This window comes from Humitalea sp. 24SJ18S-53 (genome assembly GCF_050632385.1).
Taxonomy (GTDB): Bacteria; Pseudomonadota; Alphaproteobacteria; order Acetobacterales; family Acetobacteraceae; genus Humitalea.
Genome location: NZ_CP192599.1, coordinates 4,695,242 through 4,805,128, shown reverse-complemented (window position 1 = coordinate 4,805,128; position 109,887 = coordinate 4,695,242). Strand labels below are relative to the sequence as shown.

At 69.2% G+C, this 109,887-nt stretch carries 112 protein-coding genes and 1 riboswitch (2 of these 113 only partly in view); of the genes, 66 read left to right on the top strand and 46 right to left on the bottom strand.

Going from position 1 to position 109,887, the window contains the following annotated elements; all coding sequences use genetic code 11:
- The 8 genes from ACQW02_RS23125 to ACQW02_RS23090 form a co-directional block, all read left to right on the top strand.
- Window positions 1-316, top strand: partial view of a Bug family tripartite tricarboxylate transporter substrate binding protein gene (locus ACQW02_RS23125; protein ID WP_431282266.1) — the final stretch only. 671 nt of this gene lie to the left of the window's left edge; only the last 316 of its 987 coding nucleotides appear in the window; its start codon lies beyond the left edge, outside the window; it ends in the stop codon at window positions 314-316.
- Window positions 317-321: 5 nt separating this feature from the next.
- Window positions 322-1,203 (top strand): VOC family protein, encoded by an 882-nt coding sequence (locus ACQW02_RS23120; RefSeq protein WP_431282265.1) that lies wholly within the window; start codon window positions 322-324, stop codon window positions 1,201-1,203.
- A complete protein-coding gene (locus ACQW02_RS23115; RefSeq protein ID WP_431282264.1) occupies window positions 1,196-2,701 on the top strand; it encodes a bifunctional 3-(3-hydroxy-phenyl)propionate/3-hydroxycinnamic acid hydroxylase in 1,506 nt (501 codons plus the stop codon). Before ACQW02_RS23120 ends, ACQW02_RS23115 begins: the two co-directional genes overlap by 8 nt.
- Entirely contained in the window at window positions 2,698-3,681 is a 984-nt protein-coding gene (locus tag ACQW02_RS23110) for a Bug family tripartite tricarboxylate transporter substrate binding protein (protein WP_431282263.1), read from the top strand. The genes ACQW02_RS23115 and ACQW02_RS23110 overlap by 4 nt, the downstream gene beginning before the upstream one ends.
- A 140-nt stretch (window positions 3,682-3,821) precedes the next feature.
- A complete protein-coding gene (locus ACQW02_RS23105) occupies window positions 3,822-4,331 on the top strand; it encodes a hypothetical protein (RefSeq protein ID WP_431282262.1) in 510 nt (169 codons plus the stop codon).
- Between the two features lie 60 nt (window positions 4,332-4,391).
- Complete coding sequence (locus ACQW02_RS23100) at window positions 4,392-6,008, top strand: ABC transporter ATP-binding protein (RefSeq protein WP_431282261.1); 1,617 nt, start codon at window positions 4,392-4,394, stop codon at window positions 6,006-6,008.
- Between the two features lie 14 nt (window positions 6,009-6,022).
- Window positions 6,023-6,451 (top strand): hypothetical protein, encoded by a 429-nt coding sequence (locus ACQW02_RS23095; RefSeq protein WP_431282260.1) that lies wholly within the window; start codon window positions 6,023-6,025, stop codon window positions 6,449-6,451.
- Window positions 6,451-7,383 carry a 2-hydroxyacid dehydrogenase gene (locus ACQW02_RS23090; RefSeq protein ID WP_431282259.1) on the top strand — a complete coding sequence of 311 codons (933 nt, stop codon included), beginning with the start codon at window positions 6,451-6,453 and terminating at the stop codon, window positions 7,381-7,383. The genes ACQW02_RS23095 and ACQW02_RS23090 overlap by 1 nt, the downstream gene beginning before the upstream one ends.
- Here ACQW02_RS23090 and ACQW02_RS23085 read toward each other — a convergent pair whose 3' ends face one another.
- On the bottom strand, window positions 7,384-7,860 hold the full coding sequence (locus ACQW02_RS23085; RefSeq protein ID WP_431282258.1) for an Lrp/AsnC family transcriptional regulator: 477 nt from the start codon (window positions 7,858-7,860) through the stop codon (window positions 7,384-7,386).
- Window positions 7,861-7,976: 116 nt separating this feature from the next.
- Here ACQW02_RS23085 and hppD point away from each other — a divergent pair, with 116 nt between their 5' ends.
- Entirely contained in the window at window positions 7,977-9,062 is a 1,086-nt protein-coding gene (gene hppD, locus ACQW02_RS23080; RefSeq protein WP_431282257.1) for a 4-hydroxyphenylpyruvate dioxygenase, read from the top strand.
- Here hppD and ACQW02_RS23075 read toward each other — a convergent pair.
- Together ACQW02_RS23075 and ACQW02_RS23070 are read right to left on the bottom strand one after the other, a co-directional pair.
- Entirely contained in the window at window positions 9,032-9,436 is a 405-nt protein-coding gene (locus tag ACQW02_RS23075; RefSeq protein ID WP_431282256.1) for a hypothetical protein, read from the bottom strand. The genes hppD and ACQW02_RS23075 overlap by 31 nt on opposite strands.
- Entirely contained in the window at window positions 9,426-10,688 is a 1,263-nt protein-coding gene (locus ACQW02_RS23070) for a FliI/YscN family ATPase (protein WP_431282255.1), read from the bottom strand. Before ACQW02_RS23070 ends, ACQW02_RS23075 begins: the two co-directional genes overlap by 11 nt.
- Before the next feature lie 189 nt (window positions 10,689-10,877).
- Here ACQW02_RS23070 and ctrA point away from each other — a divergent pair, with 189 nt between their 5' ends.
- Complete coding sequence (gene ctrA / locus ACQW02_RS23065) at window positions 10,878-11,612, top strand: response regulator transcription factor CtrA (RefSeq protein ID WP_431282254.1); 735 nt, start codon at window positions 10,878-10,880, stop codon at window positions 11,610-11,612.
- Between the two features lie 51 nt (window positions 11,613-11,663).
- Here ctrA and ACQW02_RS23060 read toward each other — a convergent pair whose 3' ends face one another.
- From ACQW02_RS23060 to ACQW02_RS23035, 6 genes are all read right to left on the bottom strand, one after another.
- A complete protein-coding gene (locus ACQW02_RS23060; protein ID WP_431282253.1) occupies window positions 11,664-12,527 on the bottom strand; it encodes a CheR family methyltransferase in 864 nt (287 codons plus the stop codon).
- Window positions 12,524-13,612 carry a chemotaxis-specific protein-glutamate methyltransferase CheB gene (cheB, locus tag ACQW02_RS23055; protein ID WP_431282252.1) on the bottom strand — a complete coding sequence of 363 codons (1,089 nt, stop codon included), beginning with the start codon at window positions 13,610-13,612 and terminating at the stop codon, window positions 12,524-12,526. The genes ACQW02_RS23060 and cheB overlap by 4 nt, the downstream gene beginning before the upstream one ends.
- Window positions 13,609-14,001, bottom strand: coding sequence for a response regulator (locus tag ACQW02_RS23050; RefSeq protein WP_431282251.1), 393 nt, complete (start codon window positions 13,999-14,001; stop codon window positions 13,609-13,611). Before ACQW02_RS23050 ends, cheB begins: the two co-directional genes overlap by 4 nt.
- Before the next feature lie 15 nt (window positions 14,002-14,016).
- The gene (locus ACQW02_RS23045; protein WP_431282250.1) at window positions 14,017-14,496 is read right to left on the bottom strand and encodes a chemotaxis protein CheW; all 480 of its coding nucleotides are present in this window, start codon (window positions 14,494-14,496) and stop codon (window positions 14,017-14,019) included.
- 13 nt (window positions 14,497-14,509) lie between these two features.
- Window positions 14,510-17,143 carry a hybrid sensor histidine kinase/response regulator gene (locus ACQW02_RS23040; protein WP_431282249.1) on the bottom strand — a complete coding sequence of 878 codons (2,634 nt, stop codon included), beginning with the start codon at window positions 17,141-17,143 and terminating at the stop codon, window positions 14,510-14,512.
- 88 nt (window positions 17,144-17,231) lie between these two features.
- On the bottom strand, window positions 17,232-17,900 hold the full coding sequence (locus ACQW02_RS23035) for a histidine phosphotransferase family protein (RefSeq protein ID WP_431282248.1): 669 nt from the start codon (window positions 17,898-17,900) through the stop codon (window positions 17,232-17,234).
- 87 nt (window positions 17,901-17,987) lie between these two features.
- Here ACQW02_RS23035 and ACQW02_RS23030 point away from each other — a divergent pair, with 87 nt between their 5' ends.
- The 8 genes from ACQW02_RS23030 (at window position 17,988) to ACQW02_RS22995 (ending at window position 24,571) form a co-directional block, all read left to right on the top strand.
- Entirely contained in the window at window positions 17,988-18,161 is a 174-nt protein-coding gene (locus ACQW02_RS23030) for a DUF3553 domain-containing protein (protein WP_431282247.1), read from the top strand.
- A complete protein-coding gene (locus tag ACQW02_RS23025) occupies window positions 18,158-18,913 on the top strand; it encodes a sulfite exporter TauE/SafE family protein (RefSeq protein ID WP_431282246.1) in 756 nt (251 codons plus the stop codon). Before ACQW02_RS23030 ends, ACQW02_RS23025 begins: the two co-directional genes overlap by 4 nt.
- Before the next feature lie 303 nt (window positions 18,914-19,216).
- Window positions 19,217-19,387, top strand: a complete 171-nt coding sequence (locus ACQW02_RS23020) for a hypothetical protein (RefSeq protein WP_431282245.1) — start codon at window positions 19,217-19,219, stop codon at window positions 19,385-19,387.
- 89 nt (window positions 19,388-19,476) lie between these two features.
- Complete coding sequence (locus ACQW02_RS23015) at window positions 19,477-21,441, top strand: methyl-accepting chemotaxis protein (protein WP_431282244.1); 1,965 nt, start codon at window positions 19,477-19,479, stop codon at window positions 21,439-21,441.
- 83 nt (window positions 21,442-21,524) lie between these two features.
- Window positions 21,525-22,514, top strand: a complete 990-nt coding sequence (moaA, locus tag ACQW02_RS23010; protein ID WP_431282243.1) for a GTP 3',8-cyclase MoaA — start codon at window positions 21,525-21,527, stop codon at window positions 22,512-22,514.
- 2 nt (window positions 22,515-22,516) lie between these two features.
- On the top strand, window positions 22,517-22,927 hold the full coding sequence (locus tag ACQW02_RS23005) for a hypothetical protein (protein WP_431282242.1): 411 nt from the start codon (window positions 22,517-22,519) through the stop codon (window positions 22,925-22,927).
- Between the two features lie 22 nt (window positions 22,928-22,949).
- Window positions 22,950-23,804, top strand: a complete 855-nt coding sequence (locus ACQW02_RS23000; RefSeq protein WP_431282241.1) for a carbon-nitrogen hydrolase family protein — start codon at window positions 22,950-22,952, stop codon at window positions 23,802-23,804.
- A gap of 2 nt (window positions 23,805-23,806) precedes the next feature.
- On the top strand, window positions 23,807-24,571 hold the full coding sequence (locus ACQW02_RS22995) for an NAD kinase (RefSeq protein WP_431285962.1): 765 nt from the start codon (window positions 23,807-23,809) through the stop codon (window positions 24,569-24,571).
- Between the two features lie 235 nt (window positions 24,572-24,806).
- Here ACQW02_RS22995 and ACQW02_RS22990 read toward each other — a convergent pair whose 3' ends face one another.
- Complete coding sequence (locus ACQW02_RS22990) at window positions 24,807-25,967, bottom strand: M24 family metallopeptidase (RefSeq protein WP_431282240.1); 1,161 nt, start codon at window positions 25,965-25,967, stop codon at window positions 24,807-24,809.
- A gap of 60 nt (window positions 25,968-26,027) precedes the next feature.
- Complete coding sequence (locus ACQW02_RS22985) at window positions 26,028-27,011, bottom strand: Bug family tripartite tricarboxylate transporter substrate binding protein (RefSeq protein WP_431282239.1); 984 nt, start codon at window positions 27,009-27,011, stop codon at window positions 26,028-26,030.
- 110 nt (window positions 27,012-27,121) lie between these two features.
- On the opposite strand from ACQW02_RS22985, the gene ACQW02_RS22980 reads away from it, so the two are divergent.
- On the top strand, window positions 27,122-28,033 hold the full coding sequence (locus ACQW02_RS22980) for a LysR family transcriptional regulator (protein ID WP_431282238.1): 912 nt from the start codon (window positions 27,122-27,124) through the stop codon (window positions 28,031-28,033).
- Here ACQW02_RS22980 and ACQW02_RS22975 read toward each other — a convergent pair.
- Entirely contained in the window at window positions 28,030-29,274 is a 1,245-nt protein-coding gene (locus tag ACQW02_RS22975) for a polyhydroxyalkanoate depolymerase (RefSeq protein ID WP_431282237.1), read from the bottom strand. The genes ACQW02_RS22980 and ACQW02_RS22975 overlap by 4 nt on opposite strands.
- 113 nt (window positions 29,275-29,387) lie before the next feature.
- On the opposite strand from ACQW02_RS22975, the gene ACQW02_RS22970 reads away from it, so the two are divergent.
- Entirely contained in the window at window positions 29,388-30,038 is a 651-nt protein-coding gene (locus ACQW02_RS22970) for a glutathione S-transferase (RefSeq protein WP_431282236.1), read from the top strand.
- Between the two features lie 260 nt (window positions 30,039-30,298).
- On the opposite strand, the gene ACQW02_RS22965 is transcribed toward ACQW02_RS22970, so the two are convergent.
- Both ACQW02_RS22965 and argE read right to left on the bottom strand, forming a co-directional pair.
- The gene (locus tag ACQW02_RS22965) at window positions 30,299-31,240 is read right to left on the bottom strand and encodes a peptidase M14 (RefSeq protein WP_431282235.1); all 942 of its coding nucleotides are present in this window, start codon (window positions 31,238-31,240) and stop codon (window positions 30,299-30,301) included.
- A complete protein-coding gene (gene argE, locus ACQW02_RS22960; protein WP_431282234.1) occupies window positions 31,237-32,397 on the bottom strand; it encodes an acetylornithine deacetylase in 1,161 nt (386 codons plus the stop codon). The genes ACQW02_RS22965 and argE overlap by 4 nt, the downstream gene beginning before the upstream one ends.
- Before the next feature lie 146 nt (window positions 32,398-32,543).
- Here argE and ACQW02_RS22955 point away from each other — a divergent pair, with 146 nt between their 5' ends.
- The 11 genes from ACQW02_RS22955 to ACQW02_RS22905 all read left to right on the top strand — a co-directional run bounded on the left by ACQW02_RS22955 (window position 32,544) and on the right by ACQW02_RS22905 (window position 45,736).
- Window positions 32,544-33,515, top strand: coding sequence for a hydroxymethylglutaryl-CoA lyase (locus ACQW02_RS22955; RefSeq protein WP_431282233.1), 972 nt, complete (start codon window positions 32,544-32,546; stop codon window positions 33,513-33,515).
- Window positions 33,512-34,471 carry a Bug family tripartite tricarboxylate transporter substrate binding protein gene (locus tag ACQW02_RS22950; RefSeq protein ID WP_431282232.1) on the top strand — a complete coding sequence of 320 codons (960 nt, stop codon included), beginning with the start codon at window positions 33,512-33,514 and terminating at the stop codon, window positions 34,469-34,471. The genes ACQW02_RS22955 and ACQW02_RS22950 overlap by 4 nt, the downstream gene beginning before the upstream one ends.
- Complete coding sequence (locus ACQW02_RS22945; RefSeq protein WP_431282231.1) at window positions 34,468-35,595, top strand: CaiB/BaiF CoA transferase family protein; 1,128 nt, start codon at window positions 34,468-34,470, stop codon at window positions 35,593-35,595. The genes ACQW02_RS22950 and ACQW02_RS22945 overlap by 4 nt, the downstream gene beginning before the upstream one ends.
- Window positions 35,592-36,836, top strand: coding sequence for a M20/M25/M40 family metallo-hydrolase (locus ACQW02_RS22940; RefSeq protein WP_431282230.1), 1,245 nt, complete (start codon window positions 35,592-35,594; stop codon window positions 36,834-36,836). Before ACQW02_RS22945 ends, ACQW02_RS22940 begins: the two co-directional genes overlap by 4 nt.
- Window positions 36,833-37,921 (top strand): tRNA lysidine(34) synthetase TilS, encoded by a 1,089-nt coding sequence (tilS, locus tag ACQW02_RS22935; RefSeq protein ID WP_431282229.1) that lies wholly within the window; start codon window positions 36,833-36,835, stop codon window positions 37,919-37,921. The genes ACQW02_RS22940 and tilS overlap by 4 nt, the downstream gene beginning before the upstream one ends.
- Window positions 37,922-38,030: 109 nt before the next feature.
- Window positions 38,031-39,965, top strand: coding sequence for an ATP-dependent zinc metalloprotease FtsH (gene ftsH, locus ACQW02_RS22930; RefSeq protein ID WP_431282228.1), 1,935 nt, complete (start codon window positions 38,031-38,033; stop codon window positions 39,963-39,965).
- Window positions 39,966-40,265: 300 nt separating this feature from the next.
- The gene (folP, locus tag ACQW02_RS22925) at window positions 40,266-41,357 is read left to right on the top strand and encodes a dihydropteroate synthase (RefSeq protein WP_431282227.1); all 1,092 of its coding nucleotides are present in this window, start codon (window positions 40,266-40,268) and stop codon (window positions 41,355-41,357) included.
- Window positions 41,358-41,661: 304 nt separating this feature from the next.
- A complete protein-coding gene (glmM, locus tag ACQW02_RS22920; protein ID WP_431282226.1) occupies window positions 41,662-43,041 on the top strand; it encodes a phosphoglucosamine mutase in 1,380 nt (459 codons plus the stop codon).
- Complete coding sequence (thiD, locus tag ACQW02_RS22915; protein ID WP_431285961.1) at window positions 43,041-43,850, top strand: bifunctional hydroxymethylpyrimidine kinase/phosphomethylpyrimidine kinase; 810 nt, start codon at window positions 43,041-43,043, stop codon at window positions 43,848-43,850. The genes glmM and thiD overlap by 1 nt, the downstream gene beginning before the upstream one ends.
- A gap of 288 nt (window positions 43,851-44,138) precedes the next feature.
- Entirely contained in the window at window positions 44,139-45,299 is a 1,161-nt protein-coding gene (locus ACQW02_RS22910; RefSeq protein WP_431282225.1) for a phosphoserine transaminase, read from the top strand.
- A 32-nt stretch (window positions 45,300-45,331) separates the two neighbouring features.
- Window positions 45,332-45,736, top strand: a complete 405-nt coding sequence (locus ACQW02_RS22905) for a VOC family protein (protein ID WP_431282224.1) — start codon at window positions 45,332-45,334, stop codon at window positions 45,734-45,736.
- A 22-nt stretch (window positions 45,737-45,758) separates the two neighbouring features.
- Here ACQW02_RS22905 and ACQW02_RS22900 read toward each other — a convergent pair whose 3' ends face one another.
- On the bottom strand, window positions 45,759-46,286 hold the full coding sequence (locus tag ACQW02_RS22900) for a hypothetical protein (protein ID WP_431282223.1): 528 nt from the start codon (window positions 46,284-46,286) through the stop codon (window positions 45,759-45,761).
- Window positions 46,283-46,867 carry a hypothetical protein gene (locus ACQW02_RS22895; protein ID WP_431282222.1) on the bottom strand — a complete coding sequence of 195 codons (585 nt, stop codon included), beginning with the start codon at window positions 46,865-46,867 and terminating at the stop codon, window positions 46,283-46,285. The genes ACQW02_RS22900 and ACQW02_RS22895 overlap by 4 nt, the downstream gene beginning before the upstream one ends.
- A gap of 108 nt (window positions 46,868-46,975) precedes the next feature.
- Between ACQW02_RS22895 and ACQW02_RS22890 the strand changes: the two genes are divergently transcribed.
- The 6 genes from ACQW02_RS22890 to ACQW02_RS22865 all read left to right on the top strand — a co-directional run bounded on the left by ACQW02_RS22890 (window position 46,976) and on the right by ACQW02_RS22865 (window position 51,596).
- A complete protein-coding gene (locus tag ACQW02_RS22890; RefSeq protein WP_431282221.1) occupies window positions 46,976-48,109 on the top strand; it encodes an ATP phosphoribosyltransferase regulatory subunit in 1,134 nt (377 codons plus the stop codon).
- A gap of 3 nt (window positions 48,110-48,112) precedes the next feature.
- Window positions 48,113-49,402: an adenylosuccinate synthase gene (locus ACQW02_RS22885; RefSeq protein WP_431282220.1), complete on the top strand. Its 1,290-nt coding sequence runs from the start codon at window positions 48,113-48,115 to the stop codon at window positions 49,400-49,402.
- 50 nt (window positions 49,403-49,452) lie between these two features.
- Entirely contained in the window at window positions 49,453-49,695 is a 243-nt protein-coding gene (locus tag ACQW02_RS22880; protein ID WP_431282219.1) for an AbrB/MazE/SpoVT family DNA-binding domain-containing protein, read from the top strand.
- A complete protein-coding gene (gene mazF / locus ACQW02_RS22875; protein WP_431282218.1) occupies window positions 49,692-50,027 on the top strand; it encodes an endoribonuclease MazF in 336 nt (111 codons plus the stop codon). The genes ACQW02_RS22880 and mazF overlap by 4 nt, the downstream gene beginning before the upstream one ends.
- Window positions 50,028-50,155: 128 nt before the next feature.
- Window positions 50,156-50,842 (top strand): hypothetical protein, encoded by a 687-nt coding sequence (locus ACQW02_RS22870; RefSeq protein ID WP_431282217.1) that lies wholly within the window; start codon window positions 50,156-50,158, stop codon window positions 50,840-50,842.
- A 175-nt stretch (window positions 50,843-51,017) separates the two neighbouring features.
- Complete coding sequence (locus tag ACQW02_RS22865) at window positions 51,018-51,596, top strand: transposase (protein ID WP_431282216.1); 579 nt, start codon at window positions 51,018-51,020, stop codon at window positions 51,594-51,596.
- Between the two features lie 2 nt (window positions 51,597-51,598).
- Here the strand turns inward: ACQW02_RS22865 and ACQW02_RS22860 are convergent, their stop codons facing one another.
- The 4 genes from ACQW02_RS22860 to sdhC all read right to left on the bottom strand — a co-directional run bounded on the left by ACQW02_RS22860 (window position 51,599) and on the right by sdhC (window position 55,119).
- Complete coding sequence (locus ACQW02_RS22860; RefSeq protein ID WP_431282215.1) at window positions 51,599-52,381, bottom strand: succinate dehydrogenase iron-sulfur subunit; 783 nt, start codon at window positions 52,379-52,381, stop codon at window positions 51,599-51,601.
- A 3-nt stretch (window positions 52,382-52,384) separates the two neighbouring features.
- The gene (gene sdhA / locus ACQW02_RS22855) at window positions 52,385-54,196 is read right to left on the bottom strand and encodes a succinate dehydrogenase flavoprotein subunit (protein ID WP_431282214.1); all 1,812 of its coding nucleotides are present in this window, start codon (window positions 54,194-54,196) and stop codon (window positions 52,385-52,387) included.
- A 76-nt stretch (window positions 54,197-54,272) separates the two neighbouring features.
- Window positions 54,273-54,671: a succinate dehydrogenase, hydrophobic membrane anchor protein gene (gene sdhD, locus ACQW02_RS22850; RefSeq protein WP_431282213.1), complete on the bottom strand. Its 399-nt coding sequence runs from the start codon at window positions 54,669-54,671 to the stop codon at window positions 54,273-54,275.
- Between the two features lie 7 nt (window positions 54,672-54,678).
- Window positions 54,679-55,119, bottom strand: a complete 441-nt coding sequence (gene sdhC / locus ACQW02_RS22845) for a succinate dehydrogenase, cytochrome b556 subunit (RefSeq protein ID WP_431282212.1) — start codon at window positions 55,117-55,119, stop codon at window positions 54,679-54,681.
- 212 nt (window positions 55,120-55,331) lie between these two features.
- Between sdhC and ACQW02_RS22840 the strand changes: the two genes are divergently transcribed.
- A complete protein-coding gene (locus tag ACQW02_RS22840; RefSeq protein ID WP_431282211.1) occupies window positions 55,332-57,485 on the top strand; it encodes a YjbH domain-containing protein in 2,154 nt (717 codons plus the stop codon).
- A 9-nt stretch (window positions 57,486-57,494) separates the two neighbouring features.
- On the opposite strand, the gene ACQW02_RS22835 is transcribed toward ACQW02_RS22840, so the two are convergent.
- The 4 genes from ACQW02_RS22835 to argJ form a co-directional block, all read right to left on the bottom strand.
- Window positions 57,495-58,094, bottom strand: a complete 600-nt coding sequence (locus ACQW02_RS22835) for a PRC-barrel domain-containing protein (RefSeq protein WP_431282210.1) — start codon at window positions 58,092-58,094, stop codon at window positions 57,495-57,497.
- A gap of 75 nt (window positions 58,095-58,169) precedes the next feature.
- Complete coding sequence (locus ACQW02_RS22830; RefSeq protein WP_431282209.1) at window positions 58,170-58,946, bottom strand: competence/damage-inducible protein A; 777 nt, start codon at window positions 58,944-58,946, stop codon at window positions 58,170-58,172.
- Between the two features lie 12 nt (window positions 58,947-58,958).
- A complete protein-coding gene (gene mutT, locus ACQW02_RS22825; RefSeq protein ID WP_431285960.1) occupies window positions 58,959-59,927 on the bottom strand; it encodes an 8-oxo-dGTP diphosphatase MutT in 969 nt (322 codons plus the stop codon).
- Window positions 59,924-61,165, bottom strand: coding sequence for a bifunctional glutamate N-acetyltransferase/amino-acid acetyltransferase ArgJ (gene argJ, locus ACQW02_RS22820; protein ID WP_431282208.1), 1,242 nt, complete (start codon window positions 61,163-61,165; stop codon window positions 59,924-59,926). Before argJ ends, mutT begins: the two co-directional genes overlap by 4 nt.
- Before the next feature lie 169 nt (window positions 61,166-61,334).
- Between argJ and ACQW02_RS22815 the strand changes: the two genes are divergently transcribed.
- The gene (locus ACQW02_RS22815; RefSeq protein ID WP_431282207.1) at window positions 61,335-61,631 is read left to right on the top strand and encodes a hypothetical protein; all 297 of its coding nucleotides are present in this window, start codon (window positions 61,335-61,337) and stop codon (window positions 61,629-61,631) included.
- An 80-nt stretch (window positions 61,632-61,711) separates the two neighbouring features.
- Window positions 61,712-61,993 carry a hypothetical protein gene (locus ACQW02_RS22810; protein WP_431282206.1) on the top strand — a complete coding sequence of 94 codons (282 nt, stop codon included), beginning with the start codon at window positions 61,712-61,714 and terminating at the stop codon, window positions 61,991-61,993.
- A 52-nt stretch (window positions 61,994-62,045) separates the two neighbouring features.
- Here the strand turns inward: ACQW02_RS22810 and ACQW02_RS22805 are convergent, their stop codons facing one another.
- From ACQW02_RS22805 to tcuA, 3 genes are all read right to left on the bottom strand, one after another.
- Complete coding sequence (locus ACQW02_RS22805) at window positions 62,046-63,227, bottom strand: IS481 family transposase (RefSeq protein WP_431282205.1); 1,182 nt, start codon at window positions 63,225-63,227, stop codon at window positions 62,046-62,048.
- Between the two features lie 318 nt (window positions 63,228-63,545).
- On the bottom strand, window positions 63,546-64,655 hold the full coding sequence (gene tcuB / locus ACQW02_RS22800; RefSeq protein ID WP_431282204.1) for a tricarballylate utilization 4Fe-4S protein TcuB: 1,110 nt from the start codon (window positions 64,653-64,655) through the stop codon (window positions 63,546-63,548).
- On the bottom strand, window positions 64,642-66,039 hold the full coding sequence (gene tcuA, locus ACQW02_RS22795) for an FAD-dependent tricarballylate dehydrogenase TcuA (protein WP_431282203.1): 1,398 nt from the start codon (window positions 66,037-66,039) through the stop codon (window positions 64,642-64,644). The genes tcuB and tcuA overlap by 14 nt, the downstream gene beginning before the upstream one ends.
- Window positions 66,040-66,115: 76 nt before the next feature.
- On the opposite strand from tcuA, the gene ACQW02_RS22790 reads away from it, so the two are divergent.
- Window positions 66,116-66,817 carry a GntR family transcriptional regulator gene (locus ACQW02_RS22790; RefSeq protein WP_431282202.1) on the top strand — a complete coding sequence of 234 codons (702 nt, stop codon included), beginning with the start codon at window positions 66,116-66,118 and terminating at the stop codon, window positions 66,815-66,817.
- A gap of 47 nt (window positions 66,818-66,864) precedes the next feature.
- Here the strand turns inward: ACQW02_RS22790 and ACQW02_RS22785 are convergent, their stop codons facing one another.
- Window positions 66,865-67,791, bottom strand: a complete 927-nt coding sequence (locus tag ACQW02_RS22785; protein WP_431282201.1) for a peptidylprolyl isomerase — start codon at window positions 67,789-67,791, stop codon at window positions 66,865-66,867.
- 226 nt (window positions 67,792-68,017) lie between these two features.
- On the opposite strand from ACQW02_RS22785, the gene secA reads away from it, so the two are divergent.
- The 3 genes from secA (at window position 68,018) to ACQW02_RS22770 (ending at window position 72,333) form a co-directional block, all read left to right on the top strand.
- Window positions 68,018-70,747 carry a preprotein translocase subunit SecA gene (gene secA, locus ACQW02_RS22780; protein WP_431282200.1) on the top strand — a complete coding sequence of 910 codons (2,730 nt, stop codon included), beginning with the start codon at window positions 68,018-68,020 and terminating at the stop codon, window positions 70,745-70,747.
- A gap of 984 nt (window positions 70,748-71,731) precedes the next feature.
- A complete protein-coding gene (locus tag ACQW02_RS22775; protein WP_431282199.1) occupies window positions 71,732-71,956 on the top strand; it encodes an AbrB/MazE/SpoVT family DNA-binding domain-containing protein in 225 nt (74 codons plus the stop codon).
- The gene (locus ACQW02_RS22770) at window positions 71,953-72,333 is read left to right on the top strand and encodes a type II toxin-antitoxin system death-on-curing family toxin (RefSeq protein WP_431282198.1); all 381 of its coding nucleotides are present in this window, start codon (window positions 71,953-71,955) and stop codon (window positions 72,331-72,333) included. The genes ACQW02_RS22775 and ACQW02_RS22770 overlap by 4 nt, the downstream gene beginning before the upstream one ends.
- Before the next feature lie 8 nt (window positions 72,334-72,341).
- Here the strand turns inward: ACQW02_RS22770 and ACQW02_RS22765 are convergent, their stop codons facing one another.
- Window positions 72,342-74,537: a primosomal protein N' gene (locus ACQW02_RS22765; RefSeq protein WP_431282197.1), complete on the bottom strand. Its 2,196-nt coding sequence runs from the start codon at window positions 74,535-74,537 to the stop codon at window positions 72,342-72,344.
- Window positions 74,538-74,606: 69 nt separating this feature from the next.
- Here ACQW02_RS22765 and fsa point away from each other — a divergent pair, with 69 nt between their 5' ends.
- Both fsa and ACQW02_RS22755 read left to right on the top strand, forming a co-directional pair.
- Window positions 74,607-75,263, top strand: a complete 657-nt coding sequence (fsa, locus tag ACQW02_RS22760; RefSeq protein ID WP_431282196.1) for a fructose-6-phosphate aldolase — start codon at window positions 74,607-74,609, stop codon at window positions 75,261-75,263.
- Window positions 75,260-76,429 (top strand): multidrug effflux MFS transporter, encoded by a 1,170-nt coding sequence (locus tag ACQW02_RS22755; protein WP_431282195.1) that lies wholly within the window; start codon window positions 75,260-75,262, stop codon window positions 76,427-76,429. The genes fsa and ACQW02_RS22755 overlap by 4 nt, the downstream gene beginning before the upstream one ends.
- A 4-nt stretch (window positions 76,430-76,433) precedes the next feature.
- Here the strand turns inward: ACQW02_RS22755 and ACQW02_RS22750 are convergent, their stop codons facing one another.
- Window positions 76,434-77,402, bottom strand: a complete 969-nt coding sequence (locus ACQW02_RS22750; protein ID WP_431282194.1) for a Bug family tripartite tricarboxylate transporter substrate binding protein — start codon at window positions 77,400-77,402, stop codon at window positions 76,434-76,436.
- A gap of 81 nt (window positions 77,403-77,483) precedes the next feature.
- On the opposite strand from ACQW02_RS22750, the gene ACQW02_RS22745 reads away from it, so the two are divergent.
- From ACQW02_RS22745 to ACQW02_RS22710, 8 genes are all read left to right on the top strand, one after another.
- Window positions 77,484-78,494 (top strand): zinc-binding alcohol dehydrogenase family protein, encoded by a 1,011-nt coding sequence (locus tag ACQW02_RS22745; protein WP_431282193.1) that lies wholly within the window; start codon window positions 77,484-77,486, stop codon window positions 78,492-78,494.
- Between the two features lie 2 nt (window positions 78,495-78,496).
- Window positions 78,497-79,249, top strand: coding sequence for an SDR family NAD(P)-dependent oxidoreductase (locus ACQW02_RS22740; protein WP_431282192.1), 753 nt, complete (start codon window positions 78,497-78,499; stop codon window positions 79,247-79,249).
- A 211-nt stretch (window positions 79,250-79,460) separates the two neighbouring features.
- Complete coding sequence (locus ACQW02_RS22735; RefSeq protein WP_431282191.1) at window positions 79,461-79,796, top strand: NIPSNAP family protein; 336 nt, start codon at window positions 79,461-79,463, stop codon at window positions 79,794-79,796.
- A 4-nt stretch (window positions 79,797-79,800) separates the two neighbouring features.
- A complete protein-coding gene (locus tag ACQW02_RS22730) occupies window positions 79,801-80,145 on the top strand; it encodes a CidA/LrgA family protein (protein WP_431282190.1) in 345 nt (114 codons plus the stop codon).
- The gene (locus tag ACQW02_RS22725; protein WP_431282189.1) at window positions 80,145-80,864 is read left to right on the top strand and encodes an LrgB family protein; all 720 of its coding nucleotides are present in this window, start codon (window positions 80,145-80,147) and stop codon (window positions 80,862-80,864) included. Before ACQW02_RS22730 ends, ACQW02_RS22725 begins: the two co-directional genes overlap by 1 nt.
- Window positions 80,864-81,433: a hypothetical protein gene (locus ACQW02_RS22720; protein ID WP_431282188.1), complete on the top strand. Its 570-nt coding sequence runs from the start codon at window positions 80,864-80,866 to the stop codon at window positions 81,431-81,433. The genes ACQW02_RS22725 and ACQW02_RS22720 overlap by 1 nt, the downstream gene beginning before the upstream one ends.
- Complete coding sequence (locus ACQW02_RS22715; protein WP_431282187.1) at window positions 81,430-82,620, top strand: FAD-dependent oxidoreductase; 1,191 nt, start codon at window positions 81,430-81,432, stop codon at window positions 82,618-82,620. Before ACQW02_RS22720 ends, ACQW02_RS22715 begins: the two co-directional genes overlap by 4 nt.
- Before the next feature lie 32 nt (window positions 82,621-82,652).
- Window positions 82,653-83,609, top strand: a complete 957-nt coding sequence (locus ACQW02_RS22710) for a Bug family tripartite tricarboxylate transporter substrate binding protein (RefSeq protein ID WP_431282186.1) — start codon at window positions 82,653-82,655, stop codon at window positions 83,607-83,609.
- Window positions 83,610-83,613: 4 nt separating this feature from the next.
- Here ACQW02_RS22710 and ACQW02_RS22705 read toward each other — a convergent pair whose 3' ends face one another.
- Complete coding sequence (locus tag ACQW02_RS22705) at window positions 83,614-84,012, bottom strand: winged helix-turn-helix transcriptional regulator (protein ID WP_431282185.1); 399 nt, start codon at window positions 84,010-84,012, stop codon at window positions 83,614-83,616.
- Between the two features lie 104 nt (window positions 84,013-84,116).
- Between ACQW02_RS22705 and ACQW02_RS22700 the strand changes: the two genes are divergently transcribed.
- Window positions 84,117-85,001: an SDR family oxidoreductase gene (locus ACQW02_RS22700; RefSeq protein WP_431282184.1), complete on the top strand. Its 885-nt coding sequence runs from the start codon at window positions 84,117-84,119 to the stop codon at window positions 84,999-85,001.
- Here ACQW02_RS22700 and ACQW02_RS22695 read toward each other — a convergent pair.
- Both ACQW02_RS22695 and ACQW02_RS22690 read right to left on the bottom strand, forming a co-directional pair.
- Window positions 84,991-85,494, bottom strand: a complete 504-nt coding sequence (locus tag ACQW02_RS22695) for a L,D-transpeptidase family protein (protein WP_431282183.1) — start codon at window positions 85,492-85,494, stop codon at window positions 84,991-84,993. The two genes, ACQW02_RS22700 and ACQW02_RS22695, sit on opposite strands and share 11 nt — an antisense overlap.
- Window positions 85,487-85,867, bottom strand: a complete 381-nt coding sequence (locus ACQW02_RS22690) for a hypothetical protein (protein ID WP_431282182.1) — start codon at window positions 85,865-85,867, stop codon at window positions 85,487-85,489. Before ACQW02_RS22690 ends, ACQW02_RS22695 begins: the two co-directional genes overlap by 8 nt.
- A gap of 82 nt (window positions 85,868-85,949) precedes the next feature.
- Between ACQW02_RS22690 and ACQW02_RS22685 the strand changes: the two genes are divergently transcribed.
- A complete protein-coding gene (locus ACQW02_RS22685; RefSeq protein ID WP_431282181.1) occupies window positions 85,950-86,525 on the top strand; it encodes a hypothetical protein in 576 nt (191 codons plus the stop codon).
- 3 nt (window positions 86,526-86,528) lie between these two features.
- Here the strand turns inward: ACQW02_RS22685 and ribA are convergent, their stop codons facing one another.
- Window positions 86,529-87,710, bottom strand: coding sequence for a GTP cyclohydrolase II RibA (gene ribA, locus ACQW02_RS22680; protein ID WP_431282180.1), 1,182 nt, complete (start codon window positions 87,708-87,710; stop codon window positions 86,529-86,531).
- A 299-nt stretch (window positions 87,711-88,009) separates the two neighbouring features.
- Here ribA and ACQW02_RS22675 point away from each other — a divergent pair, with 299 nt between their 5' ends.
- A complete protein-coding gene (locus ACQW02_RS22675) occupies window positions 88,010-88,723 on the top strand; it encodes a response regulator transcription factor (protein ID WP_431282179.1) in 714 nt (237 codons plus the stop codon).
- A 273-nt stretch (window positions 88,724-88,996) separates the two neighbouring features.
- On the opposite strand, the gene ACQW02_RS22670 is transcribed toward ACQW02_RS22675, so the two are convergent.
- From ACQW02_RS22670 to ACQW02_RS22650, 5 genes are all read right to left on the bottom strand, one after another.
- Window positions 88,997-89,587 carry a malonic semialdehyde reductase gene (locus ACQW02_RS22670; RefSeq protein WP_431282178.1) on the bottom strand — a complete coding sequence of 197 codons (591 nt, stop codon included), beginning with the start codon at window positions 89,585-89,587 and terminating at the stop codon, window positions 88,997-88,999.
- Between the two features lie 133 nt (window positions 89,588-89,720).
- Window positions 89,721-90,284: a NifU family protein gene (locus ACQW02_RS22665; protein WP_431282177.1), complete on the bottom strand. Its 564-nt coding sequence runs from the start codon at window positions 90,282-90,284 to the stop codon at window positions 89,721-89,723.
- 75 nt (window positions 90,285-90,359) lie between these two features.
- On the bottom strand, window positions 90,360-90,839 hold the full coding sequence (locus ACQW02_RS22660; RefSeq protein ID WP_431282176.1) for a universal stress protein: 480 nt from the start codon (window positions 90,837-90,839) through the stop codon (window positions 90,360-90,362).
- 27 nt (window positions 90,840-90,866) lie between these two features.
- Window positions 90,867-91,607, bottom strand: a complete 741-nt coding sequence (locus tag ACQW02_RS22655; RefSeq protein WP_431282175.1) for a TIGR02186 family protein — start codon at window positions 91,605-91,607, stop codon at window positions 90,867-90,869.
- Entirely contained in the window at window positions 91,604-92,512 is a 909-nt protein-coding gene (locus ACQW02_RS22650; protein ID WP_431282174.1) for a sulfite exporter TauE/SafE family protein, read from the bottom strand. The genes ACQW02_RS22655 and ACQW02_RS22650 overlap by 4 nt, the downstream gene beginning before the upstream one ends.
- 154 nt (window positions 92,513-92,666) lie before the next feature.
- Here ACQW02_RS22650 and ACQW02_RS22645 point away from each other — a divergent pair, with 154 nt between their 5' ends.
- Together ACQW02_RS22645 and ACQW02_RS22640 are read left to right on the top strand one after the other, a co-directional pair.
- Window positions 92,667-93,419, top strand: coding sequence for an AzlC family ABC transporter permease (locus ACQW02_RS22645; protein WP_431282173.1), 753 nt, complete (start codon window positions 92,667-92,669; stop codon window positions 93,417-93,419).
- A 13-nt stretch (window positions 93,420-93,432) separates the two neighbouring features.
- Complete coding sequence (locus ACQW02_RS22640) at window positions 93,433-93,735, top strand: AzlD family protein (protein ID WP_431282172.1); 303 nt, start codon at window positions 93,433-93,435, stop codon at window positions 93,733-93,735.
- A 52-nt stretch (window positions 93,736-93,787) separates the two neighbouring features.
- Here ACQW02_RS22640 and ACQW02_RS22635 read toward each other — a convergent pair whose 3' ends face one another.
- The 3 genes from ACQW02_RS22635 to ACQW02_RS22625 form a co-directional block, all read right to left on the bottom strand.
- Window positions 93,788-94,774: a Bug family tripartite tricarboxylate transporter substrate binding protein gene (locus ACQW02_RS22635; protein ID WP_431282171.1), complete on the bottom strand. Its 987-nt coding sequence runs from the start codon at window positions 94,772-94,774 to the stop codon at window positions 93,788-93,790.
- Window positions 94,775-94,854: 80 nt separating this feature from the next.
- Window positions 94,855-97,995 carry an efflux RND transporter permease subunit gene (locus ACQW02_RS22630; RefSeq protein WP_431282170.1) on the bottom strand — a complete coding sequence of 1,047 codons (3,141 nt, stop codon included), beginning with the start codon at window positions 97,993-97,995 and terminating at the stop codon, window positions 94,855-94,857.
- On the bottom strand, window positions 97,992-99,143 hold the full coding sequence (locus tag ACQW02_RS22625) for an efflux RND transporter periplasmic adaptor subunit (protein WP_431282169.1): 1,152 nt from the start codon (window positions 99,141-99,143) through the stop codon (window positions 97,992-97,994). The genes ACQW02_RS22630 and ACQW02_RS22625 overlap by 4 nt, the downstream gene beginning before the upstream one ends.
- A gap of 254 nt (window positions 99,144-99,397) precedes the next feature.
- Between ACQW02_RS22625 and ACQW02_RS22620 the strand changes: the two genes are divergently transcribed.
- The 6 genes from ACQW02_RS22620 (at window position 99,398) to ACQW02_RS22595 (ending at window position 104,958) form a co-directional block, all read left to right on the top strand.
- On the top strand, window positions 99,398-101,188 hold the full coding sequence (locus ACQW02_RS22620) for an IlvD/Edd family dehydratase (protein ID WP_431282168.1): 1,791 nt from the start codon (window positions 99,398-99,400) through the stop codon (window positions 101,186-101,188).
- A gap of 1 nt (window position 101,189) precedes the next feature.
- Complete coding sequence (locus ACQW02_RS22615) at window positions 101,190-101,924, top strand: SDR family oxidoreductase (protein WP_431282167.1); 735 nt, start codon at window positions 101,190-101,192, stop codon at window positions 101,922-101,924.
- A gap of 30 nt (window positions 101,925-101,954) precedes the next feature.
- Window positions 101,955-102,803 (top strand): fumarylacetoacetate hydrolase family protein, encoded by an 849-nt coding sequence (locus tag ACQW02_RS22610; RefSeq protein WP_431282166.1) that lies wholly within the window; start codon window positions 101,955-101,957, stop codon window positions 102,801-102,803.
- Window positions 102,766-103,119: a YdhR family protein gene (locus ACQW02_RS22605; RefSeq protein WP_431282165.1), complete on the top strand. Its 354-nt coding sequence runs from the start codon at window positions 102,766-102,768 to the stop codon at window positions 103,117-103,119. The genes ACQW02_RS22610 and ACQW02_RS22605 overlap by 38 nt, the downstream gene beginning before the upstream one ends.
- Before the next feature lie 11 nt (window positions 103,120-103,130).
- Complete coding sequence (locus ACQW02_RS22600; RefSeq protein WP_431282164.1) at window positions 103,131-104,306, top strand: serine hydrolase domain-containing protein; 1,176 nt, start codon at window positions 103,131-103,133, stop codon at window positions 104,304-104,306.
- Window positions 104,307-104,382: 76 nt separating this feature from the next.
- Window positions 104,383-104,958, top strand: a complete 576-nt coding sequence (locus tag ACQW02_RS22595) for a peptidoglycan-binding domain-containing protein (RefSeq protein WP_431282163.1) — start codon at window positions 104,383-104,385, stop codon at window positions 104,956-104,958.
- A gap of 2 nt (window positions 104,959-104,960) precedes the next feature.
- Here ACQW02_RS22595 and ACQW02_RS22590 read toward each other — a convergent pair whose 3' ends face one another.
- From ACQW02_RS22590 to ACQW02_RS22580, 3 genes are all read right to left on the bottom strand, one after another.
- Window positions 104,961-105,689, bottom strand: coding sequence for a transporter substrate-binding domain-containing protein (locus ACQW02_RS22590; protein WP_431282162.1), 729 nt, complete (start codon window positions 105,687-105,689; stop codon window positions 104,961-104,963).
- A 57-nt stretch (window positions 105,690-105,746) separates the two neighbouring features.
- Window positions 105,747-106,286, bottom strand: coding sequence for an OmpA/MotB family protein (locus ACQW02_RS22585; RefSeq protein ID WP_431282161.1), 540 nt, complete (start codon window positions 106,284-106,286; stop codon window positions 105,747-105,749).
- Window positions 106,287-106,384: 98 nt separating this feature from the next.
- Window positions 106,385-107,917, bottom strand: a complete 1,533-nt coding sequence (locus tag ACQW02_RS22580) for a UxaA family hydrolase (protein WP_431282160.1) — start codon at window positions 107,915-107,917, stop codon at window positions 106,385-106,387.
- An 81-nt stretch (window positions 107,918-107,998) separates the two neighbouring features.
- Window positions 107,999-108,102, top strand: a riboswitch (TPP riboswitch).
- A 77-nt stretch (window positions 108,103-108,179) separates the two neighbouring features.
- Between ACQW02_RS22580 and ACQW02_RS22575 the strand changes: the two genes are divergently transcribed.
- Window positions 108,180-109,739, top strand: a complete 1,560-nt coding sequence (locus tag ACQW02_RS22575; RefSeq protein WP_431282159.1) for an ABC transporter substrate-binding protein — start codon at window positions 108,180-108,182, stop codon at window positions 109,737-109,739.
- 11 nt (window positions 109,740-109,750) lie between these two features.
- On the opposite strand, the gene ACQW02_RS22570 is transcribed toward ACQW02_RS22575, so the two are convergent.
- Window positions 109,751-109,887, bottom strand: partial view of a serine hydrolase domain-containing protein gene (locus ACQW02_RS22570; RefSeq protein WP_431282158.1) — the 3' end only. The gene runs 1,126 nt beyond the window's last position; the window shows 137 of its 1,263 coding nt (coding positions 1,127-1,263); its start codon lies beyond the right edge, outside the window — the gene reads right to left on this strand; the stop codon is at window positions 109,751-109,753.

The following is a 109,887-nucleotide window of genomic DNA, read 5'->3' as shown; positions in this document are numbered from 1 at the left end:
GGCGATCACCTCCAGCACCCGTTCGGCGCTGCTGCCGGATGTGCCGACCGTGGCCGAAGCCCTGGGCCGGCCCGATTTCGACATCCAGACCTGGTATGCCATCGGCGCCCCCGCCCGCATGCCGCCGGGCGCCGTCGCGCGCATCACCGACATGGCCCGCGCCTTGTTCGACAACACCGACCTGCGCAGCCGGCTCGGCGAATTGGGCCTGGTGCCGCGCCCACCTGGCACGCCCGCCGAAACCCGCGCCATCGTGCAGGCCGAAATCACCCGCTGGGCGGAGGTGATCGCCCGCACCGGCATGGAACGGCAGTAGCCGCCATGCCCGGCTTCCCCGTCACCGCCCTGCGCAGCGTCGATTTGTGCGTCCCGGACCTGGCCGCCGCCGAAGCCTTCTACGCCACGGTCTGGGGGCTGGTGCCGGTGGTGCGCGATGGCGGCTCCGTCTGGCTGCGCGCGACCGGCGCCGATCACCATGTGCTGGCCCTGCATGCCGCGGCCGCACCCGCCATCCGCAGCGTGACCTTTGCCGCGCCGGACGTGCGGGCCGTCCTGGCATCGGCGGTGGCGGCGGGGGCCGTGGTGCTGACGCCGCCCGCCAGGATCGACGAACCCGGCGGCGGCTTCGGCGCCACCCTGCGTGACCCCTGGGGATCCGTCCTGCGCTTCGTGACCGGCGATGAACGCCGCACCCCCGATGCCCCCGCGCCCGACCGGCCGGAGCGCCTGGCGCATGTGAACCTGAACTGCACCGATGTCGATGCCACCGCACGTTTCTTCGAATCCGGCCTCGGCTTCGCGTTGTCGGACCGGTCCAAACTGATGGCCTTCGAACGCTGCAACAGCGACCACCACGCCGTGGTCCTGGCCGAGGCACCCGTCAACGGCCTCAACCACGTCGCCTTCCAGATGCCGGGTTGGGAAGCGGTGATGCGCGGCAGCGGCCGGCTGATCGATGCCGGCCATCCGCTCGCCTGGGGCGTCGGCCGGCACGGGCCGGGCGACAATGTCTTCGCCTATTTCATCGACCCTTTTGGCATCGTCGTCGAATACACCGCCGAAGTCGAACAGGTGGATGACAGCCACATCGTGCGCGGCCCCGACCACTGGGTCTGGCCGCAGGGCCGCACCGACCAATGGGGCATCGCGCCACCAAAACCCGCGGCCACCAAGGCGGCGCAACTGGCGATCCGCTTTGCCTGAGCATTACGACGCCGTCGTCGTCGGTTTTGGGCCTTGCGGCGCGGTCGCCACGGGGCTTTTGGGCCAGGCCGGCTTTTCGACCCTGGCGATCGATCGGTCGGAAAATATCTACGACAAGCCGCGCGCCATCGCGATCGACCACGAGATCATGCGGCTGTTCGACAACATGGGGGTGGCCGACGCCATCCTGCCGCATACCGCACCCTTCCCGGCCTCCGACCATTTTGGCGTCGATGGCCAGTTGATCCGCCGCATCGACATGGTGCCGCCACCCTGGCCCATGGGCTTTTGGCCCACCATGGTTTTTAGCCAACCGCCGGTCGAGGCCGAATTGCGCGCGCATGCGATGGCGATGCCGGAGGTGACGGTGGAACTCGGCACCGAAGCGGTGGGCGTGACCGCCGACGCCATCCTGCATCTGCGCGACGCCACGGGGCGCGAACGCGTGGTGACCGCCGACCACGTCATCGCCTGCGACGGCGCCACGAGTTTCATCCGCCAGGCGCTCGGCATCGCGCTGGACGACCTGGTTTTTGATGAACCCTGGCTGGTGGTGGATTTGCTGGTCCATGACCACGCCCTGGCCAGGATGCCCCTCCATGCCGCGCAGCATTGCGACCCGGCGCGGCCCATCAGTTATATCATCGGCCCCGGCCAACACCGCCGCTTCGAGATCATGCTTTTGGCCGGCGAAGATCCCGCCGCGATGCAGGCGGAACCCGAGGTCTGGCGCCTGCTGTCACGCTGGCTCGGCCCTGGCGACGCGCGGTTGTGGCGCGCCGCGGCCTATCGCTTCCATGCGCTGGTCGCGCGGGATTGGCGGCGGGGTCGGGTGTACCTTGCCGGCGACGCGGCGCACCAGCAACCGCCCTTCATCGGCCAGGGGATGTGCCAGGGGCTGCGGGATGTGGCGAACCTGCTGTGGAAACTCGCCGCCTGCCGCGACGGCGCCGATCCCGCGCTGCTCGACACCTACGGCCAGGAACGCGGCCAGCACGTTCGCACCCTGACCGCGCGCATAAAAACCATCGGCCGGCAGATCTGCGAACGCGATCCCGGCGCCGCCCGGGCGCGCGATGCGGCGCTGCTGGCCCAGGGCGGCGGCCAGCCCCCGGTGGTGACGCGACAGGACATCGTGCCGCCGCTGGAAACCGGGTTTTTCGCCTCCCCGCCGCACCCCGCCCAGGGCACGCTGTTCCCGCAACCGATGGTGCGCGTCGGTGACGACTGGCGCCTGCTGGACCGCGTGGCGGGGCACGGCTGGCGCGTCTTCGTCGATGGCGGTTTGCCGGCCCCGCCAGGCGCCTGGCGCATCGGCGCTGCCGGGTTGCAGGAACGCGATGGCCTCCTCGCCACCTGGTTCCAGCGCCACGGCGTGCGGGCAGCGGTCGTGCGGCCCGATCATTACGTGCATGCTGTCGCGCAAGATGCGGCGGGGTTGGACCGAGTACTGTCCGACCTCGCGGCCAAGAACATAACCGGGAGGATTCCAGCATGACGCAGATCACGCGCCGGACGGCCTTGGCCGCATTCGGCACGGCCGTCGCCACCACCGCCCAGGCCCAGCCCGCCCCCGACTGGCCGCGCCGCCAGATCCGCGTGATCGTCCCGCAACCCCCCGGCGGCAACCTCGACATCCTGGTCCGCGCCGTCGCCGAGGGGCTGCGCCAGGACCTCGGCCAGGCCGTGGTCGTGGAAAACCGCCCCGGCGGCAACAGCGTCATCGGCCTGGAAGCCTGCGCCATGGCGCCGCCCGACGGCACCACCTTCTGCGCGGTGAATATCGAGGTGATGTCCACCCTGCCGCATGTCGAACCGGCCCTGTTCCAGCGCTTCGCCTCGCTGGTGCCGGTGACGCAGATGGCCACCAGCCCCTCCGTCCTGGTCGCCAGCCTGGATGCGCCGGAGGGCTCGCTGGTCGATTTCGTCGCCTGGGCGCGCGGCCGACCTGGGTTGAACTACGGGTCGTCCGGCGTCGGCTCGGCGCAGCAATTGCTGTGGGAATGGATCAAGGCGCGCGACGGCTTCGCCATGGAACATGTGCCCTTCCGCGGCATCGGCGACGCCTTCCGCGAATTGGTCGCGGGACGGGTCCAGGCCTCCTACGGCGCGCTGGCGCTGTCGATGCCGCTGATCCGCGATGGGCGCATCCGCCCGCTGGCCGTGCTGGGGGCGCAGCGCCTGCCGGACCTGCCCGGCGTCCCGTCGATGGTCGAACTCGGTTACAATTTTCCCTATACCGGCGCCTGGTGGGGCCTGGCCGCCCCGGCCGGGACGCCCCTTGCGATCCAGGAACGCATGGCGCTGGCCGTGCGCGGCGTCGTCCGGGCCGAGGAATTCCGCGCCCGCGTCCTCGCCCCGCAATTCTTCAACGGCATCGGCAGCACGCCGCAGGAATTCGCCGCCCTGATCGAACGCGAAAGGGCCAATGGCGCCGAGGTCGTGCGCCTGTCGGGCATCGCCGGCGCCCCCCGCTGACAGGTAAACCGCCCGTCACGCGTATTTCATCCGCCGAATGCGTCGTGCAGGCTATCCGCCGCGCCGCGTTCTGGCGCAACCTGGGACGACCGGCAGCGCAACAAAGCACCCCACCAACGCGGCCGAACGGACATGATCGCATGCTGAAAACCGTCGCTGTCGCGGGCCTTTCCCTGTTCTTCCTGACCGCGCCCGTCCTGGCCCAGCCCAAGGGCGGCCAGCAGGCCCCCCAGGCCACGCCGGACTGGCGCGCCCAGCCGCGCTACGCGACGGTGGACCTGCGCGCCGGCTTCGAGCCCGACCCGCGCGAGATCCAGGTCGAAGCCGGTGGCGACCGTGAGGTCCAGGGCCTCGGTCCCGATTGCGGCGGCTGGATCGATTTTTCCAAGCCCGACGTGGATTTGAACTACACGGCCGGCAGCTACCCGCTGTTCATCTCGGTGGTCGCCCAGACCGACACGACCCTGGTGATGAACGACGCCGCCGGCAACTGGATCTGCAACGATGACCTGGACGGGCTGAACCCCGGCATCCTCATCCAGAACCCGCGCAGCGGGAACTACAACATCTGGATCGGCACCTTCGAACGCGGCGCCCCGCAGCGCGCGACCCTGCGCATCTCGGAAATCCCGCCGACTACCCGCCGCTGATGGGCAAAGCTTGCGGAACCCTGAACTTGCCTATCTCTGGCCGGCAGGGCAGATCGGGGTATGGGTTCCGCAACACCGCTGCTGACCGTCGATAACCTCTCCGTCGCCTTTCGCGGCAAGGTGGTGGTGCAGGGCGTCTCCTTCACCATGCACGCCGGCCAGACCCTGGCCCTGGTCGGCGAAAGCGGCAGCGGCAAGTCCGTCACCGCCCTGTCCTGCCTGCGGCTGCTCGGCCCAGGCGGCACCAACCCCGCCGGGCGCATCCTTCTGGACGGGACCGAGGTGCTGACCGCACCGGAAGACGACCTGCGCCGCCTGCGCGGCGGCGTCGCCGGCATGGTGTTCCAGGAACCCATGACCAGCCTGAACCCGCTGCACAGCGTCGGCCGCCAGGTCGAGGAAGCCATCACCCTGCACCGCCCCCTGCGCGGCGAGGCTTTGCGCGCCCGGGTCATCGAACTGCTGGAACGCGCCGGCCTGCCCGATCCGGGCGCCCGCCTCGGCGCCTATCCGCACCAGATGTCGGGCGGCCAGCGCCAGCGGGTGATGATCGCCGCCGCCCTGGCCAATGACCCGCAACTGCTGATCGCCGACGAACCGACCACGGCGCTGGATGTCACGATCCAGGCGCAGATCCTGGACCTGCTGGCCGACCTGAAGCACCGCCTGGGCATGGGGCTGCTGCTGATCACCCATGACCTGGCCATCGTGCGCAAGCACGCCGACCATGTCGTGGTCATGCGCCACGGCACCGTGGTCGAGCAGGGCCCGGTGGCCGAGGTCTTCGGCAACCCCGCCCATGACTACACCCGCATGCTGCTGGCGACCGAACCCCGCGGCCGCCCCGTGCCCGTCGCCGACAACGCCCCCGTGGTGGCCGAGGTCGAGGACCTGCGCGTCCACTTCCCCATCCGCCGCGGCCTGATGCGCCGCGTCACCGGCCACATCAAGGCGGTGGACGGCATCAGCCTGTCGGTGCGGGAGGGCGAGACCCTGGGCCTGGTCGGCGAAAGCGGCAGCGGCAAGACCACCCTCGGCCTCGCCATGCTGGCCCTGGAACCCGCCACCGGGCTGATCCGCTTCGAGGGCGAGCCCATCGGCGGCCTCTCCCGCGCCGAACTGCGCCCGCTGCGGCGGAAAATGCAGATCGTCTTCCAGGACCCCTACGGCAGCCTGTCCCCGCGCATGAGCATCGCCGACATCGTCGGCGAGGGCCTGGCCGTCCACGAACCCGGCCTGACCGCCGCCGCCCGCGCCAAATCCGTGGCGACGGCGCTGGAGGAGGTCGGGCTGGAACCCGCCATGGCCGAACGCTACCCGCATGAATTCAGCGGCGGCCAGCGCCAGCGCGTCGCCATCGCCCGCGCCCTGGTGCTGAAACCCCGGCTTGTGGTGCTGGATGAGCCGACCAGCGCCCTGGATGTCTCGGTCCAGGCCCAGGTGGTCGAATTGCTGCGCGACCTGCAGGCGCGCTATCGCCTGGCCTATCTGTTCATCAGCCACGACCTGCGCGTGGTCCGTGCGATGGCGCATCGGATCGCCGTGATGAAGGACGGCAAGCTGGTCGAGGAAGGTGAGGCCGAGTCCGTGGTCGCGGCGCCCCGACAGCCCTATACGCGTGCGCTGATGGCCGCCGCCTTCGACCTTGCGGTGGCCGCGCGGGAGCCTGTGCCGTGAGAGAGTTGGAACGCATGAAGACCCTGCTCGATTCCGAGCGGCTGAAACTCGGCGTGCATATCCGCAAGATGAACAGCCCCGGCAGCCCGGTCTATCGCTATGGCGAGAACGTCTGGCCCGCCGCCGCCATCCTGGCCGCCTCCTTCGCCGCCACCACGCTGGTGCATTTCTACGTCGGCGGCCTGGTCCTGGCGGCCGGCTGCTGGTGGTGGATCGCCAAGGTGCAGCCGAAGATCAAGGACGGCGTCTTCGAACGCGCCAGCGGTTGGGTCCTGCAATCGGAGTCGCATTTCGACATGATGTGGTCGAAGGGGGTCTTGAGCCTCTATGCCGAACTGCCCGACGGCACCAAGCGGGCGGCGACGCGCAAGGACGACTGGCGCGCCTTCATCCGCACCATGCCGTTGGCCGAGGGCGAACCCTCCTGGGAGGAAGCCGCCTGATGGCCGTTCTGCTGGCGACCAAGGGCCATGCGCAGGCCGCCTGGCGCGACGCGCTGCTGGCCTGCGACCCGGGCCTCGACATCCGCCTCTGGCCCGATGCCGGCGATCCGGCGGCGATCGAGGCCGTGGTCATGTGGGGCACCCATGACCTGGCCGACCTGGCCCGCTACCCGGCCCTGCGGCTGGTGGTATCGATGGGCGCGGGGGTCGACCACCTGCTGCGGCCCCCGGGCACGCCCAAGGGCGTGCCCGTGGCGCGGCTCAAGGACGTGCTGCTGACCTCCGCGATGAGCGAATGGGTGCTGCTGAACGTCCTGCGCTTCCACCGCCAGGACCCGGCCTATCGCGCGCAGCAGGCGGCCGCGATCTGGCACGAACTGCCCGCCCCGGCCACCGCCGCCCGCCGTATCGGCGTGCTGGGCCTGGGCGAATTGGGCCAGGATGCCGCCGGGAAACTGGCCGCCCTGGGTTTTCCCGTCGCCGGCTGGTCGCGCCTGCCCAAAACCATCCCCGGCATCGCCTGCCACCATGGCGCCGAGGGCTTCGACGCCATCCTGCGCCAATCCGACATGCTGGTCTGCCTGCTGCCGCTGACGCCGGAAACCCGGGGCATCCTGGATGCGGGCGCCTTTGCCCGGATGCCGCGCGGCGCCTTCCTGCTGAATGCCGCGCGCGGCGGGCATGTGGTGCAGCCCGACCTTTTGGCGGCACTGGACAGCGGTCATCTGGCCGGCGCCGCGCTGGATGTGACCGACCCCGAACCGCTCCCGCCCGACCACCCCCTCTGGCGCCATCCCGGCATCGTGCTGACCCCGCATGCCGCCAGCATCACCATCCCCGCCAGCGTCGCCCCCCAGGTCGTCGACAACCTGCGCCGGGCACGGGAAGGCCAGCCCTTGCTGAACCTCGTGGATTTCTCGCGCGGCTATTGATCAGACCGGCACGCCGGCCGAGGGCTTGATCTCGGTCAGCACGAAGGAGGATCGGGTCTCCTTCACCCCCGGCATCCGCAACAAGGCCTTCAGCGCGAAATCGGCATAGGCGTCGAAATCCGCGGCGACGACGTGCAGCATGTAGTCCATGTCGCCCGACATGGCGTAGGCGGCGATCACCTCCGGGCGCTCGGCGATGGCCTTGTGGAAACTCGCCGCCGCTTCCTCCGTATGGCTCGCCAGGGCCACCTGCACGAAGGCATGCAGCGGCAATCCCACCCGGCGCGGGTCCAGCACGGCGGCGTAGCGGGCGATGACGCCCTCCTCCTCCAGCCGTTTCACCCGGCGCTGGCAGGGGGTGGGCGACAGGCCGATCTTTTCCGCAAGCGCCACGATGGACAGCCGGCCGTCCTGTTGCAGCGCCCGCAGGATACGGCGATCGGCGGCATCGAGCGTGACAGGGGCGGATTTCGCCATGGGTTGCGGCCTTTCGGGTGACAACCACCACAGATACCCCAGGTATGGGGGCGAATAGCCGAAAATCCCTCCGACCTTGGCGATAATCTTTCCCCGGAAACGACCCGGAGGCCGCCATGGACATCCCCCCCGACCGCACCGCCATCGCCGGCGTCATCAGCGACGCCAACCCGATGGGCACGGATGGCTTTGAATTCGTCGAATTCACCAGCCCCGACATGGCCGCGCTGGAAGCGACCTTTGCCCGCATGGGCTTCGCCCCGGTGGCGCGGCATCGCAGCAAGGCGGTCACCCTGTGGCGCCAGGGCGATGTGAACTTCGTGCTGAACGCCGAACCGGATTCCTTTGCCCAGTCCTTTGCCCGCGTGCACGGCCCCTGTGCCTGCGCCATGGCCTTCCGTGTCGCCGATGCGGCGCAGGCCTTCGAACGCGCGGTGCGCCTCGGCGCACGCCCCTTCCACGGCCGCGTCGGGCCGATGGAATTGAACATCCCCGCCATCGAGGGCATCGGCGGCTCGCTGATCTATTTCGTCGATCGCTACGGCGAGGCCGGCAGCATCTGGGACGTCGATTTCCGCGCCCTGCCGGTCGAGGCCCCACGCGGCACCGGCCTGACGGTGATCGACCACCTGACCCATAATGTGCATCGCGGCCGCATGGACGCCTGGTCCAGCTTCTACGAAAAACTCTTCAACTTCCGCGAGATCCGCTACTTCGACATCGAGGGCAAGCTGACCGGCCTGAAGTCCAAGGCGCTGACCAGCCCTTGTGGCCAGATCCGCATCCCGATCAACGAAAGCAGCGACGACAAGTCGCAGATCGAGGAGTTCCTGCGCGTCTACAAGGGCGAAGGCATCCAGCACATCGCCATGGGCACCAGCGACATCTACACGAGCGTCGAGACGATGCGGGACCGCGGCGTCAATTTCCTGAAAACCCCCGCGACCTACTACGAACTCCTGCCCCAGCGCCTGCCGGATACGGGCGAGGATATCGCGCGCCTCCAGGCCAACAGCATCCTGATGGACGGTTCCCCTTCCGGCGGCCGCCTGCTGCAAATCTTCACGGATACGGTGATCGGCCCGATCTTCTTCGAACTGATCCAGCGCAAGGGCGACGAAGGCTTTGGCGAGGGCAATTTCCGCGCCCTGTTCGAATCCATCGAACTCGATCAGGTGCGGCGCGGGGTGCTGGCCGGGTAGGCGGCTTCCTCCAGCCGGATCGTGTCGCGGCGCAGCGCGTCGCGATGCGCCGTCTTGGCGCGTTCCTCGGCCAGGCGTTCGACGCTGCGTTCGGCGGTGCGGGCGGCGACCAGCACGCCGAGGGCGGCGGCGCGACGGGTTTCGGCCTGCGCGGCGTCGCGCCCGGCCGCATCGCGCGCGGCCACGCCGCGCGGGTGCCAGGCGGCGTAGTCGGCGCCGCCGCTGTTGCGTTCGGCCAGCAGCAGGGCGGCAGCCGCGGCCTGGCGTAATTCGGCATCGCGGGCGCGCAATTGTGCGTCGGCCAGGACGCCCTGGGCGGCGGCGACGCTGAGCCGGCGCAGGCGGGCGAGCAGGGCCAGGGTGTCACGCGCCATGCAGGGCATCGGCCAATGCGGCGAAGGCTTCGGCCGAGGTGGCGCGTTCGCCCTTGGGCTGGGTCAGCACCGCCTCGATCCTGGGGGCGAGGGCCAGGGCGCGATCGGCGGCGGGATCGGCACCGGGGCGGAAGGCGCCGAGGCGCACGAGGTCGGTCAGTTCATTCGCCAGCGCCAGCACGGCCCGCGCCTCCCGCACCAGGGGCCGGTCCTCCGGTGCCAGGCATCCTGGTGCTGTGCGCGACAGGCTGCGCAGGACATCGACGGCCGGGTAGCGCCCGGCCTCGCCAATCCGCCGGTCCAGCACGACATGCCCATCCAGGATGCCGCGCACGGCATCGGCGATGGGTTCGTCATGATCGTCACCCTCGACCAGCACGGTGAACAGGCCGGTGATGGAGCCGGCGCAGCCTTCCGGCCCCGGCCCCGCGCGTTCCAGCAACCGGGGCAGTTCGGCGAAGACCGATGGCGGGTGGCCGCGCGTCGCCGGCGGTTCGCCGGCGGCCAGGCCGATTTCGCGCTGCGCCATGGCGAAGCGTGTAACGCTGTCGATCAGCAGCAGCACGCGCCGCCCCTGGTCCCGAAAATGTTCCGCCACGGTCATCGCGGCATGCGCCGCTTCCCGCCGCATCGCCGGGGCGGTGTCCGATGTCGCGCAGATGATGCAGGCGCGGGCCATGGCATCGGGGCCGAGGTCATCCTCGATGAATTCGCGCAATTCGCGGCCGCGTTCGCCGACCAGGCCAAAGACCACGACATCGGCCGCCGCAGAGGCCAGCATGGACAACAGGCTGGACTTGCCGACGCCGGAGGCCGCGAAGAGGCCCAGGCGCTGACCCTCCCGGCAGGGGGCGAAAAGGTCCATCGCCCGCACGCCCAAATCCAGTTTCGGCCCCAGCCTGGCGCGGGTGCCGGCCGCGGGCGGGGCCGCGCGGGTCGAGCGGATGCGGGCGCCGGGGGGCGGGGCGGGGCCGCCATCCAGCGGCTGCCCCAGCGGATCCAGCACCCGGCCGAGCCAGCCATCGGACACCGCCAGCCCCGACGACGGCAGCAACCTGGCCACCGCCCCCGGCGCCAGCCCCTCCAGCGGGCCAAAGGCCACCGCCTGCGCCCTGCCATCCGCGAAGCCGATGATTTCGGCCACCGGAGCAATGCCAAAAACAAGACGATCCCCAACAGATGGTGGTGGATCGAATTCGGCGACATCGAGCGCCATTCCGGTCATCCGCGCCAATTTCCCGACACGTCCCATAGGTTGTATCCGATTGAGGGATGAACCTGCCGCATCGGCCTTTTCCGTCAGAAACATGAGCCATTCCTTGGCGTTAGTATCTTGTTAGGAGATTATCCAACTCTTGATACGAATAAAGCGTGAAAAAGCGATGGACGACACACGCAAAAGTGGTAGGTCTTACTCGCATACCGTGTGGAGGCCAAAAAAATGCGCGTCCTATTTTGTGAAGACGATCTCACTACCCTGCGTGGCGTCACAATGATGCTCAAGCAGGCGTCCATGATGGTGGACACCGCCGATACGGGTGAAGAAGCCCTCGAACTCGCTAAACTGTACGATTACGATATTATCGTCCTCGACCTCGGCCTGCCGGATATGGAGGGCTATGAGGTGGTCCGCCGACTCCGCGCCGCCCGGATCGAAACCCCGGTCCTGATCCTCTCGGGCCAGGGCAAGCCGGGCGCGAAGGTGAAGGGTCTCGGCCTCGGCGCCGATGATTTCATCGTCAAGCCCTTCGACCCGCAGGAACTGGTCGCCCGCATCCAGGCCATCGTCCGCCGCGCCAAGGGTTTCAGCCGCCCGACGCTCACGGTCGGGAAATTGAACCTGGATCTGTCGGCCCATGATGTGACGGTCGATGGCCGGCCGGTGCACCTGACCGGCAAGGAATACGCGATCCTGGAACTGCTTACCCTGCGGCGCGGCATCGTGCTGACCAAGGAAGCCTTCCTGAACCACCTCTATGGCGGGATGGACGAGCCTGAGGTGAAGATCATCGACGTGTTCATCTGCAAGCTGCGCAAGAAGCTGGCCCAGGCGGGTGCGTCCGACCTGATCGGCACGGTCTGGGGTCGCGGCTATGTGCTGCGCGATCCGTCTGCCTCCGGCACCCGGTCCGGCGCGGGCGCCGTTGCCCGGGCCGAAGCAAGGGTGGCGGCCTGAGGCCGTGACCCGCTAGCCCGTGTCCGCTGCAGCGGACACGGTCCTGGCCAATCACCCAGCCTTTCCGACAGGGCCATAGACGCCCCTTTCGCCCGGCAACGGCACCAGGCGGTCCGTCAGCCCCATCACCGTCTCCGCCCCGCCCAGATACAGCGCGCCATCGGGCGCCAACTGCGCCGCCAATGCGCCCAGCACCTTGGCCTTGGTCGGCATGTCGAAATAGATCAGCACGTTGCGGCAGAAGATCAGGTCGAATTGCCCCAGCGCGCGATGTTCGCCCAACAGGTTCCGCTCCTCGAACCGGCAGGCCGCGCGCAACACCGGCTTGATGCGGAAGGCAGCACCCTCCTGCGCGAAATGCTTGACCAGGCGCTGCACGGCCAGGCCGCGCTGCACCTCGAACCGGGTGAAGAGGCCTTCGCGCGCACGCTCCACCACCTCCCGCGACAGGTCGGTGCCGAAGATCTCGAAGGGTCGGTTCGCCAGCCCCAGTTCGGACAGCAGGATCGCCAGCGAATAGGCTTCCTGCCCCGTGCTGCAGGCGGCCGACCAGATGCGGATCTTCTGGCCCGGCGGGCGCTTGGCGTGCAGCGCCGGGACGATGCGCGCGACATGTTCGAACGGCTTGCCGTCGCGGAAGAAGCTGCTTTCGTTGGTGGTCAGCGCCTCCACCACATCCTTCATCAGCGGCTCGGCCCCCGGCCCGCGCAGCTTTTGCGCCAGCGCGTTCAGGTTCGGCAGATTGTCGCGCCGCAGGATGGTCGCGAGCCTGGTGTCGAGCATGTAGCCCTTGTCCGGCGTCAGCACGATTCCCGCGCGGGTCTTTGCCAGCCCCGCGATGGTGTTGAAGGTGTCGGGCGAAATCGGCGGGCCGGCCGGGGCGCTGCCGAAGGGGACGGCGATCGACGCACTCATGCCCGCAACGCCGCGCGCACGCCCGGCGCCGCTTCCCCGGCGCAGAGCGCCATCATCCGGTCCGCCAGCGCCTCCGGCGGCGCCAGAAGCGCCGGCAACCCCGCGCGCGCGACGGCGCCGGGCATGCCCCAGACGACCGACGACGCCTCATCCTGCGCGATCACCGTGCCACCGGCCGCGGCGACCGCGCGGCAGCCGACCAACCCATCCTGGCCCATCCCGGTCAGGATCACGGCCAGCAGCCGGCCGTCGCAGGCCTTCAGCAGGCTTTTCAGCATCGGATCGACGGCGGGGCGGCAAAAATTCTCGGGCGGGCCTTGGGTGATACGGGCCACAAGCCCACCCGCATGGTCACGCTCGGCCAGCAGATGATGGTCGCCGGGGGCGACGTACAAGCGGCCGGGCAACAGCGGTTCGCCATCGCGGGCTTCGGCCGTCGGTGGGCCGCCCAGGCGGTTCAGGTGATCGGCCAGCATGGTGGTGAAGCCTTCCGGCATGTGTTGCACAAGCAGCATGGGAACACGGGGCGGTGGGGACAGTCGGCGAACCAGCGCGGCCAGGGCCTGCGGCCCGCCGGTGCTGCTGCCGATGCCGATCGCGCGCGGGCGGGGACCGACCGGTTGCGCCACGGCGGGGCGCGCCAACGGCACCGGGGCGGCGCGCTTGGCACGCATCCGGGCCCAGCCCTTCACCTTGGCCAGAAGTTCCTCGCGAAAGGCCGGGTCGTGCATCCCGCCCTGCGCCGCCGAGGGCTTGGGCACATAATCCGCCGCCCCCGCGCGCAAGGCCGCCATGGCCGCCGCGGCCCCGCGCTGGGTCAGTGCGCTGGCCACGATCACCGCGGTGCGGGGTGCGGCGCGCAGCAGCAGCGGCAGTGCCGTCATGCCATCCATCACCGGCATTTCCAGGTCGAGCAGCACGACATCGGGGGCGAGCGTGGTCACAGCCTCGATGGCGGCGCGGCCATCGGCGACGCGGCCGACGACCAGGATCGCGGGATCGGTCGCCAGCACGCGGGCCATCGCGCCGCGTGCCGTCGCGCTGTCGTCGCACAACAGCACCCGCACGCTGCCGGGCGCGGTCACGCTGGCACCTCCGCCTCGTCCAGCAAGCCGATCTGCGCCAGCTTGCCGCCCAGGATCGTCGCGTCGAAGGGCTTCATGATGTATTCCTGCGCGCCCGCTTCCAGCGCCATCAGGATGCGTTCCATCTCCGCCTCGGTCGTGCACAGCACCACCTGCGGATGGTCCGGGCCGAAATCCGCGCGCACGCGGCGCAGGAAGGTGATGCCGTCCATCACCGGCATGTTCCAGTCCAGCAGCACGAGTTCCGGCAGCGGCGCCGCATGGCACGCGTTCAACGCCACCTGGCCGTCCTCGGCCTCGGCGACGGTGTAGCCAAAGCCTTCCAGCATCCGCCGCGCCGCCTTGCGGACCACGCGGCTGTCATCGACCACAAGCGCTGTGCGGGCCATCGCCTCGTCTCCCTCTCAGGCCTGGCCGAAGTCGAGCACGCGCTCGACATCCAGCACGATCAGCAGCCGTCCATCCTGGCGATGCACGCCCTTGCTGACGGCGGCCCAGAGCGGGTCCAGCGTCGGCGGATTGGGGGCGGCATCCTTGGCCGCCAGCGGCACGACATCGCCGACCGCATCGGACAACAGGCTGTAGAGTTCGCCGTTCTGCTCGACGACGATGCTCATCGGCCGCGGTGCCCCGGCCTCACGCGGCGGCAGGCTCAACCGGCGGCGCAGGTCGATCGCGGTGACGATCCGCCCGCGCAGGTTCAGGCTGCCCGCGACCTCGGGCGGGGCCAGCGGGATGCGGGTGATGGTCTGCGGCCCCAGCACGTCCCGCACCGACAGGGCGGGCACGGCGCAGGGCTTGCCGCCGACCGTCAGGGTCAGGAAGACCTGCGTCGCGTCATCGGCAGGTCGGGCGGGGCTGGGTTGGGTCTGGACGCTTTGCATCGTTCTCGTCTCCTCAGGCGCCGACATGGGCGAGGCAATCGGCCAGGCTGCGCAGCAGTGCCTCGCGATCGAACTTGCCGACGTAATCGGTGAAGCCGGCGTCCCGCCCGCGGGCGACATCCGCCGGCGCCGCGCGACCCGACAGCGCGATCATCGGCAGGTCGCGCCACGGCCCGGCCTCCCGCACGGCGGCCGCAAAATGCAAGCCGTCCATGCCGGGCATTTCGATATCCGACACGATGGCGTCGAAGGACTGGCCCGCGTCGCGCAACCGCAGGGCCGCCGCCGCGTCATCCACCGCCGTCACGTCATACCCCGCGACCGACAGCGCCGGGACCAGCAGGTGGCGGAAGAAGGCGTTGTCGTCGATGACCAGCAACCGCGCGCCGGTCTTGCTTTGCTGGTCGGGGGCGAACCAGTCCTCGCCCGCCTGGCGCAGCCAATAGCCGCAGTCCAGCACCTCCGTCACCTTGCCCGAGATCACCGCACTGCCCAGGAAGCCCGGCTGGTCCTGCCGCGCCTCGATCTTCAGCGCGTCGTCCACGACATCCAGGATCTCGTCCACCATCAGCCCGAGCGCATTGCCGCGATCGGTGAAGACCAGCACCGCCTGGCGCGCGCCTTCCTCGCCCATCGGCGGCGACCAATGCCCCGACAGCGGGATCAGCGGCATCAACTGCCCGCGGTATTGCACCACCGGCCGGCCACCGGCCATTTCGATCTGGCTGGCGGGAATATCCTCCAACCGCGCGATCAGGCCGAGCGGCACCGCCTTGGGTGTCGCATCGCCGGCGCGGAACAGCAGCATCGCCGTGCGGGTCGATGTCTGCAGCCCGGTCGCGGCATTGGCCATCTGCGTCGCGTCCTCCGCCCCATCGGCGCCGACGCCGGTCGCACGGGCGATGCCGTTCGGGTCCAGGATCATGATGACCGAGCCATCGCCCAGGATGGTATTGCCGCTGAACATGGTGACGTGGCGCAGGATCGGCGCCACCGGCTTGACCACGATCTCCTCGGTATCGAAGACGCGGTCCACGATGATGCCGAAGACATGCGGTCCAACCTGCGTGACCACGACGAAGCCCGCATCGCGGTCGGCCGGCCCGGCCGGTTCGCTTGGCACCGGCACATCCAGGCACAGCAATTCCGACAGCCGCACCAGCGGCAGCAGCCGGTCGCGCAGCCGCAGCACCGGCGTGTCGTTCAGCCGTTCCACCCGCGCGCCGTCGCTGGCGCCATCGGCCGTCGCATCGCCGCCGACCCGCACCAGCTCCAGCACGCCGATCTGCGGGATGGCAAAGCGTTCGCCACCGGCCTCGACCACCAGCGCCGACACGATGGCCAAGGTCAGCGGAATTTTTATGATGAAGGTCGTGCCGCGCCCTTCGCGCGACCGCAGTTCGATGGTGCCGCCGATCTTCTCGATGTTGGTCTTCACCACATCCATCCCGACGCCGCGACCCGACACCGAGGTCACCGCCGCCGCCGTCGAAAAACCGGCGCGGAAGATGAAGCGCTGGATGTCGCGCTCGTTCATCACCGCAAGCTCGGCCTCGGTCGCCAGCCCATTGGCGATCGCCTTGCGGCGGATGCGCTCCACCGGCAACCCGCGCCCATCGTCTCCGACCTCGATGATGATGTGCCCGCCCTGGTGATAGGCGTTGAGGATGATGCGCCCGGTTTCCGGCTTGCCGGCGGCGCGGCGTTCGGCCGGGCCTTCCAGCCCATGGTCGCCGCTGTTGCGGACCATGTGGGTCAGCGGGTCCTTGATCAGTTCCAGCACCTGGCGGTCGAGTTCCGTCTCGGCGCCCTTCATGTCCAGGTCGATCTTCTTGCCCAGTTCATGCGTCAGGTCGCGCACCAGCCGTGGCAGCTTCGCCCAGGCATGGCCGATCGGCTGCATGCGCGTCTTCATCACGCCTTCCTGCAAATCCGTCGTGATATGCGACAGCCGCTGCAAGGGGACGGCAAAGGCGTTGTCGCCCGACGCACGCGCCAATTGCATCAACTGGTTGCGGGTCAGCACGAGTTCGCTGACCAGGGTCATCAGGTCCTCCAGCACCTCGACCGCGACGCGGATGGTCTGCGGCCCGGCGGTGGGGGTGCCGGCGGTGTCGGCCAGGGGATCGATGGCGGCCGGCGCCGGGGCGACAGGGGCCGGCGCGGCCACGGGTTCAACGACCATCGGGGCAACCGCCACGGCTTCAACGACGGGGGCCGCAACAACCGGGGCCTCAACGACCGGGGGCGCTGCCACCACGGCCTTCGCCTCACCACTCGCCGCCGCATCCAGGGCGCCGATCAGCGCGCTGTCATCGCCCGTCGGCTCGCTGCCGGTCGCGCCGATGCCGGTCACGATCTCCTTGATGCGGTCCAGCGACGACAGCACCAGCGTGATCCCGGGTGGCGTCACCTTCAGCGTGCCGTCGCGATAGCGGCCGAGCACATTCTCGGCGGCATGCGCCACCTTTTCCAACCGGCCGAGGCCAAGGAAGCCGCAGGTGCCCTTGATCGTGTGCACCAGGCGGAAAATCTCCGACAAGGTCGGCAAATCATCCGGCGTGCGTTCAAGCCGCACCAGCGCCGCATCCAGCGCCTCCAGACCCTCATGCGTTTCGGTCAGGAAGTCGGCGAGCAGGTCATCCATGGCGCATCCCCGGGTGGATAGGAGATCGCCATATGCGGGCCGGTGCGCGAAGGAAGGGTAAAGGGCGAGCGGGAATCCGACGCCGGGATCAGTCCGGCCAGGTGATCATCAGCGGCCCCGGCATCGTCGATGGCCCCAGGCCGATACCCAGCCGCCAGCCCTCGGCCGCGGCCAGCGCCGCCAGGAAGGCCGGCAGCACCCGGCGCGGTTCCAACTCCACCGCCATCCCCGCCACCGCGGCCGAAAGCCCGGCCGGCCAGCGCGCCCCGACCCCCTGCGGCAACACCAGGATTTCGTCCGGGCCGCCCGCCAGATGCACGATGCCGCCGCGCGGCAGCGCCTCGACCCCCAGCATCGTCGCGACCAGCGCCAGTTGCACCGCCGCCGGCGGCAGGATGGTATCGGGCGGCATGGCGCAATCGAAGGTCACGCGCGTATCCACCAGCATCGCCGTCACCAGCGCAGCCAGCGCCGCCGCGTCCAGCGGCCCGGTGTCGCCGCCACAGGCCGCGCGCCAGACGCGCAACCGCGCCCGCACCGCGACAGCGCCATCCCGCGCGATGGCCAGGGCCTCGTCCAGCACCGGCCCATCCGGCCGGCCCTGCCCGCCGCCCGCCGGCACCAGCTCGGCGGCCGCCGTCTCCAGCATCGATGCCGCCATGCCGGCCGGGCCGCCCAGGTCATGGCACAGCCGTGCGCAAAGTGTCTGCGCCAAGGCAAGGGCCGCGTCGTCCGTATGGTCTTTGTCAACCGTCATGGGAGCCATCCTGCCCTGATTTGCGCACAACGCGTTAGGCCCCGCCCCCTTGCGGTGCGGTAAACTCGCCTTGATGTTGCGGCCATCATGTCGATCCCTCTCGAACCCGGCATGCGAGTCCGGCATCCGCACCGCCCTGACTGGGGTATCGGCCAGGTGCAATCGGTGATCGGGGACCGCGTGACCGTGAATTTCGAGGAAGTGGGCAAAGTGCTGATCAACGCCGCGGTCGTATCGCTGGACATCGTGGACGAGGCATGACCGCCTTCCTCGATGCGGTCGTCTCCCTGCCGGGCACCTGGCAGTTCTGGCCCGCCGTCGTCGCGACCGCCGTCGCCGGGCTGATGCGCGGCTATGCCGGCTTCGGCACCGCCATCCTGCTGTCGCCGGTCTTCTCCACCCTATGGGGGCCGCTGGCCGCCGTGCCGGTGATGCTGCTGATGGAATTGCTGGTCTCGGTGCAACTGCTGCCCAAGGCGATGGGCCATGCCGACCGCCGCACCATCCTGCCGCTCGGCCTGGCCGCCGTGATCGCGACCCCCTTCGGCGCCTGGGTGCTGCTGAGCGCGGATGGCGAAGTGCTGCGCCGCTCCATCGGCTTCCTGGTGCTGGTCTTCGGCTTCCTGCTGATGTCCGGCTGGCGCTACCACGGCACCCGCCCGACCGGGCTGAACGTCGCGGTCGGCGCCACCGCCGGCCTGATGAAGGGCGCCACGGGCATGAGCGGCCCGCCCGTGATCCTCTACCTCCTCGCGGGCGCCGAGGAAGCCCGCCAGCACCGCGCCAGCCTGATCCTGTTCTTTGCCATGATCTCGGTCGTGTCGGTCGTCATCCCGATCTGGGCGGGGCTGGTCGGGGCACTGGTCCTGGCCAAGCTGCTGCTGCTGCTGCCCATCATGCTGATCTGCGTGCCGATCGGCGCGCGTCTGTTCCACGTCGTCCCGGTGGTCTGGTACCGGCGCTTCGCCCTGGTCTTCCTGACAGTCGCCGGCAGCTTCGCGCTGTTTTTCTGATCGGGTGTTGAAGAATGGGGGGGGGTGCGCATTGAAAGGGGCTTTGCCCCTCTCAAGCTCTCCCCACCAAGGGGCCGTGGCCCCTTGGAACCCACGCTATTTGGTAAAATAAAGAGAGGGGCATAGCGCGACCTCGATCAGTCGAACACCTGTGATGCCCCTCTCTTTATTTTACCAATACTCCGCCGGTCCAGGGGCGGCGGTCCCTTCGATCCGAACCAGGGCGGACCCTATCGGGACAATGCCGCGGTCCGCGCCGCCGCCGCCGGCATCGACGCGGAGGCGATCGAGATCACCGCGCTGATGGCAGACTATGTCTTCGCCACCTTCGGCCGTTTCCCGGCGACGGTGCCGGCGGTGTTCCTGAAAACTTATTTGCAGGCGCACCGGCTCGATACCGAGTTCTACGACCGGCATTTTGTGCCCGGGGCCTATCTGCGGACCCATGCCGATCACGACCGCAACTGGGGTTGAGATCGAAACCGCACCCGTCGCGACCGGATTAGCGAAGCCTTCAGCCTGTCACTGGCAAGTTGAAGGTCCGCCTTTCCGGATGCCGCCCAATGTCCCGCTTCAAGACGATCCAGTCCCGCCTCGTCATCGCCTTCATGCTCATGGGGGCCGCGATGGCCCTGGGGCTGCTCTCCGTCGCCTGGGTGCAGGCCGAGGCACGGCACGAAGCCGCGACCGACGCGTCGGCCAACCGCATCTCGCGCACCTTGCAGACCATTTTCAGCCTGGAATTGTCGCGGCTGGAAAGCATCGCCCGCACCCTGGCGGCGATGCCGGGGGTGGTGGACGCCACGCGCCGCGTCGATCGCAACGCGATGCCGCCGTTGATCGACCCGGTGCAGGCCTCGCTGGCGCCGGAGCGGCTGATCGGGATGATGGGCATCATGACGCCGCCGGCGATGCTGCAATACCGCTCCACCGCCAACCTGGACCGCGTCGATGACGTGGCGCAGCGCCGCCGCGACGTGGTGCGGACCAGCAGCGGCGGCGGCGTCTCCCTGGGCCTGGCCTATGGCCGCGACGGGTTGCTGGCCGCGGCGGTCGCCCCGGTGATGTTCGAAGGGCGCACGGTCGGCGTCACCATGGCCCAATCCATCGTCGGGCCCGAACTGCTGTCCCGCATCCAGGAGGCTGTGCGCGCCGACGTCCTGATCCACGCCCGCCAGGACGGCCGCATGGTCAAGGTCAGCGGCACCCGTCCCGAAGGGCTGCTGGACGCCGCCGAGCTGGACGCGTCGCTGGGCGGCACCCAGGCACGCCGCCTGATCGAACGCGGCGGCCAGACCTTCCTCGCCATCACCGTCACCCTGCCCGACTACGCCGGCCAGCCGGCGGCCGTCGCCGAGATCCTGCTGGACCAGACCCGGGCCGCGGCCGGGCTGGCGCGCGACCAGGGCATCCTGCTCGGCAGCGCCGGGCTGGCGCTGTTGATCGCGCTGGGCTGCAGCCTGGTGCTGGCGCGCGGCATCGCCAAGCCGATCCGCGCCCTGATCGGCCGGACCGAGGCCCTGGCCGCCGGCGATGCGGCCCAGCCCATCCCCGGCGCCGGCCGCAGCGACGAAATCGGCGCCATGGCGGGCGCGCTGGAAGTGCTGCGCGCCAATACCCTGCGCATGCGAGAGATGGAGGCCGCCCAGGAACGCGCCACCCAGACCGCCGCCATCGAAAAGCAGGCGCTGCTGGAAAGCCTGGGCGCCGGGCTGGAAACCACGGTCGGCGGCATCGCCAACAACCTGGCCCAGGCCGCCACCGGCATGACCAGTGCCGCCGACAGCATGGCCCAGGCCATCGGCGACACCCGCACCCAAAGCGGCACGGCCCGCGAAGCCGGTGACATGGCGGCGACCAACGTCCAGGGCGCGGCCGCCGCGGCCGAGCAACTGGCCGCCTCGATCGCCGAAATCTCCCGCCGGATGGCCGAATCCACCGCCATCAGCACCCGCGCCCGGTCCGAAGCCGCCTCCACCACCCGCCAGGTGGAGGAACTGACCGCCGCCGCCGCCCGCATCGGCGACGTGGTCCGCCTGATCAGCGACATCGCCGGCCAGACCAACCTGCTGGCCCTGAATGCGACGATCGAGGCCGCCCGCGCCGGCGAGGCCGGCAAGGGCTTCGCCGTCGTCGCCAGCGAGGTGAAGGCCCTGGCCGCCCAGACCGCCACCGCCACCCAGGAGATCGGCGGCAAGATCGAGGAAATCCGCCTGGCCGCCGAAGGCAATGCCACCGCCGTCGCCCGCATCGGCCAGACCATCGGCGAATTGGACCACATCGCCTCCTCCATCGCCGCCGCGGTCGAGGAACAGGGTGCGGCCACGGCCGAAATCGCCCGCGGCGTGGCCGAGGCCGCCCGTGGCTCCGAAGCCGCCTCCCAGGCCATGACCACGGTGGAAGCCCGGGTGGATGAGGCCGGCGGCACGGCCGCCAAGGTCCGCACCGCCTCGGCCGAGGTCGCCGCCCAGTCGGGTACCCTGCGCCAGGAAATGACCGCCTTCCTGGCCCGGCTGCGGGCCGCCTGATGGGGATTCTATAGGCTGGCCCTTGCGGGGGGAGGGGGTTCCGGACCAAATCGTGCCTTATTGGCGCCAAAGGGACTCCCACCATGCTCGACCCCTTCGGTCGGCGGATCTCCTACCTCCGCGTTTCGGTGACCGACCGCTGCGACCTCCGCTGTGTGTATTGCATGGCGGAGGACATGACCTTCCTTCCCAAGAAGGAAGTCCTGTCGCTGGAGGAACTCGACCGCTTGTGCGGCACCTTCATCGGGCTGGGCGTGGAACGCATCCGCCTGACCGGTGGCGAACCGCTGGTCCGCAAGAACGTCATCTCCCTGTTCCGCAACCTGGGCGCCCGGATCGGCGCCGGGGGGCTGAAGGAACTGACAGTCACCACCAACGGGTCCCAACTGACCAAGATGGCGGATGACCTGTATTCCGCCGGCGTCCGCCGCATCAACGTCAGCCTGGACACGCTGGACCCCCAGAAATTCGCCGCCATCACCCGCTGGGGCAAGCTGGAACCGACCCTGGACGGCATTTTCGCCGCCAAGGCCGCCGGGCTGAAGGTCAAGATCAACGCGGTCGCGCTGAAGGGCGTGAACGAGGAGGAATACGACCGCATGCTCGCCTGGTGCGGCGAGCACGGCTTCGACCTGACCCTGATCGAGACGATGCCGATGGGCGATATCTCGGGCGACCGCACCGACCAGTATCTGCCGCTGTCTTTGGTGCGCGAACGCCTGGCGAAAACCTGGACCCTGACGGACAGCGGCCACACCACCGGCGGGCCGGCGCGGTATTACGATGTGGCGCAGACCGGCGGCAGGCTCGGCCTGATCACCCCGATGACCCACAACTTCTGCGAATCCTGCAACCGGGTGCGGCTGACCTGCACCGGCACGCTCTACATGTGCCTGGGCCAGGATGACGCGGCCGACCTGCGCGCGCCCTTGCGCGACCCGGACCTGGACGACGACGGGCTGCGCGAAAAAATCCTGGCGGCGATCGCCCGCAAGCCAAAGGGCCACGACTTCATCATCGGCCGCGCCCGCGCGCCGGCCGTCGCGCGCCACATGAGCGTCACGGGGGGCTGAACATGGCCGAACTTGTCACGCGCCTCGCGGTGCCGGGCCTGCCGGACTGGACCGGGCTTCTGGTGCTGCTGCTGCTGGTGCTCTGCGTCCTCGCTTTTGCCTTGATGCCCTTCTCGGTCTTTGGGCTGAAGGGCCGGATGGAGGGGCTGGAGGCACAGCTCGACGAAATCCAGGCCGAACTCCGCACCCTGGCCATGCGCCTGCCGGAATCCGCCCCGCGCCGCCGCATCGCGCCGGACGACGGCTGGGCCGAACCGCCGCCGACCATCCGCCCGATGCGCGAGGAGAGCGAGGGGCCGCGCGCCTCCCCCCCCATCCCGCCCCCGGCCGCCTATCCGGGCGCCACGCGCGGCGGCGGACGGCCGGAGTCACGCGCCGAACCGCGCATGGACTGGCCGCGCGGCGGTCGCTGACCCCATTCTTGGAGTGCCCGCCATGCGCGTGACCGCCATCCAGATGAACCCTGGGCACGACAAAGCCACCAACCTCCTGGCCGCCGAACGGCTGATCGAATCCGCCGTCGCCGCCGACCGCCCCGACATGGTGGTGCTGCCCGAAATCTGGACCTGCCTGGGCGGCGACCGCGCCACCCGCTTCGCCGCCGCCGAGGTCTTGGGCGCCGATCCGAACGGCGCCTATGCGCTGATTCAAACCCTCGCCCGCAAGCACGGCATCTTCATCCACGGCGGCAGCATCGGCGAAGACGGCGGCGAAAAACTGTTCAACACCACCGTCGCCTTCGGCCGCGACGGCCGCGAATTGGCGCGGTATCGCAAGATCCACATGTTCGACATCACCCGCCCCGACGGCACCGGGCATCGCGAAAGCAACACCTATCGCGCGGGGTCGGAGGTCGTGACCTACCAGGCCGAGGACCTGACCATCGGCTGCGCCATCTGCTACGACGTGCGCTTCCCGGAACTCTTCCTGGACCTGCGGCGGCGCGGCGCCGACGTGATCATGCTGCCCGCCGCCTTCACCTTGGCCACCGGCAAGGACCACTGGGACACCCTGTTGCGCGCACGCGCCATCGAAACCCAATCCTGGCTCGTCGCCCCGGCAACCTGGGGCCGCCACGCGGAACCCAAGGGGCCGCGCGAAACCTATGGCCACAGCCTGATCTGCGACCCCTGGGGCCATGTCGTCGCCCGCGCGTCGGATGGCGTCGGCTTCGTCACCGCGCCCATCGACAACCGCCTGACCGCCCGCATCCGGCGCGACATGCCGGTGCTGGAACACCGCCGCCTGGTGCCGGGCGAACCGGCCGCCAGCGCGAGGACAGCCGCCTGACCATCCCTCCACGCGCGGCCTTCCTCGCCTCCGCCTCTCCGCCCGCGGAAACCGCGCGCGCGCGGCTGGTGGCGCTTTACGGCGACACCCCGCCGGAAGAGGCCGATGTCATCGTCGCCCTGGGCGGCGACGGCTTCATGCTGGAAACGCTGCATCGCTTCATGGGCCATGCCAAACCCGTCTATGGCATCAACCGCGGCAGCGTCGGCTTCCTGATGAACGCCTATCACGAGGCCGATCTGCCGCAGCGCCTGGCCGATGCCCAGGCCGCGACCCTGCACCCGCTGCGCATGGTCGCACTGGACGTGAACGGCACGACCCACGAAGCCCTGGCCATCAACGAAGTCAGCCTGCTGCGCGAAACCCGCCAGGCGGCGAAAATCCGCATCCTGGTCGACGGGCGCGAACGGCTGGCGGAACTGTCCTGCGACGGCGTGCTGGTGTCGACGCCCGCCGGCAGCACCGCCTACAACCTGTCGGCGCATGGCCCGATCGTGCCGCTCTCCGCGAACCTGCTGCCCCTGACACCGATCAGCGCCTTCCGCCCCCGCCGCTGGCGCGGCGCATTGCTGCCCGCCGAAGCCCGCGTGGTCTTCGAAGTGCTGGAAGCCGACAAACGCCCCGTCGCCGCCGTGGCGGACTTCACCGAAGTGCGCGAAGTCGTCCGCGTGGAAGTGCGCGAAGACCGCGAGGTGACACTGACCCTGCTCTTCGACCCGGACCACGGGCTGTCGGAACGCGTGATCGCGGAGCAGTTCACGGTTTAGGGGGGCGGCGCCTTGAGAGGGGCTTTGCCCCTCTCAAACTCACCCCACCAGGGGCCGCCGCCCCTGGACCGGCGGAATTGGTAAAAGGAAGAGAGGGGCGTCAAGGGAGCCCCTTTGATCCAGGGCACTGCATGCCCCTCTCTTCCTTTTACCAAACATCGTGGGTTCCAAGGGGCCACGGCCCCTTGGTGGGGGAGGCGTGGAGGGGGCGAAGCCCTCTCCACAGCGCAACCTGTCAAACCGCCACGATCAACTCCGTCGGGCAGCCTGCCGTCCAATGGTCGACGCCGTCGTCTTTGATCAGGAATGTCTCTTCCGTGTGGTGCCGCACGCCGTCGTGGTAGTAGCTGAATTCGACGCAGAGCACGGAGTTCGGTTCCACCACCGTGCGGTTCACCGCGTTCATGCGCGGCTGTTCATGGCTACCCAGGCCGATGCCATGGCCGAAGAATTCACGCGGGAACTTGTTGAGATAGCGGCTGATCTGGGCGTAGCCGCGGTCGAAGATTTCGCCGCCGGTGACGCCGGGCTTGATCCACAGGCCGAGTTCCAACTGCACCTCGTTCAACCGCTTCCAGATCTCCTGCTGGCGTTCGGAGGCTTCGCCGATGAAGTAGGAGCGCACGAAGTCGGCCGAGTAGCCCATGACCTGGGCGCCCATGTCCACCTTCACGAAGTCGCCGTACTGCAACACGTAGCCGCGCGGAAACGGGTCATGCGCGGCGAAGGCATTGGCCGGGCCGGCGCCGGTGTTGATGAAGTTCACCGCCGTGGCGCCCTCGTTCAGCATGCGCAAGCAGGCGGCCTTGTGCAGGTCGAGGTCGCTCACGCCTGGCTTGATCGCGTCGCGGAAACTCGCATGCGCCTTGACGGTGATCTCGGTCGCGAGCTTCAGGCGGCGGATTTCCTCCGGCGTCTTCACCATGCGGACGATTTCCATCTCGAAGGAAATATCCTCGATCGTGTTGCCTTCGAGCAACCCGTCCAGGACCGTGCGGAAGCCGGAGGTGAGGTTGTCGCCCTCGGTGCCGACCTTCATGCCGGACACGCCGCGCTCGGCCAGGATCGCCTTCGCGGCGCTGGCGAAGTCCACGTAGAAATGCGTGTCGATATCGGTGAAGAATTCCGCCATGGCATAGGCGCGCACGTCTTCGATCCAGGTCAGCGTCATCGCCAGGTGCAGGTCGACGGCGGGCACCACGAAGGCCGGCTTCTTCGCCGGATCGCGGAAGTAGAAGACGCAGAAGGGGCGGTAGCCGAGGTTGCCGCCATTGTGCAGGAACTCGCTGACATAACGCGAATTCTCGACGCCACGCAGGATGACGAGGTCAAGCCCGCGCCGATCCATCATCGCGCGCATGCGGGACTCGTTGAACAACACCGGTTCTCTGGACATGTGTTTCCCTTCCTGGCCCGCACGGCGCGAGCCTTACAAAAAACTGCGGCCTGGAGGCTGTCAGTCGAGGCGGACGTTGGCGGCCTGCACGACGCGCCGCCATTTCGGAATTTCGGCACGCATCAGCGCGCCGAGGTCCTCGGGCGAACCGGGCGCCGGTTCAAAGGCCTGCTGCTTGAGGAAGGCATCGACCTCCGGCAGCCGGATCACCGTGGTGATTTCATTGTGCAGGCGCTGCGACACCTCCGGCGGCACGCCGCTCGGCAAGAACAGCGCCTGCCAGGAATCGACGACGACATCGGGCACGACCTCCGACATCGTCGGCAGGTCGGGCGCGAAGGGGGAGCGGCGCGACGAGGTGATCGCCAGCGCCCGCATCTGCCCATCGCGCACGAAACCAAGCGCGGCGGGGAGCGTGAAGATGCCCGCCTGGATATTGCCCGCGACGACATCCTGCGCCGCCGGCCCGGCGCCACGATAGGGCACGTGGGTCAGCGGCACGCCGGCATGGCCCAGTTGCGCGATGGTCAGGTGCCCCGGCGAGGCGGTGCCGGATGTGCCGATGTTGATCTGCATGCTGCCGGATTTCGCCAGCGCCACGAAGGCGGGGAAATCGGCCGCCGGCAGGCTGGGATGCACCACCAGCACCTGCGACAGCGTGGCGATCATGGTCAGCGGTTGCAGGTCGCGCAGCGGGTCGAAGGGCATGTCGCGGAACAGGCTGGGATTCACCGTCAGCGGATCGCTGCCGATCAGGATCGTGTAGCCATCGGGGCGGCTTTTCGCGACGGCGTCGAAGCCGATGTTGCCGCCGCCACCGCTGCGGTTTTCCACCGGCACCGACCAGCCGAGCCGATCGCCGAGGTGGCGGGAAATCAGCCGCGCCAGGATATCCAGGCTGCCACCCGGCGCCGAGGGCACGATGATCCGCACGGGGCGCGAGGGGAACGCCCCCTGCGCCGCGGCGGGCGCGATGAAGGGGGCGGCGAGCCCCATGGCCAGGATCGCGCGGCGGCTCGGGGTCGGCTGGTCGACGATGCGCATCGCGAGACTCCTCTTGTGCGGTGCAATGCAGACCGTTGACGGTGATCGAACAAGCGCCAAATATCGCGCAGCATGATGCTTGAATGGCATCGCCTCTTCAGGAAATGCCCATGATTCCAGCAGGCCTGCGTTGTTTCCTGGCGGTCGCCCAGGCGGGGTCGATGCGGGAGGCATCGGCCGTGCTGCACCTGGCCCAATCGGCGATCAGCCGCCGCATCCAGCAGTTGGAGGAGGACCTTGGCGCCCAGTTGCTGGAACGCGGCGCGCGCGGCGTCGCGCTGACCCCGGCCGGCGAGATCCTGCTGCACCACGGGCGCGAGGCGACCAACCTGACCGAACGGCTGCGCGCCGACCTGGATGCGCTGCGCGGCGTGCGGCGCGGGCATGTGGTGCTGCGGGTGGTGGAAAGCTTCGCCTCATCCGGCCTGCCGGCGGCGCTGGCGGGGTTTGCGGCCGCCTATCCGGCGGTGACGCTGGATATCTCGGTGACCGGGTCGGATGCGACCTTGGCGGCGCTGCGGGAACGGGACTGCCACCTGGGCGTCGCCTTCAACCCGACGCCCGATCCGGATATCGAGGTCCTGGCCTCCGCCCCCGAACCTTTTGCCGTGATGCTGGCGCCGCAGCACCCGCTGGCCGGCGCACCGCGCCTGACGCTCGCGGCACTGGCCGGGTTTCCGCTGGTCGCGCCATCGCACCTCGGGGCATCGCGGCAGTTGTTCGACCTGGCCTGCCGGGCGGCACGGGTCATGATCCGCCCGATGCTGGAGACGAATTCGCCGCATGTCGCCGCGGCCTTCCTGGCCGATGGGCGTGGCGTCGCGGTGATGGCGCCGCAGTTGCTGGCACTGCATGTGGCGCTGGGCCGGGTGAAGGCGGTGCCGCTGGCGGACCGGCTGCTGGCGGACCGGCTGCTGGCGGGCGGGCGGATCGCGCTGTTGTCACGGCGCGGGCGGCGATTGCCACCGGCCGCGGAGGCGATGGCGGCAAGTGTGGCGCGGGTCCTGGCAGGCGTGGACTAGACCCCGCGCGCCCCGTTCACCGCCCCGATGAAATCCCGCACCTGCGGGTAGATCTCCTGGTTCCACCGCCGGCCGCTGAACACGCCATAGTGGCCGACACCCGTCTGCAGATGATGCTTCTTGTAGGCCGGCCGCAGATTGGTGCAGAGGTCCAGCGCCGCCATCGTCTGGCCAATCGCGCAGATGTCGTCGCGCTCGCCCTCGACCGTCATCACCGCTGTGCGGCGGATGGCGCCGGGGTTCACGAGGCGCCCACGCCACATCATCCGCCCCAGCGGCATGTCGTGGTCCTGGAACACGCGCTGCACGGTTTCGATGAAGAACTCGGCCGGCAAATCCATGACCGCCAGGTACTCGTCGTAGAATTTGCGATGCGCCGCGGCGCCATCGGCATTGCCATCCACCAGGTGGCGGAACTGGTCGCGATAGGCATTCGTATGCCGGTCCAGGTTCATCGACAGGAAGGCGGTCAATTGCGTCGTGCCCGGATAGACCCGCCGCCCACCACCCGGCAGGCGCCAGGGCACCGTGCCGATCAGGTTGCGTTCGAACCATTCGATCGGCTTGGACTGCGCCAGCACATTCACCTGGGTCGGGCTGATGCGCGTGTCGATCGGCCCGGCCATCAAGGTGGCGCTGCGCGGCGTCGCGGGATTGGAATCCTCGTTCATCAGGGCACAGGCGGCCAGGACCGCGACGGCGGGCTGGCAGACCGCCAGCACATGCGATCCCGGCCCCATCTCCTCGATGAAACGCATGATATGGGCGGTGTATTCGTCGAAGCCGAAGCGCCCGGCCGATGGCGGCACGTCGCGCGCATTGTGCCAATCGGTGATGTAGACGTCGTGGTCGGCCAGCATGGTCGCCACCGTCGCGCGCAGCAGCGTCGCGAAATGCCCCGACATGGGGGCCGCGATCAGCACCTTGGGCTGCGGCGGGGCGTCATCCTTGGCGAAATGCAGCAAGGTGCCGAAGGGGGTGGCGTAGGTCGCCTCCTCCCGCACAGCGAGCGTGGCATTGCCCGACTTCACCTCGGTGATGGCGAAATCCGGCCGTTTGTGCGTGGGCGCCGCCGTGCCGAAAATCTCCAGCGCCGCGGCGGTGCGTCGCAGCGACCAGGCGGGCAGGGGCCAGGGCGAGGCCTTCCCGTGGTCCAAGCTCTGCAAAATATCGGCGGCGCCGCGTGCGGCGACGCGAAATGGGTCAAGCAGGTCAGCCTGCGCCTGGTAAATTGCATACATCGTATGCAATCACGCATTGGATCATCGGTTTCGTCAAGCGCAACGCGATCCCGTGCTTGCCATCAGGGCAACGACATGGCGGAATCGCCCATGCATTGAACCGGCGGGACAGTATGGCACGTCTTTTGATCAGCAGCCGAAACTACTCGTCCTGGTCGCTGCGCGGCTTTCTGCTCGTGCGACTCTCGGGCTTGGCCTGCACCATCGAAGCCCTGGGTTCGGATGATCCGGATGCGCGGCGTGAATTGTTGCTGCGCGCCTCCTCGATTCGCATTCCCAGGCTGGAACACGACGGGCTGAAGGTCTGGGACACGCTGGCCATTGCCGAATACCTGAACGAAACCTTTCCCGACGCCGCCATGCTGCCATCCGACCGCGCCGCCCGCGCCCATTGCCGATCGCTCTGCGGCGAAATGCACGCGGGCTTCACCGCCCTGCGCGGATCGCTGCCGATGAACCTCAAGGCGCATCGCCCGGGCTTCCCGGTCTGGTCCGGCGCGCAATCGGACATCGACCGCATCACCGAGATGTGGCGCGACTGCCTGGCGACCCACGGCGGCCCATGGCTCTTCGGCACGCGGCGAACCACAGCCGACGCGATGTTCGCCCCGGTCGCCACCCGTATCCTGACCTATGACGTGAAACTTGACCCGATCTGCACCGCCTATTGCCGCCAGATCATGACCTGGCCCGACATGGCTGAATGGGTGGCCGAGGCCCTGGTCGAACCGGAAGAGATCGAGGAACTGGAAGTCGAGTTCTGACGCGCTGATTGCTCAAGTCGCGCCTTGAAAGGGGCTTCGCCCCTCTCAAACTCTCCCCACCAAGGGGCCGTGGCCCCTTGGAACCCACGCGATTTGGCAGAATAAAGAGAGGGGCGTCACGCGCCTTCCATTGGCCAATGGCGCGCCATGCCCCTCTCTTTATTCTGCCAATACATCCCGCCGGTCCAGGGGCGGCGGCCCCTGGTGGGGGTGGTCTGGAGGGGGCGAAGCCCCTTCCACGGCGCAACCTCCCAATATTGCTACACCTCCAGCCGCGCCAACCTGACCGCCGTCTGCCCCGCCCGCGCGCGCGGTGACGGCATCACCAGCAGGCAGTGGTCGTAGGGGGTGCGGATTTCCTCATCCCCATCCAGTGCCAGCAGCGTGTTCCGCCGCGGCACCACATCGCCCCCCCGCACCGGTTGCAGGAAGGCGAAGTCATCCGTCCGCGCCGTCACCGTCATGGTCACCCGCGCCTGGCGCACAGCGGGCGCCGGGGCGGGCGGCGCCCGGTCCAGCACGCCCGACAATCCCAGGAACCGGTCGGCTGTCGTCGCCAGGCTCTCCACTGTCGACGCCTGCCAATGCGCGCCGCCTTCCACCAGCAGCGCCGTCGCATCGCCCGTGGCCGCGCCGAAGCGGCCGTAATCCATCAACCGCCGCCCGGCCGCATGGCCCTGGTCCGCCACCACCAGCGGCGGGGCGGCGATCGCCAGCGCCAGCCGCAGCGCCCGGTCGGTCTGGCCGCACAGCAGCAAAGGATCCGATGGCCACAGCATCGAATGCAGGTCCAGCAAGGTATCCACGGTGTCGAAGAAGGGCCGCAATTCCCGCGCCCGGCGCAATTCGGCGCTGCGGCGGGGGCCTTCCAGCGCCTCGATGGCCCAGACCCGGTTCAAATCCTCCTCGACGAAGCGGCTGGCGGTCGGGTCCGTCGGGTCGAAGCGCGACGCCGCCAGCAGATTGGCGAAGACAAAGGACAGCCGCCCCCGCACCGGGCGCAATTGCTGCCGCAGCAGGCCGTCCAGCACGATGGCGCCGGCGATCTCATTGCCATGCATCAGCGCGACCAGCGCGACATGCGGCCCCGGCGCGCTGGCCGTGAAACTCATCACGCCGGGCAGGTTCGTGCCGCCCAGCCAGGACCGCAGGTCCGGCATGGCGATCCGCACGGTCAGGTCGGGCAGGGACGTGGCCTTCACGCGGCCAGGTGCCCCGCGACACGGCGCATCAGCCCCATGCAATCCGCGACCTGGGATTCGGCGATCCATTCCTCCGGCAGATGCGCCTGGGCGATGCTGCCGGGGCCGCAGACGATGGCCGGGATGCCGGCCCGCTGGAAGGTTCCGGCCTCCGTGCCGTAACTCGCCCGCGCGGCCGCGGCCTGGCCGGTCAGCCCCTCCAGCAAGCCCGTCAGCGGATGCCCGTCCGGCAGGTCCAGCGGATGGCAGACGCAGCGTTCGGCGAAGGTGAATTCGATCGCGGGATCCACCGCCCGCAGTCCGGGCAGGACCTCGGCCTCCAGGAAGGCCTGCAGCCGCGCCAGCATCGGCCCAGGCGCATCGCCCGGCAGGGTGCGGAACTCGAACGCGAACCCCGCGCGGTCGGGCACGATGTTCATGATCGTGCCGGCGGCGAAGGTGCCGCAATGCGCGGTGCTATAGGGCGGGGTGTAGCGCGCGTCGCGCGCGCCCTCGGCCACCAGGCGACGTTGTTCGCGCGCCAGCCAGGCCACCGCCTCCGCCGCCGCATGCAGCGCATTGGCGGTGGTGTCGGTGCGCGACGAATGGCCGGTGACGCCGGTGACCGAGGCGTTCCACGACGCCATCCCCTTATGCCCCGGCATCGGCGCCAGCATCGTCGGCTCGCCCACGATCACCGCCCCCGGCGGCGGCGAATCCTGCCCCAGACTCGGCGCCAGCAGCTTCACCCCGGCCAGCGTGGTTTCCTCATCGAAGGTCAGCAGGATATGCACCGGCCGTCGCAACCCCGCTGCCAGGAACATCGGCACCGAGGCCAGCACGCAGGCGCAAAACCCCTTCATATCCACAGCACCCCGACCGATCAGCCGGCCGTTCTCCCGGCGCAGCACGAAGGGATCGGCCAGCCAGGCCTGGCCATCCACCGGCACGCAATCGACATGCCCCGACAGCGCGATGCCATCCGCCACGCGCGGTCCGATGATCGCGTGCAGATTGACCTTGCCCGTCGCGGCATCGACCTGTTCGCGCACCGCGACACCCTGCGCGCGCAACCCCTCCGCCACGAACCCCATCAGGGCGGCGTTGCTGTTACGGCTGGTGGTATCGAAGGCGACCAGCCGCGCCAGAAGCGCGGCGGCCGCCGTGGTATCGTCCATGCTTGTGCCCTCGGCACATCATGTTGCCGGTGCGGCGCGGGCGCGTCCATCCACGCATCTGGCCACGCATCTGGCCACGCATCCGGCCGCGAATGGTTGACATCCACAACCGCTGCTCCGACCCTGATCGCAAGGAGAGGGAAGCCATGTCCGACAGGCCGAAGAAAATCGACATCCGTGAGGAAGGCCCCCGCGAAGGCTTCCAGATCGAACCGCAGATCTTCCCGCTGGAAGACCGCGTGCGCCTGGTCGAGGCCCTGGCCGAAACCGGGTTGAAGCACATCCAGGTCGCCAGTTTCGTCAGCCCCAAGCGCGTCCCGCAAATGGCCGACAGCGAGCAATTCTTCGCTGCCCTGCGCAAGAAACCCGGCGTGCACTACACCGGGCTCTGGCTGAACGAGGCCGGGTTCTTCCGCGCCCAGGCCTGCCCCAATGTCGACCTGACCGGCCGCATCAGCCTCTATGCATCGGATGCTTTCGCCCGCCAGAACAATGGCTGCGGCGCGGAGGAGATGCTGGACAAGCAAGCCGCCTGGATGGATTTGTACGACAAGGCCGGCATCGCCGTCGAAGCGGCGATGGTCATGGCCGCCTTCGGTTGCAACAAGGAAGGCCCCATCGCCCCCCAGAAGGTCGTGCGCATGGCGCGCGCCGCCGTGGAGCTCTGCACCTCCCGCGGAAAAATCCTGCCGAAACTCTACCTCGCCGACACCATGGGCTGGGCCAATCCCGACCAGATCCGCCGCCTGGTCGGTCTGGTGCGCGCCGAATTGCCGGCGGAGACCGCGCTCGGCCTGCATCTGCACGACACGCGCGGCTTGGGCCTCGCCAATGTCGCGGCGGCGCTGGACATGGGCGTGGCGCTCTTCGACAGCTCGGTCGCCGGCCTCGGCGGCTGCCCCTTCGCGGGCCACGGCGATTCCCGTGCCGCGGGCAATGTCTGCACCGAGGACCTGGTGTTCCTGTGCGAGGAATTGGGCATCGAGACCGGCGTCGATCTCGATGCGCTGATCGGCTGCGCGCGCCTGGCCGAACGCATCATCGGGCGGCCCTTGAACGGACGGCTGATGAAGGCCGGATCGCTGAACGCCTATCGCCGCGCCGAGGCCGCGGAATGATCCCCCGCCGCGCCGCCCTCGCGCTGCCCTTCCTCGCACTCCCGGCCAGCGCGCAGGAGGTCTGGCCCGCCCGCCCGATCCGCTTCATCGTGCCCTTCGCTGCCGGCAGCGCCACCGACCTGCGTGCGCGGCTTTTCGCCGAACCGCTCTCGCGCCGCCTGGGCCAACCCGTCGTCGTGGAGAACCGTGGCGGCGCCAATGGGTTCCTGGCGTCGGAGGCCGTCGCGCGGGCGCGGCCAGATGGCTATACCTTCCTCTTCACCGCCAATACGACGCATGCCAGCAATCCGGCGCTGTTCCGCCGCCTGCCTTACGATCCGATCAACGACTTCATGCCGGTCGCGCTGCTCGGCACCGGGGTGCTCTTCGTCGTGGTGAACAACGACCTGCCGATCCGCAGCATGCGCGACCTGGCCGGTGCCGCCGCCGCCAAGCCCGGCGGGCTGGATGTGGCATGGGGCAGCGCTTCCTCCCGCGTCGCTGCCGAGATGTTCCGCCACATGGCGGGCGTGCCCTTCAACATGGTCGCCTATCGCGCCAATCCGCAGGGCATCACCGATGTCATCGCCGGCAATGTGCAGGCGATGTTCCTGGACACCACGACCGCCATGCCGCAGGTGCGCGAAGGCCGCGTGCGCGCGTTGGCCGTCACCTCGCGCGAACGTCTCGCCATGGCGCCGGATGTGCCGACCGTGGCGGAATCGGCGGGATTGCCCGATTATGAAATCCTGACCTGGAACGGCGTCTTTGCCCCCGCCAACACGCCCACCGAGATCGTCAACCGCCTCGCCGCCCAATTGCTGGAGATCATGGTCGAACCCGCCACCACCGCGCGCTACCTGGCCGACGGCAATACGCAGCGCGCCCTCGGCACCGCCGACTTCGGCCGCTTCGTCGCCGAGGATATCGAACGCTGGAAATCCGTCGTCGCCGCCGCCGGCATTCCCGTGGAATGAGCAACACACCGCTGGCCGGGCTGCGCGTGGTCGAAATCGGCCAGGTCCTCTCCGGCCCTTTTGCTGCCGCGATTTTCGCCGACCTCGGCGCCGATGTGATCAAGGTGGAAAAACCCGATGGCGGCGATGACGCGCGCCGCATGGGCCCCGCCTTCCGCAACGGCGACGCCCTGAACTTTTGGGAATTCAACCGCGGCAAGCGCAGCGTCGTGCTGGACCTGAAGACACCGGAGGGCGTCGCCGCCCTGCACGGCATTTTGGCCAGCACCGATATCCTGCTGCACAACATGCGCCCGGGTGCCGCCGAAACCCTCGGCATCGGCGGCGCCGCCGTGACCGCGCTGCATCCGCGCCTGATCTATTGTGAGATGGGCGCCTTCGGCCACACCGGGCCGATGGCCGGGCGGCCGGGCTACGAACCCCTGCTGCAAGCCTATTGTGGCCTCTCCGCCATCACCGGCGCGCCCGATGGCCCGCCCGTGCGCATGGGCGCCAGCGTGGTGGACCAGGGCACCGGCATGTGGACGGTGATCGGCGCCCTCTCGGCCCTGACCGAGCGCGCAAAAACCGGGCGCGGCTGCATCGTGAACACCAGCCTGTATGAAACCGCGACCCTTTGGGCGGGCCAGAAACTCTCGGCCTGGGTCAACCAGCAGAAGCCGCCGGAGCGCCACGCCAGCGGGCATCCGAACTTCGTGCCCTACGAAGCCTTCGACGCGTCCGATGCGCCCTTCCTGATCTGCTGCGGCAACGACCGGCTGTTCCAGAAATTCTGCGCCGTGGTCGGCCGCCCCGAATGGCCCGCCGACGACCGCTTCGCCACCAATCGCGCACGTTTGCTGCACAAGGACGATCTGCTGCCCGCCATCCGCACCCTGCTCGCCGCCCGCGACCGCAAGACCTGGCTGGAAGCGTTCGAATCCGCCGGCGTGCCCTGCGCCCCCATCAACACCATCCAGGAACTGGCGGCCGATCCGCAGACCGCCGCCCTCGGCATGCTCGCGCGAACCAGCGACGGTGCCGCGACCCTGGTCGCCATGCCCGTCTCCTTCGACGGACAGCGCCCGCCCATGGGCCATGGCGCCCCCACCCTTGGCCAACACAGCTTGGACATCCTGGGATGACCGCGCGCCAAAACTTCATCGCCGCCGCGCTGTCCCGCACCGACCAAGTGGTCGCCGTCGCCCAGAAACTCATCGCCGTCGCCTCGCCCAACCCCCCCGGCGATGTGCGCGCGGCGGCCGAGGCAGCGGCCTCCATCGTCTCCGAACTGATCCCTTCCGCGACGCTGACCCTGCATCCGACCGGCCCCGACGTGACCAACCTGGTCGCCATCGTGCACGGCGCCCGCCCCGGCAAGCGCGTCGTCTTCAACGGCCACCTCGACACCTATCCGGTCAACGAGGCGCTGCCCTGGACCGTCCCGCCCCTCGGCGGCCTTTTGCGCGGCGGGAAACTCTACGGCCGCGGCGCCGCCGATATGAAGGGCGGCATCGCCGCCTCCATCGTCGCCCTCGCCCTGCTTGCCGAACACCGCGCCGACTGGGCCGGGCAGGCGGTGCTGACCCTGGCCGGCGACGAGGAAAGCATGGGTCCCCTCGGCACCGCCTGGCTGCTCAAAAACATCCCCGAGGCCCGGGGCGACGCCACCATCATCGGCGACGCCGGCAGCCCCCGCGTCCTGCGTTTTGGTGAAAAGGGCTTTTGGTGGCTGGAGGTCGAAGCCACCGGCCGCGCCGCCCACGGCGCCCATGTGCATCTCGGCGACAATGCCATCGACCGCCTGTCCGTGGCGCTCGACGTCCTGCGCAGCCTACGCGCCCTGCCTGTCTCTGCTCCCCCGGGCGTCACCGCCGCCATCGCCGCATCCCGCCCCATCAGCGAGCCGCTGTCGGGGGAGGGGGAATCCCAGGTCCTGGGCAGCGTCACCGTCAACATCGGCCAGGTGTCGGGCGGCACCGCCCCCAACCTGGTCCCCGCCAGCGCCCGCGCCACCGCCGATATCCGCCTGCCGGTCGGCGTGTCGGGCGCGACCCTGGGCGCCGCCCTGCATGCCGCGCTGGACCCGCTGCCCGGCATCACCTGGCGCGCCCTGCGCCAGTTCGAACCCAACCACACCGACCCCGCGAACCCGGTCGTCCAAACCCTCCACCGCGTGGCCGAGGAAATCCTGTCGGCCACCGTCGCCGTCAACATGCGCGTCGGCGGCAGCGACGCCCGCTGGTTCCGCATGGAGGACCTGCCGACCGTGGTCTACGGCCCCACCCCCTTCAACATGGGCGGCGCCGATGAATACGTGCTGGTCGATGAACTCGCCGCCGTGATGCGCGTCCACGCCCTGGCGGCTTTCGACATCCTGCAATGAATTTTGCCGCCCTGATGGCGCCGCTCGGGCCATTCGGGGCGGCGCCGCACCTGGCCGTCGGCGTCTCCGGCGGCCCGCATAGCCTGGCCCTCGCCCTGCTCACCCGCGACTGGGTCTTGGCCCGGGGCGGGCGGCTTCTGGCCCTGGTCGTGGACCACGGCCTCCGCCCCGGCAGCGATGCCGAGGCCGCCAGCGTCGCCGCCCTCCTGCGCGGCCAAAACATCCCGGCCAAGATCCTGCCCCTCGGCCTACCCCCCGGCCCCCGCCTGCATGAACGCGCCCGCGCCGCGCGCCTCTCGGCCCTGCTGGCCGCCTGCGACGCGGCCGGCGCCCCCTGGCTGCTCCTCGGCCACCATCGCGGCGACCAGGCCGAGACCGTCGCCTTCCGCGCCCTGCGCGGCAGCGGCCCGGACGGGCTGGCCGGCATGGCCCCGGTCCGCGCGACGCCCGAGGCCCTGATCCTCCGCCCCCTGCTGTCCATCGCCCCGGCGCGGCTGGAGGCTGTCTGTGCCGCCGCAGGCCTGGCCCCCATCCGCGATGCCTCCAACACCGACCCCCGCTTCGCCCGCGCCCGGCTGCGCCAGGCGATGGACCCGGACGGGCCGATGGCGGCAGCCCTGTCCTTCATCGCCGCGGGCTACGCCCATCGCCGCGCCGCCACCGCCGCCGCCGTCGCCACCCGCCTCGCCCAGTCGGTCGCCTTCCGCCCCGAAGGCTGGGCGCGGCTGGACCGGGCGGCCCTCGGCCAGGACGCGACCGCCCGCGCGGCGCTCTCGGCCGCGCTGCGCACCATCGCCGGCGCCATCCACCCACCCCCGGCGATGGGCGTCGCCGGCCTGCTGGCCCGCGGCCACGGCACCCTGGCCGGCGCCGTGCTCACCCCATCCGGTATCTTGGCCCGCGAACCGGCCGCCGTGGTCCCGGAATGGCGCGGCACCACCTGGGACGGCCGCTGGCAGTGTTCCGGCCATGCGCCAGGGGGGGGCGGCTGGCCGCCCGACCTGCCCGCGATCGTCCGTGCCGGTCTGCCGGGGCTGTCCCCCGCGCCCCTTTTGTTCCGCCCCGCCGGCGGTCCGGCGCAATAAGTGCCGCCTGTAACCCGCTGTTGCACGATGAAAGGGTTCATGCAGGGGGCAAGACACCCTATGTTGCACCCGTCGGCTCTCCCGCCGGCCGGATCACGGGAAACGCGCGGTGAACAATTTCGGCCGAAACCTTGCATTGTGGGTCATCGTGGCCCTGTTGCTGGTGGCACTGTTCAACCTCTTCCAGCCTTCGACCACGGCCACCCGCGCTGGCCAGCAGGTCGCCTACAGCGATTTCCTGAATGAGGTGAACGCCGGCCACGTCCGCGACGTGACCATCCAGGGCAATACCCTGACCGGCCAGCTGAACGACGGCCGCACCTTCAGCACCTATACCCCTGAAGACCCCAGCCTCGTCTCCCGCCTGACCGAGAAGAACATCCGCGTCGTCGCCCGCCCGGCCGATGCCGATGGCAACCCGCTGATCCACTACCTGCTGTCCTGGTTCCCGATGCTGCTGCTGATCGGCGTCTGGATCTTCTTCATGCGCCAGATGCAGGGCGGCGGCGGCCGCGCCATGGGCTTTGGCAAGTCCAAGGCCAAGCTGCTGACGCAGAAGGAAGGCCGCATCACCTTCGAAGACGTGGCCGGCATCGACGAAGCCAAGTCCGAACTCGAAGAAATCGTCGAATTCCTCAAGGACCCCCAGAAGTTCCAGCGCCTTGGCGGCAAGATCCCCAAGGGCGTGCTGCTCGTCGGCCCCCCCGGCACCGGCAAGACCCTGCTGGCCCGCGCCATCGCGGGTGAAGCCAACGTCCCCTTCTTCACCATCTCCGGTTCCGACTTTGTCGAGATGTTCGTCGGCGTCGGCGCCAGCCGCGTCCGCGACATGTTCGAACAGGGCAAGAAGAACGCGCCCTGTATCATCTTCATCGACGAAATCGACGCGGTCGGCCGTCATCGCGGCGCCGGCCTCGGCGGCGGCAACGACGAACGCGAACAGACCCTCAACCAGATGCTGGTCGAGATGGACGGCTTCGAATCCAACGAAGGCGTCATCCTGATCGCCGCGACCAACCGCCCGGACGTGCTGGACCCCGCCCTGCTGCGCCCCGGCCGCTTCGACCGCCAGGTCGTCGTCCCCAACCCCGACGTGAACGGCCGCGAGAAGATCCTGCGCGTCCACATGCGCAAGGTGCCCCTGGCGTCGGACGTCGATCCCAAGACCATCGCGCGCGGCACCCCCGGCTTCTCGGGCGCCGACCTCGCCAACCTGGTGAACGAGGCCGCGTTGCTCGCCGCCCGCAGCGGCCGCCGCACCGTCGGCATGGCCGAATTCGAATACGCCAAGGACAAGGTGATGATGGGGACCGAGCGCCGCTCGCTCGTCATGTCCGAAGCCGAAAAGACCATGACCGCCTATCACGAGGCCGGCCACGCCCTGATGGCGATGAAGGAGCCGGAATGCGATCCGGTCCACAAGGCGACCATCATCCCGCGCGGCCGCGCCCTGGGCCTCGTGATGTCGCTGCCGGAAGGTGACCGCTACTCCAAGCACAAGTCCAAGCTGCTGGCCGAACTGGCCATGGCGATGGGCGGCCGTGCCGCGGAAGAAATCATCTTCGGCTCCGACAAGGTCAGCAACGGCGCCTCCGGCGACATCAAGATGGCCACCAACCAGGCCCGCATGATGGTCGCCGAATGGGGCATGTCCGACGCGCTCGGCATGATCGCCTATGGCGCCGATAGCCAGGAAGTCTTCCTCGGCCACTCCGTCACCCAGTCGAAGAACCTGTCGGAAGCGACCGCCCAGGCGATCGACAAGGAAATCCGCCGAATCATCGACCACGCCTACGCCCATGCGAAAGCAACCCTGGAAGCCAACGTCGATGAGCTTCACGCCATCGCAAAAGGCCTGCTGGAGCACGAAACCCTGTCGGGCGACGAAATCCGCACCGTCATGCGCGGCGAACCCGTGATCCGCGTCCGCCCCGACGAACCTATCAACCAAGGCCGCGGCAGCGTCCCCTCCAGCGGCCGCGCCAACCCCCGCCCCAACACCGGCGGCCCCGGCCTGAACCCGGCGCCTCAGCCGGGGGTGTGACGCCCTGATGGGGCGCTGAAGAATGGGGGGGCGCCTTGAGAGGGGCTTTTCGCCCCCCTCAAACTCCCCCCACCAAGGGGCCGTGGCCCCTTGGAACCCACGATGTTTGGTAAAATGAAGAGAGGGGCGTGAAGTGCCCTGCACCAGAGGGGCGCCCTTGACGCCCCTCTCTTCATTTTACCAATTCCGCCGGTCCAGGGGCGGCCGCCCCTGGTGGGGGTGGTCTGGAGGGGGCGAAGCCCCTTCCAGTGCGCGCCCTCCCAATCCCTCATCACCCCCTCAAGGCGTTACCCCCCGGCCATGATTGACGGCTCCCGCTGGATTGAGCCGCTGGGCTTGCTCGACGGCCCGGCGGCCTTCGCCGCTGTCGGGGCCGGTCGGGCCTTGCCGCTGGCGGGCGGGCCGATGGCCTTCTGCCTCGCCCGCCTGATCCAACTCGGCGTCACCCGCGCCATCGTCCCGGCGGTCGATGTCCCGGACGACTGGTCCGCCCTGCTCGACACCCTGACCGAGGCCCCACCCCCTTTCGCCGGCCTAGCCGTGCAGCCGGGGCGCCCGCTGGTCATGGGCATCGTCAACGTCACCCCCGACAGTTTCTCCGACGGCGGCCGCCACGCCAGCCACGATGCCGCCATCGCCGCGGGCCATGCCATGCTCGCCGCCGGTGCCGACATCCTGGACATCGGCGGCGAAAGCACCCGCCCCGGCGCCGCCCCGGTCACCCCGGCCGAGGAATGCGCCCGGGTCCTGCCCGTCATCCGCGCCCTGGCGACGGCGGCCCCCCTCAGCATCGACACCCGCAACGCCAGCACCATGGCCCTGGCCCTGGAAGCGGGGGCGGAGATCGTCAACGACGTCACCGGCCTGCGCCACGACCCGCTGGCCACCCGCACGGTGTCCGAAGCCCGCGCCCCCGTCGTGCTGATGCATTCCTCCACCGCCGACCCGCGCACCATGCAGGCCCAGGCGCGCTACGATGATCCGGCGCTGGAGGTCGCGGGTTTCCTCGCCGCCCGCATCGCCGCCGCCGGCGCCGCCGGCATCCCCCGCGCCCGCATCTGCGTCGATCCCGGCATCGGCTTCGGCAAGACCGCCGCCCATAACCTGGCCATCCTCGACCGGCTGCCGCTGTTCCTGGGCCTCGGCTGCGCCATCCTGGTCGGCGCCAGCCGCAAGCGCTTCATCGGCACCCTCTCCGGCCAGGACGACGCCGCCCGCCGCGGCCCCGGCAGCATCGGCGCCGCCCTGGCCGCCGCCGCCCGGGGCGCCGCCATCATCCGCGTGCACGACGTCGCCGAAACGATCCAGGCCCTGGCCGTCTGGCGCGCGATCCAGGCGGGCGACATGCCGGCATTGGACGACCCACGCCGCCCGGATGTATCACCGCGCTGACAGGTTGCGGATGAACGGGAAGGTTGCGCCGTGGAGAGGGCTTCGCCCCCTCCACACCTCCCCCACCAGGGGCTGCCGCCCCTGGACCGGCGGTGTATTGGCGCAAGGGAGAGAGGGGCATGTCGCACCCCTGATCAAGGGCGCGCCCATGACGCCCCTCTCTCCCTTGCGCCAAATTCCGTGGGTTCCAAGGGGCCACGGCCCCTTGGTGGGGAGAGTTTGAGAGGGGCGAAGCCCCTTTCAAAGCGCAACCTCCCCCGTCCATCCCCAACCCGCCAATGCCTGTCGCAGGAGTGCGCCGTCCATGCCCCAGACCACTCGCCGCCTGTTCGGCACCGACGGCATTCGCGGCGTCGCCAATCGCCCGCCGATGGATGCGGTCACGGCCTTGATGCTGGGCCAGGCCGCCGGCCAGTATTTCAATCGCGGCACGCATCGCCATCGCGTGGTGATCGGCAAGGACACCCGCCTGTCCGGCTATATGCTGGAACCGGCGCTGACCGCGGGCTTCATCGGCGCGGGCATGGATGTGGTCCTGGTCGGCCCGCTGCCGACGCCGGCCATTGCGCTGCTGACGCGGTCCTTGCGGGCGGACCTCGGCGTGATGATCTCGGCCAGCCACAATTCCTTCGAAGACAATGGCATCAAGCTGTTCGGCCCGGATGGCTTCAAGCTGACCGACGACCAGGAATTGGCGATCGAGGCCTTGATGCGCGGCGACCTGTCGGGCGCCATGGTCGGGCCGCAGAAACTCGGCCGCGCCAGCCGCATGGATGACGCGACCGGCCGCTATATCGAGGCCGCGAAGGCCAGCTTCCCAAAAGGCCGCAGCCTGGAGAAGCTGCGCATCGTCGTCGATTGCGCCCATGGCGCCGCCTATCGTGTCGCCCCCACCGTGCTGTGGGAATTGGGCGCGGATGTGGTGGCGGTCGGCACCTCCCCGGATGGCTTCAACATCAACAAGGACTGCGGCAGCACCGCCCCCAGGCGCCTGGCCGAGATGGTGCGCGAACGCCGCGCCGACCTGGGCATCGCGCTGGATGGCGATGCCGACCGGCTCGTCCTGGCCGATGAACAGGGCCAGATCGTCGATGGCGACCAGATCCTGGCGCTCGTCGGGCAATCCTGGGCCAAGGCGGGGCGGCTGACGGGCGGGGCCGTGGTCGCCACGGTCATGTCCAACCTCGGGTTGGAACGCTACCTGACGGGCGCCGGCCTGGGGCTGAAGCGCAGCAAGGTCGGCGACCGCTATGTCAGCGAGATGATGCGTGAAGCCGGCTGCAATGTCGGCGGCGAACAATCCGGCCACATGATCCTCTCCGACCTCGGCACCACCGGCGACGGGCTGGTCGCGGCCCTGCAGGTGCTGGCCGCCCTGGTCGAGGAAGGCCGCCCCGCCAGCGAGGTCTGCCGCCTGTTCGAACCCCTGCCGCAGCGCCTGGTGAACGTGCGGCATTCCGGCCGCTCGCCGCTGAACGACGCCCCCGTGAAGGCCGCCATCGCCGCCGCCGAGGCCCGACTGGGCGCGCGCGGCCGCGTGCTGATCCGCACCAGCGGCACCGAACCCCTGATCCGCGTCATGGCCGAAGCCGAGGATGAGGCGATGGTGGAAACCATCACCGACGAATTGGCCGACACCATCCGCGCCGCCGCCGCCCGCGCGCCCAAGGACGCCGCCGAATGATTGTCGGCCGCGTCCTGATCTGCGCCGGCTCCGACAGCGGCGGAGGGGCCGGCATCCAGGCCGATATCAAGACCTGCACGGCGCTCGGCGCCTATGCCGCCACCGCCATCACCGCGCTGACGGCGCAGGATACGCACGGTGTGCAGGCGGTCATCGGCGTGGACCCGGATTTCATCCGCCTGCAGATGCGCATGGTCCTGCGCGACATCGGCGCCGATGCGATCAAGACCGGCATGCTGGCCGATAGCGCGACCATCGACGCGGTCTGCGACGCATTGGATTCTGACGCGCGGAACACCCCGCTGGTTGTGGACCCGGTGATGGTCGCCAAGGGCGGCCACCCGCTGCTGGCGACGGAGGCGGTCGCGACCCTCAAGCGCCGCCTGCTCCCCCTGGCTACCATCATCACCCCGAACATCCCCGAAGCCGAGGCCTTGGCCGGCATGGCGATCCCCGACCTTTCGGCGATGCATGCGGCGGCGCGGGCCTTGCTGGCGCTCGGCGTGCCCGCCGTGCTGCTCAAGGGCGGCCACATGGAAGGCGACACCTTGGTCGACCTGCTGGCGACCGGGGCTGGTGTCGAGGCCTTCTCCTCCCCCCGCATCGCCACCACCAGCACCCATGGCACCGGCTGCACCCTGGCCAGCGCCGTCGCGGCGGGGCTGGCGCAGGGGATGACACTGCGCGATGCGGTCCTGCGCGCCCGCGCCTACGTCGCGGCAGCCATCGCCGCCGCGCCGGGGTTTGGCGGCGGTCATGGGCCGCTGGACCATACGGTGACGGTGGACCGGGGGCGCTTCGCGGGGTGAGGGCGGTGCCGTGAGAGGGACTTCGTCCCCCTCACACTCCCCCGACCAAGGGCCGGCGGGCCCTTGGAACCCGCGGAATTTGGCCAAGGCGCGGGAGGGGCATGTCGCACCAGCGGTGCTGGACCGCCTCTGACGCCCCTCCCGTGCCTTGGCCAAAACCCCTCGTCGGTCCAGGGGCGGCGGCCCCTGGTTGGGGGAGGCGTGGAGGGGGCGAATAGCCCCTTCCACTGCGCCGCCCCCACCAAGCCGGGACTTGCCCCCCGCCCGCCCTCGTCATACCGACGCCTAATGACCAAGCCCAACCTGCGCCCCCAGAATCCGCATTTCTCCTCCGGCCCTTGCGCCAAGCGTCCGGGCTGGTCGCTGTCGGCGCTGGAGGGCGCCATGCTGGCCCGCAGCCACCGCGCCGCCGAACCAAAGGCCCGGCTGACCGAGGTGATCGACCTCTCCCGCGCCGTCCTGCGCATGCCGGCGGATTGGCGTCTCGGCATCGTCCCCGCCTCCGACACCGGCGCGGTCGAGATGGCCTTGTGGGGCATGCTCGGCCCCCGCCCCGTCGACGTCATCGCCTTCGAATCCTTTGGCGAGGCCTGGGCACAGGACATCGTGAAGCAGTTGAAGGTCGATGCGCGGACCTTCTCCGCCCCCTATGGCGGCCTGCCGGACCTCGCGGCCGTGGACTGGTCCCGCGACGTCGTCTTCCCCTGGAACGGCACCACCAGCGGCGTGCGCATGCCCGATGGCGATTGGATCGCCCCGGACCGCCAAGGCCTGGCCATCTGCGACGCGACCTCCGCCGCCTTCGCCATGGACCTGCCCTGGGACCGGCTGGATGTCGTCACCTGGTCCTGGCAAAAAGTCCTGGGCGGTGAGGCGGCGCACGGCATGCTCGCCCTGTCGCCCCGCGCCGTGGAGCGCCTGACCAGCTACACCCCGCCCTGGCCGCTGCCGAAAATCTTCCGCCTGACCAGCGGCGGCAAGCTGATCGAGGGCCTCTTCCGCGGCGACACCATCAACACCCCCTCGATGCTCTGCGTCGAGGATGCGCTGGACGGGCTGCGCTGGGCCGCGACCGTCGGCGGCCTGCCCGGCCTGGTCGCGCGGTCGGAGGCGAACCTGGCCACCATCGCCGCCTGGATCGCCCGCGACGGCCGCTGGCGCTTCCTGGCGCGCACGGATGCCGCATCGATCTCCAGCACCTCCATCTGCATCGAACCCGCGGTCGCCTGGTTCCAGGCCCTGCCCGAAGCCGGCCGCGCCACGGCGATCAAGCGCATCGCGACGCTGCTGGAGGCCGAGGGCGTGGCCCTGGACATCGCCGGCTACCGCGACGCCCCGCCATCCCTGCGGATCTGGGGCGGTGCGACGGTGGAGCGCGCGGATATCGCCGCCCTGCTGCCCTGGCTGGATTGGGCGCTGGACGCGGTGTTTGACGGGGCGGCGGCGTAACGCGCCGGCCCGGCCGCTGAAGGATCGCCGCCATGCTGGATCACGTCTTCCTCTCCGTCGCCGACCTGCCGCGCGCCATCGCCTTCTATGAAAAGGCCCTGCTGCCCCTCGGGATCCGCCATGTCCTCGACTACGACGGCGCCAATGGCCCGGCCGGGCATCCTGACCTGAAGGGATTCGGCCGCGACGGGCGGGTGTTCTTCTGGCTGCGCCCGGGCAGGGCGGATGGGACCGCGGCCCATATCGGCTTCGTCGCGCACAGTATCGAGGAGGTGGACGCCTTCTACGCCGCAGCCATCGCCGCCGGCGCGACCGACAATGGCGCACCGGGGGCGCGGCTCCACTACGATCCCCGCTACTATGCAGCCGGCGTCTTCGATCCCGACGGCTATAGCCTGGAGGCGGTGTTCAAAAGCTGGCAGCACCCGCAGGCGTAGCGTGGTCCTGGCGGCAAATGGCCTAGTTCCGCCGCCCGCCGCGACTCCCATCCATCCCCGCCTGCGATACCGATTGCGCCGCGGCCGAGACCACGCGGCTATTGTCCATGTCGCCCAGGCGCCGCAGCGTCTCCGCCCCGCCAGCGGTAAAAACCGGCGGCGACAGGATGCGCCGCGCCCCGGCGAGGTCGTTGGCGTCCAGCAGGCTGGCGGCGGTGCGCAGCGCCTCGATCACGGTCGCGCTCGGCACCCCGGGCGCGATGCCCAGGGTCTGGCGCACATGCGCCTGCGCCTGGCGCAACTGCACCGACAGCACGGGATTGGCCTGCGGCGCCCAGATCGGATTGTTCTGGAAGGTATCCGTCAGGAACTCCAGGTTCGCGACACCCCGCGCGGCCGAGGCCGGGTCGTCCCTGAACCGCGACAAATTCCCGAAACTGGCCGGCGCGTTCAGGGCCGCGACGGTCACCGGGTCGCCGAACCGCCCCTCCACCCGTTCCTCGGCGCAGGCGGCCAAGGGAAGCAGGACCAACAACCGGCGCGGGATCATCGGCGGCGCATGCCGCCGCCAAAGGGCCGGTTGCCCATCCCCTGGTTGGGCATCATCGCCGCCTGGTTCACCGCCGCCGCCGCGACCGAGGTCAGCGTCGTGCTCTGCATATTGCCCAGGCGCCGCAGCGTCTCCGCCCCGCCCAGCGTGAACCCCGGCGCCGACAGCGCCAATTGCGCGCCCTGGATATTGCCCGCCGAGATCTGCTGCGCCGCCGCGTTCAGCGCATCGACCACGTTCTGCGCCGGCGCCGCCTGGGCGATGCCCAAGGTCTGCCGCATCTCGGCCTGCGCCTGCTGCAATTGCTCGACCATGATCGGGTTCGCCTGCGGCGCCCAGATCGGATCGGTCTGGTAGGCGTTGGTCAGGAATTCCAACTGCACGATCGCCCGCGCCGCCCCGGCCGGATTGCCCTGGTACTGGCCCATGTTGCCAAAGGTGCTGGGCGCCGATGTCGCCGCCGCGATCAACGGATCGCCGATGCCGCCACCACCCCCCATGTCCACGCCCCCCATGTCGACACCGGGAGTGGCCGTACAGCCGGCCAGGAGGAGCAGGGGAATCAGGGCGCGTCGAAGCATGGCCGGATCATTCCCCGACCCCCGCATCTTTTGCAAGGCCGCCACACCTTGCTCCTTGCGCGCCCCCCTGCCACACAACGCCGCCCCCATGACGAGCCCCGACACCCCATGACCGGCGACGACACCCCCAGCCGCGCCCTTCTGCCGGCCGGGCTCGGCGACATGCTGCCCCCCGACGCGGCGCGTGAGGCCGCGCTGGTCGAAGCCATGCTCGATGTCTTCACCGCGCATGGCTACGAAAGGGTCAAACCCCCCCTGCTGGAATTCGAGGACAGTCTCCTCGCCGGCAGCGGTGCCGCCGTGGCCGAACAGACCTTTCGCCTGATGGACCCGGTCAGCCAGCGCATGATGGGCCTGCGCGCCGACACCACGCCCCAGGTCGCCCGCATCGCCGCCACTCGCCTGGCCCGCGTCGCCCGGCCGCTACGCCTGTCCTACGCCGGCCAGGTGCTGCGCGTGCGCGGCACGGCGCTGGTGCCCGAACGCCAATTGCCCCAGGCCGGTATCGAGATCATCGGCGCCAGCAGCGCCGCCGCGGATGCGGAAGTCGCCTTGCTCGGCGTCGCCGCCCTGGCCGCCGTCGGCGTCACCGATGTCGCCCTCGACGTGCTGATGCCGACCATGACCCCGACCCTGCTGGCCGAGGCCGGGGTGCCCGAGCCCCTCCGCGGCCGCCTGGCCCGCGCCCTGGACCGCAAGGACGCCGCCGCCGTCACCGCCCTGTCGGCCGAAGCCGGCCCGCCCGCCGATGGCCTGCCTGCGCTTCTGGCCGCCGCCGGCCCCGCCGATGGCGCCCTGGCGGCCCTGGCCGCCGCCGCCCTGCCACCCGCCGCCCGCGCCATCGCCGACAATGCCGCCGAGGTCATCGCCGCCATCCGCGCCCGCGCGCCGAACCTGCGCATCACCTTGGACCCGGTCGAATTCCGCGGCTTCACCTACCACACCGGCGTCGCCTTCACCCTCTACGGCCCCGGCCGCACGGGTGAGATGGCGCGCGGCGGGCGCTACCTGTCCGGCGACGAACCCGCCACGGGCCTGACGCTCTATCCCGACGCCGTGCTCAGCGCCGCCCCGGTGCCGGACGAAGCGCCGCGCCTCTTCCTCGCCCTCGGCCAGGACGGCACCCCATTCCGCGCACAGGGTTTTGTGACCGTCGCGGCCCTGTCCACCACCGATGACCCGCGGCGCCTGCGCTGCACCCACATCCTGCGGGCCCAAAAACCCGTGCCGATCGAGGATTGAGCCATGTCGAACGTCGCCATCATCGGCGCCCAATGGGGCGACGAGGGCAAGGGCAAGGTCGTGGACTGGCTTGCCAGCCGCGCCGATATCGTCGTGCGCTTCCAGGGCGGCCACAACGCCGGGCACACGCTGGTCGTCGGTGACCAGACCTACAAGCTCTCGCTGCTGCCGTCGGGCGTCGTGCGCGGCAAACTCGGCATCATCGGCAATGGCGTGGTGCTGGACCCGGACGCGCTGCTGTCGGAAATCGCCAAGGTGACCGCGCAGGGGCTGCATGTCGGCCCCGACAACCTGCGCATCGCGGAAAACGTGCCGCTGATCCTGCCGCTGCACCCCGCGCTGGACCGCGCCCGCGAAGCCGCGCGCGGCGAGGACAAGATCGGCACCACCGGCCGCGGCATCGGCCCGGCCTACGAGGACAAGATCGGCCGCCGCGCCATCCGCCTCTGCGACCTGGCCGAACCGGCGACCCTGTCGGCGAAACTCGACGAACTGCTGCTGCACCACAATTCGCTGCTGAAGGGCCTGGGCGCCGAGCCTTTTGCCAAGCAACCCCTGCTGGATGCGCTTTCGGCGCTGGCACCAAAACTGCTGCCCTTCTCCGAAGCGATCTGGGAGCGGCTGGACCAAGCCCGCCTGGACGGCAAGCGCGTGTTGTTCGAGGGCGCCCAGGCCGTGATGCTGGACGTGGACCACGGCACCTATCCCTACGTCACCAGTAGCAACACCGTGGCCGGCAATGCCGCCGCCGGTGCCGGCGTGGGGGCGCACATGATCGGCCGCGTGCTGGGCATCGCCAAGGCCTATACGACCCGCGTCGGCAGCGGCCCTTTCCCCACGGAATTGCACGATGAGATCGGCAAGCGCCTGGGCGAACGCGGCCATGAATTCGGCACCGTCACCGGCCGCCCCCGCCGCTGCGGCTGGTTCGATGCCTGCATGGTGCGTCAGGCGGTCAAGGTCGGCGGCGTGCAGGGCCTGGCACTGACCAAGCTGGACGTGCTGGACGGTCTTTCCGAGTTGAAGATCTGCACCGGCTATGAGATCGACGGCGTGCTGACCAAGCGCCTGCCGGCCGCCATGGGCGCGCAGGCGGCGGCGCGGCCCATCTACGAAACCCTGCCGGGCTGGTCGGGCAGCACGCGCGGCGCACGTAGCTGGGTGGAACTGCCGGCCGAGGCGATCAAATACGTCAAGCGCATCGAGGAACTGGTGGAGGCGCCGGTGGCGCTGCTGAGCACCAGCCCGGAGCGGGATGATACGATTTTGGTGCAGGATCCGTTTGCGGGGTGAGTGTATCAACATTGTTGACACACTCGGCACGCCCCGCCTAAAACGGCACCATGAAGGTCATGGTCAAGAAGTGGGGCAACAGCGCCTCCGTCCGCATCCCCGCATCTGTGATGGCAGCGGCACGGGTTTCGATCGACCAGGCCGTGGACGTGCGTGAGGAAGGCGGGCTGATCATCATCGAGCCCGCCCGGGAGCCATCCTTCGACCTGACCGAATTGTTGGACGGGATCACGGCCGAGAATCGGCATGACCCGGTCGATTACGGTGCGCCGGTCGGTAAGGAAACGTGGTGAAGCCTCCGGCCACTGTGCCGGATGCTGGCGATGTGGTCTGGCTGCAATTCGACCCCCAGGCTGGCCATGAACAGGCGGGGCATCGCCCCGCCGTCGTGTTGAGCCCGGCTGCCTATAACGACAAGGTCGGGCTGATGCTGTGCTGCCCGCTGACGACGAAGATCAAGGGCTATCCGTTTGAGGTGGCGATTGCCGGTGAGCCGCCGAGTGTGGCGCTGGCGGATCAGGTGAAGAGCCTGGATTGGCGGGCGCGTCGGGCGGTGCGCAAGGCGCGGGTGACGGCGGCGGAGCTTGGGCAGATCAGGGCAAAACTGCGGGCGCTGATTGGTTAGCGGCGCGGCCGGGTGATGCTGACGCTGTTAGGTGAATGGACGGGGCCTGCGTCAATGCGACCAGCCTACTGGGCCGAGACAGTCGAAGACCGAATGCGGCCGGGGCGGCCTCACGGGATGGAGAATCTATGAAGCGGCAACGTTCCGAGAAGTTCAGAGGAATCCCCACGGAGGCCGGCGTGCGGCTGAGGCCCAAGGCATGGATTGCGTTCAACACGGCCCATCCCCCACTCCGAGATCCTCGTCAGATCGCTTTGCAGATGCGGGCCATTCGAGGCCAAATTCTTGGAGCGAGCTTTGCCGTCGAACACGCCCTCATCGTACTTGAGATGGCGGAGATCTATCGCGACAAGGTCGATCAAGGCGCCACCCTGGAAGGCTATTCCGACCTCGATCAGCAGAGACGTTGCGAAAACAGCCTTGAACGAAAGATCGACCGGGCGAAGGTCATTATCCGAAAGCACCTGCCAATAGATAGAGCCGATCCGATGGTCCAACGGATGGCTGGGTTTCGGGAAGTCAGAAACCTGATGGCTCACTACGCTTCGTGGCTAGAGCCTATCAACGACGAGGTTCGCGGATTGACTACGGACTTCGTTCTTTACATTGGCGACCAATCCCACGTCTGGACGATAGATGACGAGCAGATACGTCAATGGATCGTCAGCTTCGTCGAGCTGATGCGGGATCTCACAAAGCTCACTTTCCAGCTGAAGGGCGCAGCCGAACCGACATTCGCTGAAGGCGATTATTCTGTCATAACTGCGGAAGCGATTGAGTCTGAATTCAGCACTGCCAATGCGCCGTCGTTGTAGCCGGCGCTTGGTGCCGGCCGGGTAATAGACCAGCTAGGCGCGTGCTCACGCTGGCGCGCGACAACAACGCCGATAACCTCTGCGCTAGACGCGCCGAACACGCTTCTCAATTAGGCTGTCGGGGCATAATAGGTTTTTTTACCTTTTTTAGCCTCCCCCATGCTACACCCCAAAAATGCCCCTCCGCCCCCACACCCCACCCCGTCCCTGGTGCCCCCTCTCCGACGCCGAATGGCTCGCCCTCTACCCCCACCTCATCCACCGCTCCCCCGCCGGCCGCCAGGTCGGCGACCTCCGCGCCCGTATGGACGCGATCTTCCACATCGCCTGCACGGCGTCCCCCTGGCGCGACACTCCGGAAAAATTCGGCAAGCCCGACACCATCGCCCGCTACTTCCGGCGCCTGACGCACGGCGGGCTATGGCAATCCCTGCTGGAAACCCTCGTCGCCCTCGACGACGACGACCACCCGCTCAGAAGGATTGAATCCTTCATCACCCGCGCCTGCCGCCGCGCGCATCGCATCCTGGGGCTGGGATTTCTGGTGCTGATCAGGCGCCTGAGCATCCGGTCAGCCCTCAACGGGCCGCCCTGGCTGCTACCCGACCCGGATTTGTCCGAAAGGCTGATGCGCTACTTCTGGCCTGCGATTGAGCGCCGCGACATGCCTGCCATCCGGCTGCTCAAGCGCCTTCTACGCACCACCGCGGGGAAGAAATCCATCCCCCGCAGCGTGCGCCTTGCCTGGCCGTGAAATCAGCCCTGCCGTTCCACCATCAACTGCTTGATCTTGCCGATCGCCTGCGCCGGGTTCAGCCCCTTGGGGCAGGTGTTGGTGCAGTTCATGATCGTGTGGCAGCGATACAGGCGGAACGGATCTTCCAGATCGTCCAGCCGGTCCCCGGTCCGCTCATCGCGGCTATCGGCGATCCAGCGATACGCCGCCAGCAGCACGGCCGGCCCCAAATACCGGTCACCGTTCCACCAATAGGACGGGCAGGATGTGGAGCAGCAGAAGCACAGGATGCATTCCCACATCCCGTCCAGCTTGGCCCGCTCCTCCTTCGACTGCCGGCGTTCCTCATCCGGCGGCGGCGGGGTGTCGGACTTCAGCCAGGGCTCGACGCTGCGATACTGCGCGTAGAGTTGGCTCAGGTCGGGCACCAGATCCTTCACCACCGGCAGATGCGGCAGCGGGTTGATCTTCACCTCGCCGGCCACTTCCTCGATCGGCTTCAGGCAAGCGAGGGTATTGGTCCCGTCGATATTCATCGCGCAGGACCCGCAGATCCCCTCGCGGCAGGACCGGCGGAAGGTCAGGCTGCTGTCGATCTCGTTCTTGATCTTGATCAGCGCGTCCAGGACCATCGGCCCGGTCTTGTCCAGGTCGATCTCATAGACATCGCGCCGGGGCGCCGCCTCGGTATCCGGGTCCCAGCGATAGATGCTGAACGACCGCACCTTGGTCGAACCGGCCGGCGCCTTGTGGGTCGTGCCCGCGCCGACCTTGCTGTTCTTCGGAAGCGTGAAGGTCGCCATCGATCAGTACACCCGTGCCTTGGGGGGAAATACCTGGACCTCATTGGTCAGGGTGCGCATCTTCACGTCGCGGTAATCCAGCTTCACGCTGCCATCGGCATCGCACCAGGCCAGCGTGTGCTTCATCCAGTTGACGTCGTCGCGGTCGGGATAATCCTCATGCGCATGGGCGCCACGGCTTTCGTGGCGGGCCTCGGCGCCGACCATGGTGGTCATGGCGTTGCCCATCAGGTTCTCCAACTCCAGCGCTTCCACCAGGTCGGAATTCCAGATCAGCGAACGGTCCGAGATCTTCAAATCGCGCGCGGCGTCATAGACGCCCTGCATCTTGGTTACACCCTCGCTCAGCAGTTCCGATGTGCGGAACACCGCCGCATGGGTCTGCATCGTCTTCTGCATCGCCAGGCGAATCTCGGAGGTATGGGTCGACCCCTTGGCGTGGCGCGTGCGGTCCAGCCGGTCCAGCGATGCCTCACCCGCGCGGGCCGGCAGCGGCGGCTGCGACGCGCCGGGCTTGATGACATCCGCCGCCCGCAACGCCGCGGCGCGGCCGAACACGACCAGATCCAGCAGCGAGTTGGTGCCGAGGCGGTTCGCCCCATGCACCGACACGCAAGCGGCCTCACCCACCGCCATCAGCCCGGGGACGATCGCATCCTGGTCCTGCGCGGTCGGGCGCAGCACCTCGGTGTGGATGTTCGTCGGCACGCCGCCCATGTTGTAATGGACGGTCGGGAGCATCGGGATCGGCTCCTTCGTCACATCCACGCCGGCAAAGATCTTGGCCGTTTCGGAAATGCCCGGCAGGCGCTCGTGCAGCAGGTCGGCGCCCAGGTGCTCCAGGTGCAGGTAGATGTGGTCCTTGTTCGGGCCGACGCCGCGGCCCTCGCGGATTTCCACCGACATGGCGCGGGACACGACGTCGCGCGATGCCAGGTCCTTGGCCGTCGGCGCATAGCGCTCCATGAAACGCTCACCGGCGGAATTGGTAAGATAGCCGCCCTCGCCACGCGCACCCTCCGTCACCAGGCAGCCGGAGCCATAGATGCCGGTCGGGTGGAACTGCACGAACTCCATGTCCTGCATCGGCAACCCGGCGCGCAGCACCATGCCGCCACCGTCGCCGGTGCAGGTATGGGCGGAGGTGCAGGAGAAATAGGCGCGGCCATAGCCACCGGTCGCCAGCACCACCTGCTGCGCGCGGAAGCGATGCATGGTCCCGTCTTCCAGGTTCCAGGCCATCACGCCGCGGCACACACCCTCGTCGTCCATGATGAGGTCGAGCGCGAAATATTCGACGAAGAACTCGCAGCCATGCTTCAGCGACTGCTGGTAGAGCGTGTGCAGGATGGCATGCCCGGTGCGGTCGGCGGCGGCACAGGCGCGCATCGCCGGCGTCTTGCCGTAGTCCTGCATATGGCCGCCGAAGGGGCGCTGGTAGATCTTGCCGTCCTCGGTCCGGCTGAACGGCACGCCGTAGTGTTCCAGCTCGATGATCGCGGGGATCGCCTCGCGGCACATGTATTCGATGGCATCCTGGTCGCCCAGCCAGTCCGACCCCTTCACGGTGTCGTACATGTGCCAGCGCCAGTCATCCTCGCCCATGTTGCCGAGTGCCGCGCCGACGCCACCCTGCGCCGCGACGGTATGCGACCGGGTGGGGAAGACCTTGGTGATGCAGGCGGTCTTCAGCCCCGCCGCACCCATGCCGAAGGTCGCGCGCAACCCGGCCCCACCGGCGCCGACCACCACCACGTCATAGGTATGGTCCACGACGCGGTAGGCACCGCTGCTTGGCTTGCTGATGGCGTTCATCGTCCCGTTCCATCCGTCATGGAGGCCGCGGCCCCCAAAAAAATCGCCGGGCGCAGGGGCGCCCGGGCCAACACGATCAGACCGCGATCCGCAGCACCGCCAGCACCGAGGCGATGGCGAGCAGCCAGCAGGCCGCCTGCACCGCCAGCAGCGCCGCGATGCGGGCCCCGGGGGCTCGCACATAGTCTTCGATCACGACCTGCAAACCCGCATTGGTGTGATGAAACGTCAGCAGCAGGGTCGCGATCAGCAGCACCGCGTTCAGCGGCGCTCCGATGAAGACCAGCGCATCGCTATGCGTGGCCCCCGCCAGCGACACGGCGGAGATCGCGAACCAGAGCGTCAACGGCAGCAGCGCCAGCGACGTCAGCCGCTGGCCCCACCAGTGGTGCGTGCCGCCACGGGCGGAGCCCAGGCCCCGCACCCGGCCCAAGGGGGTCCGCAACCGCAGGGCGGCGTCGTGTTCGGTCTTCATGCCAGCCTCACCAGACGATCAACGCGACGATCCATGTCAGGACCGTCAAGACGCCGGTGCCGATCAGCACGGCGTAGCCAGAGGTATAGACCGTCGGCAGGTCGAAGCCGTAGCCGGCATCCCAGACCAGGTGCCGGATGCCACCCAGGGTGTGGTACCAGGCCGCCGCCGTCATCCCGAACAGGATCAGCAGGCCGAGGAAGGACCCCAGGAACCATTGCACGGTGGCAAAGGCGCTGGGCCCCGCGGCCGCGGCCACGAGCCACCAGACCAGCAGCAGGATGCCCCCGGTCCAGGCGCAGCCGGCGATCCGGTTCAGGATCGACAGGTTGCCCGTGATGCCCAGCCGATAGACTTGCAAATGCGGCGACAGCGGCCGGCGGACGGGGCTGCCGTCGGTTCGGCGGCCGTGGAAGGCGGCGTCGCGGGGGTCATGCGTCAAGGACATGTTTGGTTGACCATTGCTTTCGGGACCGGGACAGGCTGTTACCACACCCAGGTTAACCCCTTGTATGGTGTAAGTATGTTGCGCTGCGGGGTCCGGTCAACGCGCCCGCTTGCAACATTGGCATGACAAACCGGACATGCTGCCCCGCTTATGGACGGTTTCCGGCTTCCCAAGTCGCCCGAACTTCACGATTCTGTGAGGATATGGGGGCCTTGGGGATTCGGGTGCGGCGCATGGTCGCCGCCAGCGTCGCGCGTATCTGCGCTGCCTGCATCATGCTGGCGGCCGCACCTTTGGCTGCCCCCGCCCTGGCGCAGGACGTCCCCGGCACCGGCATGGATTTCGGCGGCGTCGGCCTGATCGAAAGCCGCAACGCCCGCTTCCGCCCCGATGGCACGCTGGAAGCCGGTGCCGCGATTCGCCACCAGCGCCGCTTCTGGTTCGTCTCCTTCCAGGCGCTGCCCTTCCTGGAAGCAACCTTCCGCCTGGCGGAACGGCTCAACGGCACCACCGGCGAAGGCATGACCACCGATCGCTCCTTCGACCTGAAACTGCGCCTGGTCGAGGAAGGCGAATGGACCCCGGCCATCGCCATCGGGCTGCAGGATATGATCGGCACCGGCATCTATGGCGCCGAATACATCGTCGCCTCCCGCCGCTGGGGTCCGGTCGATGTCACCGCCGGCATGGGCTGGGGGCGCCAGGCGACCGGCCAGGACGTGACCAACCCGCTGACCAATATCTCCGACAGCTTCGCCAACCGGCCGCGCGATGTGGGCCAGGGCGGCACCTTGAACGCCTCCTACTTCCGCGGCCCCTATGCCGGCATCTTTGGCGGCGTGGAGGTGACCCTGCCGCCGCTGCCGACCCCCTGGGGCGACGTCGATGGCTTCCGGGTCAAGGCGGAATATTCCGCCGACAATTTGCGCGACGAACGCGGCGGCTACCCGGGCCGCACGACCAACCTGCGGGGGGAGGCCGCGTCACGCTTCAACGCCGGCATCCAATGGTCGAATGATTCGGTCGATGCCGGCCTGTTTGCCGTGAACGGCACCGACCTGCTGTTCCGGCTCAGCCTGCGGATGAACCCGGATGATCCGCCGGCCATCCGCCTGGCCCCGCCGCCGCCGATGCCCGCCCGGCCGCCGCCCGACCCCGCGACCCCCGCCGACGCCGCCCTGGCCGCCCGCGTCTTCGCCGCCCTGCGCGCCGCCGGCCTGCCCGCCATCGCCTTCGGCATCGAGGGGCAGGAGGCCCGCATCGCCGTCTCCGGCGGCGGCTTCCGCACCATCGCCCAGATCGCCGCCCGCATCTTGCGCGCGGTCAACGACCTGCTGCCCGACGACGTCCAGATGCTGCGCCTGGCCTGGTGGAACGCGGGCGTCGAAGTCTCGGAAATGCTCATCCCCCGCGCGGTGCTGGAGGCGGTGGGCCGGCGCCAGGCCTCGCCCGAGGAAGCCTATGCCGCGACCTTCCTGCTGCCCGCCGATACCCGCGTCTGGCCAGGCGCCATCCGCGCCCCGGGGCCGTTCTTCGACTGGGGCATCCTGCCGCGCATCAACATCATCCTGGGCGACCCCACCCGGTCGGTGCGCTACCAGGCCGGCGTCGCGGTCGGCGGGCGGTTGGAGATCGGTGCCGGCTTTGCCGTCGCCGGCAGCCTGGGCCAGGCGATCTTCGGCAATATGGGCGGGGGCGCCCCCAGCGACAGCGTCCTGCCGCATGTCCGCAGCGACTACGCGCTTTATGCGCGGGATGGCACGACATCGATCCCCGCGCTCTACGCCGAACGCATCTGGACCCCGGCGCCGGATATTTTCGCCCGCGTCACGGCGGGGCTGCTGGAGCCGATGTTCGGCGGCGTGTCGTCGGAATTGCTGTGGCGGCCGCATGCCAGCCCGATCGCGGTCGGGGTCGATGTGAACTGGGTGCAGCAGCGCAGCACGCAACAGCGCTTCGACTTCCGCGACTATACGGTGACCACGGGACAGGCCTCGCTCTACGCCGACCTGCCGCTGTGGAACCTCTACACGGTGGTGCGGGGCGGGCGGTACCTGGCCGGCGATTGGGGCGGCACCCTGGAACTGGGGCGCCGCTTCAACAGCGGGATCGAGGTCGGCGGCTTCGCCACCATCACCGACGTGTCGGCGGCGCGCTTCGGCGAGGGGTCCTTCGACAAGGGCATCTATGTCCGCGTGCCGCTGCTGCTGTTCGGGGCGCAGACGCGGGATGTCGGGACCATCGTGATCCGCCCGGTGCAGCGCGATGGCGGCCAGCGCCTGGCGGTGGACAGCCCGCTTTGGCAGATCACGCGCGATGGGCGGGAGGATGCGTTCCGGCGCGGGATTCCGGGCTTCGCACAATAGCCGGCTGGCTTATTGACGCGGCGCCGGCCCGCCGAACGCAAAGGTCGGCAGCGCCGCCAGGGTCTCGGCCGTCGCCCCCGGCAGCACCCATCGCCCATCCGGCGGCGATTGCAGCAGGCGGTCCGCCGGCAGCGCAACAATCCGCCCGCCAACCCCCAGGACGCCGCCGAGCGTCAGCACCACGACCGGCACGCCGCCACGCTGCGGCAGGATGACATCGGAAATCGTGCCGATCCTGGCGTCATCGCCGCCATGCACCGCCGCCCCGATCATCAGGCTGGCGCGCCGCACCTCCCGCAGGCCCGGTTCGGCCGCGACAGGCGCGGCAGCAGCGGGTTGGCCAGGCGCGGGTGCGGCTGGCGGGTTCGGCGTCGCGGGCACGTCAGGCTGCGCCGGCGTCACGCCCATCATGCCTTGCGGCGTGATGCCGGTCGCATCGGGGATCGGCGCGGCCGGAACGGGTTGGTCGGGCGGGGCAGGGGTCGCCGGCACGACCTCGGCCGGCACCACCGGCGCCGGCGTTTGGCCAAAGGCGACCAGGGGCAGGCTGAGCACCGCCGCGGTCAGCAGGCCCAGCAGCACGTTGCGGGTGAAACCGGGGTGGACCAAGGCGCTGCCCTCCATCGGGCCGCGACGGCGGCCGTTCCGATGGAAACGCGGCGGCTGCCGCAGGGTTGCAGCCCGTCAGGGCGTCGTCGGCTCACCCGCGATCGGCGCCACGCCCATCCCGGCCAGCATCTCGGTGATCGCCGCCGCCGCCGCATCCAGCACCGCCGCCTCGGTCCCCTTGGCGACCAGCGCCACCCCGCCGCCCCCCGGCGCATCGGCGCGGTAGAAGGGGTAGGACCCGATGTCGATCTCGGCGAACCGCTGCTGGATGGCTTCCAGCCCCGCGGCGATCTGGCCTTCGTAGACGCCCAGCGCATGCACCGCGCGGGACAGCACAGGTTCGCCACGCGGCAGGGACGGTGCCAGCGCGTCGAACATCGCCTGCATGATGCGCGGCACGCCGGCCATCACATGCACATTGCCCATGCTGAACCCCGGCGCCGTGGTCGCGGGGTTGCGGATCGGCACCGCACCCCGCGGCAGGGTCGCCATGCGCAGCCGGGCCGCGTTCAACTGCACCGGCGGTGTGCGGCTGGCGTAGTCGGCCGCCATCAGCGCGCGGGTTTCCTCATGCACCTCCCAGGGCACGCCAAAGGCGCGGGCGATGCATTCGGATGTGATGTCGTCATGCGTCGGCCCGATGCCGCCGGTGGTGAAGACATGGTCGAACTTTTGCCGCACCTCGTTCACCGTATCGATGATCGTGTCCGGCACGTCGGGGATCACCCGCACCTCGCGCAGCGGCATGCCCCGCTCGCCCAGGCGGGTCGCCAGGAATTGCAGGTTGGCGTCGCGGGTGCGGCCGGACAGCACCTCATTGCCGATGATCAGCAGGCAGGCGGTGGGGTTCATGGCGGCGGTCCCTCAGAGAAAATCGCGCAGCAACGCGACCAGCGGCACATCGGCGGGCGGCATGGGATAGTCCGACAGTTTCTGCGGCCGCACCCAGGCCAGGGCCTGGCCCTCGCGCCCCGTCACCGTGCCGGTCCAGCGCCGGCACAGGTACAGCGGCATCAGCAGATGGAAGCCCGGATAGGCGTGGCTGGCAAAGGTGAAGGGGCCAAGGCAGGCCTCGGTCACGTCGATGCCCAGTTCCTCGTGCAACTCCCGGATCAGCGCCGCTTCGGGGGTTTCGCCGGGGTGCACCTTGCCGCCGGGGAATTCCCACAGGCCGGCCAGCGCCTTGCCCTCCGGCCTGCGCGCCAGCAGCACGCGACCGTCGGTGTCGATCAGCGCGCAGGCCGCGACCAGCAGGATTCTGGACGCGGCGGCCGCTTCCGCCACCGGCGCGGGCGCTTCGGGCAGCGGCAGGCTGTCGCGGGTCGCGACAAAGCGCAGCACCCGCATGGCGCCGCCGCGGGAGACGAATTCCGCCTCACCCTCCCCATCATCCTGGAAACCGATGCGGCGCAGCACGGCGATGCTGCGGGCGTTGTCGGGCAGGGCCTGCGCGTGCAGGCGGCGCAGCGGCAGCGTGGCCAGCGCCCAGGTGGCCAGGCGCCCGGCGGCCTCGGCGGCGATGCCCTGGCCCCAAAACCGCCGGCCGATCCAATAGCCGAGCTCCGCCTCATCCCCCTTCAGCGTCAGCCCGGCGCAACCGACCAGCGCGCCATCCTGTTCGATCGCGAGCGAATAGCCGACGCCCTTGTCCAGCCGTTCCTGCGTATCGGCGATCCAGCCATCGGCCAGGTCGCGCGGATAGGGAAACGGCACATGCGCCAGGTTCTTCGCCACATCCCAGTCGTTGACCAGCCGGTGCAGCGCGGCCGCATCCTCCGCCCGCAGCGGGCGCAGCAGCAGCCGCGCGGTGGCAAGGGGAGCGAAGGGGATCAGGACCGGTAGGACCCGTTGATGTCGATGTAGCCATGCGTCAAATCGCAGGTCCACACGGTGGATTTGCCGTTGCCGAGGCCGATGTCCACGGCGATATCGATCTCCCGCCCGCGCATATGGGCGACCACGGGGGCCTCGTCGTAGCCGGCGACGATCTCCCCCTCACGCGCCATCCAGGTGCCGCCGACGCCGACCGACAGGCGGTCGCGGTCGGCCGGCTCGCCCGCCTTGCCGACGGCCATGACGATGCGGCCCCAATTGGCGTCCTCACCGGCGATGGCGGTTTTGACCAGGGGCGAATTGGCGATCGACATCGCGATGCGATGGGCCGACTTGGCGGTGACGGCGCCGGTCACGTCGATGCGGATCAGTTTTTGCGCGCCTTCGCCGTCACGCACGACCTGCAACGCCAGGTCCAGCAACAGGTCGGCCAGCGCCGCGCGGAAGGCTTTTACGGCGCTGGCGGGGGCATCGGCGGCGATCTTGGCGTGCTTGGCCTGGCCGGTGGCGAAGACCAGCACGGTGTCGCTGGTCGAGGTGTCGGAATCCACCGTGGTGCGGTTGAAGGAGGTATCGACCCCCGCCTTCAGCGCCGCCTGCAACACCGGGGCCGGCAGCTTCGCATCGGTCGCGATGAAGCACAGCATCGTCGCCATGTCCGGCGCGATCATCCCGCTGCCCTTGGCGATGCCGGCGATGGTGACCTCGGCCCCGCCCAGCATGACTTTCCGCACGGATGCCTTGGGGAAGGTGTCGGTCGTCATGATCGCGCGGGCGGCTTCGGGCCAGCGGTTGGCGTCCAGCCCGGCGAAGACCGCGGGCAAGGCGGCGGTCAGCTTTTCGGTCGGCAGCTTTTCACCGATCACGCCGGTCGAGCAGAGAAACACCTCACGCGGCTTGCAGCCCAGCAGCCCCGACATCGCGGCGGCGGTGTCCACGCAGGTCTGCTTCCCCGCCTTGCCCGTGAAGACGTTGGAATTGCCGGCGGTGACCACCAGCGCCCGCGCCTTGCCACCCTTCAGCGCCGCGCGGCACCAATCCACCGGCGCGCCCGGGCAGAGATTCTTGGTGAACACCCCCGCGACCGTGGTGCCGGCGGGGAAGGTCATCATCGTGACGTCTTCGCGCGTGGCATAGCGGATGCCCGCCGCGCCGATGCCGATGGCGACGCCGGCGATGGGCGGCACCTCGGGCATCGGAACCAGGAGCGGCGAGACGGGCAGGGCCTTGGCAGCCATCGGCGTATCCTCAAAGCAGGTCGCGGCGTTGTCGCGCGCGCAGCAGTTCCCGCCAAGGGGGGCGCCGTTAAGGGCTTGGTGGAAGGTTCGGCCGCATGGGGGGCGGCCGGTGTGCGGTTTGGCGTCATCGCGTCGCCCGACAAGATCAGCGGCCAGATGGGTGAATGCCATGCCGGGACCTGACCTTCGATTGCTCTCCGCCGCCGTGCTTGGGCTTTGGCTCGCCGCCGGGCCTGCCCTGGCCGACCGGAGCATCGCCGACCGCTGCGCCGCGGCGCTGCCGGCGGCCGGCAAGACCCTCTACGACCGGGCGCTGCCGACCGTGACCAGTGGCACGGCGATCCCCGACGCGCTGCGATCGGCCGCGCGCAGCCTGGTCATGGCCGGGTTCATGACGCGCGACGTGGCCCGCCCCGCCGCCGAAGCGGCCGGGGGCTGCCTGAGCCACCTGAACTCGGTGTCCTGATTCGGGGCTGTAAGATTTTGCCGAACGGGAGGATGATCCCTGGCTGCCCGCGTTACGCCGCAACCAAAGGAATGCACACCATGCGCGCCTTGCTTTCGATCATGACCCTTGCCGGCGGCCTTGCGGCCGTATCCCCGTCGCCGGCCCAGGCGGTGGTCTATTGCAACGGCCCCGGCGTGCCGGTCGGCTGCGTCGCGCGCCCGGCGGCTGCCCCACGGGCAGCGGCACGCCGCGCCGTGACCCCGGGCGTTGGCGCGCCGGGGGTGGGCGTGGCACCTGGCGTTGGTGTGCCCGGCGTTGGGGCACCCGGCGTGGGCGGCGCCAACCTGGGCGGCCCGGTGAACCGCGTGGGCGTGCGCTGACGGGGCGCCAGTCTTGTGCGGGCGGATTCTGGAGAGGGCTTCGCCCCCTTGTTCAGACCGGAGAGATGCTTGACGGGTGTTCGGAGACATCCCTGACGGGTCCGATTATCGTTTCTGGCCCGGTGATGTCCACCTCACCCAGCCTGAAGCGCATGAAGTGCAGGCTCAGCACGCCATCCCGCCCCGTCGCACGCAGCGCGATGTCCAGCCCGGCGAAGGCCTGCGACAGCCCGACCATCCTGCCATGCAGCTTGAAGCAGCCATTCGGCCGCACCCGGCGCACCAGGTCGGTCTGGTAGTAGTCGGGCGTCGGCAGCACCTCGGGAAAGCCCTGGCTGCTGGGCCGGTAGCGGCTCGCCGGCACGTCCATGCCCAGCGCCTCATGCGGGCGCTGTTCGTTGTAGACTGGCCGCCAGGCGTTGAACGCCGCCTGGCAGTCGTCCAGGTCGGCGAAGCGCCGGCCCTGCAGCACCTCCACATCCAGCGTGCGGTGGAACCGCTCGTCCTTGCCTTGGGTCTGCGGATGCCGCGGCCGCCCATGCAGGGTCGCCACGCCCAGCCGCATCAGCCAGACCTCGAAGGCGCTGCGCTGCACCGCCAGCCTGCCGGTATGGCCCGTGGCGCCCCAGGGTGAGCCATTGTCGCACAGGATGGCGCCGGGCAGGCCATAGCGGCGGAACAGCGCGGTCAGCCGACCCTGGACCTCGATCAGCGTCTCGCCAGCACAGGCGGCGATGCCCAGGGCGTAGCGCGAATGATCGTCCAGCACGGTCAGCGGGTGGCAGCGCCGGCTGCCGGCCGGGATGTGGCCCTTGAAGTCCATCTGCCACAGCTCGTTCGGGGCTGGGCGTTCAAAGCGGGTCAGGGCGCGATGCCGCTCGGCCTCGATCGGGTCGATCTGGCCGGCACGGCGCAGCACCTGCGTCACCGTCGATGGCGCCGGCACCCCCTCCACGCCCAGGTCGCGCAGCCGCCGCGCCAGCTTGCGCCCGCCCCAGCGCGGGTGCGCCGCGCGCAGGGCAAGCAGCTGCGCCTCGATCTCGGGCGCCACCCGCCTGGGGCTGTCATGCGGCCGGCGCGAGCGCTCCACGAGGCCCGCATCGCCTGTCTCGCGGTGACGCCGCAACAGGGTGAAACCGCTCTGCCGGCTGATGCCAAAGCGACGGCATAACGCCGCCACGCTGACATCGCCGACGCTGGCCAGACGGACGAACTCCCGACGGGTGTCGATCACAGATAACGCCTTCCAGGGCATCGTCCCTCTCCCGAGAAACCAAGCCCAAAAGCGTCAAGCATGTCTCCGAACAGGCGTCAGGGATGTCTCCGGTCTGAACACCCCCTCCAGACCTCCCCCACCAAGGGCCGGCGGGCCCTTGGAACCCGCGCTATTTGGTAAAGGAAAGGGAGGGGCGGGGAGCATCCCTGATCGATGGCACGCCTTTGACGCCCCTCCCTTTCCTTTACCAATAACCCCGTCGGTCCAGGGGCGGCGGCCCCTGGTGGGGGGAGTTTGAGGGGGGCGAAGCCCTCCTCAAGTCCCGCCCGACCCGAACTACACCGCCGCCCGCACTTCCCGCGCGTTCCGCATCAGCGCGATGCCGCGGTAGATGCCGTGCACCATTTTCGAATAGGGCAAGGCCACGAACAGCGACAGCACCAGGCCGAAGTGGATGGACAGCATGATGCCCATGGCGCCGGTGTGGCGCACCACCAGCAGCAGCAGCCCGGTGGCGCCGATCAGGAACAACAGCCCCAGCATCGCGTACTCGCCGCCCATCAGCTTGCGCGCCACGGGAATGGGGTCGGTGACGGTCTTCACCACGATCAGCCCCGCGGTGCCGATGCACAGCAGCACGCCGCCCCAGGTGCCCAGTTGCACCGGCAGCGTCAGGAAGGCATGCGGCGATTTCCAGCCGAACACGTGGTGGTAGATCGCGCCGACCGTGGTCGCCGCGAAGCACAGCATGAAGCCGTAGAACATCGCCTGGTGCAGCCAGCGGCGATGCTGGGCGAAGCTGTCGTCCAGGTCGTTGCAGCCATGCCCGCCGCCGCCGAGGTTCCGCAGGGTCAGGATATCGAAGCCCGCATCGACGACCGGCGCCGGCGTCATCGGCCCGCCCATGCCGCCCGTGCCGCGCCAGTAGCGCCAGGCCCCCATCGACATGGCGACAATCGAAAAGGCGAAGGTGCCGCCCGCCAGCAGGTTGATCAGCCACAGCGGGATCACGCGGAAGAAGGCCCCGGTGCCCGTCTGCGCCGAAAACAACACCGCCGGATCGCGCAACAGCACCGCCAGCACCAGCGCCAGGGTCACGCCGAGTGTCGCAAGACCCGTCACCAAAGTCCCGTTGCGTTCGAACACTTTTCCCATCACCGGGGGCCAGGCGTATTCGGCGTAGCTCTCCTGCCGGACCGTGGCAAAAGTCGCCGGGATGTTGATACCAAACTCATGCGGCGGCGCGTATTGGCAGGCGTGGTAACAGCCCTTGCAGCCGTGGCAGAGGTTGGCCAGGTGGGTCAGGTCGGCCTTCTCGAAATCGCGCCGCATCGCCATGGCGGGGAAGACGGCGCAATAGCCCTCGCAGTAGCGGCAGGCATTGCACACTGCCATCTGGCGGCGGGCATCCTGGTAGGCGTCGGATTCCAGTTCAGTTCCGGACATGGCGTGCCGCTCCTTCACCCGCGAGCCGCCCGAAGACGGTGCCCAGTGTCATCCCGAATCCCGCCAGGTAGCCCTGGCCCAGGATGTTCCCCGACATGATCTCGCCACTTGCGAACATGTTGGCCGAGGGTTTTCCGTCGGCCATGATCACCCGCGCCTTGTCGTCCACCTTCAGCCCCAGGAAGGTGAAGGTGATGCCGGGCCGCAGCGGGTAGCCGTAGTAGGGCGGCTGGTCGATGCGCCGCGCCCAATGGCTCTTGGGCGGGGTCAGCCCCTCGGTGCGGCAATCATCCGGCACCATCGGGCGGAAGGTGCCGGGCACGACGGAGGCGTTGAAGGCTTCGACGACGCGCGTCAGGGCCTCGCCGTCGAAGCCGGCCTGCTGGCCGATCTCGGCGATCGTGTTCGCCTTCAGCGGCGGATAGACGCTGGGCAGGAAGTTGTGCACGGCCTGGCTATCGGTCACCGCCAGCGCGGTCTGGCCGGGCTGCTGCGCGATCAGCCGGCCCCAGATGGCGTAGCGCTTGGGCCAGACATCCTCGCCCTCGTCATAGAAGCGTTCGATGTCGCGGTTCACCACCAGCGAGAAGGGCACGCAATCCAGCCGCATCGCCAGCCCGCCGTCTTCCATCGGCGCGCGGGCGTCATTGGCGACGGCGTGGAACTGGGTCGGGTCGCCGACCTGCTGCACACCCTGCGCCAGCAGATCCTTCAGCACGTGGCCTTGGGCATAGGGGGTGCCGCGGATCTGGAAGTTATCCGCCGCATCGCCCCAGTATTCGCGCAACCAGTTGCGATTGGCCTGGAAGCCGCCACTGGCCGCCACGATGGCCTTGAAGCGGATACGTTCGGGAAACCCCTTGTGGGAGATGATAGCTTCGCGGGCAAAACCGTCCTCGACCTCGATATGCTCGACTTCGGTATCGGTCAGCGTCACGACGCCGATGGCCTGGGCTTCCCGATACAGCGCATTCACCAGCGCCTTGCCGCCGCCGAGGAAGAAGGCATTGGTCCGCGATAGCGACAGAGTGCCCGACAGCGACGGCTGGAAGACGACGCCGCAGCTCGCCAGGAAATCCGGCGCGTGCTGGCTGGCGCGGATGCACATGCGGGCCAGGTGTTCATCGGTGCGCCCGCCGGTCACGCGCAACAAATCGTCCCAGTATTCTTCTTCCAGGTAGGCGTCCGTCAGCACCTTGGTCGGGCCGGGGTGCAGCGCGCGCAGGTTGCGCGTGTGGCGCGAATTGCCGCCGCGCATGGGCGGGGGCGATGCCTCGCAGAGGATCACCGAGGCCCCGGCGCGGCGGGCCGTGATGGCGGCACAGAGCGCCGCATTGCCGCCGCCCACCACCAACACGTCATAGATGCGGGCGAAATCTGGCACGCCCTCTCTCCTGTCTTGTTGTGCCCGAGTGTATACAGTCGTATCCAATCATGTCCAGACGCGATAGACTGCCGCCATGAACCAGATGATCGGACCGGAACCCGCCCGCGACCGTGGCCAGGAAGCCTATGCCCGGATTCGCGAAGCCATCCGCGACGGCGTGCTGACGCCGGGGTTGCGGCTGACCGAAACCGACCTCGCGGCCAGTTTCGGCGTCTCCCGCACCCCGGTGCGCCAGGCGATCGCGCGGCTGGAGGCCGAGGGGCTGGTCACGCATGAAGCCCGCCGCGGCCTGGTCGTCACCCGCCCGGACCACCAGCAGGTCGTGGAACTCTATGTGATGCGGGAGGTGCTGGAGGCCGCGGCCTCACGCCTCGCGGCCCAGCACGCCAGCGGCACCGAAATCGCCGCCATGGGTGAGATCATCGCCGCCGAACCCGCCCTGTTCCACGACGCCCGTGCGCTGGCGGAGGCGAACCAGCGCTTCCACGGGCTGCTCTATCTGGCGGCCCACAACCGCTACCTGCTGCGCAGCCTGGAACAATTGTCCGCCAACATGGCGCTGCTGCCGAGCCTGCTGACGATCTCAGGCCGGGCGGAGGAGGCACATGCCGAACACCTGGCGATCCTGGCCGCCCTGCGCGCCCGCGACGGCGACGCGGCCGAGGCTGCGTCGCGCCTCCATGCCCAGGCGGCGCAGCGGCACCGGCTGGCCTGGCTGATGCGGACGGTGGGCGTGCCCTATGCCGCCCCTGGCGGGGGTGGGCTGGAGGGCTGACAAGGCCGGGGCAAGAACCCGGCCTCGGGGAGCCCGAGGGACTGCCCTTACCTGCGCGCGGGCGCCGGCGGCGGCACCGCGTCGGGCATCCGGGCGGGGGCCGCCGGGGCCGGCGCGATCGGGCTGCCATCGATGTTGAAGCGTTCGATCGTCGCCGCGGCGCGGATGCGTTCCACCACGGCGCCCACCGTTTCCTCAACCGCCTGCTGGCGCAGCGTCTCGCGGCTGTCCTCGAAGGAGGGCGCCGGGGCGGTGCGGCGTTCCTCGACCTTGATCACGTGCCAGCCGAACTGGCTGCGGACCGGGGCCTCGGCGATCTGGCCGGGTTGCAGGGCAAAGGCGGCGGTGGCGAATTCCGGCACCATGTCGTCGCGCTTGAAGAAGCCCAGGTCCCCGCCCGACTGCGTGCCGGGGCCGGTGCCGCGGCGGCGGGCCAGGTCGGCGAAATCCACGCCGGGGCGGCGGGCCTCGGCCAGGATCGTGCGGGCCTCGGCCTCGGTCGGCACCAGGATGTGGCGGGCGCGGACCTCTTCCTCACCGCCGCGGGTGGCGGTCTGGGCGGTGTAGCGGGCGCGCAGGGCCTCATCCGTGATCAGGGGGGCGACTTCACGGGCGATGAAGGCCTGCTGCAGCTCGACTTCCTCGGCCCGGCGCATGCGGCGCTGCACGGTCGGGTCATTGGCCAGGCCCTGGGCGCGGGCGGCGGCGACGATGGCCTTCTGGGCCACCATCTGATCCACCATCAGGGGGAAGATCATCGCTGGCGGGGCGTTGCGATATTCCTCGGGCAGGCCGGCCATGGCTTCCTGGACCTCCGACAGGCGGATGTCGGCGCCATCGACGCGGGCGACCACCGGATCGGGCGCGCCGGGGGCTGCAGCAGCCGGGGCGGCCGGGATGGGGGGCGTCGCGGGCACCGGCTGGGCCAATGCGGGGGCGGCGATGACGGCAAGAAGCAGGGCAAGGCGACGCATGGGGCGTGTTCCAGAATAAGAGACTTATATTTGGCCGAACTCTTGTAACGCCACAACCACCGCGCCCGTTTCAGGCCGTAACGAGACCGCGCGTTGACCCGCCCCCCCGCCGCGCCTAGATGCGCGGAGTCCAGATGTTTCCTGGCGACCCCCCGGGGCACCGCCCGCCGCCCGCATTCGCCGGGGGTCAGGCCGCGCGCCGGGGTTCACGGAGTCCGGGTCTTCCATGTTCAGCCGCCTAGCCGCCGCCATCTTCGGCACGTCCAACGAGCGCGTGCTCAAGCGCCACAAGGCCCGCGTGCCGGCGATCAACGCGCTGGAACCGGCCATGCAGGCCCTGTCGGACGCCGACCTCGCCAACCAGACGGTGCTGTTCCGCGAACGCCTGGCGAAAGGCGAGACGCTGGACGACCTGCTGCCCGAAGCCTTCGCCACGGTGCGGGAGGCGTCGCGCCGGGTGCTCGGCATGCGGCATTTCGACGTGCAGATGATCGGCGGCATGGTCCTGCACGAAGGCCGCATCGCGGAGATGAAGACCGGCGAGGGCAAGACCCTGGTCGCGACCCTGCCGGTCTACCTGAACGCGCTGGCCGGCAAGGGCGTGCATGTCGTCACCGTGAACGACTACCTGGCCACCCGCGACGCCGACTGGATGGCGCAGATCTACGGCTTCCTGGGCATGACCACGGGCAAGATCGTCTATGGGCTGGTCGATCAGGAACGCCACGCGGCGTATCACTGCGACATCACCTATGGCACCAACAACGAATTCGGCTTCGACTACCTGCGCGACAACATGAAGTATCGCCAGGACGAGATGGTCCAGCGCGACTTCTTCTACGCCATCGTGGACGAGGTCGACAGCATCCTGGTCGACGAAGCGCGGACGCCGCTGATCATTTCGGGGCCGACCGACGAAACGTCGGAACTCTACAACACCGTCGACGCGGTGGTGAAGGAATTGGTCAAGGACCCGACCACCTTCGACAAGGATGAGAAGCAAAAGACCGTCTCGCTGACCGAAGAAGGCACCGAGACGATTGAACAGACCCTGCGCGACACGGGGATCATCGAGGCCGGCGGGCTGTATGACGCGCCCAACGTGTCCGTCGTGCACCACGTGAGCCAATCATTGCGGGCGCATGTGCTGTTCAGCCGCGACGTCGACTACATGGTCCGCCAGGGCAAGATCATCATCATCGACGAGTTCACCGGCCGCGCGATGGAGGGGCGCCGCTACTCCGACGGGCTGCACCAGGCGCTGGAGGCCAAGGAACACGTCGCGGTCCAGCCGGAAAACCAGACGCTGGCGTCGATCACCTTCCAGAACTATTTCCGGCTCTTCCCCAAGCTGGCCGGCATGACCGGCACGGCCGCGACCGAAGCCGATGAATTCGCCGAAATCTACAAGCTGGAAGTGGTCGAAATCCCGACCAACGTGCCCGTCACCCGCAAGGATGAGGATGACGAGGTCTATCGCTCGGCCGGCGAGAAATACGAGGCCGTGGCGATCCTGATCGAGGAATGCCGCGCCCGCGACCAGCCCGTGCTGGTCGGCACCACCAGCATCGAGAAGTCGGAACTGATCTCCGAACTGCTGACCAAGAAGGGCATTCCGCACAAGGTGCTGAACGCCCGCCACCATGACCAGGAAGCCGGCATCGTGGCCCAGGCCGGGCGGCCGGGGGCGGTGACCATCGCGACCAACATGGCCGGCCGCGGCACCGACATCAAACTGGGCGGCAACGCCGAAATGCTGGCCGCCGCGGTGTTTGCCGGTGAGCCGGAAGGCCCTGAATTCGAACGGACCCTGGCCGACATCAAGGCCGAGGTCGCCGTTTCGGCCGAGAAGGTGAAACTCGCCGGCGGGCTCTTCGTGATCGGCACCGAACGCCACGAAAGCCGCCGCATCGACAACCAGTTGCGCGGCCGTTCAGGCCGCCAGGGCGACCCCGGCGGCAGTCGCTTCTTCCTGTCGCTGGAAGACGACCTGATGCGCATCTTTGGCAGCGACCGCATGGGCGGGATGCTGACCAAGCTGGGGCTGAAAGAGGGCGAGGCGATCGTCCACCCCTGGATCAACAAGGCCTTGGAAAAGGCCCAGAAGAAGGTCGAAGCCCGGAACTTCGACACGCGGAAAAACCTGCTGAAGTACGACGACGTGATGAACGACCAGCGCAAGGAGGTTTACGCCCAGCGCCGCGCGTTCATGGCCGCCGACAGCCTGGCCGAAACCGTCGCGGAAATGCGGCGCGAAGTGATCCGCGACATGGTCGATCGCGCGATCCCCGACAACGCCTATGCCGAGCAATGGGACATGGTCGGGCTGCAGAAGAAGGTCTCTGACCTTCTGGGCCTGGAATTGCCGGTCGAGGAATGGGGCCGCGAGGAAGGCATCGACGAGGTCGCGGTGCATGAACGCATCGAACAGGCCGCCGAAACCCGCGCCGCACAACGCGCCGCCGACTTCGGGCCGGAGCGGATGCGCCAGGTGGAAAAGGCGCTGCTGCTGCAGATCTTTGACGCCGTGTGGAAGGAACATCTGCTGGCGCTGGACCACCTGCGCCAGGGCATCGGGCTGCGCGCCTATGGCCAGCGCGACCCGCTGAACGAATACAAATCCGAAGCCTTCCTGCTGTTCAACAACATGCTGGGCGACCTGCGCGAACGCACAACGCAGTGGATCATGCGCATCGACCTGATGCCCGACCAGCCTCTGCCGGAACCGGAGCCGGTGCGGGTGACCGATATGCGCCACCCGAACCCGGATGGGTCGGACCCGCTGCCGGATGCGCGGGAGTATGGCGCGGCGGTGACGGCGGCGAGTGCGGGCGTTGAGGGGTATTCCGTTGGGGTGGACCCGATGGACCCGACGACGTGGAACCGGACGCCCCGGAATGCGGCGTGCCCGTGTGGGTCGGGGAAGAAGTACAAGCATTGTCATGGGAAGGGGTGAGGCGCGCCGTGATCGCTGGGCGACTCGCCTTGGTGATCGCGGCGGTCTTTGCCGGTGCGGCATCAATGTCGCGAAACGGCCTGCGTGATTGATGCTCGCTGGCCGTGCCCTGCTGACTCTTGGTCAGACAGCAGTTTTACCCGCGCACGCGCGGTGCTTCATGGCGCGGCACAAAGGGCAAGAATGTTGGTCGGGCGTACCGCGCTAACCGTCTGCCTTGCCGCCCTGCTATCCGCTGGCTGTACGAAGCAGATCGACCGCTACGTCGACGTGGCCGAACCCGACCCGAACGAGCTTCTTACGCGCATGATGGAGGTGGCGAGTTCAGGCGGTGTGGAGAAGCCCGATGTATTAGAACACCTTCTCGGCCTGCGTCTCGAGGCTGTAGGGGCCTCCGGGTCATCGTCCTGGCGGCATCTGGGGCATCCCCGAACGACTTCTGGCCCAACCTTTCTTGACGTGACGCAGCCCTACCCAGCCTATCTGCGGTCGTCTGACCGTCCTGTCCCATATTCCTGGCGCGCGTTCCTTCAGATCCGTGTGGACACGAGTCTCGTGTGTCTCCCCATCGCGACTGTCATCGCCCGTTATGGAGCGCGCGGCGAATGGCGCAGTCCAATTGTGTCGGGCTTCTCGATACCACCGGATTTCTACGCGGTTCTAGCCAGCCGCTCGCCTTATACGGAGGTCTGGTTTCAACGTGCGCGGACTTACGAGACGACGAGACGACGGGGCTGCGTCGACGAGGTCCAATTTGCCGTTGATTGCGCCAGGGGCGAGCGATGCGGCGGGGTGCCGACACGGCCGCGGAACGATGCTGTGTTCCGGCCGAACCAAATCCTGCCCAGACAGCCTTTGCCATCACGCGAACCTGGCCTCGATCCCCCGACATGAACTGGCTCCGCGGTCGCCGCCGCAACAGCCTCACCAGTTGCGACAGAACCAAGTGTTGGTTACAACGTCCGTACGAACGACGAGACCCCCATGTCCGCCCTCAAACTCACCTCCATCGGCAACTCGGTCGGCGTCATCCTCCCTAAGGAACTGCTGGCCAAGCTAGGCGTCGGCAAGGGCGATACTCTCTTCGTCGTGGAAACCGACGGCGGCATCCGCCTGACCACGACCGACCCGGACTTTGCCGCCCAGATGGAGGTCGCGCGCCAAGTCATGAAGAAGCGCCGCGCCGTCCTGCGTGAACTGGCGAAGTGACGGTCTGGCTGACGCGCGAACTGCTCTTGGCCGTCCATGACGAACAAATCGCCGAACACGGCGGCGCCTCCGGCATCAGGGACATCGGGTTGCAGGAATCTGCCCTGGCTTGGCCCATCAACCATGCCGGCTATGGCGCACCCGACCCGCCCACACTGGGCGCGCTCTACGCCCTGGCCATCGCCCGCAACCACCCGTTCATCGACGGCAACAAGCGCACGGCCTTCGTGGCGCTTGAAACCTTCCTGGTCCGGAACGGTTTTTTGCTCACCGCCGGTGATGCCGAGGCGACGGTCATGATGTTGGACATGGCCGCTGGCCGCGTGAGCGATGCCGTCTTCGTCGAATGGGTAAGGACGGCTGCGCAGGCTTTGTGAGACCGGCCCTACAAAAACCCCACCGGATCCACATCCACCTGCACCTTCACACTCCCCGGCACCGGCACCCGCCCCAGCCACTCCAACAAAATCGGCTGCACCGCCACATCCCGCGCCGCCTTCAGCAACAACCGCCTGCGATGCCGTCCCCGCAACAGCGCCAGAGGCGCCGGCGCCGGCCCCAGCACCTCCACCCCCGGCCCATACGGCGCCGCGAGTCCCAAATCCCGCGCCGCCCGATCCGCAAGCCCCTCATCCTCGCTACTCACGATCAACGCCGCCAAGCGCCCAAACGGCGGCCAATGCCCCGGCCTGCGCTGTTCCGCCTCCGCCCGCATGAACGCGTCCAAATCGCCGCCGATCAGCGCCTGCATCACCGGGTGCTCCGGGTTCCAGGTCTGCAGCATCACCTCACCCGGCGCATCCGCCCGCCCCGCGCGGCCCGCCACCTGGTGCAGCAATTGGATCGTCCGTTCGGCCGCCCGCAGATCGCCCCCTGCCAGCCCCAGATCGGCATCGACCACCCCCACCAGGGTCAAATGCGGAAAATTCCACCCCTTGGCCACGATCTGCGTGCCGATGATCAGATCCACCTCGCGGTCCACGATTTTCCGCGCCGCCTCCGCCGCCGCCAGCGGCCCCGGCAAGGTGTCGCTCGCCATCACGATCCGCCGCGCGTCCGGAAAGGCGATCGCCGCTTCCTCCTGCACCCGCTCCACGCCAGGCCCCACCGCGGCCAGGGACCCCTCCGCCCCGCATTGCGGGCAGGTGGGCGGGATGGGTTCTGCGTGGCCGCAGTGGTGGCATTGCAGCCGGCGTTGCAGCCGGTGTTCGACCAGCCAGGCGGTGCAGTTCGGGCAGCGCATCCGATGCCCGCAGGACCGGCAGAGCGTCAGCGGCGCATACCCCCGTCGGTTCAGGAACAGCATCGCCTGCCCCCCCCGCGCGATCGCCGCCTGCGCCGCCGCGACCAGTTTGGGCGACAGGAACCGCCCCCGCTCCGGCGGGTCGGTCCGCAAATCCACGGCCGACACGGTCGGCAACCCCGCCGCCCCGTGCCGCAAGGGCAGATGCAGCGCCCGATACCGCCCCGCTTCGGCATTGGTCAGGGTTTCCAGGCTGGGCGTCGCACTGACCAGCACCGCCGCCGCCCCGGCAAACCGCGCCCGCACCACGGCCATGTCGCGGGCGGAATAGACGACGCCTTCCTCCTGCTTGAAGGACGTCTCGTGTTCCTCATCCACGATCAGCACGCCCAGGTCGGGAAAGGGCAGGAACAGCGCCGACCGCGCCCCCACGACCACGGGCGCCACCCCCTCGGCCACCGCGCGCCAGGTGTCGCGGCGGGTGGCGCTGGTCAGTTCGGAATGCCACAGGGCCGGGGCCGCGCCGAACCGCCGGGCAAAACGCTCCAGCCATTGGCTCGACAGGGCGATTTCCGGCAGCAGCACCAGCGCCTGGCGGTTTTGCCGCAACGCCTCGGCGATGGCGTCGAGGTAAACCTCGGTCTTGCCCGACCCGGTGACGCCGGCCAGCATTGTGGTCGAATACGCCCGCGCATCGACCGCCTGGCACAGGGCCGCCGCCGCCGAAGCCTGCGCTTCCCCCAGCACCGGCCCCGGATGATCCGGGTCCGGCCGCGCGAACCGCGCCGCGGCTGGCAGCAACGCGGGCACCAGCAGCCCGGTATTGGCCATGCCGCGCAGGATGGCGGGGCTGACCCCCGCCTCGGCCGCCAGGATGGACCCCGCCCGCGGCACGCCATCGGCCAGCACCGCCAGCACCCGCGCCCGTTCCGGCGTTATTCGCGAGGTGCCGCCACCGGTCGTCCAGCCCGCCGTGGGCCGCCCCGGTTCCAGCGCCGATGGCGCGCTCATCGCCATGCGTAGCACCGCCCCGGGCGGCGACAGCGTATAGGCGGCGACCCAATCGACCAGTTTGCGCAGGCTCGGCGTCATCGCCGGGCAATCGAACACCCGGCGTATCGGTTTCAGCCGCCCGGCCGGAAGGTCCGGGTCGGCCTCCCCATCCCAGACCACCCCCGCGACGTCGCGCCCCCCCAGCGGAACCTCGACGAAAGACCCCGGCGGCGGCAGGGCAAATCCCTCCGGCACGCGGTAGTCGTAGGCCCCGGCCAACGGCAGTGGCAGCAGCACGCGCACCCGCGTCACCGGCGCATCCGGGAACAGCGACACAGGTGTCATGTCATCAGGGGTTCGCCGCGCCCGCCCCATCCGCTATGCCGCACCCGAAGCCACTGCCGGAGACCCCCCGTGAAATTCTTCGTCGACACCGCCGACATCGCCGACATCACCGCGCTCAATGAAGCCGGCATGGTGGATGGCGTTACCACCAACCCCTCGATCATCGCCAAGTCCGGCCGCAAGATGGCCGAGGTCATCGCCGAAATCTGCGCCATCGTCGAAGGCCCCGTCAGCGCCGAAGTCACCGCGACCGACCTGCCGGGCATGCTGGCCGAGGGCCGGTATCTGCGCGACATCGCAAAGAACGTCTGCATCAAGGTGCCGCTGACCGAAGCCGGCTTGCGCGCCTGCAAGACGCTGTCGGGCGAAGGCACGCAGGTCAATGTCACGCTCTGCTTCTCGCCCGGGCAGGCGTTGCTGGCGGCCAAGGCGGGGGCGACGTTCATCTCCCCCTTCGTCGGCCGGCTGGATGACATCGCGCAGGACGGGATGGACCTGATCGCGGACATCATGACCATCTACATGAACTACCCCGCGCTGCGAACCGAGGTCCTGGTCGCATCGATCCGCCACCCGATCCACCTGATCCAGGCGGCGAAGCTCGGCGCCCATGTCGCGACTCTGCCGCCGGCCGTGATCCGCCAGATGTACAAGCACCCGCTGACCGATCGCGGGCTTGAGGCCTTCCTGGCCGACTGGAAGAAGACGGGCCAAAGCATCCTTTGAACAAGACACCCGCCATCTGGCTTCTGGTGGCGCTGACCGGGCTTGGCCCGTTCACGATGCAGGTGCTGGTGCCGTCGCTGCCGGGGATGGCGGCGCAATTCGGTACCAGCAATGCGGCGGTGCAATCGACGCTGACCCTCTATCTGACCGGCGTCGCCTTCGGGCAGTTGATCTATGGTCCGCTGTCCGACCAGTTCGGCCGCCGCCCGGTGCTGCTGGGCGGGCTGACGCTCTACATGCTCGGCACGCTGGTCTGCGTGATGGCGCCCTCGGTCGGCTGGCTGGCCGCGGGGCGGGTGGTGCAGGCGATGGGCGCCTGCTCCGGCCTCGTGCTCAGCCGCGCCATCGTGCGCGACGCCTTCCCGCGCGACCAGGCGGCCAGCATGCTGGGCTATGTCATGACCGCGATGGCGGTGGCGCCGATGGTGGCGCCGCTGCTGGGCGCCTGGCTGGACGAGGCCTTCGGCTGGCGCGCCGCCATGGTGACCTGCCTGGTGCTGGGCGGGCTGGTGCTGGCGATCACCGCCTGGCGCCTGACCGAGACCCTGGCCAATCCGGTCGCGATGGCCGGCGTCTCCGGCGTGCTGCGCGCCTATGGCGGCTTGCTGGCGCTGCCGCAGTTTCGCGCGCTGGCGGCGATCAACATCTGTTCGGCGGGTGTGTTCTTCGCCTTCATGGGCGGCGCGCCCTTCATCGTGGTGCAGGGCCTGGGGCGCAGCCCGCATGATTACGCGATGGCCTTCCTGGTGATTTCGGTGACCTACATGATCGGCTCGTTTTCGGCCGGGCGGCTGTCGTCGCGGCTGGGGGCGATGCGGATGATCGGCATCGCGCTGGTCATCACCACCGCCGGCGCGATCGCGGGGCTGGTGCTGGTGCTGGCGCTGCCGCTGGACCTCTGGGTCGTCTTCCTGCCGATGGCGGTCGTCGCCTGCGGCAATGGCATGGGCCAGCCCAATGCCATCGCCGCCGCGATCAGCGTGCGCGCCGGCTATGCCGGCACGGCCAGCGGGTTGTTGGGCGCGCTGCAAATGGGCTTTGGCGCCCTGATGACGGCCATGGTCGGCGTGCTGGAAAGCGGTGCCGCGATCGCGACCATGGTGGTGATGGCGGCCTGCGGGATCGGCGCGCAACTGGCCTTGCGGGGCGCGCGCCGGGCGATCTGATCCCCTATTGCGGCTGGATATTCCCCAGCCGCGCGATCTCGATCCACTGCGCCATGTCGCGCGCCAGGAATTCGCCAAAACCCGCCGGGGACATCGCGGGCACATCGCCCCCCGCATCGGCCACGCGCTGGATGGTGCGCGGGCTGGCCAGCGCCGGCGCGATCGCGTCATGCAGCAGCGCCACCACCGGCGGCGCCATCCCCGCCGGGCCCAGCACGCCGAACCAGGCGACGGCGGGCCGCACCTCCGGCGCCACGCTGCCCAGCGCCGGCACGCCCGGCAGGGCCGCCAGCGGCTCGGTCGAGGTCACCGCCAGCCCCCGCACCCGGCCTTCCCGCAGCAGCGGCCCGGCCACGTCCAGCGGCACGAACATCGCATCCACATGCCCGCCCACCACATCGACCAGCGCGGGCGCTGTGCCGCGATGCGGGATTTCCGGCCCCGTCAGGCGCAGCGCCGACCGGAACAGCACCGTCTGCATATGCAGCGACGACCCCACCCCGCCGACGGCGAAACTGTAGCGATCCGGCGCCGCGCGGGCCGTCGCGATGAAGGCCGCCAAATCCGCTTCCCGCACCGAAGGCCCCACCACCAGCACGCTGGCCGACAATCGGGCGAGCAGCGAGACGGGGGTAAAATCCTCGATCGGGCGATAGGGCAATTGCCGCATCAGCGCGGCGTTCAGCGTGTGGCTGGTGAAGGCGACCAGCAAGGTGCCGCCATCGGGGGCCGCGCGCGCCACGGCCGCGGCGGCAATGTTGCCCCCGGCGCCCGCGCGGTTTTCCACCACCACGTTGCGGCCGAGTTTTTCACGCATCGCCTCCGCCGCCTCACGCGCCAGGGCATCGGTGGTGCCACCGGGGGTGGCGCCGACGACCAGGGTGATCGTGGGCGGCAGGGTCTGCGCCCAAGCCGCGAAGGGCACCATGCTGGCCGCGGCCATGATCGCCCGGCGTGTCGTGGCTCGTTGCAAGGCTGTCCCCTCCGCGTGCAAATACGCACCGAGGCTGGGTGATGGCGCCCCCGCCTGTCAACGCGCGCCCGGAGCATGCCCATGAAAGCCGTCGGCTACACCCACTGCCACCCGATCACCCATGAAGACGCGCTGCTCGACCTCAACCTGCCCGAACCCGGCCAGCCGCAGGGCCAGGACCTGTTGATCGAAATCCGCGCCGTCGCGGTAAATCCGGTCGATACCAAAATCCGCCGCGCCGCCGACCCGTTTGGCGAACCGCGCATCCTCGGCTTCGACGCCGCGGGCGTCGTCATCGCCCGTGGCCCGGACGCAAAAATGTTCTGGGTGGGGCAGGAGGTGTTCTACGCCGGCTCCATCGCCCGCCCCGGCAGCAATGCCGAACAGCAGTTGGTCGACCAGCGCATCGTCGGCATCAAGCCGCGCTCGCTGTCCTTCGCCCAGGCCGCCGCCCTGCCGCTGACCTCGATCACGGCGTGGGAGGGGTTGTTCGACCGCCTGGGCATCATCCGCGGCAAGGCGGCCGATGGCGCCGCGATCCTGATCATCGGCGGCGCCGGCGGGGTCGGCTCCATCGCCATCCAACTCGCCCGCCGCCTGACCGGGCTGAAAATCATCACCACCGCCAGCCGCCCCGAAACCCGCGCCTGGTGCGAACACCTGGGCGCGCATTTCGTGCTGAACCACACGCTGCCCCTGGCGCCGCAGGTCAAGGCCATCGGGCTTGCGGTGCCCTACGTCTTCTCCACCACCCACACGGAAAAGCACTGGGCCGACATCGTCGAGATCATCGCCCCCCAGGGCCGGATCTGCCTGATCGACGACCTGGGCGCCGCCCCGGTGCAGGCGCTGAAGCCGAAATCCGCCAGCCTGCATTGGGAATACATGTTCGCCCGCCCGGTCCATGGCACGCCCGACATGATCGCCCAGCACCGGTTGCTGGACGAGATTTCGCACATGGTGGACGAGGGCGTGATCAAGACCACGCTCGGCGAGCATTTCGGCAAGATCGACGCGGCCAACATGATCCGCGCCCATGCCTTCCAGGAAAGCGGCAAGGCCAAGGGCAAGATCGTGCTGGAGGGGTTTTGAGCATGATCGCATTGATCACGGGCGCCTCGGCCGGCTTCGGCGCGGCCATCGCCCGGCGGTTCGCCGCCGATGGCGCGCGGCTGATCCTGGCGGGGCGCCGGGCGGAGCGGCTTGCGGCCTTGGCCGCCGAACTCGGCAACAGCCACGTCCTGCAACTGGACGTGCGCGACCGCGCGGCGGTCGAAGCCGCCATCGCCGGCCTGCCCGAGGATTTTTCCGCCATCGACCTGCTGGTGAACAACGCGGGCCTGGCCCTCGGCCTCGCCCCCGCGCAATCGGCGTCGCTCGATGACTGGGACGCGATGGTGGACACGAACATCAAGGGGCTGATGTACATGACCCGCGCCGTGCTGCCGGGGATGATTTTACGTGGGACCGGGCATATCGTGAACATGGGCAGCACGGCGGGGGATTTTCCCTACCCGGGCGGCAATACCTATGGTGCGAGCAAGGCTTTTGTCCGCCAGTTCAGCCAGAATTTGCGGGCCGATCTCTGGGGCACGCCGGTCCGGGTGACCGATGTGGAACCGGGGCTGGTGGGCGGCACCGAATTCAGCACGGTGCGGTTCGGCGGCGATGCGCAGAAGGCGGCGTCGATCTACGAAGGCGCGGATGCGCTGACCCCGGACGACATCGCCGATGCGGTGCATTGGGTGGCGACGCGCCCGGCGCGGGTGAACGTGAACCTGGTGCAGGTGATGCCGGTCTGCCAGGCGTTCGGGCCGATGAAAGTGTTCAAGCCGGGCAAAAAATAGGATTTTTCGCCCAAAACTCGCTTTTTCCCAACACGCCCGCCGGGGCCGCGGCTATGTTGCTTCTGCCCCGGGCACCCATTTGTCCGAAAGGCGAAAAATCCACGGAAAACCTTGCTTTCAAGGATAGGCACCCGGCAGCCATCCGGGGCCTCTCGACCTGTGTCGGGGCCAAGGCCATGCTGCGGCGGTCCAATAACGGAGCCGCCAAAACATGATCGTCGACCACCGCATCTACACCTGCCACCCCGGCAAGCTGGCCGCCTTCGTCAAGCTCTACGAGGAAGCCGCCTGGCCCTTGCAGCAGAAGTATCTGAAGAATTGTCTCGGCTGGTTCACCACGACCGAGGGCGAGTTGAACACGGTCGTCCACCTCTGGGGCTACGACAGCCTGGCCGATCGCGACGCCAAGCGCGGCGCCATGGCGGCCGACCCGGCCTGGGGCGAATATCTGGCCAAGTCGGCGTCGATGGGTCTGTTGCAGAAGCAGGAAAACCGCATCTGCAAGCCGGCCCCGCATTACGAGGCTTACACCAAAGCCAAGGGCTGACCGCATGATCGCGGGCCTGACCGCCTTGCTCGCCTGCCAATTGGCGGGTGAGGTCCTGGCCCGCGCCTTTGCCTTGCCGGTCCCGGGTCCGGCGATCGGGATGGTGTTGCTCTTCGCCGCCCTGCTGGCCCGCCGCCGCCCGGTGCCGGAGGGGCTGGGCGGTGTCGCGGATGGCTTGCTCGGCAATCTCGGGCTGTTGTTCGTGCCCGCCGGGGTCGGGGTGGTGCTGTACCTGCCGCTGCTGGCGCAGCAGGGGGTCGCCATCGCCCTGGCCATCGCCGGGGGCACCTTGCTGGCCCTGGGCATCACCGGGTTGCTGGCCCAGGCGCTGCTGCGGCGCTTCGGCTGATGGAAGACTTGGCGCAGATCTGGGTCTATCTCGCCCAGGAACCGCTGGCCGCGCTGACCGTCACCCTGCTGGCCTGGCTGGTCGCGGTGCGGCTGGCGGGGGCGGCGCGCTGGCACCCGATCGCCAACCCGACCCTGATCGCGGTGCTGCTGCTGTCGGCGCTGCTGCTGGGCGGTGGCGTGGCCTATGCGGCGTATTTTGCCGGCGCGCAGTTCGTGCACTTCCTGCTGGGGCCGGCGACCGTGGCGCTGGCGGTGCCGCTGTATCGGCAGTGGGAGGCTGTGCGGCGATCGGCCATCGCCGTGCTGGCCTCGGTGCTCTGTGGCGGGGTGTTTGCCGCGGTCGCCGGGGTCGCGATCGCGGCTGTGCTGGGCGCGCCGGCGAATGTACTGGCGACGCTGGCGCCGCGTAGCGTGACCATGCCGGTCGCCATGGGCATCGCCGAACGGCTGGGCGGGCTGCCCAGCCTGACGGCCGTGGTGGTGATGGGGTCGGGGATTTTGGGCGCGGCCCTGGGGCCGCTGCTGCTGACCTTGCTGCGGGTGAAGGATTGGCGCGCGCGGGGCCTGGCGATGGGCGTCGCCGCGCATGGCATCGGCACCGCCCGTGCGCTGCGGGTGAATGAGGTCGCGGGGGCTTTTGCCGGGCTGGCGATGGGGCTGAACGCCCTGGCCTCGGCGATGTTGCTGCCGCTGCTGTGGCGCCTGGTCTGGGGCTGATGCGGATCGCCTTGCTGCATACGGCGGCGAGCAACATCGCCGTCTTCGACGCGGCGGCGCCGCCGGGCGTCACGCTGACCCACATCCTGCGCCCCGACCTGCTGGCCGAGGCCGAGGCCGCGGGCGGCGCCACGCCGGAGATCCTGGCCCGCACCGCCGCCGTGGTCGCGGCGGCCGCGCTGACGGCGGACGCGGTGCTGGTCACCTGCACCACCTTGGGCGCCGTCGGCGGCCCGCGCCTGGACGCGATGCTGGCCGAGGCGGTGGCAGCGCGCGGCGGCGGCATCGTGCTCTGCACCGCGCCCACCACCTTGGCGCCCACGGCAGCGGTGATGGGGGCGGCGACAAGAACCCGGCTGATCCCCGGTGCCTGGGCGCTGTTTTCGGCCGGCAACCACGCCGGCTATCTTGCCGCTATCGCCGCCGCCGCCGATGCGGCGTTTGACGAAGACCCCGTGGTGGCCCTCGCCCAGGCCAGCATGGCGCCCGCCGCGGCGCTGTGCACCCGGGGCGTGCCACTGACGGCGCCCGCCGTGGCGCTGGCCCGCATGACTGGAGTGACCGTGTGACCGAACAAAAGCCTGTCCTGATCGCCGGCGCCGGCCCGGTCGGCCTGGTGGCCGCCGCCAGCCTGGTGAAGCAGGGCATCCCGGTGGTGGTGCTGGAGGCGGGGCCGACGATCTCGACCGAGATGCGCGCCTCGACCTTCCACGCGCCCACCTTGGACATGCTGGACGACTTGGGCGCCGCCGAGGCGATGATCGCCCAAGGGATCATCGGCCCGCGCGTGCAATACCGCGCGCGGGACCAGAGCCTGATCGCCGAGTTCGATTTTAGGGTGCTGGCGGATGTGACGCGGCATCCCTACCGGCTGCAATGCGAGCAGTTCAAACTGACCCGCATCCTGCACGAGTTGATGAGCAAGAATCCGCTCTACGACATCAGGTTCAACGCCCGCGTGGAAAACGCCATCGACCATGGCGAGCATGTGGAGGCGGTGCTGGAGGACGGCACGCGCATCGCTGGCGCGTATCTGATCGGGGCTGACGGTGCCCATAGCGCGGTGCGGAAGGCGGCGGGCATCGCCTTCGAGGGTTTTACCTGGCCCGAGCGTTTCCTGGTGCTGTCCACCGAATTCGATTTCGCCTCGATCATCCCGGGGCTGGCCGATGTCTCCTACTACGCCGACCCGGAGGAATGGTTTTTCCTGCTCCGCGTCCCCGGCGTCTGGCGCGCGATGTTCCCGGTGCGGGCGGAGGTGTCGGACGAGGAGGTGATGACCGAGGCCTTTGCTCGCGCCCGTTTCGCCCGCGTGGTCGAGGGGCGCTGCGACTACCCGATCAAGCACACGACCCTCTACCGCGTGCATCAGCGCGTGGCGGAAACCTTTTGCCGGGGACGGCTGCTGCTGGTGGGCGATGCCGCGCATATCAACAACCCCTTGGGCGGCATGGGGCTGAATGGTGGCGTGCATGACGCGGTGAATCTTGTGGAGAAACTGGTGCCGGTGTTGCGGGGGGAGGCGGATGACGCGGTGCTCAGCCTCTACGACCGCCAGCGGCGCGGCGTGACGGTGGAACACGTGCAGCGCCAGACCATCGTCAACAAGCAGAACCTGGAAGCGCGCGATCCTGTCGCCCACCAGGCGTTTCGTGACCGCATGGCCAGCACGGCGGCGGATCCCGCGAAGGCACATGCCTACCTGTTGGGCATGTCCATGATCAACAGCCTGCGGCGGGCCGCGGAAATCGTCTGACGTGGTTGCAATGTGTCGCATAGGCTTTGGCCATGATGCGACATCTCCTCTGGCTCCTCCTGCTCCTCGCCCCACCCGCGATAGCACAACCGGCATGGCCCGACCGGCCGATGCGGTTGCTGGTGCCCTTCGCGCCGGGGGGTGTCACCGACAGCATCGCCAGGCTCAGCGCCGAATGGCTGGGGCCGCGGCTGGGCCAGCCGGTCGTGGTGGAAAACCGTGCCGGGGCGAATGGCGCGATCGCGGCCGAGGCCGTCGCCCGGGCCCGGCCCGATGGCTACACGCTGATGACCGCCAGCGCGTCGCAGATGGTGATGCTGCCGGCGCTGACCCGGTTGCCCTTCGATCCGTCGAAGGATTTTTCGCTGGTGTCGATCATCGCGTCGAACCCGCAGGTGCTGGCGATCTCGGCCAGCCTTGGCGCCAATAATTTGACGGAGTTCCTGGCCGTGCTGCGGGCGCGGCCGGGGGCGTTGAACTACGGTTCGGCCGGCGCCGGGTCGTCGAACCATCTGGCGATGGCGTTGTTGCTGTCGCGTAGCGGGACATCGGCGGTGCATGTGCCGTATCGCGGCGGGGCGCCGGCCATGGCGGCGGTGCTGGCCGGCGATATCGGCGCCTATTTCGGCAACCCGTCGGACATCATCCCGCATGTCGGCGGCGCTTCGATCCGGGTGATCGGCGTGGCGGGGCCGGCTGGGATGCCGGCGCTGCCGGGCGTGCCGACCGTCGCGGAACAAGGGTTTCCGGGATTCCGGGCCGAGACCTGGAACGGCATCATCGCACCGACCGGCACGCCGGATGCCATCGTCGCCCGGATGGCGTCGATCCTTGGGGCCGCTTGCGCCGATGTCACCTTCCGCTCGGCGCTGGAACGCCTGGGCACGGTGCCGCTGTGTTCGACGCCGGCGGAATTCCGGCAGACGATGGACAGCGACGCGCCGCAATGGGCGGAACTGGTGCGGGTCGCGGATATCCGGCTGGAGTAGAGCGCTACGCCGCCTGCGCCATGCGCGCGCGGGCGTCGCAGACGGCGGCGAAATTCGCCTCGGCCCATTCGACCAGGCCGAGCAGCGGCGCCGCGAGGCTCTCACCGAGCGGCGTCAGCGAATAGGTGACGCTGGGCGGCACGGTGGGCCGCACGTCGCGGTGCACCAGCCCATCGGTTTCGAGCGTCCGTAGCGTCTGCGTCAGCATGCGCTTCGAAATATCGGGCACGGCGCGGGCGAGTGCGCTGAACCGCTTCGGCCCCCCCGCGAGTGTGGCCAGCAGCAGCACCGACCACCGGTCGCCGATGTGGTCGAGCAGGTTGCGCACGGGGCAGCGCGTGTCGTCGAGCCCCATCGCGAGCCAGCCCGCGGCCTTGCCGCCTAGAATCGTGCAGGCATCCATCCGGTCTCTCCGCGGTAACCAGGTGACGGAAAAGTGCCGTCTTTCCGGTTCGGTCAATGGTCTCTAACTGAGACTAAGTCAACAACCGAGACCGGATCCACTCCATGACCTCCCATCCCCGTTTTCTTGTCACCGGCGCCAGCGGCCAGCTCGGCCGGCTTGTCGTTGCCGCGATCGCGGAGCGCGCCGGACCGGAGGCGGTCGCGGCGGTCGTCCGCAACCCCGCTGGGTCCGCAGCGCTGTTTCCCAAGGGTGTCGTCATTCGCCAGGGGGATTATGCCCGGCCCGAGACGCTCGATGCGGCTTTCGCGGGCGCCGAGCGCTTGCTGCTGATTTCGTCCAACGCGCTGGGTGAGCGCGTGGCGCAGCATCGCAACGCGATCGAGGCGGCGAAGCGGGCGGGCGTGGCGCGTATTGCCTACACCAGCGTGCTGCATGCCGACACCTCGGCACTCGGCCTGGCCGAGGACCATCGCCAGACGGAAGCGTTGATCGCGGCGAGCGGCATTGCCTTCACCCTGCTGCGCAACGGCTGGTACACTGAGAATTATGCGGCCTCGATCCCGCCGGCGCTGCAACACGGGGCCTTCATCGGCAGCGCGCGCGACGGGCGCATCTCCAGCGCCGCGCGCATCGACTATGCCGAGGCCGCGGCGGTCGCCTTGCTCGACGACGACGCGCCCGCGCGCGCCATCTACGAACTTGCGGGCGACCAGTCCTTCACATTGGCGGAATTCGCCGCCGAATTGTCGCGTCAGGCGGAGCGGGAGATTCCGTATGTCGACCTGCCGGAGGCGGGTTATCGGGCGGCGCTGACGGGCGCGGGGCTGCCTGAAGGACTCGCGGCACTTCTGGCGGATTCGGATGCCGGGGCGGCCGATGGGGCGCTGTTCGATGAATCGCGCCAACTCTCGCGGCTGATCGGCCGGCCGACGACGCCGTTCGCCGCGACGATGGCGCGGGCGCTGCCTGTGACGCTCAGCCGATAACCTCGATCCCACGTAGCCCGGCCGCCAGCAGCGCCCGCACGTCCCGTTCGGCGAGCGCGATGCAGCCTTCGGTCGGGGACAGGTCGGGCCGGGCGATGTGGAGAAAGATCGCGCTGCCACGGCCGCGCACCACCGGCGCGTCGTTCCAGCCGAGCACGCCGATCACATCGTAGAGCCCGTCGGCGCGCCACAGCTCCTCATGCCGGGCCGGGTGGGGCAGCAGGATGCGGGTGTTGTAGGCGGGGTGGGTGGGGTCGTCGCACCAGCCATCCTCGGGCGCCAGGGGCTCCACCGGCACGGCGGCCCGGGGGATGGCGCCGCGATCGGCGCGGTAGAACACGCGGCGCAGCGGCAGCAGGCCGGTGGGTGTCGCGCCGTCGCCCTCTTCCTTGTCGGCGCGGATGCCGCCACGGCCCAGGGCGCAGCGCATGACGAACCCGTCCAGCCGCAGCAGCCCATCGGGCGTGACCCGCGCGATACCGGGTTCAGGCATAGTTCGGCCGGGCTGCGGCAGCGGCGTAGCGTGCCGCGGCGCCGGCGGGATCGGCGCGGTCGGTCGCGGCCTGGGCCGTGGACAATGCCCCCACGGCCAGCCAGGCGGCGGTGGCCAGCCCCATGACCGGCCCACCCGTCAGGGTGGCGCCCAGGATCTGGAAGGCAGGCAGCACCCTCTCACCCGTCGCTGCCCGGTAGATCATGCCGACCCCCGGCACATGATGCAGCGGGTTCAGGGAGCGCAGGATCTCGTCGAAACTGGCATCGGAGGGGACCGGGGCGGCGGTGCCCTCGGACAAGGCCGGGCCACCATCGGCCGGCGGGGCCGGACGAACGCCATAGAGCACAGTGGAGACGCCATCGGTCTGCATGATGGGCTTGTGCCACGCAAACGCCGGGCCAGCACCCCCCGGGATTGAATCCGGCGCCGCGCGCCGCGACACTTCGCGCCAGATGCCGAACCCCCTGCTGTTCCGGGCGCCCATGACGCGCCGCCTGCGTCGCCTGGGGCTGAAGGGGGCCGATGTCACCGTGGGCCTCGCCGCCGAAGCGATCGGGGTCGGCGGGGACGACGGCACGCTGCTGCGCCTGAATTTCGCGGGGATCGCGCGGATACGGGTCGGGTTTTCGGAATCGAAGGGCGGTTCCTACCACTTCACCCGCATCTGGCTGACGGGCGAGCGCCGCCCGATCGAATTCATGGGCAGCATCACAACGCCGGCGGCCTACAGCGCCTTTGTCCGCGGCATGGTGGCCTGGGTGCTGGAGCGCTACCCGGGGATCGAGGTCCAGGCAGGCAGCGGCTGGTTCATGCCGCTCTTCACGATCGGCGCCTTCGGCGCGATGAGCTTGGCCAGCCTGGGGGGGAGCATCTACCTGGCTGTGACGGGCGACGACTGGACCATCTTCCTCGGCGCGCTGGCGGTGTCGCTGGTGCTGCTGCTGGGCCTTGGGTTCTGGACATGGACGCGCCACCGGCCCCGCCGGATCGCCACGGTGGAAGCCCTGGCGCGCGTCCTTCCGGCCTGAGCCTTACCCCAGCAGATGCCCGAAGCGGTCCTGCTTGGTCGCCAGATACTTGTCGTTCACACCATTGCCGGCGAAGGAATGCACCTCCCGCCCCAGGACCTCGATGCCGCAGGCGGCCAGGCCGGCCAGCTTGTCCGGGTTGTTGGTCAGCAGCTTCACGCGCGGAATGCCCAGTTCCTGGAGCATCGTGGCAGCCACCAGGAAGGACCGTTCATCGGCGCCGTAGCCGATGGCGCGGTTGGCATCCAGCGTGTCCAGCCCGGCATCCTGCAGCGTATAGGCGCGCAGCTTGTTGACCAGGCCGATGCCGCGGCCTTCCTGGGCCAGGTAGAGCAGCACCCCGGCGCCTTCCTCGTTCATCTTGGCGATGGCGCCGCGCAACTGCGGGCCGCAGTCGCATTTCAGCGAACCCAGCAGGTCGCCGGTAAAACACTCGGAATGGATGCGCGACAGCGGGGCGCCGCCGGAGGCGACCAGGGCTTCGACATCGCCGACCAGGATGGCCAGGTGTTCGATCCCCCCATCGGCGGCGCGGAAGGCGACGATGCGGCTGTCCTGCGCATCTTCCAGCGGCACCCGGGCCTCGGCCACCCGGGTCAGACTGGTGGCGGCGGAGAGCGGATAGGCGGCGATGTCGGCGGCGTCGATCGCCAGCAGCGACAGGCGCTGCGCGGCGGGCTCGGAGGCCGGGGCCACCACCAGCGCCGGCAGCAGGCGGCCGATCTTGGCCAGGGCGATGGCCGTGGTGCCGAGCGGCGGGGCCAGGGTGCGTTCCGGCTGTTCGGGCAGCAGCCGTTCGGCCACCGGGTCGGCCAGTGAGCGCAGCACGGCCGGGTCCAGCAGCGCGGGCGGCAGGCGGAGGGCGACGGCGCCATCCTCCGACCCGCGGCCCTGGGGCACCGGGCGTTGCAGCACGGCCGCGGCCCGGACAGGGGCCAGCAGCAGCACCGGGGCGGCCAGCGCCACGGCGGCCAGTTCCGCCAGGCCTCGGGCGCCCACGGTTTCGGCCGCGACCGAGACCAGCGGCCCATCCGGCCCGCGCAACAGCACCGGGGTGCCGCGGCGCAGGTCGCTGACCGCGCGGTGCACCAGGCGCATGGCCAGGGCATGGGCATCGGGCAGGGCGAAGGTGCCGTCCTGCGGATCGGATCTCAGGTCGGGCGCGAGGTTGCCGGTGCTGGTCATGCGTTGAACATTCCGTTCGGTTCTTGCCGTGGTCCGCTTAGGCGAAATGAGGCGCGGGGACGGTCGCGCAGCAGATGTGGCGTCCCAAACGCATATGACACCCCCTAAGCATGTCCCGGATCATGGCGATTCCGGGGCGATCCCGCAGCGGTCACGTTTCGTCTGCTGTGCATACGCGCGAGGGGGGTCTGCGGATGCCGCACTTGCGGTGTTGATGCCCTGGCGCCAACATCACGAAACGTTACCGGCGCTGCCGGACTCGACCCCGTCAACACGTCCCCCTGGGAGTGCCGCCGCGCATGTCAGCCCGTCCCATCCTGATCGTCGACGACGATCCGGCGCTGCGCGCCACCCTGACCGAACAATTGGCCGTGGATGGCGAATTCCTGCCGTCCGAGGCCGGGACGGCGACCGAGGCGCACCGCATGCTGACCGCGGACGGGGCGCGTTTCGATGCCGTCCTGCTCGATATCGGCCTGCCGGATGGCGATGGCCGCGACCTCTGCGCCCGGCTGCGCCGCGCGGGGGTGAAGGTGCCGATCGTCATGCTGACGGGGGCGGATGCCGAGGCCGATGTGGTCAAGGGGCTGGATGCCGGCGCCAATGACTACATCGCCAAGCCGTTCCGGCTGAACGAATTGCTGGCCCGGCTGCGGGCCCAGTTGCGCGTCTTCGACAATAGCGAGGATGCGGTCTTCACGATCGGGCCGTATATTTTCCGCCCGGCCTCCAAGTTGCTGCTGGAACCGGTGAAGAACCGGAAAATCCGGCTGACCGAGAAAGAAGCCGCGATCCTGAAATACCTCTACCGCGCCGGGGCACGGCCGGTGCCGCGGCAGATCCTGCTGAACGAGGTCTGGGGCTACAACGCCAATGTCACGACCCATACCCTGGAGACGCATATCTACCGGCTGCGCCAGAAAGTGGAGCCGGATCCGAGCAACACATGCCTGCTGCTGACCGAGGCAGGTGGGTACAAGCTGGATCCGCGCGGGGGTAGGGCGGCGGCTTAGCAGGCTGTTGAATAACGGGAAGGTGGCGCTTTGAAAGAGGCTTCGCCCCTTTCAAACTATCCCCACCAAGGGGCCGTGGCCCCTTGGAACCCACGCTGTTTGGTAGAATGAAGAGAGGGGCATCGCGGGCGCGCCCTTGATCGAGGTCGCACCATGCCCCTCTCTTCATTCTACCAATTCCGCCGGTCCAGGGGCGGCGGCCCCTGGTGGGGGAGGTGTGGAGGGGGCGAAGCCCTCTCCACGGCGCAACCTCCCCCGTTTTTCGCAACCCGTTCAGATGATCCGGCAGGCCTCGTCGAAGGCCAGGCGGGGGCTGCGCGGGAACAGCCCCGAGGGCTCGCCATAGCCCAGGTTGACCAGGAAGTTGGACTTCCAGCCTTGGGTGGACAGGAACAACTCGTCCACCTTGCTGTTGTCGAAGCCGCTCATCGGGCCGGCATCCAGCCCCACCGCGCGCGCCGCCAGGATCAGGTAGGCCCCCTGCAGCGTGCCGTTGCGCAGCGCCGTGGTGTCGGAGAAGGCGACATTGCCGGCGAACCAGGCCCGCGCATCGGCGTGCGGAAACAAGGTCGGCAGCTTGTCGTAGAAGACCGGGTCATAGGCCACGATCACCGTCACCGGCGCGGTCATGGTCTTTTCGATGTTGCCCGGGGCGAGTGCCGCCTTCAGCTTGGCCTTGGCTTCGGCGCTGCGCACGAAAACAAAGCGGGCCGGTGACGAATTGGCCGAGGTCGGGGCCAGCTTCAGCAAGTCGTACATCTCGGTCAGCTTGTCTTCCGGCACGGCCCGGTCCTGCCACTTGTTGTGGGTGCGGGCGTCGCGGAAAAGCTGGTCGAGGGCGGTATCGGCGATCGTTTCGGTCAAGGTTGGGCTTCCCTGGGCAGGCGTGGGGGCGATGGCGGCACATGCTGGGAAAGCCCGCGGCGCGTCCAGCGCGCGCCGCGTATTGTCACCATGGGGAAATGGAATGACGCGCGGGATGCGGTCCCGCGCCTGGTCAGGCCTCGACCTGCTCGACCGAAACGACTTCCGGCACGTAATGGCGCAGCATCGACTCGACGCCGTGCTTGAGCGTGGCGCGGGACGAGGGGCAGCCGCTGCAGGCCCCCTGCATCCGCAATTTCACGATGCCGTCGCGGAAGCCACGGAAGATGATGTCGCCGCCGTCGCCGGCCACCGCGGGCCGCACGCGGGTATCGAGCAATTCCTTGATCTGTGCGGCGATTTCCTGGTCGGCGGGGTCCACGTCCTCCTCCTCGGCCGCTTCCGCGTCCTCGCCCAGGACGGCGTGGCCCGCCAGGTAATGCGCCATGATCGCGCCCAGCACCTGCGGGCGCAGGCCCTGCCAATCGGCATCGCCCGACTTGGTGATGGTCACGAAATCGGCGCCGAGGAACACCCGCGCCACATCCGGCAGGCCGAACAGGCGCAGCGCCAGGGGCGACCGCGCGGCGGCGTCGGCATTGGTGAAATCAGCGGTGCCGCGGTCGCCCATCACCGCCTCGCCAGGCAGGAACTTCAGGGTGGCCGGGTTCGGCGTGGCTTCGGTTTCGATGAACATGCATGGTCCCGTGTGGCGTATTTGCCAGGAAGATGTGGGCGGCCCGACCCGGATGCAACCGGCGGCGCGCGCGGGTCAGGTGACGCGTTCAAGCTCATCCAGGCCGATGGTCGCCGGCACGATGGTCATCGGCACCCGCAGCCGTGACGCGAAACGCCCGGTCAGCGCCGCGATCAGCGGCCCCGGCCCGCCCGAGCCGCCGGCCGCGGCCAGCACCAGGATGGAGATGCGCTTCTCCTCCTCCAGCAAGGCCAGCAGTTCATCGCGGGGATCGCCCTCCCGGATCAGCAGGATGGGGTAGCCGCCGGTGATGTCCTGCACGTCCACCGCCAGGCCGGAGAGCAGTTTTTCCGCCGCATCGCGTTGTTCCTCGGCCATCAGCGCGCCGACGCCGGCCCATTCGGTCTGCCCGGGGGGTTCGATCACCCGCAGCAGCGCGACCCGCCCGCCGGATTTTTTCGCCCGCAGGCAGGCGTAGCGGAGGGCCACATGCCGCTCCTCGCTGTCGTCCACCACGACAAGGAAGACACGGTCGCGCTGCGCCGCCTCAGGCATGGTGGTCCGAACGCATGATGTTCTCCGTCAGCTTCTGCGGAACAGGATGCTGCCGATCCAGCCCGCGAACGCCGCGATCGCGACGCAGAGCAGACCGTAGAGCGCCGGCGCCTGGCGGGCGAGGGCGTTGATGCTGGCGGCCGTGCCGACCCGTTCGACCCGGAAGATCAGTTCCTGCCGCGCCACCACCCGGGCCTGGCGGATCAGCAGCACCTGCACCGTGTAGTTGCCGGTCATGACGGTCGCGGGCAGCGGCAGGCGGGCGTGGAACAACTGCCCGCCGGCGACGGCGACCGGGGTCGCGTGTTCGGACCACAGGCCTTCCTGCTGCTTCAGGTCCAGCAGGGCGGCGCGGAATGCCGGCGCCTGGCGACCCATGGCCCGCAGCGGCAAGGCATCAAGCCCCAGCCGCCGTTCCTGGCGTTCGGGTTCGGGCAGCATCTCCCACGGCGGGCGGGTGCCGGCGATGGCGTAATAGCCGGGCACATCGGGGAAGCGCGCGGTCGGCCCGTTCACCCAGAAGCCCAGGATCCGCACTTTCTGGCGCACCACCATCGGCTGGGCGGGGCCGGTGGCGACGACCAGGACTTCGTCGCCCGTGGCGCCGATCGGCCGCGCGGCGGTGCCGAAGACCAGGATGGAGCCGCCGGTGAAGCCGGTGGTGATCTCGACCGAGGTTTCCGCCAGTTCGGCGACCAGGGCGGGCTGGGCCACGGCCGGTTGCGCCATCAGCGCCAGGGCGACGAGGCAAAGGCCCCACCACCTCATGGCACGGGGCCGATGACGAAGGTGGATTCCGGCGTCTGCACCAAGCCCCAGAACAGCGACCCCGCGACCGCCAGCACCAGCAGGCCGAGCAGGAAGCGTGTCTGCTCACCCCGCAGCTTGGCGCCCATGGCGGCGCCGAATTGCGCGCCGGACACGCCGCCGGCCAGCAGCAGCAGGACCAGCACGATGTCGACGCTGCCGGTCTGGATCGCCTGCAGGAAGGTCACGTTGGCCGAGACGAAGACGACCTGGAACAGGCTGGTCCCGATCACCACGGCGGTCGGCATGCCGAGCAGGTAGATCATCACCGGCACCAGCATGAAGCCGCCGCCGACGCCCATCACCGCCGACAGGATGCCGATGCCGAAGCCGGCCAGCAGCGGCGGGATGACCGAGATATACAGCCGCGACTTGCGGTAGCGCACCTTGAAGGGCAGGCCGTGCATCCAGAAGTGCTCGTGCAGCCGCGACGACGACGCACGGCCCCGGCGCAGCATGGCGCCCACCGATTCGCGCACCATTAGCAGCCCGACCGCGCCCAGCACCACGATGTAGAAGAAGGCGACGGCCAGATCGACCTGGCCCAGCCGCCGCAGCCAGGCAAAGGCCTGCACGCCGATCACCGAGCCGAGGAACCCCCCGGCCAGCAAGGTCAGCCCCATCCGCACATCGACATTGCCGCGCCGCCAATGCGACATCAGCCCGGAGACGGAAGCCCCCAAGGTCTGGCACGCGCCCGAGGCGACCGCGACGGGGGAGGGGATGCCAGTCAGGATCAGCAGCGGCGTCATCAAAAACCCGCCGCCGACGCCGAACAGCCCCGACAGCCAGCCCACGCCAAAGCCGATGCCCAGCAGCAGCAGGGCATCCACGCTCATTTCGGCGATCGGCAGATAGACCTGCATCGACACCTATGCGGGACTGCCCGCGGTCACGGGCAGACGCCCAGTTGGGCCTTGGTTTGGACCCGTGATGCCGGGGCGGCAAGGTGCGGCGCGCGGCGCGCGACAAGTTTATTCCACTGCCGGTCAGCGGCGTTGCATGGGTGTCCCGGCGGGCATGGGGGCTGACCGCTTGGCGGCGGGGCGGCACACTGGCGCGATGCAGGTCATCTTCACCAGCGCGGGCATGATCCGCGGCATGCGCGCGGCGCGGCCCTTGGTGCTGGGCATGGTGCCCTTTGGCCTGGTCACCGGCGTCGTCGCCGCACAGCACGGCCTGTCCCTGGCCGAGGCGATGCTGATGAGCGCGCTGGTCTTTGCCGGATCGGCGCAGTTGCTGGCCCTGGAATACTGGGCGGATCCGGCGCCCTTCGCCGCGGTGGTCCTGGCGGCCTTCGTGGTGAACCTGCGGATGGCGCCGATGGGGCCGGCGCTGGCGCCCTGGCTGGATCGGCTGCGGGGCTGGCAGCTCTGGGGCACCTTGGCGACGCTGGTGGATCATTCCTTCGCGCTGTCGGTCGCCGAACAGCGGCGGGGCGGGCGGGATGCGGCCTATCTGCTGGGGGTCGGGGTGCTGCTCTGGACCGCCTGGGTGTTGCAGGTGGGGGCGGGGCATATCCTGGGGGAGGTCGTTCGCCTGCCGCCCGGGCACCCGCTGTTCTTCGCCGCCACTGCGGCCTTCCTGTCGATGCTGGTGCCGCTGTGGCGGGGGCTGCGGCATGATCTTTGGCCGTGGCTGCTGGCGGGGGTGGTGGCGCTGGCGCTGCATCGCCTGGGCGTGCCGGCACCGGTGCCGCTGTTGGCCGGGGCGTTTTCCGGCGCGGCCCTGGGCGCCTGGCTGAGTGGGCGGCCGGGCGCCGCGGACCGATGACGGGTCGGGCCTGATGGAATTGCGCGCCGATGTGGTGCTCGCGATCCTGGGGATGGCGGCGGCGACCTACCTCTGTCGCGCGGGCGGGTATGCGGTGCTGCGGGCGCTGCGGCCCCCGCCGTTCCTGGCGCGGTTGCTGCAATACCTGCCGGGCTGCATTTTCGTGGCCTACATCATGCCGGGGATCGCGCTGGGCGGGGTGGGCGTCTGGGTGGCGGCGGTCGCGACGCTGCTGGTGCAGTGGCGGACCGGGAATTTCGCGGCCTCGGCCGTTGCCGGGGTTTCGGCGCTTTGGCTGATCCGGGGGTTGGGCTGACCTGGTTGGGCTGACCGGGGCGTGGTTCCGCGCCGGCCAGCCCCCCGGCCTGTCAGTCCACGTTGATCGCGCCGGCGCGAACGACTTCGGCCCAGCGGGTCCGTTCCTCGGCGATGAAGCGGCGGAAGGCTTCGCCATCCATCCGGCTCGGTTCGGCGCCTTCTTCGCGCAGGCGAGAGGCGACTTCCGGGTTGCTGGTGGCGGCCATGATTGTTTCGGCCAGCTTGGCGCGGATGGCGGGGTCCACGCCCTTCGGCACCAGGATCCCGTACCAGGCCGTGGCGCGGAAGCCGGGAACGGTTTCCGCGATCGTCGGCACGTTCGGCAGTTGCGGCAGGCGCGTATCGCCCGTGGTCGCGATGGCGCGCAATTGGCCACCGGCGATCAGCCCCATGACCGACGGCAAGGTCGTGACCATGAAATGGACATTGCCCGAGATCACTTCGGTCAGCGCCGGGGCGGCGCCACGGAAGGGGACGTGGGTCGCCTCAAGGCCCGTCGACTGCAACAGCAGCGCCGTGGATAGGTGGCTGGCGGAGCCGTTCGAGGCGCTGCCGTAGGTCAGGTCGCCATTCGCGGCGCGGATTTCGGCCAGCAGTTCGGGGACGGTATTGGCCTTCAGCTTTGGCCCGGCGACCAGCAGCAGCGGCGCATCGGCGACCATGGCGATGGGGTCGAAGGCTGTCGCGGGATCGACGCGCAGGTTGCGGAACAGCGTCGGGTTCACGCTCATCGGGCCCTGGTTGCCCATCAGCAGCGTGTAGCCATCGGGGCGCGCGGTCGCGGCGACCTCGGTCGAGGTATTGCCGCCGCCGCCCGGGCGGTTTTCCACGACCACCACCTGGCCGAGAATGGTGGACATCCGTGCCGCCAGGGTGCGGGCGATCAGGTCGGTGCCGCCGCCGGGGGCGAAGGCGATGATCAGGCGCAGCGGGCGGCTGGGGAAGTTGGCTTCCTGCGCCAAGGCCTGGGGAGTCAGGGCGGGGGCGGCGAGCACGGCGGCGGTGGCGGCCAGTGCGCCGCGGCGGCTGATGGTCATGGGCGTTGACTCCGGATCACGTTATTGCGCCGGTCTGTAATAGCGACCGGCGCCGCGCGAAAGAGTGAACGCGCGATGCCTTACTCCGCCGGCACGATCACAGTTGCCGGAGCAGGCGTGCGGCCGCGCCCGAAGGACAGCATCCGCGCCAGGCTGTCGAAGCCCAGGAACAGCACCGGGGTCACGAACAGCGTCAGGCACTGGCTGACCGCCAGCCCGCCGATGACCGCAAGGCCCAGCGGCTGGCGCAATTCGGCGGCGGCACCCCAGCCCGCGGCGATCGGCACCGCACCGGCTGCGGCGGCCAGGGTGGTCATCAGGATCGGGCGGAAGCGCAGGATGCAGGCGGTCCGCACGGCATCCAGCGGCGTCATCCCGTCGCGCTGCCGTTGCAACGCGACGTCGACGATCATGATCGCGTTCTTCTTCACCAATCCGATCAGCAGCAGCACGCCGATCACCGCGATGACCGACAGATCCATGCCGAACCACCACACCGTCGCCAAGGCACCGAGGGCGGCGGAGGGCAGGCCGGACAGGATGGTCAGCGGATGGATCAGGCTTTCGTAGAGGATGCCCAGCACCAGATACATCACGCAGATCGCCGAGAGCAGCAGGAAGCCCTGGCCGGCCAGCGCCGCCTGGAACACCTGCGCGGTGCCGGTGAAGCCGGTGACGACGGAGATCGGCAGGCCCAATTCGCGCTCGGCCGCCTGGATCGCGGTCACGGCCTCACCCAACGACACACCGGGGGCGGTGTTGAAGCCGATGGAGACGGCCGGCAACTGGCCCTGGTGCGCGACGGTCAGCGGCCCGATGGAGCGATCCACATTGGCGAAGGCCGACAGTGGCACAAGGCGCGTCGCGCCCGCGATATTGGTGGCGCTGCCCGCCGCGAAATTGGCCGTCGCGCGGATATACAGTTTCGCCAACCCGCTTTCGTCGCGCTGGTCTTCCGGCAAGGCTTCGAGGATGACGGGATAGGCGTTGGCCTGGCCAAAGATCGTCGCGATCTGCCGTGCGCCAAAGGCCGAGTAGAGCGACTGGCGCACCTGGTCCAAGGTCACGCCCAGGGTGCTGGCGCGGTCCCGGTCGACCGAGATGTTCACCACCGGCGCATCCATCTGCAGGTCGGTGTTCACATCCTGCAGCGACGGCACCTGGCGCAGCCGGGCTGCCATGCGTTCCGCGCTGTCATAGAGTTCGGTCGTGGACAGGCCCTGCATCGTATAGACGTATTGCGTCCGCGCCTGGCGCGCCGTGAAGGACAGGTTCTGGATCGGGTTGAAGAAGACCTGCAGGCCCGGCACGCGGGAGGTGTCGCGGCGCAATTGCTGCACCACCTCCTGGATCGCGGGGCGCTGGTTGCGCGGCTTCAACTCGATGAACATGCGGCCCTGGTTGATCACCTGGCTCTGCCCGCCGGCGCCGACATTGTTCACGACGGAGACGACATAGGGGCTGCGGCCGATGATCTCCGCCGCCTGTCCCGACAGGTCGACCATGGTGGCGTAGGAGGCATCGCGCGGGCCTTCGGTCGAGACCGACAGCAGGCCGGTGTCCTCGACCGGGAAGAAGCCCTTGGGCATCACCGCGGCGATGTAGCCGGCGGCGCCCAGGCTGGCGAAGAACAGGATCCAGACGATGAAGCGGAAGCGCAGCGCGCCATCCAGCAGCCAGGCATAGGCGGTTTCGATGCCGCGGAAGCCGGCCTCCAGCCCACGGTCCAGCATGCCGCCGCCCTTGTGCTTGGGCAGGTGCGCGGCCATCAGCGGCGTCAGGGTCAGCGACACGACGCAGGATACGATCACCGCCAGCGACACGGTGGCGGCGAAGGCGTTGAACACCCGGCCCACGACGCCGCCCATCAGCAGGATCGGCAGGAAGACCGCGATCAGCGATGCCGTGATGGACAGCACGGTGAAGCCGACTTCCTTGGCCCCCAGGATCGCGGCCTGCCGCGCCGGCATGCCCTTTTCCATGTGGTGGACGATGACCTCCAGCACCACGATGGCGTCGTCGACCACGAGCCCGACGGCCAGGGTCAGGCCCAGCATCGTGATGTTGTCGATGCCGAAGCCGAGAATATACATCAGGGCAAAGGTGCCGCAGAGGCTGATCGGCACCGCGATCGTCGGGATCAAGGTCGCGGTGAAGCGGCGCAGGAACAGGAAGATCACCAGCACCACAAGGCCGATGGCGATCAGCAGGCTTTCCTGCACGTCATGCACGGAATCTCGGATCGACAGGCTGCGATCGAGCTGGACATGCAGCTCCGCCCCCGGCGGCAAGGCCGCCCGCAGGGTCGGCAGCGCGGCGCGGACGCCATCGACCACGGCGATGGTATTGGCATCCGGCTGGCGCTGCACGGCCAGGATCAGCGCCCGCTGCCCATTGCGCCAGGACGCGAGGCGTTCGTTCTGCACCGAATCCGACACTTCCGCGATGTCGCCCAGGCGCACCTGCGCGCCATTGCGCGCGGCGATCACGAGGTTGCCAAAGGCTTCAGCATCGGCCGGCTGGTCATTGGCGCGGATGGTCAATTGCTGGCGCTGGCCGGACAGGGTGCCGACCGGGGTGACCGAGGTCGCGCCCTGGATGGCGGTGCTGATCTGGTCCAGCCCAAGGCCCATCGCCGCCGTGCGGTCCGGATCCAGCCGCACGCGCACGCTGTAGAGTTGCTCGCCAAAGGTCTGCACCTGCGACACGCCCGGCACGCGCGACAGCGCCGGCGAGACGAAGGTGGAGACGATGTCGTTCAGCCGCCACAGCGGCACATCGCCCCCGGTCAGCGCCAGCAGCACCACCGGCGCATCGGCCGGGTTGGATTTGCGGTAGCTGGGGGGCGTCGTCATTTCGCTCGGCAGGCGGCGCTGCGCGCGGGTGATGGCGGCCTGCACGTCCTGCGCCGCGGCGTCGATGTTGCGGGTCAGCACGAATTGCAGGGTGATCTGCAGCGAGCCCTGGCCGCTGGTGCTGCTCATCTGGTCCAGCCCGCCGATGGTGCTGAACTCACGTTCCAGCGGCAGCGCGACCGAGGTCGCCATGGTTTCGGGGCTGGCGCCGGGGAAGGAGGCGGTGACCGAGATGACCGGGAAATCCACCCGCGGCACGGCGGCCACCGGCATCGACAGGTACCCCAGGATGCCCGCCAGCACGAGGCCGAGCGACAGCAGCGAGGTCATCACCGGCCGCTTGATGCAGAGTTCGGAAATGTTCATCGGGCGGCCGCCTGCTGCATGCTGGCGTCGGGCGATGTCGCATCGGCGGCGGGGCGGGGGCCGGCCGGCGGCGTGCCGCGCACGGTGGCACGGCTGCCGTCACGCAGGCGCTGGGCGCCCTCGGTCACCACCATGTCGCCATTGCCCAGGCCCTCGGCCACGATGACGCTGCGGTCGCCGGCCTGGCGCACTAGGCGCACCGGGATGCGCCGCGCGACACCGTCACGCAGCGCGAAAAGGTAGCGCCCCTCCTGCCCCATCTGGACGGCGGGGGTCGGCACCGACAGGGCCTCGGCATCGGTGCGGGGTACCAGCACCGTCTCGACATACTGCCCGGGCCAGAGGCGGTTTTCCGTGTTGGTGAAGCGGGCCTTGAGCAGGATGGTGCCGGTCTGCTGGTCCACGCTGCTGTCGACGAAGACCACATCACCCCAGACGGGGGGGCCGGTGCGGTCTTCTGGCGCGCGGACGCGGGCGCGCACAACTTGGCCGGCGGTAAAGGCTGTGCGCAGTTCGGACAGCCAGCGTTCCGGGACGTTGAAGGCGACCAGGATCGGGTCGGTCGGCGTGATGGTGGCGAGCACGGCGCCCTCGGCGAAGCGCACCAAATTGCCCGCCTTGAAGGGCAGCGCGCCCAGGCGGCCATCGGCCTCGGCGCGGATCTCGGCGAAATCGATCGCCAGTTGGGTCTGCTGGATCTGCGCCTCATCGGCGCGGACCTGGGCTTCCAGGGCCAGCGCATCGGCCGCGGCCTGTTCGGCGCGCTGGGCGGAGGCGAAGGCATCGGACCGCAGGGCGGCGTAGCGGGCGGCATCCGACCGGGCGCGGGTCAGTTGCGCGCGGTCCTTGTCCAGATTGGCCCGCTGCTGGGCGAGCAGGGCGCGGTTGGTGCGGCTGTCCAGGGTGAAGAGCGGCTGGCCGCGACGTACGCTCTGGCCTTCCTGGACATGGACCTCGTCGATCTGGCCATCGACCCGGGCGCGGACCGACACGATGGCGGTGGCCTGGACGATGCCATTGGCCAGGACCTCCAGCGGGACGGGGCCGATGGTGGCGGCCGCGGCCAGAACGGTGATCGGCGGTGGGCCGGAGGGCGCCGCCGCCGGCGGGGCTGTCTGCGCCCGAAGCGATCCCGCCTGGAGGAACATTGCACAGGCTGCCAAAACGGCGAATTTTACGCGCATGCGTCGCTTGAGCCTCGATTGCGGCGGAACACCACCTTTGTCAGGAGATGGCCATCAGGGTGGTGGCAGACACATGAAAAAAACGACATGTATCGGCAACGTGCGGTTGCAATTTGGCGCTGGTGCCACGGCATCGGGCGGTCTGCCGCGATTTCTGGCACATGTTGACACTAGGGGGCCCTCCTCCGACGCTTCATCGCAAAATCGGGAGACGCGACATGGCCGAGTTCGACCAGACCAAGAAGTCGTTCAGGCTGCGGAGCGAACGCTGGTTCAACGACCCGCAGGATCCGTCCATGACGGCCCTGTATGTCGAGCGGCAGCTTAACTTCGGGTTGACGCGGGGCGAATTGCAGTCGGGCCGGCCGATCATCGGCATCGCCCAGACCGGCAGCGACATCGCCCCCTGCAACCGCCACCATATTGCGCTGGCGCCGCGCATCGCAGCGGGCATCCGGGACGCGGGCGGCGTGCCGCTGGAATTCCCGATCCATCCGATCCAGGAAACCTTGAAGCGCCCGACCGCGGCCCTGGACCGCAACCTGGCCTATCTGTCGCTGGTCGAGGTGCTGCACGGCTACCCGATCGATGGCGTCGTGCTGACCACGGGCTGTGACAAGACCACTCCCGCCTGCCTGATGGGGGCGGCCACGGTGAATATCCCGGCGATCGTTTTCTCCGGTGGGCCGATGCTGGATGGGCACCACCAGGGGCGGCTGACCGGCAGCGGCACCATCGTCTGGGAAGCGCGGCGGATGCTGGCGGCGGGTGAGATCGATTATGAAGGGTTCATGGAACTGGTCGCGTCCAGCAGCACCAGCGTCGGCCATTGCAACACGATGGGCACCGCCCTTTCGATGAATTCGCTGGCCGAGGCGCTGGGCATGTCGCTGCCCGGCTGCGCCGCCATCCCCGGCCCGTATCGGGAACGCGGCCAGATGGCGCATGCGACGGGGGTGCGGATCGTCGAGATGGTGCGCGAAAACCTGCGCCCATCGGACATCATGACCAAGGCGGCCTTCGAGAATGTGGTCGCCACCGCCTCGGCCATTGGTGCCAGCAGCAACTGCCCGCCGCATATGGTCGCCATCGCGCGCCACATGGGCGTGGACCATGACCTGGCCGATTGGCAGCGCGTCGGGGCCGATGTGCCCCTGCTGGTCGATTGCCAGCCGGCCGGACGCTTTTTGGGCGAAAAATTCCACCAGGGCGGCGGCGTGCCGGCGGTGATGAAAGAACTGCTGGCCGCCGGGCGGCTGAACGCGGGGGCGCTGACCGTCACCGGAAAATCCATCGCCGAAAACCTGGCAAAGATCCCGGATGGCGACCGCGACGTGATCCGCGCCTACCAAAAACCGATGAAGGAACACGCGGGCTTCGTCGTGCTGACCGGCAATCTGTTCGACAATGCCGTGATGAAGATCAGCGTGATCGACGCCGAATTCCGCGCCCGATTCCTGGCCGATCCGCCGGACGTGTTTGAAGGCAAGGTCGTCGTCTTCGAAGGCCCCGAGGATTACCACGCGCGGATCGAGGACCCCGATCTGGGCGTCGATGAACGCACCGTGCTGGTCATCCGCAACACCGGCCCGGTCGGTTACCCGGGTGCTGCCGAGGTCGTGAACATGCAGCCCCCGGCAGCGCTGATCAAAAAGGGCATCAACGCGCTGCCGACCATGGGCGACGGGCGGCAATCGGGCACCTCGGCCAGCCCGAGCATCCTGAATGTCTCGCCCGAGGCCGCCGTGGGTGGCGGGCTGGCCTTGTTGAAATCGGGCGACCCGATTCGCATCGACCTCAACACCCGTCGCGTCGATGTTCTGATCCCGGAGGCGGAGCTCGCCGCACGCCGCGCCGCATGGGTGCCGCCGGTGCTGCTGAACAAGACGCCCTGGGAGGAAATCCAGCGGGGCATGGTCGGCCAGTTGGGCTCCGGCGGCTGCCTGGAGCCCGCGACGCTTTACCTCAACATCCTGGAGACGCGCGGCGAAAGCCGGCATAACCACTGACATGACCCAAAGAATGAACGGGCTGCGCTGCCTGGTGACCGCGGCGGGGCAGGGGATCGGGCGCGCCACGGCGCAGATGTTCGCGCGTGAAGGGGCCACGGTCGTCGCCACCGACCGCGATGCGGCGCTGGTCGCGGACCTGGGCGGCTTTGGGCTGGACGTGCTGGATGATGCCGCCGTCGCGCGTGTCGTTGCGGACCACGGTCCGTTTGACGTGCTGTTCAACTGCGCGGGCTTCGTGCACCAGAACACCGCCCTGACCGCGACCGACGCGGAATGGGATTTCGCCTTTGCCCTGAACGTGCGGGCGATGTGGAAATGCATGGCGGCGGTGCTGCCGGGCATGATCGAACGCGGCCGCGGCAGCATCGTGAACATGGCCAGCGCCGCGTCCTCGGTGAAGGGCGCGCCGAACCGCTTCCTCTATGGCACCACCAAGGCCGCCGTGGTCGGCATGACCAAGGCGGTCGCGGCCGATGTGGTGGCGCGTGGCATCCGGGTGAATTGCCTCTGCCCTGGCACGGTCGACACGCCTAGCCTGGGCGAACGGATCGCCGCCAATGCCACGGCCTCGGGTGGGCTGGAGGCGGCGCGGGCGGCCTTCGTCGCGCGCCAGGCGATGGGGCGGCTTGCCACGGCCGAGGAAATCGCGGCCCTTGCGACCTATCTCGCGGCCGACGAGAGCGCCTTTGTCACCGGCCAGGCCATCGTCATCGATGGCGGCTGGACGCTTTAACCACCGGTTTTTGTCTTTCAGGAGCATCCGATGAAACTGCTGCGCTACGGCCACACCGGTCACGAACGCCCCGGCCTGCTGGATGCCACCGGCACGATCCGCGACCTGTCCTCGGTGATCCCGGACCTGGCCGGTGCCTCGCTGTCGTCAGCCCAACTTGCCAAGATCAAGGCGCTGGACCCGGCCACCCTGCCGCCGGTCGAGGGCAATCCGCGCCTTGGGCCCCCGGTCACGGGGATGAAGAACTTCATCTGCATCGGGCTGAACTACGCCGACCACGCGGCCGAAACCGGCAGCCCGATCCCGAAGGAGCCGATCATCTTCTTGAAGTCGCTGGGCGCGCTCTGCGGGCCGGATGATGACGTGACGATCCCGAAGAACAGCGTGAAGACCGATTGGGAAGTTGAACTGGCGATCATCATCGGCGACCTGGCGCGCAACGTGTCGGAAGACAATGCGATGGCGCATGTCGCGGGCTATGCGCTGTGCAACGACGTGTCGGAACGCGAATGGCAGATCGAACGCGGCGGCACCTGGGACAAGGGCAAGGGCTGCGACACCTTCGGCCCGCTCGGCCCCTGGCTGGTCACGCCGGATGAGATCGCCGACCCGCAGGACCTGGCGATGTTCTGCGACATCGACGGGGTGCGGATGCAGGATGGCTCCACGCGCACCATGATCTTCGGTGTGAAGAAGCTGGTGTCCTACGTGTCGCATTTCATCACGCTGCATCCGGGCGATGTGATCAGCACGGGCACGCCCCCGGGCGTCGGCCTGGGCAAGAAGCCGCCGGTGTTCCTCAAGGCCGGGCAGACGATGCACCTGGGCATCGCGGGCCTGGGTGAGCAGACGCAGCGGACGGTGCCGTATTCCGACTGACTATTGCCTGCTGATCCTGGATTTCCCGGGGCGTGGCGACCCCACCCCCCAGATCCGGGCGGCGATGCTGGCCCTGGCCGAAAGCATCGCCGGGGAACCGGGGCTGATCTGGAAACTCTGGACCCATGACGGGCCGGAGGGGCAAGGTTTTGGCGCACGCGCGGGTGGCGTCTATTTGTTCGACAGCCGCGCGGCGGCGGAGGCGTATCACCAGAAGCACGCGGCCCGGCTGGGCAAGGCTGGGGTGACGGGGATCGAGGCGACCTACCGCCGCGTGGACGAGGCATTGAGCAGGATGAACCGCGGGCCACTCTAGGAGGCGAAGCCATGCAGCGGCGTGCCCTTGCCATTGGCGTCGCCGTCGCGGTCGCCGCCTTGGGGGCGGAAGCGCAGTCGCCGGGGGCCTCGCTCGACGACCTGCTGCGCCCGTATCTGGCGGCGCACGGCCTGCCCGCCATCGCCGCCGCCGTGGTGCGCGACGGACGGCTGCTCGGCGCCGGCGCCGTCGGCACACGCAGGGCCGGGGCCGACATCCCCGTCACCCTGAACGACCGCTTCCACCTCGGCTCCGACACCAAGGCGATGACGGCGCTGCTGGCCGCGATGATGGTGGAGGAAGGCCGGCTGCGCTGGGATACCTCGGTCGCCGAGGCCTTTCCCATGTTCCTGGACCGCATGGTGCCCGCGCTGCGTCCGGTCACGCTGCGGCAATTGCTGTCGCATAGCAGCGGCATGCCCGGCGACAATGACGCCTTCGGCCGCCTGCTGATGGAGTCCTTCGCGCAGGACGCCATGAACCTGGACGGGCTGCGCCTGTGGCTGGTCGGCGAATGGGTGAAGCAGCCGCTGGTGGCGGCGCCTGGCGCGGCCTGGGCCTATTCCAACATGGGCTACACCATGGCGGGCGCGATGATCGAACGCGCCGCGGGCATGAGTTGGGAGGAGTTGATCAGCCGCCGGCTGTTCGATCCGCTGGGCCTGGCGACGGCGGGGCTGGGGCCGCAATCGAGCCTTGGCCGCGTCGATGCGCCGCTGGGCCATATGCTGCTGCCGGATGGCCAATTGAAGCCGATGCTGGCCGGGCCGGATGGCGACAATCCGGCGATCATCGGCCCGGCTGGGCTGGTGCATATGTCGATCCTGGATTTCGCGACCTGGGCGGGTTGGCATGCCGGCCAGGGGCGCCGCGGGCCGGCGCTGGTGCGGACCGACACGCTGCGGCTGCTGCATGACCCTGTCATAGGCGTGCCGCCGGGGCCGGGGCTTGGGGCGAACCCGGCCTATGGGCTTGGCTGGGGCGTGCTGACGGCGGGGTTCACCACCGCCGTGGGGCTGGAACACGCCGGGTCCAACAACCTGAACCGCGCGGTCATCTTCGTGCAGCCGGCGCAGGATTTTGCGATGGTGATGACGACGAACGTGGCGGGCGCGCGGGCCGAGGCGGCGCTGGCGGCGTTGTCGGACGCCCTCTATGCGCGCTTCGGGCCAGCGCCGCGCGGCTGAGCGGGATGCAACCGCAGCGCCGTCTCGGCGTTGTTTTCTTCTGACGACGACCCACGCCGCAGAAGGACATCACGCAATGAAACTTTCACAGGCGATCCTGGCCGGGATGCTGTTCGCGTCGCCGATGATGGCGCTGCCCGCCCAGGCGCAACCTGCCCCCGTGCTGACCTATACCCAGGTCCTGACGCCGGGCGGCGCTGCCATGATCCAGGACCGGCTGCGCCAGGCCGGTGTCTACGGCGGCCAGCCCGATGGCGTCTGGGGCCCGGAAAGCCAGGCGGCGCTGGAGCGGTTCCAGCAGACTCGGAACCTTCAGGTGACGGGGCAGTTGAACCAGGCGACCGTGGCAACCCTCGGCCTGACGCCGGGCGACCTGTTGTCGGCGCGGAACGCGCAGCCGCCCGCACCGGCTGCCGCGGTCGTTCCCGCGCCGGAGCCATTGAGCCCGATCGCGGTCCGCAACGTGCAGCAGCGCCTGCGCGCCATGGGGTTTTATCGCGGGCCGGTGGACGGCATGTGGGGCGCCGGGACCCAGGCCGCGATCGAACGCTTCCAGCAGGGGCGCGGCCTGCAGACGACGGGCCAGATCAACCCGGCGACGGTGCAGGCGCTGGGGCTGGACCCGAACAACCCCGCGCGCCCCATTCGCTGAATTCAGGCGGCGGGGGCCACCGACAGGCCCTGCACGCCGTGCTGGGCGATCAGCCGGGCGACCAGGCCGGTTGCCTTGGCTTCCTCGACGAAGTCGCGCAAAAAAGCCTCGGCCGCCGTGTTGCCGCGCCGCGTGCCGATGGCCTGCTGCACGCTCATGAACTGTCCGGGCAGGATGCGTGATCCGGGCAGGGTCGCGCCATCGGTCAGCAGTTTTGGCCGCAGTCCCGCCAGCACATCCAGCCCCTCGTCGACGAAAAGCTTGAACGCGGCATCCAGCCCCTCGGCCCGCACCAGGGTCGCGGCGTGGATGTTGCGGTCGAGCCAGAGGTCGTAGGCGGCGCGCGCGCTGACCGCGATCCGCACGCCGGGCTGGTCCACCTGCGCCATGCTGGTGATCGGCGAACCGGCGGGGACGAGGTAGTTCGCCTCGATCTCGGCATAGGCCGCGGTGAAGGCGATTTTTTCCGCCCGCTGGGGTTCGGCGCCGATCAGCGCGATGTCCCAGGCGCCAGTGCCCGCGGCATCGGCCACCGCGCCGGGGTTGGGAAAGGGCACCAGGCGCAGCGGCACGCCCAGGCGATCGGCCACCGCGCGCGCCATGTCGGGGGACACGCCCTGCGGTTCCCCGGCCGGGCCGCGGCTGCTGACCAGCAGGAAGTTGCTGAGGTTGATGCCGGCGCGAAGTTCGCCGCCGGGGGCGAGTTCGGCGATGATCTCTGGGGTGGTCATGATCTGTCCTTACTTCGCGGCGTCTCCCGATCCGTGATCGGGAGACGCCGCGGGGCGTCAGTTGCCAGGACCGACCAGCGTCACTTCGATACGGCGGTTCTGCGCCCGCCCGGCCGGCGTGTCGTTCGGCGCGACCGGGTTGGCTTCGCCACGCCCATCGGCCGAGACGATGGTGCGCGGCACGCCGCCGGCGATCAGCACGTCGGCCACCGTGTCAGCGCGGCGCGACGACAGGTCGAGGTTCGACGAGATGCCTTCGCGCCGCAGTTCCGCCCCGACCGGCGTGGTGTCGGTATAGCCTTCGACGATGACGCGGGTATTGGTCAGGCCCTGGAGGGTCGGCACCATCTTCAGCAACGTCTCGCGCGCGCGGGCATCGATCCGGTAGCCGCCCGAGGAGAACAGGACGCGGTCGGTCATCGTCACCTTCAGCCGGCCCTGGAGCATCTGGATCGTCGCCTCATCGGCCGTGTAGCGGGCCTGCAACTGCGTGTAGGCCTGCTGCAACTGGTCATACCGCTGTTCGGAGACGCAGCCGTTCAGGACGAACCCGGCCATGAGGAGCGGTGCCGCCAGGGTGAAGATTCTGCGTTGCATGGGTGTGGCCTTTTCCGTGTGAATGCGGACAGGCCACATTCATTGCATTGGGCGCGAAGTATCAGATGGGTCCGCGCATTCGTCCAGGTGCCGGCCTGTTACATCGTCGCGCCGAGCACCCAGGGTGCGAATTCCGATGCGCCGAAATCGAATTGCTCGCTCTTGGTCCGCTCGCCGCCGGCGATCCGCAGGATCTGGGCGAAAATCCGCGCGCCGGCGTCCTGCACGGTTTCCTCGCCGGCCAGGATGGTGCCGCAGTTCACATCCATGTCGTCTTCCATGCGGACATACATCGCGGTGTTGGTCGCGAGTTTCATCGACGGCGCGGGTTTGCAGCCGAAGACGCTGCCGCGCCCGGTGGTGAAACAGACCAGGTTCGCACCCCCCGCCACCTGGCCGGTGGCGGCCACGGGGTCGTAGCCTGGCGTGTCCATGAAGACGAAGCCGCGCGCGGTCGCGGGTTCGGCATAGCCGATGACGTCCACGAGGTTGGTCGTGCCCGCCTTGGCCATCGCGCCCAGCGATTTTTCCAGGATGGTGGTCAGGCCGCCGGCCTTGTTGCCGGGGCTGGGGTTGGCGTTCATCTCCGCGCCTTCGCGTTCGGTATAGGCTTCCCACCAGCGCATCAGGCCGACGAGTTTTTCGCCCACCTCGCGCGACGGCGCGCGGCGCGTCAGCAGATGTTCGGCGCCGTAGGTTTCCGGGGTTTCCGACAGGATGACGGTGCCGCCGTGCTTCACGATCAGGTCGGACGCAGCCCCGAGCGCGGGGTTGGCGGTGATGCCGGAATAGCCGTCCGACCCGCCGCATTGCAGCGCGACGGTCAGGCCGGCGACGGGGCAGGGCACGCGGGTGATATTGTTCGCCTCGTCCAGCACCTCGCGCACGAAGGCGACGCCGGCGGCGACGGTTTTTCGCGTGCCGCCCATCTCCTGGATGTCCATGTTGCGCAGGCGGCCGGACAGGCGCTGTTCTTCCAGCATGCCGCCGATCTGGTTGACCTCGCAGCCCAGGCCGATGGCGATGACGTGTGAAAAATTCACGTGGCGCGCATAGCCCGCCAGGGTGCGGCGCAGCACGCGCAGCGGTTCGCCATCGGTCATGCCGCAGCCCGTCTTGTGCGTCAGCGCGACGACGCCATCGACATTCGGCCAGGCGGCCAGCGGGTCCTCGTTGGTCAGCGGGTTGCGGCGGAACGCGAGGGCGATGAGTTCGGCGACATGCGCGGAACAATTCACCGATGTGACGATGCCGATGTAGTTGCGCGTCGCCACGCGCCCATCCGGCCGGAGGATGCCCATGAAGGTCGCGGGTTCGGCGGCGAAGTCCGTCGCCTTGGCATCGACGCCCCAGGCATAGTCCCGCGCAAAGTCGCCCATCGCGCAATTATGGGTATGCACCCAGTCGCCGGCGGCGATGGGGGCGGTGGCGAAGCCGATGATCTGGCCGTAGCGGCGGATCGCCTCACCCACCGCATGGTCGCGGACGGCGACCTTGTGCCCGGCCGGGATGCGGCGAGCGGCGGCGACGCCGGGGGCGACGGGGGTGCCGGGCGGCAGGGCCTGGCGGGCGATGACCACGCCATCGGCGTCGTTCAGCACGATGACGGGGGGCTGGGTGATGGCGTCCATGGCGGCGGCCTCCGGTTATTTTCGGGTCAGTCTAGCGTGCGGCGGCGCTTGCGCGAGGCCCTTGCCTGACGCAAAACGATCTCGGACATCGGGGGGAGCCCATTTCGGGCTGAGAGGCGGGCGACCGCGACCCCTGGAACCTGATCCGGTTAAGACCGGCGTAGGGATCGATGGGCCGCGCGGTCACCTTGCAGCCTGTTCAGGCCATGGGTCCGTCGACGCATCCTTCCTCCGCCAGACCGGGTCGGGAGGAGGACACACGATGATGCATCGCCGCAGCCTTTTCGCCGCAACCCTTCTGGCGGCCCCCGCACTCGCGCAATCGCCGCAGTCACGCACCCTGCGCTTCATGCCGCAGGCGGGGCTGGTCGGGCTGGACCCGATCCTGCAACCGACCACGATCAGCACCACGCATGGCTTTTGCGTCTTCGACACGCTGTATGGCGTGAACGCGCGGCTGGAACCGCGGCCGCAAATGGCCGAAGGGCACAGCGTGTCCGCCGATGGCTTGCTGTGGACCATCCGGTTGCGCGACGGGTTGCGCTTCCACGATGGCGCGCCGGTGCGGTCGGTGGATTGCGTCGCCAGCCTGCGGCGCTGGGCGCAGCGCGACGGGTTTGGCCGCATCCTGGCGGAAGCCGTGGCCGAATGGGGCACGCCGGACGACCGGACGCTGACCATCCGGCTGATCCGCCCGTTTCCCGCGCTGCTGGACGCGCTGGCCAAGCCGGTCGCGACCCCCGCCTTCATCATGCCGCAACGCCTGGCGGACACCCCGCCCGATCGCGCGATCACCGAGATCGTGGGATCGGGCCCGTGGCGCTGGCTGCCGGACCAGTTCATCCCCGCCGCCCGCGCGGGTTACGCGAAGTTCGACGGCTATGTGCCGCGCGACGAGCCGGCGGAAAGTGCTTCGGGTGGCAAGCGCGTGCATTTCGACCGGCTAGACCTGGTCTGGATCCCCGACCCCGGCACCGCCGTCGCGGCGCTGCGCACGGCCGAAGTCGATTGGGTCGAATACCCGCTGCCCGACCTGGTGCCGATCCTGGCGCGCGAGCGGGGTATCACGACGCAGGTCTACGACCCCAACGGATTCCTAGGGTTCTTGCGTTTCAACCACCTGCACGCGCCCTTCGACAAGGTGGCGCTGCGCCGGGCGGTGCGCGACCTGATCGGTGCGTCGCAGGCCGACTACATGGCCGCCGTGGCACTGCCCGGCGATGGGCGCGATTGCCGCGCGCTGTTTGCCTGCGGCCTGCCGGGGGTGGTCGAAGCGCCGCCGCCCGCCGTGATGCGCGACCCCCGCGCGGCCCTGCGCGCCGCGGGCTATGCGGGCGAGAAGATCACCATCATCAACCCGACCGATTTTGCCGCGATCGTGCCGCAGGGCCGCATCACCGCCGAGATCCTGCGCCGGGCGGGCGTGGATGTGGATCTGATCGAGGCCGATTGGCCGACCATCGTCGCCCGCCGCGCCAACAAGGGCCCGCCGGCGCAGGGGGGGTGGAACATCTTTCACACGAACCTGCCGGCGGCCGGCACCGCCAACCCTGCCGTCAACCCGATCGTGCGCGCGAATGGCGAAGCCGCCTGGTTCGGTTGGCCGACGGATGACGGGATCGAGGCCGGGGTCCAGTCCTGGCTGCGCGCCCCGACGGCCGAGGCGCAGGCGGCCGCCTTCGCCGAGGTGCAGCGCGTCGGGTGGGACGCGGTGCCCTTCGCACCGACCGGGCAATTCGTGCTGCGCACGGCCTTCCGCAGCGACCTGACGGGCGTGTTGCAGGGGCCGAACCCGATGCTGTGGAACCTGCGGCGGGGCTGAGGCCCCGCCGCCTATTGCATCGCGGCGTAGACGGCCTCACGCACCTCACCGGCCACCACGCCGCCGTTCACGCCGGTCTGGGTCATCACCACGATGGCGATGCGGTTCACCGGATCGACCCAAAAGCCGGTGCCGTAGATGCCGCCCC

What these genes read in the sequence shown, in the direction of transcription:
- ACQW02_RS23120 (WP_431282265.1), top strand. Translation starts at nt 322, where the DNA reads ATGCCCGGCTTCCCCGTCACCGCCCTGCGCAGCGTCGATTTGTGCGTC.
- ACQW02_RS23110 (WP_431282263.1), top strand. Translation starts at nt 2,698, where the DNA reads ATGACGCAGATCACGCGCCGGACGGCCTTGGCCGCATTCGGCACGGCC.
- ACQW02_RS23105 (WP_431282262.1), top strand. Translation starts at nt 3,822, where the DNA reads ATGCTGAAAACCGTCGCTGTCGCGGGCCTTTCCCTGTTCTTCCTGACC.
- ACQW02_RS23100 (WP_431282261.1), top strand. Translation starts at nt 4,392, where the DNA reads ATGGGTTCCGCAACACCGCTGCTGACCGTCGATAACCTCTCCGTCGCC.
- ACQW02_RS23095 (WP_431282260.1), top strand. Translation starts at nt 6,023, where the DNA reads ATGAAGACCCTGCTCGATTCCGAGCGGCTGAAACTCGGCGTGCATATC.
- ACQW02_RS23090 (WP_431282259.1), top strand. Translation starts at nt 6,451, where the DNA reads ATGGCCGTTCTGCTGGCGACCAAGGGCCATGCGCAGGCCGCCTGGCGC.
- ACQW02_RS23085 (WP_431282258.1), bottom strand. Translation starts at nt 7,860, where the DNA reads ATGGCGAAATCCGCCCCTGTCACGCTCGATGCCGCCGATCGCCGTATC.
- hppD (WP_431282257.1), top strand. Translation starts at nt 7,977, where the DNA reads ATGGACATCCCCCCCGACCGCACCGCCATCGCCGGCGTCATCAGCGAC.
- ACQW02_RS23075 (WP_431282256.1), bottom strand. Translation starts at nt 9,436, where the DNA reads ATGGCGCGTGACACCCTGGCCCTGCTCGCCCGCCTGCGCCGGCTCAGC.
- ACQW02_RS23070 (WP_431282255.1), bottom strand. Translation starts at nt 10,688, where the DNA reads ATGGGACGTGTCGGGAAATTGGCGCGGATGACCGGAATGGCGCTCGAT.
- ctrA (WP_431282254.1), top strand. Translation starts at nt 10,878, where the DNA reads ATGCGCGTCCTATTTTGTGAAGACGATCTCACTACCCTGCGTGGCGTC.
- ACQW02_RS23060 (WP_431282253.1), bottom strand. Translation starts at nt 12,527, where the DNA reads ATGAGTGCGTCGATCGCCGTCCCCTTCGGCAGCGCCCCGGCCGGCCCG.
- ACQW02_RS23050 (WP_431282251.1), bottom strand. Translation starts at nt 14,001, where the DNA reads ATGGCCCGCACAGCGCTTGTGGTCGATGACAGCCGCGTGGTCCGCAAG.
- ACQW02_RS23045 (WP_431282250.1), bottom strand. Translation starts at nt 14,496, where the DNA reads ATGCAAAGCGTCCAGACCCAACCCAGCCCCGCCCGACCTGCCGATGAC.
- ACQW02_RS23040 (WP_431282249.1), bottom strand. Translation starts at nt 17,143, where the DNA reads ATGGATGACCTGCTCGCCGACTTCCTGACCGAAACGCATGAGGGTCTG.
- ACQW02_RS23035 (WP_431282248.1), bottom strand. Translation starts at nt 17,900, where the DNA reads ATGACGGTTGACAAAGACCATACGGACGACGCGGCCCTTGCCTTGGCG.
- ACQW02_RS23030 (WP_431282247.1), top strand. Translation starts at nt 17,988, where the DNA reads ATGTCGATCCCTCTCGAACCCGGCATGCGAGTCCGGCATCCGCACCGC.
- ACQW02_RS23025 (WP_431282246.1), top strand. Translation starts at nt 18,158, where the DNA reads ATGACCGCCTTCCTCGATGCGGTCGTCTCCCTGCCGGGCACCTGGCAG.
- ACQW02_RS23020 (WP_431282245.1), top strand. Translation starts at nt 19,217, where the DNA reads ATGGCAGACTATGTCTTCGCCACCTTCGGCCGTTTCCCGGCGACGGTG.
- ACQW02_RS23015 (WP_431282244.1), top strand. Translation starts at nt 19,477, where the DNA reads ATGTCCCGCTTCAAGACGATCCAGTCCCGCCTCGTCATCGCCTTCATG.
- moaA (WP_431282243.1), top strand. Translation starts at nt 21,525, where the DNA reads ATGCTCGACCCCTTCGGTCGGCGGATCTCCTACCTCCGCGTTTCGGTG.
- ACQW02_RS23005 (WP_431282242.1), top strand. Translation starts at nt 22,517, where the DNA reads ATGGCCGAACTTGTCACGCGCCTCGCGGTGCCGGGCCTGCCGGACTGG.
- ACQW02_RS23000 (WP_431282241.1), top strand. Translation starts at nt 22,950, where the DNA reads ATGCGCGTGACCGCCATCCAGATGAACCCTGGGCACGACAAAGCCACC.
- ACQW02_RS22990 (WP_431282240.1), bottom strand. Translation starts at nt 25,967, where the DNA reads ATGTCCAGAGAACCGGTGTTGTTCAACGAGTCCCGCATGCGCGCGATG.
- ACQW02_RS22985 (WP_431282239.1), bottom strand. Translation starts at nt 27,011, where the DNA reads ATGCGCATCGTCGACCAGCCGACCCCGAGCCGCCGCGCGATCCTGGCC.
- ACQW02_RS22980 (WP_431282238.1), top strand. Translation starts at nt 27,122, where the DNA reads ATGATTCCAGCAGGCCTGCGTTGTTTCCTGGCGGTCGCCCAGGCGGGG.
- ACQW02_RS22975 (WP_431282237.1), bottom strand. Translation starts at nt 29,274, where the DNA reads ATGTATGCAATTTACCAGGCGCAGGCTGACCTGCTTGACCCATTTCGC.
- ACQW02_RS22970 (WP_431282236.1), top strand. Translation starts at nt 29,388, where the DNA reads ATGGCACGTCTTTTGATCAGCAGCCGAAACTACTCGTCCTGGTCGCTG.
- argE (WP_431282234.1), bottom strand. Translation starts at nt 32,397, where the DNA reads ATGGACGATACCACGGCGGCCGCCGCGCTTCTGGCGCGGCTGGTCGCC.
- ACQW02_RS22955 (WP_431282233.1), top strand. Translation starts at nt 32,544, where the DNA reads ATGTCCGACAGGCCGAAGAAAATCGACATCCGTGAGGAAGGCCCCCGC.
- ACQW02_RS22950 (WP_431282232.1), top strand. Translation starts at nt 33,512, where the DNA reads ATGATCCCCCGCCGCGCCGCCCTCGCGCTGCCCTTCCTCGCACTCCCG.
- ACQW02_RS22945 (WP_431282231.1), top strand. Translation starts at nt 34,468, where the DNA reads ATGAGCAACACACCGCTGGCCGGGCTGCGCGTGGTCGAAATCGGCCAG.
- ACQW02_RS22940 (WP_431282230.1), top strand. Translation starts at nt 35,592, where the DNA reads ATGACCGCGCGCCAAAACTTCATCGCCGCCGCGCTGTCCCGCACCGAC.
- tilS (WP_431282229.1), top strand. Translation starts at nt 36,833, where the DNA reads ATGAATTTTGCCGCCCTGATGGCGCCGCTCGGGCCATTCGGGGCGGCG.
- folP (WP_431282227.1), top strand. Translation starts at nt 40,266, where the DNA reads ATGATTGACGGCTCCCGCTGGATTGAGCCGCTGGGCTTGCTCGACGGC.
- glmM (WP_431282226.1), top strand. Translation starts at nt 41,662, where the DNA reads ATGCCCCAGACCACTCGCCGCCTGTTCGGCACCGACGGCATTCGCGGC.
- ACQW02_RS22910 (WP_431282225.1), top strand. Translation starts at nt 44,139, where the DNA reads ATGACCAAGCCCAACCTGCGCCCCCAGAATCCGCATTTCTCCTCCGGC.
- ACQW02_RS22905 (WP_431282224.1), top strand. Translation starts at nt 45,332, where the DNA reads ATGCTGGATCACGTCTTCCTCTCCGTCGCCGACCTGCCGCGCGCCATC.
- ACQW02_RS22900 (WP_431282223.1), bottom strand. Translation starts at nt 46,286, where the DNA reads ATGATCCCGCGCCGGTTGTTGGTCCTGCTTCCCTTGGCCGCCTGCGCC.
- ACQW02_RS22895 (WP_431282222.1), bottom strand. Translation starts at nt 46,867, where the DNA reads ATGCTTCGACGCGCCCTGATTCCCCTGCTCCTCCTGGCCGGCTGTACG.
- ACQW02_RS22890 (WP_431282221.1), top strand. Translation starts at nt 46,976, where the DNA reads ATGACCGGCGACGACACCCCCAGCCGCGCCCTTCTGCCGGCCGGGCTC.
- ACQW02_RS22885 (WP_431282220.1), top strand. Translation starts at nt 48,113, where the DNA reads ATGTCGAACGTCGCCATCATCGGCGCCCAATGGGGCGACGAGGGCAAG.
- ACQW02_RS22880 (WP_431282219.1), top strand. Translation starts at nt 49,453, where the DNA reads ATGAAGGTCATGGTCAAGAAGTGGGGCAACAGCGCCTCCGTCCGCATC.
- ACQW02_RS22870 (WP_431282217.1), top strand. Translation starts at nt 50,156, where the DNA reads ATGAAGCGGCAACGTTCCGAGAAGTTCAGAGGAATCCCCACGGAGGCC.
- ACQW02_RS22865 (WP_431282216.1), top strand. Translation starts at nt 51,018, where the DNA reads ATGCCCCTCCGCCCCCACACCCCACCCCGTCCCTGGTGCCCCCTCTCC.
- ACQW02_RS22860 (WP_431282215.1), bottom strand. Translation starts at nt 52,381, where the DNA reads ATGGCGACCTTCACGCTTCCGAAGAACAGCAAGGTCGGCGCGGGCACG.
- sdhA (WP_431282214.1), bottom strand. Translation starts at nt 54,196, where the DNA reads ATGAACGCCATCAGCAAGCCAAGCAGCGGTGCCTACCGCGTCGTGGAC.
- sdhD (WP_431282213.1), bottom strand. Translation starts at nt 54,671, where the DNA reads ATGAAGACCGAACACGACGCCGCCCTGCGGTTGCGGACCCCCTTGGGC.
- sdhC (WP_431282212.1), bottom strand. Translation starts at nt 55,119, where the DNA reads ATGTCCTTGACGCATGACCCCCGCGACGCCGCCTTCCACGGCCGCCGA.
- ACQW02_RS22830 (WP_431282209.1), bottom strand. Translation starts at nt 58,946, where the DNA reads ATGAACCCCACCGCCTGCCTGCTGATCATCGGCAATGAGGTGCTGTCC.
- argJ (WP_431282208.1), bottom strand. Translation starts at nt 61,165, where the DNA reads ATGGCTGCCAAGGCCCTGCCCGTCTCGCCGCTCCTGGTTCCGATGCCC.
- ACQW02_RS22815 (WP_431282207.1), top strand. Translation starts at nt 61,335, where the DNA reads ATGCCGGGACCTGACCTTCGATTGCTCTCCGCCGCCGTGCTTGGGCTT.
- ACQW02_RS22810 (WP_431282206.1), top strand. Translation starts at nt 61,712, where the DNA reads ATGCGCGCCTTGCTTTCGATCATGACCCTTGCCGGCGGCCTTGCGGCC.
- tcuB (WP_431282204.1), bottom strand. Translation starts at nt 64,655, where the DNA reads ATGTCCGGAACTGAACTGGAATCCGACGCCTACCAGGATGCCCGCCGC.
- ACQW02_RS22790 (WP_431282202.1), top strand. Translation starts at nt 66,116, where the DNA reads ATGAACCAGATGATCGGACCGGAACCCGCCCGCGACCGTGGCCAGGAA.
- ACQW02_RS22785 (WP_431282201.1), bottom strand. Translation starts at nt 67,791, where the DNA reads ATGCGTCGCCTTGCCCTGCTTCTTGCCGTCATCGCCGCCCCCGCATTG.
- secA (WP_431282200.1), top strand. Translation starts at nt 68,018, where the DNA reads ATGTTCAGCCGCCTAGCCGCCGCCATCTTCGGCACGTCCAACGAGCGC.
- ACQW02_RS22775 (WP_431282199.1), top strand. Translation starts at nt 71,732, where the DNA reads ATGTCCGCCCTCAAACTCACCTCCATCGGCAACTCGGTCGGCGTCATC.
- ACQW02_RS22765 (WP_431282197.1), bottom strand. Translation starts at nt 74,537, where the DNA reads ATGACACCTGTGTCGCTGTTCCCGGATGCGCCGGTGACGCGGGTGCGC.
- ACQW02_RS22745 (WP_431282193.1), top strand. Translation starts at nt 77,484, where the DNA reads ATGAAAGCCGTCGGCTACACCCACTGCCACCCGATCACCCATGAAGAC.
- ACQW02_RS22740 (WP_431282192.1), top strand. Translation starts at nt 78,497, where the DNA reads ATGATCGCATTGATCACGGGCGCCTCGGCCGGCTTCGGCGCGGCCATC.
- ACQW02_RS22735 (WP_431282191.1), top strand. Translation starts at nt 79,461, where the DNA reads ATGATCGTCGACCACCGCATCTACACCTGCCACCCCGGCAAGCTGGCC.
- ACQW02_RS22730 (WP_431282190.1), top strand. Translation starts at nt 79,801, where the DNA reads ATGATCGCGGGCCTGACCGCCTTGCTCGCCTGCCAATTGGCGGGTGAG.
- ACQW02_RS22725 (WP_431282189.1), top strand. Translation starts at nt 80,145, where the DNA reads ATGGAAGACTTGGCGCAGATCTGGGTCTATCTCGCCCAGGAACCGCTG.
- ACQW02_RS22720 (WP_431282188.1), top strand. Translation starts at nt 80,864, where the DNA reads ATGCGGATCGCCTTGCTGCATACGGCGGCGAGCAACATCGCCGTCTTC.
- ACQW02_RS22710 (WP_431282186.1), top strand. Translation starts at nt 82,653, where the DNA reads ATGATGCGACATCTCCTCTGGCTCCTCCTGCTCCTCGCCCCACCCGCG.
- ACQW02_RS22705 (WP_431282185.1), bottom strand. Translation starts at nt 84,012, where the DNA reads ATGGATGCCTGCACGATTCTAGGCGGCAAGGCCGCGGGCTGGCTCGCG.
- ACQW02_RS22700 (WP_431282184.1), top strand. Translation starts at nt 84,117, where the DNA reads ATGACCTCCCATCCCCGTTTTCTTGTCACCGGCGCCAGCGGCCAGCTC.
- ACQW02_RS22695 (WP_431282183.1), bottom strand. Translation starts at nt 85,494, where the DNA reads ATGCCTGAACCCGGTATCGCGCGGGTCACGCCCGATGGGCTGCTGCGG.
- ACQW02_RS22690 (WP_431282182.1), bottom strand. Translation starts at nt 85,867, where the DNA reads ATGCAGACCGATGGCGTCTCCACTGTGCTCTATGGCGTTCGTCCGGCC.
- ACQW02_RS22685 (WP_431282181.1), top strand. Translation starts at nt 85,950, where the DNA reads ATGCCGAACCCCCTGCTGTTCCGGGCGCCCATGACGCGCCGCCTGCGT.
- ribA (WP_431282180.1), bottom strand. Translation starts at nt 87,710, where the DNA reads ATGACCAGCACCGGCAACCTCGCGCCCGACCTGAGATCCGATCCGCAG.
- ACQW02_RS22675 (WP_431282179.1), top strand. Translation starts at nt 88,010, where the DNA reads ATGTCAGCCCGTCCCATCCTGATCGTCGACGACGATCCGGCGCTGCGC.
- ACQW02_RS22665 (WP_431282177.1), bottom strand. Translation starts at nt 90,284, where the DNA reads ATGTTCATCGAAACCGAAGCCACGCCGAACCCGGCCACCCTGAAGTTC.
- ACQW02_RS22660 (WP_431282176.1), bottom strand. Translation starts at nt 90,839, where the DNA reads ATGCCTGAGGCGGCGCAGCGCGACCGTGTCTTCCTTGTCGTGGTGGAC.
- ACQW02_RS22655 (WP_431282175.1), bottom strand. Translation starts at nt 91,607, where the DNA reads ATGAGGTGGTGGGGCCTTTGCCTCGTCGCCCTGGCGCTGATGGCGCAA.
- ACQW02_RS22650 (WP_431282174.1), bottom strand. Translation starts at nt 92,512, where the DNA reads ATGCAGGTCTATCTGCCGATCGCCGAAATGAGCGTGGATGCCCTGCTG.
- ACQW02_RS22645 (WP_431282173.1), top strand. Translation starts at nt 92,667, where the DNA reads ATGGGGGCTGACCGCTTGGCGGCGGGGCGGCACACTGGCGCGATGCAG.
- ACQW02_RS22640 (WP_431282172.1), top strand. Translation starts at nt 93,433, where the DNA reads ATGGAATTGCGCGCCGATGTGGTGCTCGCGATCCTGGGGATGGCGGCG.
- ACQW02_RS22635 (WP_431282171.1), bottom strand. Translation starts at nt 94,774, where the DNA reads ATGACCATCAGCCGCCGCGGCGCACTGGCCGCCACCGCCGCCGTGCTC.
- ACQW02_RS22630 (WP_431282170.1), bottom strand. Translation starts at nt 97,995, where the DNA reads ATGAACATTTCCGAACTCTGCATCAAGCGGCCGGTGATGACCTCGCTG.
- ACQW02_RS22625 (WP_431282169.1), bottom strand. Translation starts at nt 99,143, where the DNA reads ATGTTCCTCCAGGCGGGATCGCTTCGGGCGCAGACAGCCCCGCCGGCG.
- ACQW02_RS22620 (WP_431282168.1), top strand. Translation starts at nt 99,398, where the DNA reads ATGGCCGAGTTCGACCAGACCAAGAAGTCGTTCAGGCTGCGGAGCGAA.
- ACQW02_RS22615 (WP_431282167.1), top strand. Translation starts at nt 101,190, where the DNA reads ATGACCCAAAGAATGAACGGGCTGCGCTGCCTGGTGACCGCGGCGGGG.
- ACQW02_RS22610 (WP_431282166.1), top strand. Translation starts at nt 101,955, where the DNA reads ATGAAACTGCTGCGCTACGGCCACACCGGTCACGAACGCCCCGGCCTG.
- ACQW02_RS22600 (WP_431282164.1), top strand. Translation starts at nt 103,131, where the DNA reads ATGCAGCGGCGTGCCCTTGCCATTGGCGTCGCCGTCGCGGTCGCCGCC.
- ACQW02_RS22595 (WP_431282163.1), top strand. Translation starts at nt 104,383, where the DNA reads ATGAAACTTTCACAGGCGATCCTGGCCGGGATGCTGTTCGCGTCGCCG.
- ACQW02_RS22590 (WP_431282162.1), bottom strand. Translation starts at nt 105,689, where the DNA reads ATGACCACCCCAGAGATCATCGCCGAACTCGCCCCCGGCGGCGAACTT.
- ACQW02_RS22585 (WP_431282161.1), bottom strand. Translation starts at nt 106,286, where the DNA reads ATGCAACGCAGAATCTTCACCCTGGCGGCACCGCTCCTCATGGCCGGG.
- ACQW02_RS22580 (WP_431282160.1), bottom strand. Translation starts at nt 107,917, where the DNA reads ATGGACGCCATCACCCAGCCCCCCGTCATCGTGCTGAACGACGCCGAT.
- ACQW02_RS22575 (WP_431282159.1), top strand. Translation starts at nt 108,180, where the DNA reads ATGATGCATCGCCGCAGCCTTTTCGCCGCAACCCTTCTGGCGGCCCCC.